This is a genomic window from Enterobacter cloacae complex sp. P47BA (assembly GCF_014930485.1).
Taxonomy (GTDB): domain Bacteria; phylum Pseudomonadota; class Gammaproteobacteria; order Enterobacterales; family Enterobacteriaceae; genus Enterobacter; species Enterobacter bugandensis.
Genome location: NZ_JADBRF010000001.1, coordinates 342,231 through 457,573, shown reverse-complemented (window position 1 = coordinate 457,573; position 115,343 = coordinate 342,231). Strand labels below are relative to the sequence as shown.

Sequence of the window (115,343 nt, the reverse complement as noted above, 5' to 3'; positions counted from 1 at the left end):
CGTTTCGGTGACGTCTTCCGGCGTCAGGGCGTTGGCGTTTTCGTAGGTTTTATCCGCTTTCGCGTCATCGCCCTTGAAGCGCACGTTGGAGAATTCGGTGCCGCCTACCAGCCCCGGCTCGATATCGGTGACGCGAATGGCGGTGCCGTGCAGATCGGTGCGCAGGTTCAGGCTGAACTGGCGCACAAACGCTTTGGTCGCGCCGTAGACATTACCGCCCGCGTAAGGCCAACTCCCGGCGGTAGAACCGATGTTGATAATGTGGCCGCGGTTGCGCTCGACCATGCCCGGCAGCACCGCGCGGGTCATGTACACCAGCCCTTTGTTGTTGGTGTCGATCATGTTTTCCCAGTCTTCAACGCTGGCTTTGTGGGCAGGCTCCATGCCCAGCGCCAGACCGGCGTTGTTGACCAGCACGTCGATGGCGCGCCACTCTGCCGGCAGGCTGGCAATCATCTCTTCAATGGCCGCACGGTTACGCACGTCCAGCTGCGCGGTCAGGATACTGTCACCTAAATCGTCCTTCAGCTCCTGAAGGCGCTCCTGACGACGACCCGTTGCAATCACCTTATGCCCGTTGGCGACGAAGCGACGCGTGATGCTTTCACCAAAACCTGCCGTTGCCCCGGTAACTAAAATAATCATCTCACTGTTCCTCAACGCTTTTTGTGTGGTACTAACATAGCACGCCCGCAGAGGGTGCGTTAAGGCAACATTTGTATGACGGCGTTGCAGGCGATGGCGGCCTGGCCTACTCTGGGAAGATATCCGTTCGGAGGAGTGAAAGATGACGGCCACCAACCCCTTTTTTGACATCAGCCTGCTGCCTTACCAGGCTCCCCATTTTGATACCATCAAAGACGAGCATTATCGTCCGGCCTTCGATGAAGCGCTTCGCCAGAAGCGGGCGGACATAGAGGCGATAGTCTCTCACACCGCTGCGCCAGACTTCACTAACACCGTGCTGGCGCTGGAGAAAAGCGGCGTCATGCTCGCGCGCGTCAGCAGCGTTTTCTTCGCCATGACCTCCGCGCACACTAATGCGTACCTGCAGGAACTGGAGGAGCAGCTCTCCACCGAACTTGCCGCGCTGGCGAACGACATCTGGCTGAACGACACTCTTTTCGCCCGCGTCGAGAGCGTCTGGCAGGACCGCGCCGCGCTGGATGCCGAATCCCGTCGGCTGGTCGAGGAGACGTACCAGCACTTTATTCTGGCCGGCGCGCGCCTGAATGAAGCGGAAAAAGCCGAGCTGAAGGCGTTGAATACCGAGGCCGCGTCCCTGACCAGCCAGTTTAACCAGCGCCTGCTGGCCGCAAACAACGCGGGCGGGCTGGTGGTGGATTACGCGCACCAGCTTGAAGGCCTTAGCGCCGAAGAGATTGCTGCTGCGGCGCAGGCCGCCGCGGAAAAAGGGCTTAACGACCGCTGGCTGATCCCGCTCCTGAATACGACACAGCAGCCTGCGCTAGCCGCGCTGCGCAATCGGCAGACGCGCGAAAACCTGTTCAACGCCGGCTGGACGCGCACCCAGAAAGGGGATGAAAACGACACCCGCACGCTGATCCTGCGCCTTACGGCGCTGCGGGCGCGCCAGGCCCGTCTGCTCGGCTTTGAGGATTACGCCAGCTGGAGCATTGCCGACCAGATGGCGAAAACCCCGGCCGCCGCGCTGGAATTTATGCGCGGCATTGTGCCTGCCGCCCGCGCCCGCGCGGAACGCGAGCAGGCCGATATTCAGAAGGTCATCGACGACGAGCAGGGTGGCTTCACCGTGCAGGCCTGGGACTGGGCCTTTAATGCCGAGCGCGTGCGTCAGGCGAAATACGCCCTCGATGAATCGCAGATTCGACCCTATTTTGCGCTCAATACCGTTTTACAGGACGGTGTATTCTGGGCGGCCAGCCAGCTGTTTGGCATTCGTTTTGTGGAGCGTTTCGACATTCCGGTTTATCACCCTGACGTCCGCGTATGGGAAATTTTTGACCACACCGGTGAGGGCATGGCGCTGTTTTACGGCGACTTCTTCGCCCGCGATTCCAAGCAGGGCGGGGCCTGGATGGGCAATTTCATCGAGCAATCCTACGAGCTTGCTGCCCGCCCGGTGATCTACAACGTCTGCAACTACCAAAAGCCGGGTAACGGCGGCGTCGCGCTTCTCTCCTGGGATGACGTGATAACCCTGTTCCACGAGTTTGGCCATACCCTGCACGGTCTGTTTGCCAGCCAGCGCTTCGCCACGCTATCCGGTACCAATACGCCGCGTGATTTCGTTGAATTCCCGTCGCAAATCAATGAGCACTGGGCCAGCCATCCTCAGGTGTTTAGCCACTATGCCCGTCATTACGAAACCGGTGACCCCATGCCGGACGCGCTGCGGGAAAGCATGCTCAACGCGACCCATTTCAACAAGGGTTATGACATGACGGAGCTGCTGAGTGCGGCGCTGCTGGACATGAACTGGCACGGCATCAGCGAAGCCGTGTCGAGCGTTGAAGAATTCGAAGCCGCGGCGTTGAAAAAAGAGGGGCTGGATCTGCCCGCTGTACCGCCGCGCTATCGCAGCAGCTACTTTGCCCATATCTTCGGCGGCGGCTACGCGGCGGGGTACTACGCCTACCTGTGGACGCAAATGCTGGCGGACGATGGCTATCAGTGGTTTGTCGAACAGGGTGGATTGACGCGTGAAAACGGACAGAAATTCCGTGAGGCGATTTTGTCTCGCGGCAACAGCGCTGATTTAGCCGAACTTTATCGAAACTGGCGCGGACACGATCCGAAGATTGAACCGATGCTGGAGAATCGCGGGTTGAGCGCATAAAGTCACTTTTAGCTAAGAAGATAACCGGGCCCCGCGCCCGGTTTTTTTATAGGTCTGAAAGTCCGAAAATGGTCAAAAAAAGAACTGAAATTTACATTTATTAATAGTTTGAAATATATTTATATTAAATGTGCTTAAATTTAGGCGCTTTTACCAATCTCAATTTTATAATGCTCGCAAGTTTATTTAATTATTTATGCTGATTGGTACATGGCCGTTTATTGCATATAAGAATCATCGCAAAAAGATGATTATTATATTTTTATCTCAGCCTAAAGTATTAATTTTCTCTGCCGATTAGCATGGGTGTGGTCGTGGTGGAAACCCATATCCATTAACCACAAAAAATAAGCCGTTATTAAAATTCATCTCCAGAAGATGAACCTATGCTAATTATTAAGGAAGAGTCATGTTTAAAAATCTCAACATCGGCACCCGGCTTACCATAGCATTTGGCGCAATTGTGGTTTTAATGTCCGTCGTCTGCGGGCTGCTCTATTTGAGCTTTGACAGAGTGACGGCCGTCAGCAAGCTCAACGTTCATAGCTATAAAGTGGTCGATAACCTTCGCTCCGTAACCGAAAACCTGATCAACATGGAAACCGGCATTCGCGGTTTTGCGCTCACCGGCAATCAGGACGTTCTTCAACCCTTCACGCAGGGTGATGAGAGGTTTAAAAGCAAAGCTGACGAAATTGCAGGGCTTACGCGTGATAACCCGTCGCAGCAGCAAAAATTAACCACCCTCTCCAGGCTTGAAGAAGAATGGAAAAGATCATTTGCGCTGCCGTTAATCCAGCGAAGAGAGAGCGTATCCCGCGGGGGGGAAGATATGGATGCGTTCATCAGTAGCCTGGAGCGTAATACCGGAAAAGAGCAAATGGACGCCATGCGGGGTGTTATTCAGCAAGCGCTGAACGACGAGTACCGCATTATGGCTGAACGTCAAACCCGACTGGCTGAAGAACGCTTCCGTACGCGCATGATGATAATCCTGGGAATGATTGCGGCGGTTGTCACCGCGCTGCTGACGGGCATTTTGCTGTCGCGCAGTATTCTCCGACCGCTAAAGCAGGCCGTGAATACGGCGAACACCATTGCCGCTGGCGATCTCACCTCAACCATACGTATTACCCGGATGGATGAAACCGGCACGCTGCTTGCGGCTCTGGACAACATGCAGACCCAGTTGAAAACCCTTGTCACTGAAATCAAAGAGGCCGCGACGTCGGTGGATCTGGCTGCCGGTGAGATCGAGCAGGGCAATATGGAGTTATCGTCTCGTACCGAGGAGCAGGCGGCGGCGTTGCAGCAGACTGCCGCCAGCATGGAACAGCTGACGATGACCGTTCGGAACAATACCGAGGTCGCGGAGCATACGGCAACGTCAGCAAGAAAGACGGAAGCACTGGCACGTGAAGGTGAGTCTGCCGTGGGCGAAATGAGTGAAACGATGCAGAATATCTCGGCTAACGCCCTGAAGATAAAGGAAATCACCAGCGTTATAGAAGGGATTGCTTTCCAGACTAATATTCTGGCGCTGAATGCGGCGGTCGAGGCTGCACGTGCCGGTGAGCATGGTCGTGGCTTCGCCGTGGTGGCGACGGAAGTCAGAAATCTCGCTCAGCGCAGCGCAACGGCGTCCAAAGAAATTGGGGCGCTGATTGAGCATGCCGTTGAGGATGTCGATAACGGTGTGTCGGTGGCATCCAGAACGGCAGAGACGATTTTGCGGGCTGCGAGCAACGTGGCTACGCTTGCTGAAACTATGGACAGTCTTTCAATGGCCTCGGTTGAGCAAATGCAGGGCATCATGCAAATCAGCGCTGCTGTCACCCAGATGGATGGCGTGACGCAGGGTAATGCGGCGCTCGTTGAGCAGTCCGCAGCGGCATCGCAGGCGCTGACCGAGCAGTCCAGGGCACTGAAGCAGATGACAGAAAACTTTGCTATTTGAGCAGCAAAAGCATAATCAAAAGGTAAAGCTCCGGCGTTTTAAACGAGAATTTTAATCAAACCAGCAACGGGGGCGCTAATAAAAAGGGGCGTCCCCGTGAATAATGAAGAAAATAGCCGAGCGTCAGTGACAATTTAAAAATACTGACTACGATTTCGTAAAACGAAAATTTAAAAGGAGTTTCTGATGGCGATTGCTGTGGTGACAGTTTTACTCTTCCTGTTGATGTTCCCGGCGGCTATTCACATTTTGCTACAGCTCGTTGGAGGCTGGTGTGACGCGTAGCCTCCCTGGTTAATCCGGTCTTTTGGGCCGTCATCTGATTTTCAATAAGCAGCGCTACGCTACATTTTAAACTTTATTGTACGAGCGTCTGGACGCGGGTCATCGCGAAACGCGAGCCGGATAATTTACAGGCAGGAAGTATGTCTCTTCGTTCGCTGCGGGCGTTATGCCTGACAAGTTTTTTCATTGCGGATGTCCGTGATGGCCTTGGTCCTTTTCTCGGTATCTTTCTGACAGAACGCCACTGGAGCCCCGATGATATCGGCATCCTGATGACTGCCGGTGGGCTGGCGGGATTGCTGGCTACGCTCCCGGCGGGGGTAATTACTGACACTTCGCGGAACAAACGCGCCGTACTGGCGCTGCTCTGCACTTTGATCACCCTGAGCACGCTGCTGCTCTGGTTTAGCCAGCAGACCAGCGTTGTTGCCGTCTCACAAATGGTCACCGGCATCTGCGCGGCGTTTGTCGGGCCGCTCGTCGCCGGGATTACGCTGGGCCTGACCGGCCAGCGCGGGTTCAGCGCGCAGATGGGCAAAAATGAGGCGTTTAATCACGGCGGCAATTTTGTCACCGCAGTGATAGCAGGCGGCATTGCCTGGTACTGGGGCGTCGGGGGGATTTTCCTGCTGATGACCTGCACGACGCTGCTGACGCTCTGCGCACTGCTTGCCATCCGCAACGGGGACATTGATAACGATGCGGCGCGAGGGCTTTCATCCTCAGGTAGCGTTCCTGTCCCCGGCTTCGCGGTGCTGATTAAAAACCGGGCGCTGTTTGTGACCGGACTGACGCTACTGCTGTTCCACCTGGCGAATGCCGCACTGCTGCCGATGCTGAGCATGAGGGTGGCCGCGGCACCCGCCTCGATCAATCCTGGCCTGTACGCGGCAGGCACCGTCATCATCTCGCAGGCGGTGATGATCCCCGTTGCCATCTGGGTTGCAGGCCGAATAGAACGCTACGGCTACTGGCGCTTGATTATGCTGGCGCTGTTGGTTATGCCGGTTCGCGCGGCGCTGGCGGCATCGACCGACGCGCCGTTAATGATGATCCCAGTACAAATTCTCGACGGTCTCGCCGCCGGGATCCTGGGTGTCGTCGTACCGTCGTTTATTGTGGTGCTGCTGCGCGGAAGCGGGCACGTTAATGCCGGGCAGAGTGTGGTGATGCTGATGCAGGGAGTGGGGGCAGCCATGAGCCCGGCGTTAACCGGCACGATCGCCGGTCATTACTCGTTTGCGACGGCATTCAGTGTCCTGAGCGCGATTGCGCTGGCCGCCGTCCTACTCTGGTGGCGCGTTGCTCACCGAAGCTGGGAAACAAACGCGCCGGATGAAGCTTAGCCCCACCCGGCGTAGCATTTAAGCCAGTTCGTTAGGGCACGGTTCACCCTTTTCTAACTGCTGAAGATTCCCCAGAGTGGTTTCTGAAATGCTGATCAGCGCTTCGGCAGTCAGAAACGCCTGGTGGCCGGTAAACAGGACGTTATGGCAGGCAGACAGACGGCGGAACACGTCGTCCTGGATCACATCGTTGGACTTGTCTTCAAAGAACAGATCGCGCTCGTTCTCATACACGTCCATCCCCAGCGCGCCAATTTTCTGGGTTTTCAGCGCTTCGATAGCAGCCTGAGAGTCAACCAGACCGCCGCGGCTGGTGTTGATGATCATCACGCCGTCTTTCATCTGGTCAAACGCCGCCTGGTTAAGCAGGTGGTAGTTTTCCGGCGTCAGCGGGCAGTGCAGGGAGATCACGTCGGACTGCGAGAACAGCGTCGGCAGGTCGACGTACTCCACGCCCAGATCCAGCGCTGCGGCGCTCGGGTACGGATCGAATGCCAGCAGACGCATGCCGAACCCTTTCAGAATGCGCAGGGCAGCCACGCCAATTTTACCGGTGCCGATCACGCCCGCTGTTTTGCCGTACATGGTAAAGCCGGTCAGCCCTTCGAGCGAGAAGTTGGCGTCACGCGTACGCTGATAAGCGCGGTGAATACGACGGTTGAGCGACATCATCATGCCAATCGCATGTTCTGCTACCGCTTCCGGGGAGTACGCCGGGACGCGAACCACCTTCAGACCCAGCTCTTTTGCCGCGTCGAGATCCACGTTGTTGAAGCCGGCGCAGCGCAGGGCGATATACTTCACTCCCTGCTTTTTCAACTCTTCCAGCACCGGACGACTGCCGTCATCGTTAACAAAAATGCAGACGCCTTCACAGCCGTGCGCCGTTTTGGCGGTTTTTTCGGACAGCAGAAAGTCGAAAAATTCAAGCTCAAACCCGTAAGCTTCGTTAACATGTTGCAGATACTTTTTGTCGTACTGCTTTGTGCTATATACCGCGAGTTTCATAAGACTTTCTCCAGTGATTTTGCATTCACGTTAGCATGATTAAAATTATCTTACAATTTATAAAATATTATTGAATTCAATAAGTTCTATCAATTATTCTAGAGCATATATACACCCTAACTCCATGATATTCTTAGTACGAGAAATCTTCGGCGCGACTCGGTTCAAATCAGGTTGGGCAAAACGGAGTGGGTAACGGGTGCGAAAAACGCATATCGGTATTACTTGAAAGAATGGCAATAGGGTATGAAAACTGCAATCCTTCCGGATGTGATGGGACGATATTAGGAACCGGATGAGTTTCTGAAAAGAGGGAGAATGATGCATGTCGCAACAAGTGGAGTTATCCTTATCTGCGCCGATGTTGCCTGTTTTGTACTATTTTATAGCATCTATTGCGGTTTTCTTCTTACTGTTGATTGGAAAACTCAAGGTCAATAGGCTCCGTAAATATCCATTGTTCATTGCCTATACGCTGTTTGTGATAGCGATTGCAGTCATCCAGATTAATGTTTTTGCCAACGGCTATGAGTTTGTTCGCGGTTTTTTACATATCGATTTTGATCCATGGCGGTACGATTCAGTGTATTGGGGGTCGTTGATATTCGCCATGCTCTACCTATTGGCAATGCCCAGGAACAGGTATTAGTTACGCAGTGTTTTCCCGTTTTTACGTCTGAGATAATGCGTAACCCACTGAATCTAAAATGTGTTCTTTAGGTTACGCATTGCAAAAAGTTTTCTCATACTCTTTACAGCATCTATCCTTTATCTTGTGGTTAACTTCAACTCAACCGCCAAACATGCGACAATATTCGGCATTGCCGGCTTAATTCTTTCGAAAAATCAGGACATTAACTGCCCATGAAGGGTAAATACAAAGCCGCCATTGCGGTTTTACTGCTGTTGATTTTGGTGCCGCTGACGCTGCTGATGACGCTCGCCCAGTGGGTGCCGACGCTCGCCGGGATCTGGCTCCCCGTCGGGACGCGCATTGCTTTCGAAGAAAGCCCAAAACTGACTCGCCACGCGCTGGTGATCCCCGATCTTCGCTATCTGGTGGAAGACTGCGAAATTGCCCGCATCGATAACGTGACGCTGTCACATCCGAGCCGCTGGAAACTGGATATCGGCGCGCTGGATCTTAACACCGTCTGCTTGAGCAAAATTCCCCAGTCTGCACCCTCAACGGTCGCCCCCAAAACGCTGGCCCAGTGGCAGGCTGTGTTGCCCAATACCTGGCTCACCATTCACCGTCTGACGCTCTCGCCCTGGCAGCAGTGGCAGGGAGAGCTTAATGCGTCACTGACGCCCTCCATCCAGGAGATCGTTTACCGAGGCGAACAGGTCAGCATTAAAGGCACGCTTCGCGGCCAGACGCTCTCGGTCAGCCAGTTCGATGTTCAGCTCCCTGACCAGGCGCAGCCGATTAAGCTGGTGGGCGAGTTCACTTTGCCGCTGGTGCCGGACGGCGTGCCGGTGAAAGGCCATGCGGTCGCGACCTTTAACGTGCCACAGTTAACGTCTCTGGTCGATGCCGATCTCGACTGGGAAGACAATCAGGGACAGCTGGTGGTGATCGCAAGGGATAACCCCGATCCGCTTCTCGACCTGCCGTGGCAGATCACGGCGGAACAGCTGAACATCAGCGACGGGCGCTGGAACTGGGATCTTTCGGGTATGCCGCTGAGCGGGCGGGTGTCCCTTCGCGCCGACAACTGGCAGCAGGGGCTGGAGAAAGCCACCCTGACCGGACGACTGAACGTGTTGACGCAAGGCGATGCGGGTAAAGGTAACGCGGTACTGAACATTGGGCCCGGCAGGCTCAGCATGGAAAACAGCAACATGCCGCTGCATCTGAGCGGCGAGGCGAAGCAAAACGATCTCATTCTTTACGCCAAATTGCCCGCCACACTGACCGGCAGCCTGTATGAACCGCAGCTTGCTTTTGAGCCCGGCGCGCTGCTCCGCTCGCGCGGGCGCATTATTGACTCACTCGATATCGATGAAATCCGCTGGCCGCTGGCGGGCGTGAAGCTCACCCGGAAGGGCGTGGACGGGCGTCTGCAGGCTATTCTGCGTGCCCATGAAAACGAGATGGGCGGTTTTGAACTCCACCTGGACGGTCAGGCCAACGACTTTTTGCCTGATAACGGCCTGTGGCAGTGGCGCTACTGGGGAAAAGGCGGCTTTACGCCGATGCATGCCCGCTGGGATGTCGCCGGGAAAGGCGAGTGGCGAGACAACCTTATTGAGCTGACGGCGCTCTCCACCGGTTTTGACAAGCTCCAGTACGGCACCATGGAGGTCAGCAAGCCGCGGCTTGTGCTGGATCGGCCTGTACGCTGGCTGCGCGATGCCGAAAAACCCGCATTCAGCGGCGCGCTGTCGCTGAATGCCGGGCAAACCCGGTTCTCCGGCGGCAGCGTATTGCCGCCCTCGGTCCTGACCTTCAGCGTCGACGGTACCGACCCGACTGTTTTTCAGTTTAAGGGCGACCTCCATGCGGACAACATCGGCCCGGTACAGGTGAACGGACGCTGGGATGGCGTGCGCCTTCGCGGGCAGGCCTGGTGGCCGAAACAGTCGCTCACCGTCTTCCAGCCGCTGGTTCCGCCGGACTGGAAAATGACGCTGCGTGACGGTGAACTCTATGCGCAGGTTGCCTTCTCGGCGGCCCCCGATCAGGGCTTTCAGGCGGGCGGACACGGCGTGCTGAAATCCGGCAGCGCCTGGATGCCGGACAACCAGATCAACGGCGTCGATTTTGTGCTGCCGTTCCGCTTCAGCGAGGGGACCTGGTCCCTGGGCACGCGCGGCCCGGTCACGTTGCGCATTGGCGAAGTGGAAAACCTGGTGACCGCGCGCAACATTACCGCGGACCTGCAGGGGAATTACCCCTGGACGGAGGACAACCCGCTGCTGCTCACCAACGTTAAGGTAGAAACGCTCGGCGGGAAGATCACCATGCAGCAGCTGCGGATGCCGCAGCACGATCCGGCCCTGCTGCGCGTGGACAATATCTCCTCAAGCGAGCTGATCAGCGCCGTCAACCCGAAGCAGTTTACCCTGTCGGGCCCGGTGAGCGGGGCGCTGCCGTTCTGGCTGGACAATGAAAAATGGATCATTAAAGATGGCTGGCTGACCAACCCGGGGCCAATGACGCTGCGCATCGACAAAGATACGGCAGACGCCATCGTGAAGGATAATATGGTCGCGGGCGCAGCGATTAACTGGCTCCGCTACATGGAAATTTCGCAGTCGTGGACGAGAATCAATTTAGATAACCTGGGTGAATTAACCATGCAGGCGACCATCAAGGGGACCAGCCGCGTGGACGGCAAAAGCAGCTCCGTCAATCTGAACTACACCCATGACGAGAATGTCTTTACCCTGTGGCGCAGCCTGCGTTTTGGCGACAACCTGCAAACCTGGTTTGAGCAACACGCGGCGATTCCCGGTCTCCGCAGTTCGACTGGCAAGGAAAGTGAGGAACAACAATGAAAAAGATGGCTGGTGCGCTCACCGTTGCCGCGCTACTGACCGGCTGTACGCCGCGCATTGAAGTCGCTGCGCCAAAGGAGCCGATTACCATCAATATGAATGTCAAAATCGAACACGAGATCCACATCAAGGTCGATAAAGACGTTGAAGCCCTGCTGAAATCGCGCAGCGATCTGTTCTGAGGATGACATGAAACGATTAGCGTTAATTTTATTGGCCCTGAGTATAAACGTGCAGGCGGCTGCGCTGACCTTAAACGATGCCCGCGCGCAGGGGCGCGTGGGGGAAACCCTGAGCGGCTATCTTGCTCCGATCCAACAGGATGCCGAGACGCTGGAGCTGGTGAATCGCATTAACGCGGCGCGCACGGAGAGCTATCAGAAGCTGGCCGACAGCAATAATTTGCCGGTTGATGAAGTGGCGAAAATGGCGGGGCAAAAGCTGGTGGCCCGCGCGCAGCCGGGCGAGTACGTGAAGGGCATTAACGGTAAGTGGCTGAAAAAATAGCTAGCGGTAGCGCTTGCGGTATTCACCCGGCGAGACGCCAAAACGCTGCTTAAAGGCCGTTGAAAAGTGGCTATGGTCGGTGAATCCCCAGCTGTAGCCAATGCCCGCCAGCTTTTCATCGTCACCGGTTGACTGCAATTCCTGCGCGCAGAGATCCAGACGACGGTTTTTAATGTACTGCGCTACCACCAGCCCCTTCTCGGCAAACATGCGGTAGAGGCTGCGTACGGACATTCCGCTCTCGGCGGCAATCCATTCCGGACGCAGCGATTCAGACTGAATATGGTCATCAATCAGCGCCACAACGTGCTGAAACTGGCGCTCCTTGCGCGGCTGAATCACGTCGCGCTGCTGGAACGCGGGGCGCAGCAGGCAGACCATCGCCTCAAGCGCCGCTTCACTCTCCCGGTCACTCAGGTCGCGGTTGTTCATACTCTCCATCAGCAGGCGATGGCTCAGCTGGACCGTGGGTAAGGTGCGGGAAAGGGCGAGCGCGCAGCTTATCTCCTGAAAGCGGCACTGCTGCTCGATAATCTGACGGGGAACCAGCAGCGAAATCTGGCGGGACTTTTCCTGCCAGTTGATCGAGCAGGGACGAGAGGCGTCAATCAGCGTGATATCCCCGGTTTTGAGCACCGCGCGACGCTCGTCCTGCTCAATTTGCGCGCTGCCTTCAAGCTGGAACACGGTGTAGAACCAGGCATCATTACTCTGTGCGATCTCCCGTCGGGAGCGGAACAGGTTGACGCCGCCGGCGGTGACGGTACTGAGCTTCAGGCTGCGCGCATAGCTGGTCTCCAGCTCGCCGTAGAACTTTCCCTCGGTGGGCTGCGCGTTAAAACGCCCGCAAACCTGGTTAATTTGCGCCAGCCACTGCTGATACTGTTCCTGCTCGCTTGCACACGCCATCGTTTCTCTCGCTGCACCGTCAACGTTTTCGCATTGTTGCATTTGTGTTGCATTTTGTCAGAGCTATGAGGCTGACTATAGGAAAGAACACTCACCGGTAACAGCGATATAAGCGGCGATTATCGCGATTTGCGGCACCTGTCACAGGTGGCAAAGCGAATGTCACAGAGACAAAAGCGAGAATGCAAAACCCCACATAGACTGGATGAACACCCTGCGAAGAATAACGAAGGAGTATCCTATGTCTGAATCACAGGTGGCTGTTCTGCCTGCCGTGCAGCAGTTTTTAGACCGACACCACGGCCTGTGGATTGAAGGGCGTCAGGCCGCGTCGGACAGCGAAAAGCGGCTGAACGTCTACAACCCGGCCACGGGCGAGGTAATTGCCTCGACCGCCGATGCCAGCGTCGATGACGTTGACCGGGCCGTTATGTCCGGCTGGCGCGCCTTTGTGGCCCGCACCTGGGCCGGAAAATTACCGGCGGAGCGCGAGCGGATCCTGCTCCATTTCGCCGATCTGGTCGAACAGCACGGCGAGGAGCTGGCCCAGCTTGAAACGCTGGAGCAGGGCAAATCAATTAACATCTCCCGGGCTTTTGAAGTGGGCTGCACCCTTAACTGGATGCGCTATACCGCCGGGCTGACCACCAAAATTGCGGGCAAAACCCTCGATCTTTCCATCCCGCTGCCGCAGGGTGCGCGCTACCAGGCGTGGACGCGTAAGGAGCCGGTTGGTGTGGTGGCCGGGATTGTGCCCTGGAACTTCCCGCTGATGATCGGGATGTGGAAAGTGATGCCAGCGCTGGCCGCGGGCTGCTCTATCGTCATTAAGCCGTCTGAAACCACGCCGCTAACCCTGCTGCGCGTGGCGGAGCTGGCCAGCGAAGCGGGCATCCCGGACGGGGTGTTCAACGTAGTAACCGGCAGCGGCGCGGTGTGTGGCGCAGCGCTGACCTCGCACCCGCATATTGCGAAGGTGAGCTTCACCGGCTCAACGGCGACGGGTAAGCAGATTGCCCGTGCGGCGGCGGACACGCTAACCGGAGTGACCCTGGAGCTGGGCGGGAAAAACCCGGCCATCGTGCTGAAGGATGCGGACCCCGCGTGGGTGATAGAAGGATTAATGACCGGCAGCTTCCTGAACCAGGGGCAGGTGTGCGCGGCGAGCTCGCGCATCTACATTGAAGCGCCGCTGTTTGACACGCTGGTGAGTGGGTTCGAACAGGCGGTTAAATCCCTGAGCGTCGGGCCGGGCATGTCGCCGGAGGCGTTTATCAACCCGCTGGTGTCGCGCGCCCACTGCGATAAGGTGCAGACCTTCCTCGACGAAGCGACGTCCCGCAATGCGGAGCTGATCGTCGGTAACCGCGGCCCGGAGGGCAAAGGCTATTACGTGTCGCCTACGCTGGTGGTGAACCCGGATGCCGCGCTGCGGTTAACCCGAGAAGAGGTGTTTGGTCCGGTGGTCAACCTGGTACGCGTCGCCGACGGGGAAGAGGCGCTCCAGCTGGCGAACGACACCGAATATGGCCTGACGGCCAGCGTCTGGACGCAGAATATCAGCAAGGCGCTGGAGTACACCGACCGGCTGCAGGCGGGCACCGTCTGGGTGAACAGCCATACGCTGATTGACGCCAACCTGCCGTTCGGCGGGATGAAGCAGTCCGGTACAGGACGTGATTTTGGCCCGGACTGGCTGGACGGCTGGTGCGAAACCAAGTCGGTTTGCGTGCGGTATTAAAAAACAAGCCGGGTAAGGCGTAGCCGCCACCCGGCGTTATTCAAAGCGACCACCGATCCCGCCCGGCCTCTTTCGCCCGGTACAGCGCCGCATCGGCGCGGGCAATAATCTCGGTACCCGCAAGCCCCTCGACCATACCCGCAATCCCCATGCTCACGGTGACACGATCGCTGACGGATGACGCGCTGTGCGGTATCGACTCCGCGCGCAGGCCGTCCTGAATGCGTACCGCAACTTTTTCCGCGATATTTTCCGGGCAGTTAAACAGGATCACCACAAACTCCTCGCCGCCGTAGCGTGACACCACATCGTCGGGCGTTCGCACTGACTGCTTCAATACCCGCGCCACGCGCGTCAGACAGTCGTCACCCGCCTGGTGACCGTAGGTGTCGTTGTAGCGCTTGAAATAGTCAATATCCAGCATAATCAGCGAGAACGGTTTCTTCTGCTCAACCGCGTTCTCCAGCACCACTTCCATCTTCCGGCGGTTGGCGGTTGTGGTTAACGGATCCTGATGCGCCAGCGCATCCAGTCGTGAGATCAGCAGCTGGTTTTGCTGGTTACGTCGCCAGGCCTCGTCAAACCAGCTTAAGAGGATGAAGCGCCCGCAGATCAGGATCAGCGAAAAGACGCTCCAGATGATAACGAAGTGAAGATTAAGGCCATTATTCAGTACCCAGCTTGCAATCGGCAGGGTTATCCAGAGCGGGAGCACGAAGGCGAGCAACCCCACAGGGTAAAAGTATAGGGCCGTTAACCCAGCGAGTAATAAAATAACGCACAGCGGCCAGACGTGGGGCAGCAGTAAATCGGTGATAAACCAGAAGCATGATATTGACCAGATAGCGCTACAGATACACAGCACTACGCTGATACCGGCGATGCGCCGCCAGCCCATAAGGATCAGTGCAGCCGAGAGGATAATAATGCCGAGCATCGAAGCGTCGACCATTTTCATCATATGCGGCAAGTGGGGATAAAGGGGATCGCTGGCGTTAAGCAGAACATGGCGCAGCAGAATCATCACGGCGAAGCTGATGTTGACGAAAGCCAGCCAGGGCAGGTTCATCGCCAGCCCGTGCATAACCATGGCGTGGCGCGTCGGCCAGGTTGCTCGCTCAAGTGTCGGTTTTTTTCTTTTTTCCATTGACGCTGTTTACCCCGTCCAGGGAATAAGTTAAGCAGAAAAGGGCGGACAGGCCGCCCTTACGTATGCATCGTTACGGCGTCACAATGTTAAACCAGAAATCAAATTTATCCATATAACCGAGCATGGTGTCGAGTTTTGCACCGTCGCCGACGATTTTCACATCACCGTTGTCTTGCGCCTGTTTGAGCGTCATCTCTTTGAGGATAATTTTGTTCAGCGTATCGCGGCTAAGGGTGATGGTAGCATCAGCATCTTTTGCCTCGGCGTTCGCCGTATGGTTCAGCACGCCATTTTCCAGTTCCAGCTTATATTTCCCGCCATCATTACCTAGATCAATATTAAACACCGATTTGGCATCGCCCGCTTTTTGTCCGTTGATGTGTACGGCAAGATAATCGAAGAACATCTCCGGGGTCATTGCCCGTACGGTATCCGGGCTGGCGGTATTCGGGGTTGGCCCTTTCACCACGCCATTACGCAACTCCTGCGCTCCGGTCAGATAGAAGTTACGCCACGGGCCGGATTCTGCCTGATAGCCAAGCTGTTCAAGCGCATCCGCTTCCAGGTTGCGTGCAGCCTGGTTGTTCGGATCGGCAAAGACCACTTTGCTCACCACCTGCGCTACCCAGCGGTAATTTCCCTGATCGAAGTCGGTTTTCGCTTTGCTCAGTATGGCATCCGCGCCACCCATATACTCCACGAATTTCTTCGCGGCTTCTTCCGGCGGAAGTTCGTCAAGCGTCGCCGGGTTGCCGTCAAACCAGCCCAGGTAAAGCACGTAGGTGGCTTTCACGTCGTGGCTCACCGAACCGTAATAGCCGCGGTTAGCCCAGGTATGCGCCAGCGAATCCGGGAGCTTGAAGTTAGCAGCGATTTCGTCACGCGTTAGCCCTTCATTCGCCATACGCAGGGTCTGGTCGTTAATGTAACGATAGAGGTCACGCTGACTTTTCAGCAGGTTGACCACGTTTTCGTTGCCCCAGGTCGGCCAGTGGTGCTGTGCCATGATGATTTCGGCTTTATCACCCCAGCGTACAATCGCCTGGTTGATGTATTTCGACCACGGTAGCGGCTCGCGGATTTTGGCCCCGCGCAGCGAGTAGGTGTTATGCAGGGTGTGGGTCACATCCTCAGCGGATTCAATCAGTTTTTTCTCTTCGATATACCAGAGCATTTCTGACGGTGCTTCGGATCCCGGTGCGAGCATAAAGTCATAGGTCAGGCCGTCTATGACCTCTTTCTGGCCGTCTTTTTCAATGATGTTTGTCGGGGCAATCAGCGTCACTGTCCCGGCGGAGGTGGTGGTCCCGAGACCGGCACCCACCTGGCCTTTAGCATCGGGTTTCAGCAGGTTGCCATACATATAGCTGGCGCGGCGGCTCATCACGTTACCCGCCATGATGTTCTCGGCAACGGCCGCTTCCATAAAACCGGCCGGGGCGTAGATTTTTACCTTGCCGGACTTCACGTCAGCTTCTTCCACCACGCCGCGCACACCGCCATAGTGATCAACGTGGCTGTGGGTATAAATTATGGCGACGACAGGTTTTTTGCCGCGATTTTTAAAATAGAGCTCCATCCCGACTTTCGCCGTTTCTGCCGAAACCAGCGGGTCAACCACGGTAACACCTTCTTTCCCTTCGATGATGGTCATATTCGACAGGTCGAGATTTCGAATCTGATAAACGCCGTCGGTTACTTCAAACAGGCCGCTAATATTAATCAGCTGAGATTGACGCCATAAACTGGGGTTAACAGTCTCAGGAGCTTTATCTCCCTCTTTAATAAACGAATATTGTTGTGGATTCCAGATAACATTTCCTTGCTCCCCTTTGATAATGTCCTGAGGAAGAGGCGCAATAAAGCCTTTATGGGCATTCGTAAAATCGGTGTTATCGGAGAAGGGAAGCTGATTAAACAGGGCGTTATTGACTTGCTGTGTCGCTGCAGTGGCGTCCTTCGGGGCTTCTGCGGCAGCGGAACTGACGGAAATAACAAGTCCAGCCAGAGCAAGACTCCTGACGATCAAATTGAATTTCATCCTAAAACCTCTCAATGATGTATTACGTCGCTTGTGGAAAATTCGCGTCCTGGCTGAAAGTGATTCGAAATGAAATAAAAAAATGAAGTAGAAGTAACTATAATCGGGGAGAGGTATTCAGCAAGTAAATGGATAAAACCGGGCATTGTGCCCGGTACGTTATTTATTTCTGTTCGTCTTTTTTCTTCCCGAGCGTTGGCGTCTCGTCGAAGAAGTTCCACGGTTTAAGCAGGGTATGCACCCATTCCGTCGGCATAATCGGCCACTCCTCAGCGCGCGCCACGTGGGTGGTACCGGTGGTCATCCAGACCACGTCATCCTGATCGTTGAGCGACTCGTTATCCTTGCTGTACTGGCCCAGACCCGTATCGTGGATGGAGCGGTTAGGGAATTTCCCTTCCGGATACAGCTCGTCCGGGTGGTAACGCGTCACCCACAGCTGTTTATCCATAAAGCTCAGACGATGGTAGATCCACTCGTCCGGGGCAAATTTCGCGCCTGTCGCCACCGGATGGGTACCGCCCGCGTAAGGGATAATCTGGTACGAGACCGGGTTGCCCATGCGGTTCTCCTTGCTGGTGTTGCTCAGCAGTCGGATGGTGCCTGGGTCAAACTTCTGCGCCGCCTGCTGTTCGGTATCAATATCGTACTGATTGACCTGCATGGTGCTGGTGCGCGGGCCGCCGGCGGTATTCGGCTTCACCTCCGGATCCATCGCCACCAGCTTGTTGTTGATGCCGTCCACGTCCATATCAAGACGGAAGTTATAGATGTGCTGGTGCGTGGTGCCCACGATATTATGATCGATCAGCGTGCCGTACTTTGTGTCGTCTTTGGCGGTGGCGTCATGCATGGTTTTCGCCTGCACGCCTTTCACCGCCTCGATACCCGTTGCACCGGCGTCAATGCCGATGGTGCCGTTTTCGTAGAACACCCAGTCGAAGATGTAATCGTAGTTGCCCACGGTACTCACCCAGCGCACCACCAGCTCGCGGCGTTCGGCGCTGACGTTCGGCTTGCCCATCTCCTGATGTTTATATTCCGGCCCCGCGTAGCGTTCGAAAATGGCGATCGCGCGTGGGATCTCCATCGGCGTGCCGGTGTAGTCCGGGATGGTTTCGTTGAGCATCACGGCGTTGGACGGCACGTCTTTACCGCGCACCAGCGGCGAGGTCAGAGTGCCCATGCCGTAGTCGCCGGAGTCGAGATAGGCCTTGAAGTACCAGCCCACGTCCGGATCGCCGTAAGGGACAATCATGCCGCCGAGCGATCCCTGATACATCACCTGACGCTTTTTCCCGTTGTCGTTATACGTGACGGTCGAAATCATCGGGCCGACGCGGGAATCCAGGCTCAGGTGGAAATCCCAGTTCTGCCAGTGCACCATGTCGCCGGTAATGGTGTAGTTCTTGCCTTCCGGCTCAATGATGTTGAGCGGTTTTTTCGGCGTCTCGACACGGTCGCGGCCGTCATAGGGGCGCGGAGTCATCGGAACCGGCACAACGGCACCTTCTTCAATCTTCTGAATTTTTTTCTGCTCAAGATCGACCACGGCCACGAGGTTCTCGATCGGGTGGGCCCAGTAGTTGCCGTCGCCGACGTCCAGATAGCTCACCACCTTAAGCAGGCGATCTTCCTGCTTCAGGCCGTCTTTACCGTCGAAGTAGCCGACGGTAAGCGGCGTGGTGATCACTTTTTTCGGGTCGGTGATGCCGTGTTTTTTAAGCACCTCGGCAAACTCCGAGCTCTCGTTAATGATCTGCTGAACCGCGGTGAAATCATCCAGCAGCACCATGCCGTGCGCGTCCTTCACCGGCTCCCAGCGCAGGATTTTTTTATCCTTCAGGTCCACTACGCTTTCGATAACGTGCTTGCCGTCGAGCATGACGATCTTTGCCTGGCGAGGGGCGTCCACTGCCGTACCGTTGAGCACAAAGTCCCACACTTTGGCTTTCTCTGGTTCCGCAAGGGCGATCTGGGTAAAGCGGGTATTGGGTTTAAAATCCGCAGAGGCTTTCACAACCCCGACAGCCTGCTTAATTTCGTCCGCCGTGAGCGCGTTTAGCGGGTGAGGGCGTTTTTCAACCTGGAAGGTCTGGTCAAGACCAGACTGGAAAACATCGTTGATGAAGGTCTCTGAGATAAAGGCTTTTTTGTCCTTCATCACTACCGGCACTTCAAGCTTGAGGGGGTGACCGTTGACGATGGCCGTCTTTGCGCCCGGTTTGACCTTCACGAAGGCGCCGTCTTTCGCAATGGTGAACATCTGTGCGTAATCATCCCACTGAACGTCCGCGCCAAAATCCTGCAGTGTTTTGTCCATCGGGACCATATGCGCCTCGCTGCCGTGGGCGAAAGCAGGGGATTGCCAGGCGCAACAGAGCGCAACGGCCATAGCCAGTGCCGTTCTACGGGCAGAAAAAGAAGAATTGCTTCCCATCGTAGACCTCATCTTGTTGTGTTTTTAGGGTTTATTGTGTTGTGACAGCCTTATCCTGACAGGCGCCTGAGAAAAGCGTTTGCCTGCTTCTGCCAGGTTATTTGTTGGTATTGCCAGGTTAAAAAAGGCGCTGAGATAAATCACAGGTCGTGCAGAGCAATCTCCTCTCCCCGTTGGGGAGAGGGTCAGGATGAGGGAGAACGTTAGCTGAAATCACCCCGCTGGCGCGCCACCAGCGTCAGAATGGAGTAGAGCGCCACGGCCTGCTGGTGCTGGTTGAAAATCTCTACCGCCCATTCCACCACGCCGGTCGGTTTTTCCTCGGCGGTACGCTGTTTCTTCAGCGTTTTGCGCTTGCAGGTCAGACGCACCTGGATGGTGTCGCCCGGCTTGACCGGCTCGATAAAGCGCAGGTTTTCCATGCCGTAGTTGGCAATCACCGGCCCGACGCCTGCATCAACGAACAGTCCCGCCGCGGCGGAGATCAGGAAGTAGCCGTGAACCACGCGCTCGCCAAAGATCGACTCTGCCGCCCCGATCTTGTCCATATGGGCGTAGAAGTGGTCGCCGCTCAGGCAGGCAAAATTGACGATGTCCGCCTCCGTCAGCGTGCGGCGCGGCGTCAGCAGGCTATCGCCCGGCTGCAGTTCCTCAAAGTATTTACGGAACGGATGGACGCGATCTTCCTGCACCGCTGCGCCACGCACCCACTGCTTGCCGATGGCGGCCAGCATCGTCGGGCTGCCCTGAATCGCGGTGCGCTGCAGGTAGTGTTTCACCGCGCGCAGGCCGCCCAGCTCTTCGCCGCCGCCCGCGCGGCCAGGGCCGCCGTGCATTAGCTGAGGAAGCGGGGAGCCGTGGCCGGTAGACTCTTTTGATGATTCTTCGTTAAGGATCTGAATACGCCCGTGGGCGCGTGCCGCGCCGGCAATAAACTGGCGGGCAATGTTCAGGTCTGCGGTGACAAGCGTCCCCGCCAGGCTGCCGCCGCCCGCGCGGGCAAGCTGCATGGCGTGCTCTGCACTGCGATACGGCATCAGCGTGGCGACCGGGCCGAAGGCTTCGGTATCGTGCACCGCCGGGGTTTCATCCGGCTGCGGGCAGAACAGCAGGGTCGGCGGGAAGAACGCCCCCGCGGCCTGCAAATCCGCTTTGCCGCCCAGACGGATCTGGCAGCCTGCGGCGACCAGCCGATCCACTTTCTCCTGCACGTCTGCGCGCTGTTCAGCGTTGACCAGCGCCCCCATCTTCACCCCTTCCTGCGCCGGGTCGCCCATCACCACCTTTTCCAGACGGGCAATCAGCGCCTGGCTGACGGCATCAACCTGGCTTTGCGGGACGATAATCCGGCGAATGGCGGTACATTTCTGCCCGGCCTTGGCGGTCATTTCGCGGACCACCTCCCGAATGAACAGGGCAAACTCCGGCTGCTCCGGCGTGACGTCTTCACCCAACACGCAGCAGTTCAGGGAGTCGGCTTCCATGGTGAACGGTATCGAATTCGCCACAATATTCGGGTGCACGCGCAGGCTTTGCCCGGTGCTGGCGGAGCCGGTAAAGGTCACCACGTCCTGGCTGTCGAGCTGGTCGAGCAGATCGCCCGCGCCGCCGCAAATCAGGCTGATGGCGCCGTCCGGCACCAGTCCGCTGTCCACGATGGATTTGACCATCGCCTGCGTCACCTGCGCGGTAGCGGTGGCGGGCTTGATGATGGCGGGCATCCCGGCAAGCCAGGTCGGCGCGAGTTTTTCCAGCATTCCCCAGCAGGGGAAGTTGAAGGCGTTGATGTGTACCGCCACGCCGGATTTCGAGGTCAGAACGTGGCGCGCCGCAAAGCCGCCTTCTTTCGACAGCGGGATTAGCTCATCTTCCGGCCACAGCGTGTCGTCCGGCAGCTCGCGGCTGCCCAGGCTGGCGTATGTGAAGAGGGTGCCGATGCCGCCTTCAATATCGACCCAGCTGTCCGCCTTCGTCGCGCCCGTCTGGGCGGACAGGGCATAAAACGCCTCTTTTTCGCCGAGCAGGTGTTTCGCCACCGCTTTCAGCATGGCGGCACGTTCAATAAAGGTCATGGCGCGCAATGCCTCGCCCCCATGCTCAATGGCATAGCAACGGGCGGCCGCCATGTCCAGCCCTTCGCTGGTCACTTCCCAGAGTGCTTCGCCGCTGATGGCGTGATGAATCGCGCGTTCGCGGCCCCGGCCAGACTGCCAGGTACCGGACAAGAAGCTGGCTAACTGCTGCATCGCTTATCTCCAAATGTTTCGTGATTTCACCATTAATAGTTTGATCGCGAATCATAAAAATCAAGCTGTGTTTTTAATGAATTGTTAACGTTGTGATCTGGCTTGCCGAATCGCGTCGCGTAAAGGCGCTTTGTAAAAGGCCTGGAGTGAAAGCCTTGAGAGCAGCATCACAAAACCGGGAAACAATTCTTGGGGTTGTATTTAACCTTTGTGTAACTTTTAAAAAACAAAGTGATTCAACATTTCGCTTTGATTTGCAAACTAACGAATCATAAAGGTGATGACGTGACGCAAGAACAACGGTTTGAGCAGCGCATAGCGCAGGAGACGGCGATTGAGCCTCAGGACTGGATGCCGGAAGCCTACCGTAAAACGCTGATCCGCCAGATTGGTCAGCACGCGCACTCCGAAATTGTCGGCATGCTCCCGGAAGGGAACTGGATAGCCCGCGCGCCGACGCTGCGCCGAAAAGCGATCCTGCTGGCGAAAGTGCAGGACGAAGCCGGACACGGCCTTTACCTCTACAGCGCGGCGGAAACGCTGGGCTGCGCGCGGGAAGACATCTACCAGAAGATGCTCGACGGCAAGATGAAATACTCCTCCATCTTCAACTATCCGACCCTGAGCTGGGCCGATATCGGCGTGATCGGCTGGCTGGTGGACGGCGCCGCCATCGTTAACCAGGTGGCGCTGTGCCGTACCTCCTACGGCCCGTATGCCCGGGCGATGGTGAAAATCTGTAAAGAAGAGAGCTTTCACCAGCGTCAGGGCTTTGAGGCCTGCATGGCGCTGGCGCAGGGGAGCGAGGCCCAGCGTCAGATGCTGCAGGACGCCATCAACCGGTTCTGGTGGCCGGCGCTGATGATGTTCGGGCCGAACGACGACAACTCGCCGAACAGCGCCCGCAGCCTGGCCTGGAAAATCAAACGCTTTGGCAACGACGAGCTGCGCCAGCGCTTTGTCGACAACACGGTGCCGCAGGTGGAGATGCTCGGCATGACGGTGCCGGATCCGGACCTGCGTTTCGATGAAGAGAGCGGTCACTACCGCTTCGGCGAGATCGACTGGCAGGAGTTTGACGAGGTCATTAACGGGCGCGGCATCTGTAACCACGAACGTCTGGCCGCGAAACGCAAAGCCTGGGACGACGGGGCATGGGTGCGGGAAGCCGCGCTGGCGCACGCCGAAAAACAACGTACCCGTCAGGCCGCATAAGAGGAAATAACCATGAGCAATGTCTACTGGCCGCTGTACGAAGTGTTTGTACGCAGCAAACAAGGGTTATCCCACCGTCATGTGGGCAGCCTGCATGCCGCCGACGATCGCATGGCGCTGGAAAATGCCCGTGATGCCTACACCCGCCGCAGCGAAGGCTGTTCTATCTGGGTAGTGAAGGCGAGTGAAATTGTGGCCTCCCAGCCGGAAGAGAGCGGCGAGTTCTTCGACCCGGCGGAAAGCAAGGTTTACCGCCATCCTACGTTCTACACCATCCCCGACGGCATCGAGCATATGTGAGGCAAAGAATGAACTCAGTGACTGCCTATGCCCTGCGTCTGGGCGATAACGGACTGGTGCTTTCCCAGCGTCTCGGCGCCTGGTGCGGCCACGCGCCGGAGCTGGAAATCGACCTCGCGCTCGCCAATATCGGCCTCGACCTGCTGGGCCAGGCGCGCAATTTCCTGACCTATGCCGCGGAATTAGAAGGCCAGGGCGATGAAGACACGCTGGCGTTTGGCCGCGACGAGCGCCAGTTCCGCAACGTCCTGCTGGTGGAGCAGCCGAACGGCAGCTTCGCCGACACGATTGCCCGCCAGTACCTGATGGATGCCTGGAACGTGGCGCTGTACGAACGTCTGACTCAGAGCCGCGACGGCCAGCTTGCCGCCATCGCCGCCAAAGCGATTAAAGAGGCGCGCTACCACCTGCGCTTCAGCCGCGGCTGGCTGGTGCGGCTGGGCGACGGGACCGAAACCTCCGCGCAAAAAATGCAGCAGGCCATCGACAGCCTGTGGCGTTTTACAGCGGAGCTGTTTGACGCCGATGAGGTCGAGCTTGAGCTGATTGACGCCGGCGTGGCGGTGGATCCACGAACCCTGCGCCAGCCGTGGGAAAGCGAAGTGTTTGCTGGTCTGAAAGAAGCCTGTCTGCAGGTGCCCGCAGAGGTGGCGTTCCGCACCGGGGGCAAGCAGGGGCTGCATACCGAACATCTGGGTCCGATGCTGGCGGAAATGCAGTATCTCCAGCGCGCGTATCCCGGTCAGCAGTGGTAAAGGAGAACGCTATGCAACGCCTCCTCGACATCGCGCCTGCGCAAATTCCGCAGATCTGGGCGCTGTTAAGCCAGATCCCCGATCCGGAAGTGCCGGTGTTAACCATCACCGATTTAGGCATGGTGCGCAGCGTGAAGGCGCAGGGGGAAGGCTGGGTGATTGGCTTCACGCCAACCTACTCGGGCTGCCCGGCAACGGAACACCTGCTGGGGGCAATCCGAGAGGCGATGACCGCGCACGGCTTCACTCCCGTGCACATCGTGCTCCAGCTTGAACCCGCCTGGACTACCGACTGGATGACCGCCGACGCGCGCGAGCGCCTGCGGGCGTACGGCATCAGCCCACCCGTGGGGCATAGCTGCCACGCGCACGCCCCGGCAGAGGTGAGCTGCCCGCGCTGCGCCAGCACCGACACCTCCCTTATCAGTGAATTCGGTTCGACGGCCTGCAAAGCGCTCTACCGCTGCAATACCTGCCGCGAGCCCTTCGACTATTTCAAATGTATTTGAGGCTGCCATGACAACGTTTAATTCATTAACAGTGGCAAAAGTGGAACCCGAAACCCGCGACGCGGTAACCATCACCTTCGCGGTGCCGCAGGCGTTGCAGGAGGCCTACCGCTTCCGCCCCGGCCAGCACCTGACCCTGAAAACGACGTTGGGCGAAGACGAGCTGCGCCGCTGCTACTCCATCTGCCGCAGCACCGCGCCGGGTGAGATCAGCGTGGCGGTCAAAGCGATTGAAGGCGGGCGCTTCTCCCGCTATGCCCGGGATGAGATCAAAGCAGGCATGGCGCTGGAGGTGATGGTTCCTCAGGGCCAGTTTGGCTACCAGCCGCAGGCCGAACGCGAAGGCCACTACCTGGCAATTGCGGCAGGCTCCGGGATCACCCCGATGCTGGCGATTATCTCCGCTACGCTGGCGACAGAACCCAACAGCCATTTCACCCTGATCTACGGCAACCGCAGCAGCCAGAGCATGATGTTCCGTCGGGCGCTGGCGGACCTGAAGGACAAATACCCGCAGCGGCTGCAGCTGGTCTCCATCTTCAGCCAGGAGCGGCTGGACAGCGACCTGCTCTTTGGCCGCATCGACGGGGAAAAGCTGCAGGCGCTGGCGAAAACCCTGATCAACTTCCGCCAGTATGACGAGGCCTTTATCTGCGGCCCGTCGGCGATGATGGACGACGCCGAAGCGACGCTGAAGGCGCTGGGGATGCCGGACAAATCCATTCACCTTGAGCGCTTTAACACCTCCGGAATCACCGTTAAGCGCGCGGTGCACGTGCAGGCGGAAGGTCAAAAAGTGACCGTGCGCCAGGACGGGCGCGACCGTGAAATCACCCTGACGGCGGACGACGAAAGCATTCTTGATGCCGCCCTGCGGCAGGGGGCGGATCTGCCGTATGCCTGCAAGGGGGGCGTGTGCGCCACCTGCAAATGCAAAGTGCTGCGCGGCAAGGTGGACATGGCAACCAACTACAGCCTGGAGCCGGACGAGCTGGCCGCCGGGTACGTACTGAGCTGTCAGTCGCTGCCCTTAACCGCCGACGTGATTGTCGACTTTGACGCGAAGGGGATGGCATGAGTGAGCTGATTGTTACCCGTCATGGCCGCGTGCTGCAGCTGACGCTGAACCGTCCGGCGGCGCGCAACGCCCTTAACAATGCGCTGCTGGCACAGCTTGCGGAACAGCTTGAGGCTGCCGCCGTGGATGCCGACATCGCCGTCTGCGTGATTTACGGCAGCGAGCGCTGCTTTGCCGCCGGGGCCGATCTCAACGAAATGGCGGAGAAGGACCTGCCCGCCACCCTGAACGATATCCGCCCGCAGCTATGGGCGCGCATTAACGCGTTTAACAAACCGCTGATTGCTGCCGTGAACGGCTTCGCGCTGGGTGCAGGCTGCGAGCTGGCGTTGCTGTGCGACGTGATCATTGCTGGCGATAACGCCCGTTTCGGCCTGCCGGAAATCACGCTGGGCATCATGCCCGGCGCGGGCGGCACCCAGCGTCTTATCCGCAGCGTCGGTAAATCCCTGGCCAGCAAAATGGTGCTGACCGGCGAGAGCATTACCGCAGAGCAGGCGCTGAGCGCCGGGCTGGTGAGCGATCTCTTCCCGGCGTCTCTGACACTGGAGTACGCCCTGAAGCAGGCGGCGCTGATGGCGCGCCACTCTCCACTGGCTCTGCAGGCGGCGAAGCAGGCGCTGCGCCAGTCCCAGGAGGTGCCGTTGCAGGCCGGGCTCGCGCAGGAGCGCCAGCTGTTTACGCTGCTTTCCGCCACCGAAGACCGCCGGGAAGGTATCGACGCCTTCTTACAAAAACGCACCCCCGACTTTAAAGGACGCTAATTGTGGAATTTATTCTCAGTCACGTAGAACAGGGCGTAATGACCATTACGCTGAACCGTCCGGAGCGTCTGAACAGCTTTAACGACGTGATGCACCAGCAGCTTGCCGATTGCCTGAAGCAGGCCGAGCGCGATGACGCCATCCGCTGCCTGCTGATCACCGGGGCAGGACGCGGGTTCTGCGCCGGTCAGGATCTGAACGACCGTAACGTCGACCCCAACGGCCCGGCGCCGGATCTGGGAATGTCCGTGGAAACCTTATACAACCCGCTGGTGCGCCGCCTGGCAAAGCTGCCGAAGCCGGTCATCTGCGCGGTTAACGGGGTGGCGGCTGGCGCGGGAGCTACGCTGGCGCTGGGGTGTGACATGGTCATTGCCGCCCGGTCGGCCAACTTCGTGATGGCCTTCAGCAAGCTCGGCCTGGTGCCGGACTGCGGCGGCACGTGGCTGCTGCCGCGCGTGGCCGGACGCGCCCGCGCCATGGGGCTGGCGCTGCTCGGGGACAAACTCAGCGCCGAGCAGGCGCAGGCGTGGGGGATGATCTGGCAGGTGGTGGACGACGACCAGCTCTCCGCCACGGCGCAGCAAATGGCGCTGCACTTTGCCTCGCAGCCGACCTTCGGCCTGGGCCTGATCAAGCAGGCGATCAATGCTGCGGAAACCAACACCCTCGACGCGCAGCTTGACCTGGAGCGCGACTATCAGCGTCTGGCCGGTCGCAGCGACGACTACCGCGAGGGCGTCAGCGCTTTCCTCGCGAAGCGCGCGCCTAACTTTACGGGGAAATAAGATGCTCAACATACGGACTGTCGCCGTGATTGGCAGCGGCACGATGGGCGCGGGGATTGCAGAAGTGGCGGCCAGCCACGGGCATCAGGTGCTGCTCTACGATATTTCCAGCGATGCGATATCCCGCGCTATCGAGGGGATCCGCCAGCGTCTGGCCTCCCGGGTGACGCGCGGAAAACTCTCCGCCGATGCCGGGAGCCAGATCCTCGCCCGGCTGCTTCCCGTCACGGATATCGACGCGCTCTCCGCGGCCGAACTGGTGATTGAAGCGGCCTCGGAACGGCTGGAGGTTAAAAAGGCGCTGTTTTCGCAGCTGGCGGAAATTTGCCCCCCGCAGACGGTGCTGACAAGCAATACCTCTTCGATCTCCGTCACGGCGATTGCTGCGGATATCCACCATCCTGAGCGCGTCGCCGGGATGCATTTCTTCAACCCGGCGCCGGTCATGAAGCTGGTGGAGGTGGTCAGCGGGCTGGCGACCTCCCCGGAAGTGGCCGACGCGCTGTGCGAGCTGGCGCTGAACTGGGGCAAGCAGCCCGTGCGCTGCCAGTCAACGCCGGGGTTCATCGTCAACCGCGTCGCGCGTCCGTTCTATTCCGAGGCCTGGCGCGCGCTGGAAGAGCAGGTGGCTGCGCCGGAGGTGATTGACGCCGCCCTGCGCGAAGGCGGCGGCTTCCCGATGGGGCCGCTGGAGCTGACCGACATGATTGGTCAGGACGTGAACTTCGCGGTGACCTGTTCGGTATTTAACGCCTTCTGGCAGGAGCGTCGTTTTCTGCCCTCGCTGGTGCAGCAGGAGCTGGTGCTGGCAGGCAGGCTGGGCAAAAAAAGCGGGAAGGGCGTTTATGACTGGCAGGGCGACAGGCCCGGGGTGCGCTGGGCTGATACCGTGAACGACAGCTACAGTCCGATGCGCGTGGAAAGAAGGTGTGACAGTGTCACAGAAATTGATGATGTGTACCTGATTGAAACGCAGGGCGAAACCGCGCAGGCCCTGGCGCTGCGGCTTAACGGCCCGGTGGTGGTGGTGGACCGCATCGAGCGCGACGTCGCGATCATCGCCGCAGCCGCCAGCAACCCGCATACGGCGACGCAAAAGGCCATCCGCTACCTGCAGCAGCAGGGGCTTCGGGTGGTGCAGATTGCCGATTATCCCGGCCTGCTGGTCTGGCGCACGGTGGCGATGATTGCCAACGAAGCGCTGGATGCTCTGCAAAAAGGGGTCGCCAGCGAGAAGGACATCGATACCGCCATGCGCCTGGGGGTCAACTACCCGAGCGGGCCGATCGCCTGGGGTGAGCGTCTGGGCTGGCAGCGCCTTCTGACGCTGCTGGAGAACCTGCAGCGTCATTACGGCGAAGAACGCTATCGCCCCTGTTCCCTGCTGCGCCAGCGCGCGCTTCTGGAGAGTAGCTATGAGTCATAACGCCTGGCACAACGCCCGCGCCATGTACGAACGGGACGCCTGCGCGCAGGCGATGGGGATGGACATTGTCGATATGGACGACGGCTACGCGGTGGTGTCCATGACCATCACCCCGCAGATGCTCAACGGCCACCAAACCTGCCACGGCGGACAGCTGTTTTCGCTGGCAGACACCGCCTTTGCCTACGCCTGCAACAGTCAGGGGCTGGCGGCGGTGGCCTCCGGCTGCTCAATTGATTTTCTGCGTCCGGGCTTTGCCGGGGACACGCTCACCGCCACTGCGCGGGTGAAGCATCAGGGCAGGCTGACCGGCGTGTACGACATTGAAATTCAGAACCAGCAACAGAAAACCGTCGCCCTTTTTCGCGGAAAATCTCACCGCATCGGCGGCAATGTGACAGGAGAGGCCTGATGCGTGACGCATTTATTTGTGATGGCGTTCGAACCCCGGTTGGGCGCTACGGCGGGGCGCTTTCCGCCGTTCGGACTGACGATCTCGGCGCCGTGCCGCTCCGCGCGCTGCTGGCCCGCTATCCGCAGCTCGATCTGGAGCGGATTGACGACGTGATCTTCGGCTGCGCGAACCAGGCGGGTGAAGATAACCGCAACGTGGCGCGTATGTCGTCGCTGCTGGCCGGGCTGCCGCAGACGGTGTCCGGAACCACCATTAACCGCCTGTGCGGGTCGGGGCTGGACGCGATTGGTTTTGCCGCACGCGCCATTAAGGCGGGCGACGGCGACCTGCTGATTGCGGGCGGCGTGGAGTCCATGTCCCGCGCGCCGTTTGTGATGGGCAAAGCCACCGCCGCGTTCCAGCGACAGGCGGAGATCTTTGATACCACCATCGGCTGGCGATTTGTGAATCCGCTCATGCATCAGCAATTCGGAACTGACAGCATGCCGGAAACGGCAGAGAATGTAGCTGAATTGTTAAATATCAGCCGTGCCGATCAGGACGCGTTCGCGCTGCGCAGCCAGCAGCGTACCGCGCAGGCGCAGCAGAACGGCATTCTGGCGCAGGAGATTGTGTCGGTGCGGGTGCCGGGGAAAAAAGGGGCGGTCAACGAGTTCAGCGAGGATGAACATCCCCGCGCGGACACCACGCTTGAGCAGCTTGCCGGGCTAAAAACGCCGTTCCGCAGGAACGGGGTGGTTACGGCGGGGAATGCCTCCGGCGTCAACGACGGCGCTGCGGCGCTGATCGTCGCCAGCGAGAAGATGGCGCTGGCGCAGGGGTTAGTCCCGCGCACGCGGATCGTGGCGATGGCGACGGCAGGCGTGGAGCCCCGTCTGATGGGGCTCGGCCCGGTACCCGCTACCCGTAAGGTGCTGGAGCGCGCCGGACTCAGTATTAACGATATGGACGTGATCGAGCTTAACGAAGCTTTTGCCGCGCAGGCGCTGGGCGTGCTGCGTCAGCTGGGCCTGCCGGATGATGCCGCGCACGTCAACCCGAACGGTGGCGCGATTGCGCTGGGTCACCCGCTGGGCATGAGCGGCGCCAGGCTGGCGCTGGCCGCGAGCAACGAACTGCACCGACGCGGCGGGCGCTACGCGCTGTGTACGATGTGCATCGGTGTGGGTCAGGGCATTGCCATGATCCTTGAGCGTGTTTGAGCATAAAAACAATGTGAGTACCCTGCGATGACAAATACAACAAAGCTTGATCCGATTGAAACGGCCTCCCTTGACGAACTGCAGGCGCTGCAGACCGCGCGTCTGAAATGGACGCTGCACCACGCCTATAACAACGTGCCGATGTACAAACGCAAGTTTGACGCCGCGGGCGTTCACCCTGACGATTTCAACGAGCTGGCGGATATCCGTAAGTTCCCGTGCACCACCAAGCAGGACCTGCGGGATAACTACCCGTTTGATACCTTTGCCGTGCCGATGGAGCAGGTGGTGCGCATTCACGCGTCATCCGGCACCACCGGCAAACCGACCGTTGTCGGCTACACGCAGGGCGACATCGACAACTGGGCCAACCTGGTGGCGCGCTCCCTGCGCGCGGCGGGCGGCAGCGCGAAGGACAAAATTCACGTGGCCTATGGCTATGGCCTGTTTACCGGCGGGCTGGGCGCGCACTACGGTGCCGAGCGTTTGGGGGCGACGGTGATCCCGATGTCCGGCGGCCAGACAGAGAAACAGGCGCAGTTGATCCGTGATTTCCAGCCGGACATGATTATGGTGACGCCGTCCTACTGCCTCAACCTGATTGAGGAGCTGGAGCGCCAGATGGGCGGCGACGCCAGCACCTGCTCACTGCGCGTTGGCGTTTTCGGCGCGGAGCCGTGGACGCAGGCCATGCGTCGCGAAATCGAAAAACGCTTAGGTATTACGGCGCTGGATATTTATGGCCTCTCCGAGGTGATGGGGCCGGGCGTGGCGATGGAGTGTATCGAAACCGCCGACGGCCCAACCATCTGGGAAGATCATTTCTACCCGGAGATCGTCAACCCGAACGACGGCACGCCGCTGGATGACGGCCAGCAGGGCGAACTGCTGTTCACCACGCTGACCAAAGAGGCGCTGCCGGTGATCCGCTACCGCACCCGCGATCTGACGCGTCTGCTGCCGGCAACCGCGCGCAGCATGCGGCGCATGGACCGGATCGGCGGCCGCAGCGACGATATGCTGATCATCCGCGGCGTCAACGTTTTCCCGTCGCAGCTGGAAGAGGAGATCGTGAAGTTCGAACACCTTTCTCCGCACTATCAGCTGGAGGTGAACCGTCGTGGTCATCTTGATTCACTTTCCGTGAAGGTGGAGCTGAAAGAGAGCAGCTTAACGCTGACGCACGAGCAGCGTTGCCAGGTGTGCCACCAGCTGCGCCACCGAATAAAGTCGATGGTCGGGATTTCCACCGACGTGATGATTGTGAACTGCGGCAGCATCCCGCGCTCGGAGGGGAAAGCCTGCCGGGTGTTTGATCTGCGTAAAGTTGCGGCCAACGGTTAAAACACCTGACCCTCTCCCATTTGGGGAGAGGGTCAGGGTGAGGGGCTTATGCTATGATTCATCCGGGACAAAAATAACAACAGAATGAATCACATGAATAAACTCGACGCCTTTATCCAGCACGCGGTCAGCTCGGTTCCCGTCAGCGGAACGTCGCTTATCTCCTCGTTATACGGTGACGCGCTTTCCCACCGCGGCGGCGAGATTTGGCTCGGCAGCCTGGCCGCCTTGCTGGAAGGCATGGGATTTGGCGAGCGCTTCGTGCGCACCGCGCTGTTTCGCCTCAACAAAGAGGGCTGGCTGGACGTCTCCCGCATCGGGCGGCGCAGCTTTTACCGCCTGAGCGATAAGGGGCTACGGCTGACGCGTCGCGCGGAGAATAAGATTTATCGTGCAGAGCTGCCCGCCTGGGACGGCAAATGGCTGCTTCTGCTCTCCGAAGGGCTGGATAAAACTACGCTCGCGGATGTGAAAAAACAGCTCATCTGGCAAGGATTTGGCACGCTGGCACCGAGCCTGATGGCCTCGCCGTCACAGCATATGGCGGACGTGCAGTCCCTGCTTCACGATGCCGGCGTGGCGGAAAACGTGATCTTCTTTGAAGCCCACTCGCCGCTGGCGCTCTCCCGCGCCGCGCTGCGTTCACGCGTAGAAGAGTGCTGGCAGCTAACCGAGCAAAACGCGATGTACGAGTCGTTTATCAACTCGTTCCGCCCGCTGCTGCCGCTGCTGAAGGAGGCCGCGCCGGAGGAGCTGACGCCGGAGCGCTGCTTCCAGATCCAGCTGCTGCTTATTCACTTTTATCGCCGCGTGGTGCTGAAAGACCCGCTGTTGCCGGAAGAGTTACTGCCCGCGCACTGGGCGGGGCAAAGCGCCAGACAGCTCTGCATTAATATCTATCAGCGTGTCGCGCCGGGGGCGCTGGCGTTTGTCAGCGAGAAGGGCGAAACCTCCGTGGGCGAACTGCCCGTGCCCGGCACGCTCTACTATCAACGCTTTGGTGGTCTTACAAGTGCATAAGGAGTGAAGATGCCAGTTTATCAAATTGACGGTCTGACGCCGGTGGTACCTGACGAGAGCTATGTTCACCCAACGGCGGTGCTGATTGGCGACGTAATTCTGGGTAAAGGCGTTTATGTTGGTCCGAATGCCAGCCTGCGCGGTGATTTTGGCCGTATCGTGGTGAAAGATGGCGCGAACATTCAGGATAACTGCGTGATGCACGGTTTCCCGGAGCAGGACACGGTGGTGGAGGAGGACGGACATATCGGCCACAGCGCCATCCTGCACGGCTGCATCATCCGCCGCAACACGCTGGTGGGTATGAACGCGGTGGTGATGGACGGGGCAGTGATTGGTGAAAACAGCATCGTCGGCGCGGCGGCGTTCGTGAAGGCGAAAGCGGAGATGCCTGCCAACCACTTGATTATCGGCAGCCCGGCGAAAGCGATTCGCGAGCTGAGCGAGCAGGAGATGGCGTGGAAGCGGCAGGGCACGCGGGAGTATCAGGTGCTGGTGGAGCGCTGCAAGCTAACTATGCACCAGGTTGAGCCGCTGCGCGAGGCTGAGCCTGACCGGAAACGGTTGGCGTTTGACGAGAACTTAAGGCCGAAGTCGGCGATGTAGCGGTAAGGCCGTCTTTTTTCGCCATATCCATCAGTAGCGCGATGCCAATATAGTTGCTCCAGTTAAAGATATTTTGCAGCACCACCACCGCATTGCCTTTCTCTTTGTCATAGCCGATGAAGCTGGAGTAGCCGCCGATATAGCCGACCTGATAGGTGATTTTTTCCAGACCGATAAAGTCGGTGGTCCAGGCAATGCCCTGCACCCCGTCGGGGCGTTGAATATTGGTATTTCTGACTTCGTCAAAGACGCTGTCCAGCAAGGGATTGTGGGTCGTAGAGACGTGATAGCGGGCATAGGCCGCCAGATCTTCGGCGTTACTGTACAGGCTTGCTGCCGCCACCATGTTGTTGGAAAAATGCCAGTCTGGCGTAAGCTGCCCGCGCGGGATGAATTTTGGCTGATCGCCCGCGTGGCCGAGCGCCCGCTGGGGGTATCCTTTGAGCTTCTGGGGCGTAAAGCTGCTGTTAGCCATATGCAGCGGACGGAAAATATAGCGTGACGCTAAACTTTGTATATCTTCGCCGGTTTTGTGCTTCAGGATATAGCCAATCAGGGCGTAGCCGGTATTAGAGTATTGCGGCGTTTTATCTCTCGGCGCGCGCCAGTTCGCCAGATAACGCAGCACGTTATCGCTGTCCAGTTCACCGTAGAAATTATCACCCGTGCCTAAGTAGCGGATGAATTTTCCGAGCATCGGAACGTCCATATTCTGGCGCGGAAGGCCGGAGGTGTGGGTTACCAGCTCCAGCAGGGTGATTTTTTGTGCATCCTTACTTAGCGGCGTTCCCGGCGGTAGCAATGTCGCCAGGCTGTCGTTCCAGTTCAGTTGCCCCTCACTCACCAGACAGGCCACCACTTCCGCCGTGATCCCTTTGCTGAGCGAGCCGAGCGCAAACAGGGTATCGGGCCTGACCGGGTAGCGGTTGACCGCATCGGTAACGCCCCAGGTGTAAAACTGAGGCGAGCCGTGATTATGGATCACCGCGACCGTCATTCCTGGAACGGACTTTTGCGCCATGTAGTGACGCACCACGCTGTCAACGTCGCCATCCAGCGATTCATGGGTGAGGAGTTCCTGGGTACCTTCCGGGGAGGACATTTGCGAGAGCGTGCCACAACCGCTGAGGAATGGGATAGCAAGCAGAAGCCAGCGAATTTTTTTTGTGATGTTCTGCATACCTGCTAGCGAGTGTGGTGGTCATTGGCGCGGCGGGAATGTATCACACTTAGCCTGTTTGAATGTAAACTTTCTGTACGGAGGCCGCCGCGTGGGTGGTCATAGCGGCTTTTCGGCCTGCTTTGAGGATTTCAGCATGACACGCTTTTATCAGCTTACCGCCACCCGCCTGGATGGCAGTCTTATCTCTATGGCCGACTATGCGGGTAAGGTGATTCTGGTTGTTAATACGGCCAGCCAGTGTGGTTTCACACCACAGTTCGCTGGCCTTGAAGCGTTATATAAGAAATACGCCGAACAAGGATTAGTGGTGCTTGGCTTCCCCTGCAACCAGTTCGGTAAGCAGGAACCCGGCGACGCCGATGAAATCTCGAAAACCTGTCACATTAACTACGGCGTGAGTTTCCCGATGTTCGAGAAAGTCGAGGTAAACGGCGCCGCAGCACATCCGATGTTTCGTTACCTGAAAGACGAATTGCCTGGCGTGCTCGGTGGGCGGATCAAGTGGAACTTTACGAAGTTCCTGATTGGACGCGACGGTAAACCACTCAAGCGGTTTGCACCGATGACCACGCCAGAGAAAATGGAGGGGGCGATTGTTGCCGCCCTCGATTGAACTCACCGCCAGGAGTGGACAACTGCGAGATGCCTGTACCCTATCATTTTCTTTAATATCAGAGGGCTGTGGCTTTTGTTTCTTTTCTGCGTATCAAAATCGCTGATGCCGTATGAAACATTTTAATAATAAATGAATCTGATGCCGTTCGTGATGACCTGCAATTTAAGATGAGATATAACGTGTTTCGAAAATAAATTAACATTCTCATAACGTCATAAGGTTAAGCAAATGAAGCAGGTTGGCATTGTTGGTTGGCGAGGAATGGTAGGTTCTGTTTTGTTGCAAAGAATGGTGGAAGAGAACGACTTCGACGGTATTTCAGCGCATTTTTACAGTACTTCAAGTACAGGTGCCACCGGCCCTGTTATTGGTGGCGTCAGCTACACGCTCAAAGATGCTCATTCCATAAGTGCTCTGGCCGAAATGGATATTATCATAACCTGTCAGGGTGGTGATTATACTAAAGCAATCTATCCTGCTTTGATTGAACATGGCTGGAAAGGCTACTGGATTGACGCGGCCTCAGCGTTACGGATGGATGAGAGAGCCTGTATTATTCTTGATCCCGTCAATCGTGCCAATATTGATCGTGCAGTCCAGGATGGAATTAAACTCTTTGTCGGTGGCAACTGTTCCATTACGCTGAGTCTTATGGGGCTGGCTGGCCTGATCGAGGCTGACTTGATCGAATGGATGAGCGTGATGACCTATCAGTCTGCGTCAGGTGCAGGGGCGCAATATGTCAGGGAGTTGATCGCTCAAAGCGCTTATATCAGTAAGCATTTGTCCTCCGATGAACTGGCGTCATCAGGATCGGTCCTTCCTTTAGTCAATAAAGTCAGTGAGCTTATTAACAGTGCTGGTATGCCCATCCAGAATTTCGGCGCACCTCTCATGGGCAGCATCATACCCTGGATTGATAGCGATTTAGGTGACGGTAATAGTCGGGAAGAGTGGAAAGGTGAGGCAGAAACGAACAAAATACTTGGTCTTGCTCCTGGTACGATTCCGGTAAATGGTTTGTGTATACGTGTCGGGGTGATCCGGTGCCACAGTGCTGCAATTACACTGAAGCTCAAGCGTGAAGTCAGCGAAGAAGAATTCGCAGCGTTAGTCACGCATTCCCATCCTTGGGTTAACTATGTGCCTAATAATAAGGATGAAAGTGTAAGCAAGCTAACCCCGGCTCATATCAGCGGTTCGCTGCAGGTTGGTATTGGCCGTTACAAGAAAATGTCGCTAAACAATGACCCTATATATTCGGTTCTGACGGTGGGCGATCAGCTATTGTGGGGAGCAGCGGAACCCTTGCGCCGCATGTTGAATATTCTGCTTGGTAAAATCTGAGTCACCATTTTTATTCTAACTTGTTCCTGAATAATTACGGCTGTTTGGGTGAAAGAAGGTAAGTCAACGTCCGTTACACGTACGTAGCGGACCTGAACTTGCCGCTTTGTGCCAGGAACGAACGTTGCGAGAGATAGACATTATGATACGAAATGTTTACGCAAGATTTTTTCTAAGAGTGAAAAAATTACCGTCACCCTTTTTGGAGTAATCGTCTGGTAGGGACGATACAAATAAAATTGCCATTTCTCCTGCCGCAGTTCTGGTAGGGGTTTAACGAGTTGACCACTGGCTAAGTACTCCCTACAGATTAAATCGCTGGATTGTACAACCGCTCTACCGGCCAAAGCCGCCTGAATTTCGGCGTAAGGATCGGTAGTATAAAATTCAACATGACGAGGGACAAAAGTGTTTACCGCGTCATTCATAAATTCAAATATTTTTCCCGTTTCAGGATTAAGTAAACCACTGAATGGATAACGTTGCCGAAGATCTTCTAAATCCGTTGGTACGCCCAGATGCGCAACAAGTTCTGGAGATGCTACCAAAATATGTTCAACCTGCGTGATATTTTTAATGATAAAGTTTGGATTAGGTTCTCGCCCGACGCGTATACCCATATCGATACGATGCTCAACAGTATCTAATTTCATCATATCTAAGCGCCAGTCAATGAATAATTCAGGATATGGGCGTAGCGCGGTCAATAGGTCATATAAGACTTGCTCATGCTTTGGAAATCGAAGCGACGTAATACGGACAATGCCCTTCATTTCATTATCATCTTTCGACTTCTGAAATAGTTTTTCCGAATCTTCAAGCAGTCGCTTAGCCTGGGGTAAAAACAGCTCGCCGAAGCTGGTGAGAAAGATCGAGCGAGTATTGCGTGTGAAAAGAGGTTCATCGAGCTGTTTCTCCAGCTCAGCGATTGTTCGTGTTACAACCGATGGTGAAACCGAAAGCTTCATGGAGGCTTCCCGGAAGTTAAGGGTCTCAGCAGCGGTGATAAAAAACTTCAGAGCATCGAGTTTGTTCATGATTGTTGTGAAAATTGCAATAATGTATTTTGATATTAGCAATTAATTTGCAATTATTCCAGCCATATAATCAAGCCATAAAGTGAGTAATCTATTCTATCTTTTATCAGAACTTAGACGAGTAAATAATGGCAATACAACCCGTGGAATTAAATAAAGCCTATCGTTTATTGCAGGTCGGGCCAACAACGATGATATCGGCTAAAAATGATGGCATTGAAAATGTTATGGCTGCGGCCTGGGTGGGGTTAGTGGGCAATAATAAAGTGATGGCCTTTATAGGCCCACAGGCATTTACCCGTAGACTTGTCGAAAAAAGTGGCTATTACGTTGTTCAGATCCCTGTCGTAAATCAAATGGAAATGATTTTATATGTTGGCGGACGCAGTTATTCTGATACACCCGATAAAAACAGTAAAATCCCACTTTTTTATCAGAAAGAGTTTGATCTGCCTTTAGTTGAAGGTTGCGCTGGCTGGTTAGTATGTAAGGTCATACCCAATGAAGAAAATGAAAAGCAGCACAACTTGTTCTTGGGGGAAATTGTCGGAGCATGGAGTGATGACCGCGTTTTCAGAAATGGGCACTGGATTTTTGATGATGCGCCTGATGAATTACGTACTGTCCATTACGTAGCTGGTGGACAGTTTTATGCCATTGGCAAAGGTACAAAATTTAATTATGGTCCGGGAAAGGACTAATCCTTACTTCTGTATAAATGTAGCCATATAACATGGCTACATAGAGGTAGTAGCAAAAAAAAACAATTAAGATGTCCGCTTTTCGCTCGTAGCGGACCTTCAACGCAAATAGCTCATCCGCTCTGTGACCACAGCGGACGTTCTGAGCTGTGTTTGCGTTGATCAGGTTATCTTGTGCTGAGTGCAAGTTTAGCCGCAAAGCACAAAAACAATCCTCCTGTAGCTCTGTCCATTCCCCTGACAACACTGCTTTTCTTCAGTATGGCTGATGCAAAGTGCGTGGATAAAATGAGCGTCACTGACCACATTGTCCCTATTGCGACATGAATGCTGACAAGTATAAAAGTCCATACAAAAGGGGAATGCCCGGCAGGTATGAATTGAGGTAAAAAAGAGACATAGAAAATACCCATTTTAGGATTGAGTATATTTCCCAGCATTCCTTTTAAAAACCAGTTCCCCGCTGAAGGATTAACGCCATCGCCGTGATTGAAAGATGAACGTGGCCGCCTCATCAGTTGTAAACCCAGCCAGCAAAGGTAAGCTGCCCCACACATTTTCAGCATGGTATAAGCGAGCTCTGACACCGCCAGCAGCGCTCCCAGTCCCAGCGCAACAAGTGCGCCCCAGATAAAACAGCCAGTATCAATTCCAAGAGCTGCCTGAAAAGCCTTCTTTCCACCTTCAGCACATGCCGTTCGTAGAATGAGTGCCGTATCCAGGCCCGGAGTGAGGGTGAGCAGTAGTGCAGCGAGAGAGAAGGCAAGGAGAGAATCAGTAACAGACATTTTCTTTATCCGAAAGAGTGGATGTTACCCCCTTACTTTGCACCAATCAATTAGACAAAGGCAGTTATGTGAATAAATTGTAAATTGCTTTAATGAGACAAGCCCTGCTGGCATACCGGGCTACAACTCAGGACGCTTTCTCATGCACTGTCATGATGAATACCAATGGGTCCTTCTCCCGGTTTTCATAGAAATGAGGAACGTCCGTTCTGGCAGTTGCCGAACAGCCAGTTTTTACCTGATATACGTGATCCTTTACGCCGAGTGTGAGCGTGCCCGACTGAACATAAAACAGTTCAAGCGTTCCTTCCGCGTGGCCGGGTGACGCAAACTTTTCCCCGGGCTGCATTTCCCACATCCAGAGCTCGGTCATATCAGGGCCACCCGACCCTGCGAGCAATCTTGCTCTCCCGCCTGTTTCACCTTTCCACAATTCTGGGATCTCATCTTCAGCAATGAGATGCACGGTCGGTTTGGCACTGACATCCACAAAATCAGCCACCGAAACCCCCATCGCGGCAGCCAGGCGACATAACAGGGCAATGCTGGGATTCGCCCGGCATCCCTCTATCTCAACCAACGCTCCCTTACTTACACCCGCCTGACGCGAGAGTTCATCAAGGGAGATTTTCTTTTGCTTACGATACAGTTTAATTCGCTGCGATACGGCTTCATTCACGGAGCTGGCGATCGAATTTGCATCGGTCATTAAATTGACTTTTTTGGTCATTGGTCATTATCATGGAATAAATTGGTCATTACAGAATTATCACGTGTTAACAGTATCTCCGTCAATTTCTCCTGAAATTTATAGTATTGCTCCCGGTTTTCGGGCGCTCAGTATCCGCGTAAAAGCTGCGCCAGTGCTTAATCCCGGCACTGGAGAAACGGCGCTGCGAGAAGCCTGTGAGGCGGTTCTGGCCGGTGAGCCTGCCTGGGCGGAATCTCATCTGGCGGCATGGGCCGACGTTTTTCAAAAATTTGGGGCTAAACCTAAACGCACCCCTTGCTCAGCGGATGCGTTACGCAAGCGCGTCTTACGTGACGGAACGATGCCAGCGCTCGATCCTGTCGTTGATCTTTATAATGCCGTCAGTCTCCGCTATGCCGTTCCGGTTGGTGGAGAGGATCTCTCTGCCTATCAGGGGGCGCCGCGTCTGACTGTGGCAAAAGGAACAGAGCCTTTTGATACGGTCAAAGATGGAGAGACCGCCGTTGAGCATCCTTCACAAGGTGAGGTTATCTGGTGTGATGATATCGGCGTGACCTGCCGTCGCTGGAACTGGCGACAGGGGATCAGAACCCGCTTAGGCGTGGAAGCGCAGCAAATGTGGTTCATTCTGGAGAGTCTCCCGCAGATGCCGCTGGAGACGCTTCACGAAGCCGGAAAAATGCTGACCGACGGCCTGGAAAAAATGATGCCCGATCTGTGGTTTGACGTTGCTCTCATCGAAGAACAACAGCAGTAATATCCTTCAGGAGAAACATTTATGTTTACCGGCTTGTCGGCATTTCCATTAACCCCAGTCACCGCCAGCGGCGTGGATGAAAAGGGTTTCAGCCATATCCTTTCCCGTCTTACAGACGCTCGGGTTGATTCTATGGGCATCCTGGGGTCAACCGGAAGCTACGCCTATCTGACCCGGGAGCAGCGCAAGCGCGTAGCAACGCTGGCCAAACAGCATGCAGGGAACATCCCCGTGATGGTGTGTGTGGGAGCGGTCAGTACCGATGCCATTCTGCATCTGGCAGATGATGCACAGGCCGCTGGCGCAAATGCGCTGTTACTCCCGGCGGTCAGCTACCAGCCACTCCGTGACGAAGAAGTCTTCTCACTCTTTGAGACCGTTACCCGGCACGCGTCTGTACCGGTGTGTATCTATGATAATCCGGGCACGACGCATTTTACCTTTACGGATGAACTCCACGGTCGTCTCTCATCACTTGAGGGTGTTCGCTCGGTCAAGATCCCTGGCGTCCCGAATAGCCCCGCTGCAGCAACTGAGCGGGTGAAGGCGTTACGTCAACATCTGCGCCCTGGCGTAACAATCGGTATCAGTGGCGACGCTTATGCGGGACTGGGATTAAACGCCGGTTGTGAAGTATGGTATTCCGTGTGTGGCGGTCTGTTCCCTGAGATGGCGAAACAAATCACTGAAGCCGCGGCGGCAAACGATCGTCAACGCGTTACAGCCCTGACAACCCGCCTTGAGCCATTGTGGTCGCTGTTCCGTAAACATGGCGGAAGTATTCGCGTTATTGCCGCTGCGGCTGGCGTGCTTGGGCTTACCGACATGGATTGCCTGCCTCGCCCTCTGCAACCATTGTCAGCTGGCGACATCGCGGATATTGCCCATGTGATAAGCACGCTGGAGCTGAAGTGATCTCCGCAGGATTGGGTGTCTACCGGTCCTTACCGCAAAATTTTATTATTGAAGTGACTCTTCTTCGCCTGATAGCTTATCTGCATCAGAAGAATAATGCTGGCAAACGCACGCCAGTTTATGCCCGTCAGGATCGCGCAGATAGGCAACATAAAAGTCGGGGCCGTAGGCGGTTCGTGTACCGGGCACGCCTTCATTTTTCCCACCCGCACGGAGGCCCGCTGCATGGAAGCGTCTGACAATGTCCGCGTTATCTGCTCTGAAAGCGAACATTGTCCCGTTTCCCGCCGTCGCGGGTTGCTGGTCAAAAGGAGGACAAATGCAGAAGCTAAATTCGTCATCCGGATGATTTTCGTTTCCCCACATTGCCCAACTATCAGTCCAGGCGGGCAGACGTGTATAGCCCAGCACGTTAAAAATAGCGTCATAAAAGTTCACGGCGCGCTGAAAGTCATTTGTCCCAATCGTGATATAAGCCAGCACTTTAAACATCCTCTTTTCCGTCAGTCTGAACAGAGATTATCGCAAAGTAGCTATCTTCATCACCACCCAGGCCAGGATCATCGGCATACCTCAGCTGGACGCCTCGGCGATAAAAAATGTTGGCTGACGTCACCGAGTGCCGATAATACAAAAACTGTATGATTACACCTTCCAAAAAGGGAATGTATGTCTTTACCGCCACTGTATGCGCTGCGCGCGTTCGAAGTTGCCGCACGGCTGAACTCCTTCAGCAAAGCGGCTGAAGTCCTGAATATCACGCCGGGGGCGGTCAGCAGGCATGTCCGCACGCTTGAGATGTGGTTCGACTGCGAGCTGTTTAAACGGCAGGGACCGAGAGTGGAAGTCAGCGACGCCGGGCGTATTCTGGCCGGGCAGCTTAGCGAAAGTTTCTCGAATATTGAGTGGGCCTGTCGCGCATTCAAAAGTGAAAACCATCTTCTGCGCCTCAAAGCCCCCAGCACCCTGACGATGCGATGGCTTCTCAATGTGCTTAAATCCTTTCGGGAGAATCATGCGAAGCCGAAAATCGAAATCGCCAGCGTCTGGATGGACTTCGACACGGTTGACTTCAGCCGCGAGCCCTACGATTGTGCGATCCTCCTCGGTAACGGCTATTTCGGCGAATCAACGGAGAGCAGGCTGCTGTTCAGCGAGTGGCTTATTCCGGTTTGTACGCCGTCTTTGCTGGAGCCTGCCCGGCATCAGCTTCCTGAGTGCGATCTTATTCATCCGTCACCGGACCGACGGGACTGGAAGCGCTGGCTGAAAAGGACGGGCTTATTCCCCGGCCTCGACATGAGCGGTGGGATCGTGTTCGACACCCTGGAGCAGGGAAGCCTTGCGGCCATGCACGGACACGGCGTGGCGATGGCCGATCTCCGGCTCACGCTCGACGCGCTGAAAAGCGGCCTGCTCGCGCTGCCCTTCCGGGAGGCGATAGCAACAGGGGACGGTTACTATCTTGTCTGGCCGAAAAATTCGCTCAGAGGACAGAGTATTGAACGGTTGCTGGCCTGGCTTAACCTTAATGCGCCAGTGGTGCCTTCTTTGGATATTGTCTGTCTTGATTTCAATGAAAAGCGGATTTAATAAATAGCGGAATATTAACAGGGAGATATTCCGCATAGTGTACGTATTTATGCGTAGGGAATATTTGCCATCTTTTTATATCTTTCCGGCAGGGCGCTGTTCAGGTTGAGTAATTTATCCAGTATATAAAGCGTGGGCGTTCCCTTTGCGCGTTCAGCTTCGATTAGCGCAGAACGTAACAGATTGGTAGCCGATGTCATTTCACGGAAGTACTTCTCAGATTCAGGCGTCTGAACTTCGCCTGAAGCGGCGTAGCGCACCCTTGGCCAGTCCGCGAAGTCCAGAAACGGAAGGATCCCGTCGTCTTTGGGTAAATGCGCAGAGAGCAACTCTTCGGCGTTACCCGGATTGCTTTGGGCGAAAGACAGAAGATGCAGTCGATGAATAAAGGGCGAAAGAACCTCAGCGCTATCGTTTTCTGATGAAAGAAAAGTTATTAGCGCATGAATATTTTCACCCGCGATGTTTTTTTCAGGTGAGATCATTTTCATTAGATGAAATAAAACATCGAGTGTCATACGTACTCCATATGCATGCAGGTGTATTTATTATTTGAGTTTTGCTCTCTGTTCCAGGTCAGGAATAGACCGGGAATGAAGGGATGGTATTTCAATGTGATTACGTTTGAAAAACGAGAAATAGTGGGAATCAATGTGAGTTTTACTCAACATAGGTTTTATTATTCAATGAGATTCTCCAGATGTGATGATTAACTTACAATGAATAGCAGAATATCTATCCGACAAGCGTCTACAGAGGCGAGCAAACATGAGATTAGAGAGTGCGTCAGTTTTAGAAGAACTCCGGACCAGGCTAAGACCCGCATCGGTCGCGCAGGTCGGTGGGTTCCGGCCGCCTGAAGATCCCATTACGTCATGGTTTCTGAAGGGCGTTTCTCGTGCAGATGAAGGATTACCCACCTGGAAGGGCAAACCAATGTTTCCACTTCTTCAGATCAGGGTCGACGAGCTTCCTGTTATTCCTGACCAGTTGAAGGGCATAGCCCTTCTGGTGTTGTTTCACAATTTGGAACAACATCCCTTTGACGAACCGCACGGTGAAGGATGGTTAATTCGCGAGTATGCCAGCTTTGAAGGGCTTCAGCCATTGCCTGAATTGCACACGCCGTATCGGCCGTTTCCAGTTCAATGGCAGAGTGTCATTGACGATGCTCCTGGATGGGAGGATGCCTGGGATATTATTGATCTCTCTTGCGTAAATGATGATGAGCAGGCCAGTGATAGTTTTTTTGAAGATTTCAACCGCTACAGGGGAACCAAGGTAGGGGGATTTCCGACTGAGATACAACACGGTGTGGGAATCGAAGAGTTTGTTTTTCAGGTTGGGTCAGAAGAAAAAGTAAGCTGGATGTGGGCGGATAACGGTATCGGTTACTTTCACCGGTCATCAGAAGGGGAATGGCGGTTTACATGTCAGTTCTACTGATGAGCTCCCTGCCGGGGGATTGACCACTCACCCGGTAGCGATTTGTTTCACAAATCCCATCGTTCCTCGACCGTTCAGGATGGTATAACGTCCTGCGGCAACCGGGTTGCCGCAGACAGCCCACATACCTGAAGGTGTATATGAAACAGATTACTTTCAGTGACCTGCAGCAGCAAAGCGAGCAGGCCGCACATTCTCCTCGCTTACGCGCGCACCGTAATTTACACCCTGACCTGAGCGACCCGGTGCAGCGCCTGGCCATTGCAATGGAACCTGGTACCTATGTTCGTCCCCATCGCCATCCGCACACCTTTGAACTGCTGACGGCGCTGAGCGGTCGCTTTCTGGTGCTGAATTTTGACGACAGCGGCAACGTGACCCGGCGCGTGGTGTTAGGCGAAGAGTGTAAAGTCCTGGAGATGGATGCCGGAACCTGGCATGCCGTGCTGTCGCTGGATAGAGGCGGCGTCATTTTTGAGGTTAAACACGGGGCGTATCAGCCCGTGCCCGAGCATGATACCGCCCCATGGTCACCGGCAGAAAACGAGCCCGGCACCGAGAAGCTGATGCAATGGTACGCTCAGGCACAGGTGGGTGACGGTGGTTTTACCCTGTAATTATTCTCTTATGTGCCCGGCGCGCGGAAAGGCGAGCCGGGTAAAGTGATAAGCGCTCAGCTGAGTCAACTCACCGTACTAAAAAGCCAGTCACGAGCAGTCGACAGCGTCACAAACGGGCCTGCCAGCGTGCTGTTGCGATGGGCAATAATGTCGCTGGCGGATAAATAGTCATTATCCATTGTGGTATGCGCATCTGAAATTAATACCGTCCTGAAACCCAGCTCCGGCGCGGCCCGGCAGGTCGTATCGATGCAAAACATATTAATACCTTCGCTGATATGTCGAGTATCGAGGGTGGAAATTACCTTCTCTGAATTGCCACCGAGAGTTCTTTTCAATACCATCAATATGCATGTAAATATGACTAAAATCATACCAACATATTTGTTAGATGCGGGTTTGTCGGTTCGACCTTTAGAACAATCCAACTGTGCGAGAGACTGGATAAAAACCGTTGTGTTTCAATAAAAAAATCACAAAAAGGATGTGCGTATGTTGAAAAGCTTAGTCGCGGGAAAGATGAGCTTACCGATGACTTTCTGGGGATGGGGAATTTGCGGTAATTTTCTACTGGGTCTCATTGGGCTTGCTGGAGTGCAGACCGGTCACCCGGCCATGGTGCCGTTTTCCTATATACTTAAAGCCATTCTGTTCAGTGCTGTACTTTCCGGCATAACTTTCATTCTGCGTCGAAAAATCACAATATTGGGTGGGATCGCTTTTTTTATTATTTTGATTCAGGTGATTATGAGTGTAGTGATGACGATAGGCCTTTTCTCGTTATTTTTTGAATAATCACAAGAAAGAGAGTTCCGGTTTGCCAGCAGGATCCCTGACGGTTAGTAACATCGAGAACTCGTGCCTCCTTTTGGCGAAGGAGGCACGCCGTTGCTGGCTGGATAGCCGATATTATTTTAGGTCGCGGATCTCGTTCAGGAATTCCTCAACCTGCTCAGGCGTAGCCGTGTCTGCCTGGTAAAGGATTTCGAGCTTAACGTTCTTCAACCCGCAGAAGCCAAATACCCCTTCGATTATCTGCGTCTGGATCGCCGTCGAATAGCCGTGCTTGTCGAACCCGGTAAGATCGCTACCGCCGGTGGCAATCAGGCGGACGGGAACATCACGTAAGTTGCCCACAATCCGGCCGTCGTCGGCCACCTTATACGCCCAGTTCAGGGTTAACACGCGATCGAACCAGCCTTTCAACAGCGCGGGAACCGACCACCAGTACACCGGGAAGACGAATACCAGCATATCCGCGCGCTCGACGCGCTTTTGCTCGCGCAGAATATCGTCGGGGAGGGCGCTCGGATCGCCATGATACAAATCGAGATCGGCGCGGGTCATCGCCGGATTAAACCCTTCAGCATGCAGATCGGCGATCTCAACCTGCGTACCTTCCTCGCGTAATTTCCCGGCAATACGGGCTGCCAGCGTATGGGATAACGAATTGTCGATCGGGTGTGCCGTCACGATCAGCGCGTTTTTAATAGCATGGGTTGCAGACATAGCGACCTCCAGATGGGGGAAAAGTGATGCCTATATTACTATTGGTAACTTAGGTGTCAATCCGCCCCCGGCGATCATTTTGTGCTATTCGCGTAGGTCTCCAGCACCCCAGTCATGACTCCGCAGAGCATATCTTCTGCCACATTCCGGGCGAGCACGCCGTTGCCCGCCGAGGTGCTGAGCGCCTCCGCCGCGCCAATGATGGCCGTCAGTACCGCTTCTCCCTGAACGCCTTTTAAGACGATAAAAGGAGAAAGCGCGGTGCGCAGGCAGTCGGCGCATTCGGCCACGCATGCTTCCCGAAACGTCTGCAGCGCGCGAGAACCGGACAGCGCCGCGGCGATTGGCCCGGTTTCAGGCCCTGCGGCAATGGCACAGTCGATATAGGCCGCGCTGAAAAAGCGGATCGTCTTCTCCAGCGTTTTGCTGTCTACCGCCAGCGTCTCCCTGAATTTCGCCAGCTGCCGATCGCTATAGTCCTGGTACAGTGCCATCAGCAGCCCCTCACGATCGCCAAAGTGGTCGTAGGGGATAGGCTTGGTCACGTTGGCCCGTTCTGCCAGATAGCCAAGGGTCAACGCCTCCGTGCCTTGCTGACGCACGATCCCTCGCGCAACCTCCAGCAGCTGCACGCGGCGGTCCTCTTTTCTTAAGCGCTTAACAACCATGCTTGCCTCAGGTCAGTTATCTACTGATGGTAGTTTACACGTTTTCCGTGGCATGCTGCACGCGTTGTTCAGCCGGGCGGATCCGGAACCAGATCGCATACATCGCGGGCAGGAAGACGAGCGTAATGATCGTCCCGCCCAGCGTGCCGCCGATCAGCGTCCAGGCCAGCGTGCCCCAGAACACCGAATGCGTCAGGGGAATGAACGCCAGCACGGCCGCCATGGCGGTGAGTAAGACCGGCCGCGCTCGCTGGACCGTCGCCTCGACCACCGCCTGGAACGGATCGAGGCCGTCCTTCTGGTTATGATCGATCTGACCGATCAGAATCAGCGTATTACGCATCAGAATGCCGGAGAGGGCGATCAAACCGACCAGCGCGTTGATGCCAAACGGCTGATTAAATATCAGCAGGGTCGGCACAACGCCAATCAGCCCCAGCGGCGCGGTTAAGAACACCATGACCATTGCGGAGAGTGAGCGCACCTGCAAAATGATGATCAGCAGCGTCAGGGCAATCATGATCGGGAAGAGCGGTAACATTGCCTGCGTGGCTTTGCCCGACTCCTCAATCGACCCCGCCATGTCAATGCGGTAGCCGGCCGGCAGCGAATCAACGATCGGCTGGAGCTGCTTCATGATGGCGACCGACACGTCCGGCGGCTGAAGATTGTCGGCGATATCGCCCCGTACGGTAATCGTGGGGGTGCGATCGCGACGGCGCAGGATGGGGTCTTCCATGCCGACCTCTATCCTGCCAATTTGAGACAGCGGCACGCGCTGTCCGGCATTGCCGACCAGGGTAAAGCCTTCGATTTTTGCCGGGTCAAGGCGGATATCACCCGCCGCGCGGGCAACGACGTCTACCGATCGAATATCTTCCCGCACGGAGGTGACAGGCACGCCTGAGAGCAGGAACTGAAGCTGCCCGGCAACGGCACTGGAGGTTAAGCCGGTCGCCTGCAGGCGGTTTTGATCGAGGGTGAAATGCAATACGGGAACGCGTGACCCCCAGTCGGTATTGACGGTTCTCATCATCGGGCTTGCCAGGAGCACGGCTTTCACCTTATCAGCGATGTCATGCACCTGTTCGACATCCGGCCCCGACACGCGCCAGGCAACCGGGAAAGGCGAGTAGGGGCCAAACACCAGCTGCGTCACCCGCACGCGGGCTTCGGGCGCAAGGCCGCTGGCGACGGCCTCCCTGAGCCTGAACTTGAGCGCCTCGCGTGACGTCTCGCTGTCCGTCAGGATCACGATTTTCGCAAAAGAGGGATCGGGCAGCTCGGGGGCCATTGCCAGATAGAAACGGGGCGAGCCCTGACCAATATAGGCCGTGACGATTTTGGCTTCTGGCTGCTTGCTCAGCCACGCTTCTATTTTTGCAGTAGCAGCGCTGGTTTGCGCAATCGAGTTACCATAAGGCATCTGTACTTCAACCAGCACTTCCGGGCGATCGGAGGTCGGGAAGAACTGTTTTTTTACCAGCCCCATGCCAAGCACGGCCAGAATGAAAATGGCGACTACGGACCCGGCCACGCGCCATTTTCTGGCGATAACGCGGCCAAGCAGCTGGCGAAAACGGTTATAGCGAGGCGTGTTATAGATGGCGGCATGGCCGCCTTCCACTTTGGGGATCGCCGGCAGGATCTTCACCCCCAGATACGGCGTGAACACCACCGCAACAAACCATGAGGCAATCAGAGCGAGGCCGACAATCCAGAACATATTGCTGGTGTATTCCCCGGCGGTCGACTGGGCAAACCCATTCGGCATAAAGCCAATCGCCGTCACCAGTGTACCGGCCAGCATCGGCGCGGCGGTGTGGCTCCAGGCGTAGGCTGAGGCTTTGATTCTGTCGTAACCTTCCTCCATCTTCACCACCATCATTTCGATGGCGATAATGGCATCGTCAACCAGCAGGCCGAGGGCGAGGATCAGGGAGCCCAGCGTGACGCGGTCAAAGTTTATTCCCGCGGCCTCCATCACCACGAAGACGACCGCCAGCGTCAGCGGGACCGCCGCCGCGACCACCACCCCCACGCGCCAGCCCATGCTGATAAAACAGACCACCATAACCACGAGCAGGGCGACGAAGAATTTGATCATAAACTCATCGACCGACGAGCGGATATTCACGGACTGGTCGGTGACCTTGGTCAGGGTCATGCCAAGCGGCAGGCTATCATTGATTTTCGCCGTCTCCGCATCCAGCGCTTTACCCAGCGCCAGGCCGTTCCAGCCCTCACGCATGACAACACCCAGCAGCAGGGCGGGTTCATGCTGATTGCGTATCAGCATCGTCGGGGGATCTTCATAGCCTCGTTCAACCGTTGCCACATCCGACAGCGTGAGCGTTTTGCCCTGAGCGACTAAAGGCGTATCGCGGATTTTCTGCAGTTCATCGAACGCGCCGTCCAGGCGGATAAAAATCTGCGCGCCCCGGGTCTCAATGGCGCCCGCCGCGGCCAGGGCATTCTGGTCGTTGAGGGCATTGAAAATATCCTGCGGTGAGAGGCCCATCGTCGCCAGACGGTCATGGGAGAAGGCGATATAAATCCGCTCGGCCTGTTCACCGATGATATTCACTTTTTTGACCCCTGGAACGTGCAGAAGCTGCTGGCGCAGGCCTTCGGCATCGCGTACCAGTTGCCGCTGCGGTTCGCCTTTTGCTTTCAGAGCAAAGAGGGCAAAGGTGACATCCGAGAATTCGTCATTGATCATCGGGCCGATGACGCCCGCCGGGAGACGCTGGGATTCATCCCCAAGCTTTTTACGCGCCTGATAGAACTCCTCCTGCACCTCAGAAGGCGGGGTTTTGTCCTGCAGTGACAGGGTGATATACGCCATGCCGGGGCGGGTATAGGTTTCCGTACGGTCATACCATTTGAGTTCCTGCAGGCGCTTTTCCAGCGGTTCGGCCACCTGATCCTGGATCTCCTGCGCGGTTGCGCCCGGCCAGACGGCAATCGCCGTCATCTGCTTCACGGTGAAGGGCGGATCTTCCGCGCGTCCCAGTCCAAAAAAAGCGTAAATACCGGCAATGGTCACCAGAACGATCAGAAACAGCGTGACGGAACGCTCGCGGACGGCCAGCGCGGACAGGTTGAAGCGACTTTGGCTCATGGCGCGTTCTCCGCCGGAGCGGCATGGCGTTGTTCTGCAACCCGGACAACTTCACCTTCGTGCAGAAGATGGGCGCCTAACGCAACAATCTTCTCCCCGGGCTTCACGCCGCCCGTGACCTGGACCGCATCTTCGCCCACGCTCAGCACCTTAACCGGCGTCCATGTGACCTTTGCCGGCTGGGCGGAAATGCGCCAGACGCCGGGCCCTTTACCCGCATCGTAGAGTGAGGCCAGCGGGACCTGCATGGCCTGACCTTCCGCTTTCGGGTCTTCAAGGCTGAGCGTGACGGTCGCCCCCAGCGGCGCGTTCGCCAGCTGGCCAGCCAGCACGTAGCGTGCTTCATACGTCCGGGTTGTGGCATCCGCGGAGTCAGACAGCAGGCGCAACGTGGCGGTGACCGGGTGTTGTTCACGGCCATAAAGCGTGGCTCGTGCTTCGCTGCCGACGGCAGGGCGCAGCGTCTCCGGAAGCTGCACGAGCGCTTCGCGCTGTCCCGCTCTGGCAAGGCGGATCGCCACCTGCCCGGCGCTGACCACCTGACCGGGTTCGGCAAGCGTCTCCATCACCACGCCGTCTGAATCCGCCAGCAGGACGGCATAGCCCGTGGCGTTTTGCGCCACGTTGGCCTGCGCCCGGGCGGCGCTGAGATCCGCCCTGGCCGTATCGGCCGCCGCTTTAATCTGATCGTACTCCGCGGCGGACACCGCGCCGGATGCCACCAGACCGCGATAACGCGCCTCATCGCTGGTGGCTTTTCTCGCCCGCGCCTGGGCAGCATCCACCGCGCGCTGCTGCGCCTGAGCCTGTAATTTCAGGTCAACCGGATCCAGGCGCAGTAAGGGCTGGCCCTGTTTGACAGTCTGCCCGGTATCCACCAGACGTTCGAGGATTTTACCCTGAACCCTGAAGCCCAGGTCGCTTTGCGTTCTTGCCACCACCACGCCCGTAAAGGTGCGAGCGGCTGGATTCGCCATCTCGACGGAGGCGGATCTGACAAGCGGTGGCCTGGTGCGTGGATCGTCACTCGCGGAAATATCGCCGCATGCCGCGAGGGCAAACGGCAGAAGACATATGACAAGGCGGGCTGAAGTGAGCCTGAGCATGGGAAACCCTTTTGAAGTAACAGGACAGTTTCCGCATTCTGTGATTAGTGACCAATAAAGTCAATGGTCACTAATCAGGGGGCCAGGCTTCTTAAAATCAGTGAGGAGAGGAGTACCGCTGCCGTTGGGGCAGTTTCAAGGTTGTACTGCAGCTGAACGGGGTTAATGTAAGGGCACATCACCATGTAAACGGCGCAGGTGACCTCATCCAGCGGCGTCTTCCTTTCGAACTCTCCAGCCTGTCTGCCTTCGATAATGATGCTCTCAATCAGCTTCAGGAGGCTTTCGGTATACCTTTCCGTCGAAGGCCACTTCTCCCGTGACGCGACGGCGGCGATGTCGTAGAGCTTGCGATCGTGGAAAAACAGCTCGCTTCCGGCCTCGGTAAGTGCTTTGAAAAGTCGGCGGATTTTTTCGCTGGCTGACGGCGCATCCGCAATGGCGGAAAGCACGGCCGTCATGATCAGCTCCAGGCGGTTAGCGCAGATCACCTCGCCGATAGCCTGCTTGGAATCGAAGAACTTATAAATGTAGGATTTTGAAAAACCGATAGATTTCGCCAGCTCGGCGACGGTGGTTTTTTCATAGCCGTAGTGACCGAAGTGCTCAAAGGCCGCTTCGACGATTTGCTCTCTGACAGAATGGTCAAGTGGACCACGTATTGATGGGGCGTTCATAGTTTTAGTCATTATGTAAGCTTAGCGTGACGAGCTACGATTGACAACGAGTGACCATTTCGTATTTTGGTTACATCCGTTTTCGTCGTGAGCCGTTCAGACGGGACGATCAACCAGGTGGGGTAAGTGTATCACTGTTTTTCGCGCGCTATGGCATCTATCTGTCTGCGGGGGCGAGGAGGCCGCAATAGCAATGCGGCCTTGTCTGTCAGGCAGCCAGTTCAGGCATTTGCTCCTTTACGAAATTCAACACCTTCTTCGCGTCCAGAGACGCGTAGGGAAGACTCTCAATGATGGCGTTTGAACGTGTATTGCCCACCGTTGCGTGTATCTCGTCGAGTTTGTACTGAATGTGCGGCGCGATAAGAAAACCGTCGAAAGCGGGGGCGACGCTGGCGAAGTTATCCAGCCCAACGGCGCTAATCATCAGTGGATAGCCTTCTTGTTCTGCCAGGGACTGCATTTTTTTGGCAAGAGCGTTTGCGGTATTACCGAACAAACAACATATCAGAAGCTTTTTCATATTTTGTTCCTCCTGAAAACCGCTCATAGGGTAGCCCTGAGGTGGTCACCGAAATGCGCGCTATCTCTGATTTTGGTGACAAAACTATAACCCCAGATCGCTCAATGAGGGATGATCGTCCGGGCGTCTACCCAACGGCCAGTGGAACAGTCGCTCGGATTCTTTTATCGGCATATCGTTAACGCAGGCAAAACGGCGCTTCATCAGTCCGTCCGGTTCAAACTCCCAGTTTTCATTACCGTACGAGCGGAACCAGTTGCCGGAATCATCATGCCATTCATAGGCATAGCGAACGGCGATGCGGTTATCCGTAAACGCCCAAAGCTCTTTAATCAAACGATAATCGAGCTCTTTTTTCCATTTCCGCTCCAGAAACGCCTGTGCCTCTTCACGGTTGGTGGCGAACTCCGCGCGGTTGCGCCATTGAGTATCCAGCGTATAGGCCAGCGCGACCTTCGCCGGGTCGCGGCTATTCCAGCCGTCTTCTGCCAGTCTGACTTTTTCGATGGCGCTTTCACGCGTGAAGGGCGGTAAAGGAGGACGTGCGTTCATTGCGATTACCTCTGTCTGTTATTATGTAGACAGATCTGTCTACTTGCGCTAATCTATGCTTGAAAAATAACGCTGTCAACACTCCTTTTAGAGGCTGCCGAAAAGTGAATACACCCGTCATGAGCAACGATAAAAAAATCAGCGTCAGGGATAAAATATTACATACGGCGCACGATCTGTTTTATTCCACGGGTTTCAAAGCCACGGGAGTAGATACGCTGATTAAAGAGGCGAAAGTGACGAAGGTGACGTTTTATCGTCATTTTCCGGGTAAAAGCTTACTTATTCTTGCCTACTTACAGTACCGGCATGAAATATGGATTAACTGGTTTGAAACCACGCTGCGTCGACATCTCGACGCAGGCCTGACAGCGTCTGATGCATTATCCGCAACGCTTCACGAATGGTTTGTTTCGCCCGAGTTCCACGGCTGCGCGTTTATTAATGCCAGCGCCGAAGCCAAATCCGAAGATATTGAAAGCGAAATAAAAGCGATATGCCGCCATCATAAAATCGAAACTAAGAATATTATTGCGTCGCTGACGAAGATCGCGGATGAGCACGTCGTCAATGAAATCATGTTGCTCATTGACGGTGCCATTATTCATGCGCAGATGGGCATGGAGACGGATGAGGTCATTGCTCCGTTGAAGAGGGCATTAGCCGGGTGTACTTAACGTCGTTCACCGCAATACTATATGCTGCAAGAATTTAACTTTTTTTGTCTTTCTCGTTTCGCACGACATCACACGTAAAGCGGCTAGTAAGGATACCTTCCATGACTCATCGAATTCGACAGGCCACCGGGGCCGATTCTGCGCTCTTAAGCGAACTTGGATACCGCATTTACCCCGCCCATTTTCAGCATCTGTGGGTATCAGACGCCGAGATGAAGGCCTTTCTGGACGGCGAGTACGCCGTTTCTGTACTTGAACAGAGCCTGAAAGAGCAGAATGTGACCTGGTATATTGCACAGACCGATCGGCCAGTGGGATTCATGAAAGTGACCTGGGACGCTATGCTTCCGGAAACGGACAAGAGGGGCGTTCTCCTCAACAAGCTCTACCTCGATCCTGCTGAGACCGGCAAGAACTATGTTCAGGACATGTTCAATAAAATTATCGACATGGCCCGGAGCAGGGAAAAGGACTATCTCTGGCTGGAAGTGCTTGAGCAGAACGCGGGAGCGTACCGGTTCTACCAAAAGCAGGGCAGGCTCTGCATCAAGAACGTCCTTTTCGAAACTGCCTCACAGCAGAGCATACTCAACATTATGGGGATGTCTCTTTAGAACGCGCCTGCATGTCCCGCTGCGCCAGAGACAGCGCGCTGGCGCTGGCGGGGTCGAACAGCGATATGCTCTCAATCTGATTGAGTAAAATCACCTTGCGGAATGACATGGCGCTGCGGGGTTCAGAGTCGAGCGTAATGTCATGCTCCGCATACCACCTGCTGTAATTATTCTCGATACGCAGATTCATCGTCTTCGCATCCCGGTACCCGCTCAACATTGGGATCAGCACAATATTGGCCGTTTTTTCATATTCCAGCGTCGCGGTGTGGATCATACCGACGTAAATCCGCCGCGACCGGAGTGTGACCTGCGCCAGCTCGCCTTGCTCCATACACTGATAGAGCAGTTGTTCAATCCCGCTCGCCTGCGCAAGCCGTTTGTAGAGCTTTTTCCGACTCTCGCCGTCCAGCCTGGCGCTGCCTGCCCAGTTAGAGCGGTAGAGGCAAAACAGGATAGCAAACGCCAGCATCACGACCACCGGCGCCTGAATGCCTAAAAAACTCCAGTTCATAAAGTCGATTTGCCAGTCGGTGTATTTCGGTGAGGCAAAGTGGAAAGCGTTGTTGGCGGCGGAAAGGGCGAACAACAGCAGCCAGAGCAATCCCGTGGCGATTACGCCCTGCAGAACGAAAATACAGCCGTAAAGCGCGACGAGAAAATAGACGTCCCAGCCGAAGGAACGCTTAATTTTAAAGCGGGTCGACAGGTCGCGGCTGGTGTACCAGTACCCGCAGACCATCAGCACCATAAATATCGCCGTTCCCATATCAGGCCCTCTTCAGCGCGTTAACGTGACGCAGAAAGTCCTGCCGCACCTCGTTGCTCTTGTAGTTCACCGAGGCGTTCCCGTCCTGGTCGATAATGATGCGATCGCCATCTTCCACGGCTTCAATAATTTCCTGCTGACTCATCACCTGCAGTAAGGATTCCGGGCTTGAGAATAGGGAGAGAAACAAACGTTTCATGTCAGGCATCCTTATGAATAAAAAGGATAAGCCTGGAAGATGACGGCTGAATTTGCCTTAAGGATAACCTGAAAGTGAAAGTCGGGTGGCGGCTACACCTTACCCGGCCTACAAAACCGTCAAATGATTGTGTTTTCAAATTGTTGATATTTATGGGTAATTAAAAATAAATTTGCACAAACTTGGACAAATATCGTTAATTGTGTAAGTTTTAAATATGCGATTACGCCACGTTGTTTACAGCCAGGATGTGACCCATGAGCACTTTGCCCTCTGTCGTGAGTCGGTTTATTGAGTACTACGCCGCACTGGATAGCCAGCCGCCGACCGCGCTGGTCGGGCTTTACCATTCGAATGCCACCCTTATCGATCCGTTCGGCGAGCACAACGGTATTTTCGCGCTTCAGCGCTATTTCACCCATCTGCTGGCAAACGTCGAGAAGTGCCGTTTTGTCATCGATCCGCCGCTCTGCAGCGGGAACCGGTTTGTTGTCACCTGGGTAATGCACTGGTCGCATCCGCGCATTGCCGGAGGCGAGCCGCTTGAACTGCCCGGATGTTCGGTGGTGGACACCGAAAACAATCTCATCACGCGTCAGCGGGACTTCTACGATGCGGGAGAGATGATCTACGAACACCTCCCTCTGCTGGGCTGGGCGGTACGCGGCGTGAAGCGGAGGGTCAAATCATGAAGACGGTGCTGATTACCGGCGCAAGCTCTGGCATCGGCGCGGGGCTGGCGAAGTCCTTTGCTGCTGACGGCTACCACGTGATTGCCTGCGGGCGCGATCCGGCGAGGCTTGAAGCGCTACATCAGACCTGCCCCTATCTCACCGTTCGCCTGTTCGATATGACAGACAGGGACGCCTGTCGCCAGGCGCTCAGCAGCGTTTACGCCGATCTGGTTATTCTCTGCGCCGGTACCTGCGAATATCTCGACGGCGGCGTGGTGGATGCGGCGCTGGTGGAGCGGGTCATGACCACCAATTTTCTCGGGCCAGTGAACTGCCTGGCCGCGCTGCAGCCGCAGCTGGTTGCCGGTAACCGCGTGGTGCTGGTGAGCTCGATGGCCCACTGGCTGCCCTTCCCGCGGGCAGAGGCCTACGGCGCGTCCAAAGCGGCGCTGAGCTGGTTTGCCGACAGTCTGCGTCTGGACTGGGAGCCAAAGGGGATTGCCGTGACGGTCGTCTCTCCGGGATTTGTCGATACCCCGCTGACGCGCAAAAACGATTTTGCCATGCCGGGTAGGGTGAGCGTTGACAAAGCGGTCAAGGCGATCCGTACCGGGCTGGCAAAGGGCAAAATGCATATCGCGTTTCCTGCCGGGTTTGGCCTTATTTTGCGGCTGCTCTCCGGGCTGCCCGCGTTTTTGCAGCGCACGCTGCTGCGCAGGATGGTGCGCTCATGAACATTGCAATTATCGGCAGCGGCATCGCCGGGCTGACCTGCGCCTGGCGGCTGGCAGGGCATCATCAGGTAACCCTGTTTGAAGCGGGCACCACGCCCGGCGGCCATACCGCGACGGTTGACGTCTCAACGCCCCAGGGCACATACGCGATCGATACCGGGTTTATTGTCTACAACGACCGCACCTACCCGCGCTTTATGGGCCTGCTCAGCGAGCTCGGCATCAGCGGGCAAAAAACACAGATGAGCTTTTCAGTACACAACCCCGAGACGGGGCTTGAGTACAACGGACACACGCTGACGTCGCTGTTTGCCCAGCGCCGAAACCTGGTAAACCCGGCATTCTGGCGGCTGCTCGGTGACATCGTCCGCTTTAACCGCCTGGCGAAACAGGCCCTTGAAGGGGAGGTCGATCCGAACGCAACGCTGCAGACGTTTCTGGACCAGCACGGCTTCACGCCGTTTTTTGCGCGCCACTACATTCTGCCGATGGGGGCCGCGATCTGGTCGTCGTCACTGCAGGAGATGAAGCGTTTCCCGCTGCCGCTCTTCCTGCGCTTCTTTCACCATCACGGCCTGCTGGATATTACCCAGCGTCCGCAGTGGTACGTGGTGCCGGGCGGCTCGCGGGAGTATATCCGCGCCATGCTGGAAAAACTGGGCGACCGCCTGACGCTGCACCTGAACACGCCTGTTCTGCGGGTGAGCCGCCACGCGCACGGGGTCACGCTCCAGCTTGAAAACGGCAGCCACACCTTCGACCAGGTGATATTTGCCTGCCACTCCGCCCAGGCGCTGGCCATGCTTGACGAGCCGACCGCCTCAGAGCGCGAAGTGCTGGGCGATATCGGCTGGCAGCGCAACGAGGTTGTTTTGCACAGCGATCCGCGCTGGCTGCCGGTGCGACAGCGCGCCTGGGCCAGCTGGAACTACCGCCTGAGCGCGCAGGAGCAGGCCAGCGCCTGCGTCACCTACAACATGAACATTCTGCAGGGTCTGCCTGCGGGCAGCCCACTGTTCTGCGTCACCCTGAACCCGGACGAGCCGGTGGATGAACGCTTCGTCCTGCAACGCTTTGTCTATGAGCATCCGCTGTTTAACCCGCAAAGCTGGCGTGCGCAGGCGCGCCGTGGGGAGATCAACGGTCATCACCGGAGCTGGTTCTGCGGCGCTTACTGGTACAACGGTTTTCATGAAGACGGCGTGCGCAGCGCGCTGGACGTGGTCAATGAAATAGCCGCCGGGGAGGGGAACTGACATGAACAGCTGCCTCTATCACGGCGTATTGCGCCACCGCCGCCTTCAGCCGAAAACGCATGAATTCAGCTACGGCGTTTTTATGGCCTGGTTGGATCTTGATGAACTGCCGCTGCTGGCGTCCGTCGGCGTGCGGCGCAACCGCTTTGCCGCCGCCGCGTTCCATGACGCGGACTATCCGCTCGGCACGCCGCTTAAAGAGAACGTGCTGAACAGGCTGGAGAGCCTGACCGGGGAACGTCCCGCAGGGCGGATCATGCTTCTGACGCAGCTGCGCTACTTCGGGTTTCATTTCAATCCGGTCAATTTTTACTACTGCTATGACCAGGAAAACACGCTTCGCTGGGTGTTGGCGGAGGTGCGCAACACGCCGTGGAACGAGCGCCATTATTACGCGGTCGACGGGCAAAATGCCCGGCCCACGGAAAAAGCGTTTCACGTTTCCCCCTTCAACCCGATGGACATGGTCTACCACTGGCGCTTCAACAACCCGGACAACACGTTGCATATGCACATTGAAAATCATCAGGAAGCGAAGGTCTTTGACGCCACGCTGGCCCTGCGCCGGGAGCCTCTGACCCGCCCGGCGCTGCGCGCGCTGCTGCTGCGCATCCCGCTGATGACTCTGAAAACCGTTTTCGCCATTTACTGGCAGGCGCTGAGGCTATGGCTCAAGCGCGTGCCGCTGTATAACCATCCCGTCAGCAGGAGTGAACGCTCATGACCGATCCCGTCTTTGCGCTAGAACCCGATATCCCGCGCAACGTCCGCATCGCGCGATGGCTGCTGTTTCGTCTGTTAAGCGGCATTCGCGGCGGCTCACTTACCCTGCGTGAAGGGGCGCAGACCTTCCATTTTGGCGAGACATCCTCCGCGCTGCACGCCGACGTGCAGATCCTCACGCCCGGCGTCTACTGGCGCGTCTTAACGGGCGGTAGCCTTGCCGCCGCAGAAGCCTGGATGGACGGCGAATGGGAGACCGCGCAGCTTACGCCGCTTCTGCAAATCCTGGCCCTCAACGGCGAGGTGCTTGGTCGTCTGGAGAACGGGTTCCGGCTGCTTGGCCGACCGCTGGAGCGGCTGCGCCACTGGACGCGGCGCAACTCTCGTGCCCAGGCCCGCGAAAATATTGCCGCCCATTACGATCTGGGCAACGCTTTCTATGCCCATTTTCTGGATAAGGAACTGCTTTACTCCAGCGCGCTGTTTACCGCGGACGAGCAGGATCTGACGGCGGCTCAGCAGGCCAAAATGGCGCGCCTGTGCGACCAGCTGGCGCTAAACCCGGATGATCACCTGCTGGAAATTGGCACCGGCTGGGGGGCGATGGCGGAATACGCCGCCCGTCACTACGGCTGTCGGGTGACCACCACCACGCTGTCGCAGGAGCAATATATCTGGGCGACCGAGCGCATTGCCCGCGCCGGGCTGCAGGATCGGGTTGAGGTACTGCTCTGCGACTATCGCGACCTTACCGGGCAGTACGACAAGCTGGTCTCGATAGAGATGATTGAAGCCGTCGGGCAACGCTATCTGCCCACGTTCTTTCGTACCTGTCAGGCGCGGCTGCGCCCCGGTGGACGGATGGCGATTCAGGCCATCACCATTCAGGACCAGCGCTACCGCGACTACAGCAAAAGCGTCGATTTTATCCAGCGCTACATTTTCCCCGGCGGCTTCCTGCCGAGCATTACGGCGATGAACGAGCTGATGACGCGCCACACCGATTTCGTGGTGCGCAATCTCTTCGACATGGGGCCGGACTACGCCCGCACGCTGGCCCACTGGCGGCAGCGCTTTGTCCACGCCTGGCCGGAGATTGAAAAGCTTGGCTTTGATGAACGGTTCCGCCGCATGTGGCTGTACTACTTCGGCTACTGCGAAGCCGGGTTTAACGCCCGCACCATCAGCGTGGTGCAGCTGACCGCCGAGCGCGTATGAGACGCTACCTTCAGGTCTTTCTGCTGGCCGTCGCGTTCGATCTCTACTGGGCGCTGGTAGTGCTGTTTCGCGAACAGGGCCTGATTATCTGGCTCGGGCTGGCGATCCTGGCGTGCCTGCTCTTGCCGACAGCATACCGTCTTTACGCCATTGGGCTGGCCTCGGCGGGCAGCCTGCTGGATGCGCTCTGGGCGCTGACGGGGCTGATTGCCTTCACGGGTGACTCCCTGATGCCGCTCTGGATGGTGGCATTGTGGCTGATGTTCGCCGTGGTCTGGACGCAGCTTGCGCGTACCACCACGTTACCCGGCTGGCTGCTGACCCTGCTGGCGGCCGTGGGAGGCCCGGTGGCCTACCTGATTGGCGAGCGGTTGGGTGCCATCACGTTTCTGGAGCCGACCTTTATCGTCGTCAGCTGGATGGCGCCGGGCTGGCTGGTGCTGATGCTGTTTTTCCACCTGCTAATGGGGAGACAAAAATGAGGGCTGCGGTTCTGCTGTTTTGCCTCATGCTGGTTGTTCCTGGTGCTCAGGCCGCCGACTGGCTGGCCTGGCGCAAGGTGGGCGACGCCACGCTGACCTGGGGGCCGTTCACGGTCTATACCTCTCAGCTTCGCACGCCGGATGGCCGTTACAGCCGGGACGATCAGGATCAGGCGCTGATTATTACCTACGCGCGCGACATAGATCGCGATGAACTGGTTGAGGCGACCCGCGACCAGTGGCAGGCGCAGGGGATCCTGACGCAGGAACCGCAAAGTGAAGCCTGGCTAAGGATGCTCCAGTCCCTGTGGCCGGATGTCAGACCGGGTTCACAGCTGGCGTTTGTTCTCAACGATAAGCAGGGGCAGTTCTGGTACCGCGCGTCGTCGGCGCAAAAATCTTTTATTCCGCTCGGTCCGCGCCAGTCAGAGGCGTTCAGCACCCGCTTTCTGGCCATCTGGCTCGATCCCCGCACGCAATATCCTGAGCTGCGTCAGCAGCTAATCGGAGGCAAAAAATGAAACGAATCCTGACGCTGGCGCTGGCATTCACGATGCTGCTGGCCGGCTGCAGTACGGAGGTGTCCGAGTATCGTCAGCAGCAGCCGCGGCTTGATATCTTCCACTACTTTCAGGGCAAAACCGAAGCGTGGGGCATGGTGCAGGATCGCAGCGGCAAGCAGATCCGCCGCTTTCACGTTGAAATTGCCGGAGACGTTATCGGCGATACGCTTACGCTCAACGAGCACTTCGTTTACGACGACGGCGAGAAGCAGCAGCGAGTCTGGCACATTCGCCGCGTGGGGAACGATCGCTACGAGGGAACGGCAGGGGATATTGAAGGGGTTGCCACGGGACAGGCCGCAGGCAACGCCTTTAACTGGCATTACAGCATAAACGTGAAGGCCAACGGCAAAACGTGGCTGCTGAACTTTGATGACTGGATGTACCTGCAGGATGAGACGCATCTGTTCAATAAAACCGAGATGAAGAAATTTGGCGTCACCGTCGCCACGGTGACGCTGTTCTTTACCCGGAATACGGAAGCTTAGTCGCGAACATCGCCGTTTTTGCTGCTGGAGTAAATGAAGTACAGGGCAATCCCCAGGCACACCACCGCGCCCAGACGGCTCGGTGAAAACGGAATAGCGGGATTGTTCAACCAGCCAAAGTTATCTATCAGCATGCTCATGGCGAGCTGGCCGAATATCACCGCCACCGTGGCGACGGCGGTGCCGATGCGCTGCACGGCGAGCACCATGATCACAATGTAGGGCACGCCGAACATCGCCCCGAGGAGCTGCCATTTCGGCACGTCCAGCAGCGTGACCGTCTGCTTAGGCTCAAAGAAGAAAATGAGCAGGGCGGTCACCAGCGCGCCGACGGAAAACGTCAGAAACGCGCTCTTGAAAACGCCCACGCTGCTGCCGAGCTGTCCGTTAATTGCGGCCTGTATGCTCAGCGTCGCCCCGCCGCAGATGGCCAGAATTATCATCATCAGTGTCATGTGTTTACCCCTTTGCGACCAGTACCAGTGCGGCAATAATAAAAACCAGCGCCACGATGCGTCTTGCGTTTATCTTCCTGTGCGGCGTACCCAGCAGGCCAAAGTGGTCAATGATCAGGCTTTTAAAAACCTGACCTGCCAGAATGCCGATCATCGTCAGAGCGATGCCGATAGCGGGGGTGGCGATAGTCAGAATGACAACGTAAACAGGACCCAGCACGCCGCCAAGCAGCTGCCAGCCGGGCTGTGCGAAAAACGACGGACCGTTGCGCGGGCTGAAAAACAGCATCAGCAGAAAGGTCAGCGCGGCGCCGACCCCGAAAATGCTGAACGTGGCCCATAAATCGCCCACTTCTCCCCCTAACGGCCCCAGCAAACCCGCCTCGACGGAGAGGCCCATCCCGCCGGCAATCACCAGTAAAATCAATACAAACTGCATTATGCTTCCTCCATTATCAGGCGAAGAAGATTACGTCGGTAGACATGTGAGAAAAATGCCATAATGCAGGAAACACCTTTGCAGGAAATGCATTAATGTCAGATGCCGGAAGCATGAACCTTCGCTCACTGCTGCTGTTTATTGCCGTCTATGAAACGCAGAACTTTTCCGTCGTTGCGCGACGGCAGGGCATTTCTGCCTCGCAGGTGTCGCGGATTATTCATCAGCTTGAAGACGCGCTCGGCCAGCAGCTGTTCTATCGCAATACCCGGGCGGTGATCCCCACGGAAAACGGGCATCTTTTTATCCGCTATGCCCGGGCGATGGTCGATAACTTCGAAGAGGCGCGTCGGGAGCTGGATGAACGTTCGACCGAACCCTCCGGCACGGTACGCATTAACGGGCCGGTATTTTTTGGACAGAGGCACGTTGCACCCGGCCTGGCAGGCCTGGCCGAGCGTTATCCACGGTTAACCATAGAGCTGACGCTGACCGATGACTTTATCGACCCGCACCGGGATGCCGCCGACCTCATTTTTCGCATCGGCACGCTGACGGACTCGACGTTCCACGCCCGCATCTTCGGGCAGCAGCGCTACCATCTTGCCGCGTCGCCCGCGTATATGCGTCAACACGGCGTACCGGCCGACCCGGCCGAGCTGAGCCAGCATAAATGCCTGGTGTATCGCGGTTCGTCTGGCCCTAATCGCTGGCTTGTGCGACGCAAGGGGGAGAATTGGGTGCACTATCCCGTCGCGCCGCTGATGACGTCCAATAATGCGGAGTCGCTGCTCATTGCCGCGCTGGGTGGAATGGGGATCGTCCTGTTTCCGGACTGGCTGATTGGCGACAGGCTGCAGCGGGGGGAGCTGGTCGCTCTTATGCCGGAAATGGCGTGCGCTATCAATACGGAGCCGCTGAATATTGCGGCGATCTATCCTCACGCACGTCATCCGCCCCTGAACGTCAGGGCGGTGATTGATTATTACGTGGCGTTTTTCGGCTCGCCGCCGTACTGGCAAACGTAAGGCGATTACGCGCCGAGCTCCTTGCGGATAATTTCTGCGCCAGCGCTAAGCGCTTTCAGCTTGCCGTTAGCCACCTGACGGGAGAGGGGAGCCATGCCGCAGTTGGTTGAGGGGTAAAGCTTGTCGGCGTCGACGAACTGCAGCGCTTTACGCAGGGTGTCGGCGACCTCTTCTGGCGTTTCGACGGTATTGGTTGCCACGTCAATCGCCCCAACCATCACCTTTTTACCGCGAATCAGCTCCAGCAGATCCATCGGTACGCGGGAGTTGTGGCACTCCAGGGAGATGATGTCGATGTTAGAGGTTTGCAGCTTAGGGAAGGCCTCTTCATACTGGCGCCATTCTGAGCCGAGCGTCTTTTTCCAGTCGGTATTGGCCTTGATGCCGTAGCCGTAGCAGATGTGCACTGCGGTTTCGCATTTCAGACCCTCAATGGCGCGCTCGAGCGCGGCGATACCCCAGTCGTTGACCTCATCAAAAAAGACGTTAAACGCCGGCTCGTCGAACTGGATAATATCCACGCCCGCGGCTTCTAATTCGCGCGCTTCCTGGTTGAGGATTTTGGCGAATTCCCAGGCCAGCTTTTCGCGGCTTTTATAATGCGCGTCGTAAAGGGTGTCGATCATGGTCATTGGCCCTGGCAGGGCCCATTTGATCGGCTTGTCCGTGAGTTGGCGCAGGTACTTTGCATCGTCCACGAATACCGGCTTCTGACGCGCAACGGCAGAAACCACGGTCGGCACGCTGGCGTCGTAGCGGTTACGAATGCGCACGGTCTGGCGATTTTCAAAATCGACGCCGCTCAGGTGTTCAATAAAGGTGGTGACGAAGTGCTGACGGGTCTGTTCCCCGTCGCTGACAATATCGATTCCCGCTCGGATCTGCTCGTCAAGAGACAGGCGCAGTGCATCCTGTTTACCCGCCAGTAATTCCTGATCCTGCAGTTTCCACGGAGACCAGAGCGTTTCAGGTTGCGCAAGCCAGGTCGGCTTAGGCAGGCTGCCAGCCGTAGACGTCGGGAGCAATGTTTTCATAATAAAAGACCTTTTTTGATGAATTAAAGCGTGTAGTTATCAGACCACTGCTCGAGAATATGTTTATAAGGCTTAATGAAATATTCTTCGGTAAATCGACCCTGTTCAATCGCCAGCCGGCTTCGCTCTTCGCGGTCATAAATAATTTTGGTTAATGAATGATCCTGCTGGTTCAGGTCCGGGCGATAAAACAGTCCCGCCGCCGAGTTCGCGTTATAAATTTCCGGGCGATAGATTTTCTGGAACGTCTCCATCGTGCTGATGGTGCCGATCAGTTCCAGATCGGTGTAATCGCTCAGCAAGTCTCCGGTAAAGAAGAACGCGAAAGGCGCCACGCTGTTCTCAGGCATGAAGTAGCGGACCTTCAGGCCCATTTTGGCGAAGTACAGTTCCGTTAACGATTCGCCATCCGGCGCGTACTCAATGCCCAGAACAGGGTGCTGGTTACCGGTGCGGCGATAGGTGTCTTTGCTCGAGACGCTCAGGCAGATCACCGGGCCCTTTCTGAAGTTCTCTTTGTATTCCGGCGAGTTCACAAAATGGCGGAAAATATTGCCGTGCAGTTCGCCAAACTTTTCCGGAATACTGAAGTGCTGCTGGTTCTTGTTGTGCTCCAGCAGCAGGACGCTGAAATCATAATCCCGCACGTAAGAGGAGAAGTTATTCCCGACAATGCCTGCGATACGCTGGTTATTTTTCTTGTCGACAATATACGTCTGCAAAATCTCGATGGCCGGGAACGGCTTTTCCGCGCCAATGTTCAAATCGACAGAGATGATTTCAAGCTCAACCGCGTAGCGATCGGCGGTCGGGTTATCCCAGCGCGCCAGGGCATTGAAGCGGTTGTTGATCATCACCAGCGTATTGCGCAGGTTTTCCTGACGTTTTTCCCCACGCGCCAGGTTGGCAAAGTTGGTGGTTGTACGCGTATTTTCTGACGGGTTGTAATTCTCATCGAAGCAACTGCGCTTAAGGGTATATGTGAAAGCTTTGCTCATTGTGGTTATGCATCCTAAGTTCATGTTGCTAAGAAGTTACTAATGCATAATTTATGCCTGAGCCTGTGGCGCAGGGGAAGTGACTTAATTTCAATGCAACATGAGGGAAGTTCATGAACAGGGAGACGCTGAGTGGAAACTTCAGATTGCTTCAGGCAGGGAAGTGAAAGAGTAAGGGGCATCGGGCCCCTTTGGGCTATGCTGTAAGACGTTCGTTCCAGGCGTCGCTGTGCATGATGTTCCCATCGACGATGCGCCAGCTAATTTTTTCATACTGCAGGCTTACGCTTTCAATCACACTTTATTCAGGGCGAACCAACCGTGTTTTGAGGGTGCCAGGAATGAAATAACTCTTTAGCTGAGCGGGTAGCAAAGCAGGCATTGCTATTGTTCTTCCTTCCTCGTCGCAAAATTCGACAAGATAGCCCAGTGTCGGAGTATCGAAAACCATAACAATCGTACCAACAGCCCCTTTTACCAGTCCTTCATCCGGTATATCCTCGTCTAAAACCACAACGTCTAATTCGGCTCTCTTCATTTTTGTTTTCTCATTTAACGAATAGGGTTGTCAGGCGAGGAACTAGCGCGTCAGTTTCATACATCCAGCCTGTACGCACGATCGCTGTTTCACCGTTGACGCCTAAAATGGGCATATCGACAGCCATTGTTTGACCGTAATTGTTGGCCTGCAACACTTTTGCTGGGACCGATAATACGCCTTCCTGAATTTTTGCTGCTAAAACATCTGCATTAGTTGGGTTATATCCCAGCGCTGACTCAAACACCCTGGCTTTGTGCCCACCTGTAGGATGTGTTGAATCTAAAGCATAGGTTGCGAGCTTTTTCGGATCGATAATGGCGTGTTCAGCGTTCACTAACGTACCGCTTTCAGATGTGAAACCTTTTACATAAGGGCTTTCAAACGTTGGTATTTTACTGAGACCCGATATTTCATCTATCTCGCTTAGAGGATTCAACCTGCCCATTGTTAATCCTGCTGCAACAGAGGCACCCGTAATAATTAACCCTTTGTTATTCATCACTTGATCGTAACCCGCTGGAGCATCCCCGCCAAGCTGCTGCGCGGTTTCATGAAACCCTTCAATGTTGCCGTTATATACACCGCCAGCGGCCAGCAGGCGGCCAACGGTTTTACTGTTCAGCGTTTTCCCCGATCGTGCTGTTGTTGGTCCGTAATAATCATAATGTATCCGTTGAGTGGGGGCAGGCTTCCTGCCTTGCCGATCGGCAATAACGTGCCGGTAGGCACTCATGATTGAGTCCTTATACCATGCATGCCAGGATGAGGCTGTAGGAGTAAACATCAGATCGCCGTTGTCGTCGATGTAAAATGGATTCCGGTCGCTGCTCCAGCGCCTGGAGGTATCTACACCAACAAGCCAGCCAATTTGCAGCTCGTGCTCAACCTCATCATAAATCGGATCTGCGTAGCCGCGACCTTTTCGCTCATACGGCCTTTTATATGGGAACACGCTGTATATTTTTTTGGGGAGACCAAAAGAGAGGCTTTGACCGTTAGCTTCATAAGACAGATCATAATGTATACATGCCTCTTTCAGCGAACCTGCCGGCGTGAGAATGTATTGAAAATCTCCAGGGCTTAATTGCCGTGTTAAATCATGTGACCGGTAGAGTCGGAACATGCCGAATCCTTATCGTTAAGCAACATTGTTTCTTTCAAGGGCATATTTTTTCATTCTTTAATAAGAAAAAGCAGCCTACGCCTGAAGCGAACACAGATATTCAACCCACATCATATTTATGAACTGCTCATTTTTTTTAAGAAAATAACCAGGCAATTTTTAACCATTTTTTTAGGCGTTAGCGTGAGTCTATGTTGAATCAATAATGAACCAGATTCAGGCAGCTAAACGGCATATCTGCTTCTCTGGTACACCATCCTCAATTCCCGCTATAATCCCCAAAATTTCCAACCGGTTTAGAAACGATCATGACAAAACTCACCTTACAAGAGCAGATGCTGAAAGCGGGCCTGGTCAGCAGCAAGAAAGCCGCGAAAGTGCAGCGCACGGCAAAGAAATCACGCGTTCAGGCACGTGAGGCTCGGGAAGCGGTAGAAGAGAACAAGAAGGCGCAGATCGAGCGTGACAGGCTGCTGAGCGAGCAGCAGAAGCAGGCCGTGCTGGCGAAAGAGTTTAAGGCGCAGGTGAAGCAGCTGATTGAGATGAACCGTATCACCGTGGCGAAAGGCAACATCACCTTTAACTTCACCGACGGTACGCTGATTAAAAAGATCGAAGTCGATAAGCAAACGCAGACCCAGCTGATCAACGGCCGTCTGGCGATTGCGCGCCTGGTGCTCAATGCTAACGGTGACTGCGACTACGCGATCATTCCGGCAGTAGTGGCCGATAAAATTGCCCAGCGCGATGCCGACAGCATCGTCTTAAACAGCGCGCTCAGCCAGGAAGAGCAGGACGAAGACGATCCGTACGCGGACTTCAAAATCCCTGATGATTTGATGTGGTAAACCGCATTCAGAACGGGGCGGCGTGACGGGCGTTAACCGGCTCTCCGCTCACGGGATGAATAAAATTCAGCTCGCTGGCATGCAGCATCAGCCGGGGCGCGTTTTCTACCCCCGGCGCGTCAAGACCGCCATACAGATCGCAGCCCAGAATCGGGTGTCCCAGCTGCTGGCAGTGAATACGCAGCTGATGGGTTCGCCCGGTCTCCGGGATCAGTTTCACGCGTGTTAGCGGCAGTCCCGCCCCCTGATAAAACCGTTCCACGACCTGATAACGAGAGCGGGCGGGTTTACCGGTGATGGCGCAGATCGACATCAGTGGAAACAGCGCCGGGTCTTTGGCAATCGGCGCATCAATAACCCCTTCATCATTTTCCACGTGGCCGCAAAGCAGGGCGCTGTAGCCTTTCTCCACGCTGCGCTGGCTGAACTGCTGGCACAGCGCCGCGTTGATGGCCTTATTGCGCGCAACCACCATCAGCCCGGACGTGCCAAAATCCAGACGGTGTACCAGCGTGCAGCCGGGGAACGTCTGCACCAGACGATAATGGACAGAATCGAGGTTTTGCGGGTTTTTGCCCGAGAGGCTGAGCAGGCCAGAAGGCTTATTAATCAGCAGCAGATGTTCATCCTGCCAGAGGATCTGAATGTCATCGTGACACGGTGGGGCAATAAAAGAATCAATGATCGCAGACATCAGGCCGCCCGGCTGGAGAGTGGGAGCGGATGATAACGAAATGCGGGGGAAAAGAAAAACCCTCCCACCGGGCGGTGAGAGGGAGAAGTCTTACGCTGCAACCAGGCTGTCGATGGCGGCTTTCGCGTCGGTCTGTGCTTTGGTCGCCACTTCCGGACCGTAAGCGATACCTTCCGCGAACACGAAGTTCACGTCAGTGATACCGATGAAGCCCAGGAAAAGGCTCAGGTACGGCGCAACCAGGTCGGTTGGGGTATCTTTGTGAAGACCGCCGCGGCTGGTCAGCACGATAGCGCGTTTGCCTTTTACCAGACCTTCAGGACCATTCTCGGTGTAACGGAAGGTTACGCCAGCACGCGCCACCAGGTCGAAGTAGTTCTTCAGCTGGGTTGGGATGTTGAAGTTGTACATTGGGGCGTTGATGACGATGACGTCATGTGCCTGCAGCTCAGCAATCAGTTCGTCGGACAGGGCCAGCGCTTCCTGCTGACGCGGGCTCAGTGGCGCATCGCTTGGGCGCAGCGCGCCAACCAGCTCGCCATCGAGCACAGGAATTGGGTTTGCAGCCAGGTCACGCACGGTGATTTCGTCAGCAGAATGCTGTTCACGCCACTGTTCAACGAAGTAATCAGACAGCTGACCAGACTGAGAGTACCCTGCCAGAATACTGGATTTCAAAACTAATACTTTGCTCATGGGTGATTCCTGTTGTTGCATTTGATTGAAGGGGGTTGCCCCGTTGCTTGTTGACACTCTATTCACAATCCTGCCACAGAGATAGCGCAATATATCGAAGCCTATGTTCGAATTTTTTGAATAAGGCACTAAAGGCGTCAGTGTGGTACTCTATAGCAATCATTAAAAAGAGAGTTTATCAGGGCGTGTACTGCCCTTTAACGCTATGACAGAACAACAAAAATTGACCTTCCCGATGCTCCTGCAACAGCTCGATTCTCTGACGCTGCGCGATAAACAGCGCTTCGCCCGCCGTCTGCACGGCGTGAAGAAGGTTAAAAATCCTGATGCTCAACAGGCCATTTACCAGGAGATGGCCAAAGAGATTGAACAGGCGGCAGGGAAGGTTGTGCTGCGCGAAGCCGCGCGACCGGCGATCACCTACCCGGAAAACCTGCCCGTCAGCCAGAAGAAACAGGACATCCTTGAGGCCGTCCGCGACCACCAGGTGGTGATTGTCGCGGGGGAAACCGGTTCAGGCAAAACCACCCAGCTGCCGAAAATCTGCATGGAGCTGGGGCGCGGGGTGAAGGGGCTGATTGGCCACACCCAGCCGCGTCGTCTGGCGGCGCGCACCGTGGCGAACCGTATTGCCGAAGAGCTGCAGACGGAGCCGGGCGGCTGCATCGGCTACAAGGTACGATTCAGCGACCACGTCAGCGACAACACCATGGTCAAGCTGATGACGGACGGTATTCTGCTGGCAGAAATACAGCAGGACCGCCTGCTGATGCAGTACGACACCATCATCATCGATGAAGCGCACGAGCGCAGCCTGAACATCGACTTCCTGCTCGGCTACCTGAAAGAGCTGCTGCCGCGTCGCCCTGATCTGAAAATCATCATTACCTCCGCGACCATCGACCCGGAGCGCTTCTCAAAACACTTCAACAATGCGCCGATTATTGAAGTGTCGGGCCGCACCTATCCGGTGGAAGTGCGCTATCGCCCGATTGTGGAAGAGGCGGACGATACCGAGCGCGACCAGCTGCAGGCCATCTTCGACGCCGTTGACGAGCTGGGCAACGAGAGCGCGGGAGACATTCTGATCTTCATGAGCGGCGAGCGCGAAATTCGCGATACCGCCGATGCGCTCAGCAAGCGCGACCTGCGCCACACCGAGATCCTGCCGCTGTACGCGCGCCTGTCCAACAGCGAACAGAACCGCGTCTTCCAGCCACACAGCGGACGCCGCATCGTGCTGGCGACCAACGTGGCGGAGACCTCGCTGACCGTACCGGGGATTAAATACGTTATCGACCCGGGCACGGCGCGCATCAGCCGCTACAGCTACCGCACCAAGGTTCAGCGCCTGCCGATTGAGCCGGTCTCCCAGGCTTCCGCTAACCAGCGTAAGGGCCGCTGCGGCCGCGTGTCGGAAGGGATCTGTATTCGTCTTTATTCCGAAGACGATTTCCTGTCGCGCCCGGAGTTTACCGACCCGGAAATTCTGCGCACCAACCTGGCGTCCGTTATCCTGCAGATGACCGCGCTGGGGCTGGGCGACATCGCGGCGTTTCCGTTTGTGGAAGCGCCGGACAAGCGCAACATTCAGGACGGCGTGCGTCTGCTGGAAGAACTCGGGGCGATTACCACCGACGAGCAGGCGAGCATCTATAAGCTGACGCCGCTGGGCCGCCAACTCAGCCAGCTGCCGGTCGACCCGCGCCTGGCGCGCATGGTGCTGGAAGCGCAAAAGCACGGTTGCGTGCGCGAGGCGATGATCATCACCTCGGCGCTCTCCATTCAGGACCCGCGCGAGCGTCCGATGGACAAACAGCAGGCGTCGGACGAAAAGCACCGCCGCTTCCACGACAAAGAGTCCGATTTCCTCGCCTTTGTGAACCTGTGGAACTACCTCGGCGAGCAGCAGAAAGCGCTCTCCTCGAACCAGTTCCGCCGCCAGTGCCGCGTGGATTTCCTTAATTATCTGCGCGTGCGTGAATGGCAGGATATCTACACCCAGCTGCGCCAGGTGGTGAAAGAGCTGGGCATTCCGGTGAACAGTGAACCGGCGGAGTACCGCGAAATTCATATCGCGCTGCTGACCGGCCTGCTGTCCCATATCGGGATGAAGGATGCGGATAAGCAGGAATATACCGGCGCGCGTAACGCGCGTTTCTCCATCTTCCCGGGTTCCGGCTTGTTCAAGAAGCCGCCGAAGTGGACCATGGTCGCGGAGCTGGTGGAAACCAGCCGCCTGTGGGGGCGCATTGCCGCGCGCATCGACCCGGAATGGGTTGAGCCGGTGGCGCAGCACCTGCTGAAACGCTCGTACAGCGAGCCGCACTGGGAGCGCGCGCAGGGCGCGGTGATGGCGACCGAAAAAGTGACCGTTTACGGCCTGCCGGTGGTCGCCGCGCGTAAGGTCAACTACAGCCAGATCGATCCGGCGCTCAGCCGCGAGCTGTTTATCCGCCACGCGCTGGTGGAGGGGGACTGGCAGACGCGCCACGCGTTCTTCCGTGAAAACCTGAAGCTGCGCGCCGAGGTGGAAGAGCTTGAGCACAAGTCCCGACGCCGCGACATTCTGGTGGACGATGAGGCGCTGTTTGAGTTTTACGACCAGCGCATCAGCCATGATGTTATCTCCGCCCGCCACTTTGACAGCTGGTGGAAGAAGGCCAGCAAAGCGACGCCGGACCTGCTCAACTTCGAAAAGAGCATGCTGATTAAAGAGGGGGCGGAGTCGGTCAGCAAGCTCGACTACCCGAACTTCTGGCATCAGGGCAACCTCAAGCTGCGTCTGACCTACCAGTTTGAACCGGGCACCGACGCGGACGGCGTAACCGTCCACATTCCGCTGCCGCTGTTAAACCAGGTCGACGAGAGCGGGTTTGAGTGGCAGATCCCCGGCCTGCGCCGCGAGCTGGTGATTGCGCTGATCAAATCCCTGCCGAAACCGGTGCGGCGCAATTTTGTGCCAGCGCCAAACTATGCGGAAGCGTTTCTGGGCCGCGTCACGCCGCTGGAACTGCCGCTGCTGGACGCGCTGGAGCGTGAGTTCCGCCGCATGACCGGTACCACCATCGACCGCGAAGACTGGAACTGGGATCAGGTGCCCGATCACCTGAAAATCAGCTTCCGCGTGGTGGATGATAAAAACAAAAAGCTGCTGGAAGGGCGTTCCCTCAGCGAGCTGAAAGAGGCGCTGAAAGGCAAAGTTCAGGAGACGCTTTCTGCGGTGGCGGACGACGGCATCGAGCAGAGCGGGCTGCATATCTGGAGCTTTGGCCAGCTTCCGGAAAGCTACGAGCAGAAGCGCGGCAACTATAAGGTCAAAGCCTGGCCGGCGCTGGTGGACGAACGTGACAGCGTGGCGATTAAGCTCTTTGATAACCCGCAGGAACAGCAGCAGATGATGTGGCGCGGGCTGCGCCGCCTGCTGCTGCTCAACATCCCGTCGCCGATCAAGTATCTGCACGAGAAGCTGCCGAACAAAGCCAAGCTGGGGCTCTACTTTAACCCGTACGGCAAGGTGCTGGATCTGATTGACGACTGCATCTCCTGCGGCGTGGACAAGCTGATCCACGAGGCGGGCGGCCCGGTCTGGACGGAAGAAGGTTTTGCGAAGCTGCATGACAAGGTGCGCGCCGAGCTGAACGACACCGTGGTGGAGATTGCCAAACAGGTCGAGCAGATCCTCACCGCCGTGTTCAATATCAACAAGCGCCTGAAGGGGCGCGTGGATATGACCATGGCGCTGGGACTGTCGGACGTGAAGGCGCAGATGGCGGGGCTGGTGTACCGCGGCTTTGTCACCGGCAACGGCTTTAAGCGTCTGGGCGATACGCTGCGCTATCTGCAGGCGATTGAAAAACGTCTGGAGAAAATGGCGATCGATCCGCACCGCGATCGCGCGCAGATGCTGAAGGTCGAAAGCGTGCAGCAGTCGTGGCAGCAGTGGTTAAACAAGCTGCCGCCGGCGCGCCGCGACGATGAAGATGTGCAGGAGATCCGCTGGATGATCGAGGAGCTGCGCGTCAGCTTCTTTGCCCAGCAGCTCGGTACGCCGTATCCGATTTCGGATAAGCGTATATTGCAGGCGATGGAGCAGATTTCCGCTTAACGTCCTTGCCCGGTTTTCTCCCTTTCCCTGTGGGAGAGGGTCGGGGTGAGGGCATCAGCCCGCACATTTTTTCACCCATTCACAATCGCCAGCGTAAACCCATCCCATCCCTTAACCCCCACCGTTTGCAGCGCGGTGGCGGTTAAGCGCGGGTTAACCCCCGTCATCTCGATAAAACGCCGTACGCCCAGCACGCGCGCGTCGTCGCTTTGCCCGTTAATGACCTCGCCGTCGCGGACCACGTTATCGCCGATAATCACCGTGCCGGGACGGGAATAGTGAAGCGCCCACTCCAGATAGCCGGGATTGTTTGGCTTATCGGCATCAATAAAGATCAGGTCGAACGGCGGAACGTCACCGAAATTCTCCAGCGAGTTCAGCGCCGGGCCTTCTATTAATTCAATACGATCGTTCAGCCCCGCGAGGCGAATATTCTGGCGGGCAACATCAGCATGCGTTGGGTCCGCCTCGAGCGTAATCAGCTTACCGTCCGGGGGGAGAGCGCGCGCCATCCAGATTGAGCTGTAGGCACCCAGCGTCCCGATCTCAAGAATGCGTCTTGCCTGCGTCATGCGCACGAACAGTGCCAGCAGCTGCCCCTGATTGGCGGCGACATCGTGTTCGGGTAGCCCGGCGCGCTTGTTGTTTTCCAGAACCTGGCTCAGTACGTCATCGTCAGGAATAAGTGACGAAATCATGAAATTATCAACTGCAGACCACTTTTGTTGCATAGATTGTCTCCTGAGGGGGAATCGCCGGGTGGCGGCTGCGCCTTACCCGGCCTACGTGACGAAATCCAGGCCCGTTAAACGCCTTCAGACATTGACCCAGCCGCCGCCCAGCGCTTTATACAAATCAATCTGCGCCAGCAGCAGGTTATTTTTGACCTGCACCACGTTGGTCTGGACCGAGTACAGCGTGCGCTGCGCGTCCAGCACGTCAAGATAGGATGAATAACCGTTGCGATAGCGGTTCTGCGCAATGCGCAGCGTCTCCCGGGCCACATCCTGCTGGGCAAGCAGCTCCGTCAGCTGTTCCTGATAGCGCGTAATGGCATCAAGGCTGTTGTTCACTTCGGCAAACGCGTTACGCACGGTTTTTTCATACGCATACAGCGCCTGGTTACGCTGGGACTGGGAAATATCCACCTGCGCGTTCAGCGCCTGGCGGTTCAGCAGCGGGGCGAGAATGCTGCCGCCTGCGCTCCAGAGCTGGAGCGGGTTGTCCAGCAGGCCGGAAAGGGTGCGATCCTGGATCGATCCGGTTGCGGTCAGGTTGATCGACGGCAGCAGGCTGGCGCGTGACGCGGCAAGCGAGGCATCAGCCGCAACCAGCTGTCGCTCGGCCTGCACGATATCTGGCCGACGATTCAGGAGCGTGGAGGGCAGCTGTGACGGCAGCGTGAGCGGCGTCAGCGCCGCAAAGCTTTCGCTACGCGCTACCGCACCGGGATTGCTTCCCAGCAGCAGGCTCAGGGCATTCTCCTGCTGCGCAATCTGATGCCGCAGCACGGGCACCTGCGCTCGCGTTGAGCGAAGCTCGGAATCCGACTGCATCAGCTCCAGGCGCGAACTGTAGCCCGTCTCAAGCTGGCGTTTGGCAAGCTTAAACGCCTCTTCGCGCGATTTCAGCGTGGACTCGGTCACCCGCAGTTGCTCGTCAAGCGAGAGCAGGGTGACATACCCGGATGCCACAGACGAGGCGACGGTCAAATCCGCGGCGGCGGCGGCGGCTTTTTGCGCCGCCAGCGAGGCTTCGGCAGCGCGCGAGGTGCTGCGGTTGACGCCCCAGATATCAACGTCATAGCTCGCCGTCAGGCTGCCTCTGTACAGCGTGCTGTAAACCGGAAGCCCAGTGGCGGCGGATTGAGAACGGGCGCGCGTCCCGGTTACGCCCGCGTCGAGCGAAGGAAACAGGCTGCCGTCGGCGGCAAAGACCCGCGCCTGATATTCGTTTATCCGCTCGCGGGCAATCAGCACATCGCTGTTATTTTTTAGCGCCTGGTCCACATAGCGGTTGAGGTTGTTGTCATGAAAATTGCGCCACCAGAGCTGTTCCGTCGGGCTGGCTGGCCCTGAGACGGCGCGCCATTGAGCCGGAATTTGCAGGGTCGGCTGCGCCGGCTTGACGTCAACGGACTGGCATCCGGCCAGCATGAGCGCCCCCACCAGCGCGGCTATCGGGCGAAGGATCATCACTTCGCCTCCCGCGTATCGATCGTCACCTGGACCGACATACCCGGACGCAGCAGCGCAGACTCTTCACGCTTACCGAGCACCTCAATGCGCACCGGAATACGCTGGGCGATTTTAACAAAGTTGCCGGTGGCGTTGTCCGGCGTGATGGCGCTAAATTCAACCCCGGTCGCCGGCGAGATGCTCTCTACGCGGCCCTGATACGCTTTGTTGTTTAAGGCATCGACGGTAAACTTCACCGGCTGACCGACGCGCAGCTCTGCCAGCTGGGTCTCTTTGATGTTGGCGATTACCCAGTGCTGCGGCGGTACCAGCGTAGTGAGGTGCGTTCCGGCGGTCACGTACGCGCCGAGACGCACGGCAATCTGGCCGAGCTGGCCGTCGCGCGGTGCGATAATGCGGGTATTTTGCAGGTCAATCTGCGCCAGCTCCAGCGCCGCTTTGGCGTTTTCAACATCCGCTTCCAGCGCACCGCGGTTCACAATCACCGTCTGCAGATCCTGACGCGACATCTCAAGCGTGGCTTTCGCCTGGTCGATATCCGCGCTGCCCTGAGCCGCACTGGCCAGCGCGGCATCGCGCTCGCGAATGGAAAGCGACCCATCCGCCGTCAGATCCTTCACGCGCTTTAAATCCGCCTGGGTTTTCAGGCTCTGGGCGCGGGCATTTTTCAGCGCGGCTTCATTTTTGGCAATGGCCGCTTCGGCGCTTTTCCGCTGCTGCAGGTTGTTATTCAGGGCGGCTATTTTCATCGCCAGCTGCGCCTCGGCCTGATGGACGCGCTGGCGATAGATGCGGTCATCGATCTGCAACAGCAGATCGCCTTTTTTGACCTGCACAAAGTCCTGAACCTTCACCTCGGTGATATAGCCGTTAACCTGGGGGCTGATGAACGTCGTCTGGCCGCGCACGTAGGCGTTGTCGGTAAACTGCGCGTGGCGGGTAAACGGCGGCAGCTGCCAGGCGTAAAGAATGACCAGCACGCCGACAATACCGATGGCAGCGGCGGTGAAAACGGAAACAATGCGCACATTTTTGCGGGTGTTGGCCTGCTCTTTGGCGGCATCCTGCTGACTCATAAACTCTCCAGAAATATTACAATTATTTGTTGCCGGTGGCGTTCTTCAGCGCCATACGGGCAGTAATGCGCAGGCGCAGCAAGCGCCATAAAATCCAGACCAGCGTGGCGGCAGCGATGCTTGCCGTCAGCAGATAAGTATCGTTGTAGGCCAGAATATTTGCCTCAAGGCTGGTCACCGTCTGTAGCTGGGTAATGGCCTGCGTTCCCAGCAGCGTACTGTCGCCAATCAGGCTTTTATACATCTGGGTATAAAGCTGAATCCGCTCGTTGACCAGCGGGTTAAGCGTGGTGAGCTGATCCGCCAGCAGGCTGGAGTGGTATTTCTCGCGCCAGGTCTGGAAGGTGCCGAGAATCGCCGATCCCAGCAGGCCGCCGAGGTTCTGGCTCATGCCAAACATGACCGAAAAGCTGACCAGGTTACGCGGGTCGGCAATTACCCCGCCAATGGCGGCCAGCATGGCGGGCGCCAGGAAGAAGGCGCTGCCGAAGCCCAGCAGGAACTGGCTGACCATCAGCTGATCCGGGCGGGTCAGGTTATTGGACTGGCTGTCCAGCAGCGAGGCAACAATCATCAGCGCCAAAGAGGTGATAATCGGCCACGCCAGCTTTGTAGGCTTAATGGTGAGGCAGCTGGTGACGATCCCGCAGACGATCCCGGCGAAAATAGACCACGCCAGATGGGTCATCTGCTCATTCTGTAACCCCACGTACTGCAGCCAGCCGATGACGCCGGTATTTTGCTCCGCCAGCACGATGCGGATGAGCAGCATGATCAGCCCCAGGCGAACGATGCTGCCGCTCGACAGCCAGCGGGTGTTCAGCAGCGGGTTGGCGCGGTTATGTTCAAACACGATGGCGGAAACAATCAGCACCAGCGATAGCGCCAGCGACCAGCCGATCCACGGCGCCTCAAACCACCAGTCAAGACGGCCTAAAGAGAGCACGGCGCAGAGCAGGGCCATTCCGGGAGCCAGTAAAAAGAAGGTGACAAAGTCTTTCTTCTCGAAGACCTTGCGTCGGTCACCCGGCGGCAGTTTTAAGGCGATTACGCAGGCCAGGGAGATTAGCGCCAGCCCCAGCTCAAAGAAATAGAGCCCGCGCCACTCGTCCAGCTGGAGAAGCTCAGTGGAAAACAGACGCGCCAGCGGAATAGCGAGCGACGATCCGGTGATCCCGATGGTAAGCGCCTTCAGGCGATGCTTCGCAGGCCAGGCCTGGATTTGGTAGTAAATTCCCAGCGAGCTGAGCGCGGCGGCCACCATCCCGTGCGCGGCGCGTACCATCAGCGCGGAGCTGAGGTCGTTAACGAACAGGTGGAAAAAGGTGACCAGCACGTACAGCACCAGAAAACCTTCCGTAAAGGCGCGCAGGCCGTACTGTTGACGAAATTTGACCAGCAGCAGGTTAATGGAGATGTTGGTCATCACATAGACTGCGGGCAGCCAGGCGATTTCGGTCGACCAGGCCCCGAAGGTCCCCTGCAGGTTTTGCAGGTTGGCGGTGACCACCGCATTGCCCAGTGCCCCCGTCAGGCAAACCAGCAGCCCAACGACGCCATAGGCGACGCGTTTTGGCGTACTGTGCTCGGGGGTGGAAGGCGAACCCAGCAGGGCGGGTTTCTCATGGGGCTGCCACTCGCGAGGAGCATAAGGGTCGCGTTCGGGCAGGCGCATAACGTCATTACCTTAGAAATGATTGAATAATTAGCGGGCTAGCGATTCTACGTCTGCCGCAAATGATAATTCAAGTGAATATGATTTGCGCATGTTAATCAAATGTACGAGAGAAATTTAAGGAAAAAGAGCGGCCCGCAGGACGGGCCGGGAAAGGTCAGAGACGTTCGGGCTGCGCCTCGACGAGAGTGGCACGCTTAACGCGGCTGGCGCAGAAAATCGCGATTAAGGAGATGGCTACCGTGACGGCAAGATACCAGGCCACCGGAACCCAGTCGCCGTCATATTTTGCCAGCAGGCCGGTCGCAATCAGCGGGGCGGTACCGCCAGCCAGCGCGGCACCCAGTTGATAACCGAGCGTAATGCCGGTGTAACGCACGTTTGCGCTAAAAATTTCAGAGCACAGCGTGCCGAGTACCGCCGTGACCGGTGCCCACAGCACACCAAAGGCGATCACCGTCGCGAGCACAATCCCCCACGTGGTACCGGTATTCAGCAGCATAAACCATGGCACGATAAACAAACCCAGGATAAAGACGCTCGTGGCATACATACGCTGACGGCCAATTTTATCCGAGAGCAGCCCCATTAACGGAATCATTATCGTGGCCACCAGGGCCCCCAGCGTCACGGCCTCCAGCGCCTGCGATTTTTGATAGGTTAGCGTGCTGGTGGCATAGCTCACCACAAACGTAGAGAAAATATAAAACGGCGCGGTTTCCACGACTTTGAGGCCGGCGGCAATCAGCACTTCACGCCAGTGATGTTTCAGCGTATCGCGCAGGGGAGCCTTAGCCACCTGACCGGACGCTTTCACTTTCTGAAAATCAGGCGTTTCATCAATATCTTTTCGGATCCACAGGCCGAGCAACACCAGAACAGAGCTCAGCAGGAACGGGATACGCCAGCCCCAGGAGAGAAAATCCTCTTCGCTGAACATCGTCATCAGCGACACGATAAAGGTCGCCATCAGCATGCCGATGGTGACGCCCGCCTGCGGAATGCTGCCGAAGAACCCTTTGCGTTTTTCAGGCGCGTACTCATAGGCCAGCAACAGCGCACCGCCCCATTCACCGCCGATACCCATCCCCTGAATGATGCGCATCAGGATCAGCAGCGCCGGAGCCCACATACCAATCATTTCATACGTGGGCAACAGGCCAATCATAACGGTTGCACCTCCCATCAAAGAGAGGGTCAGCACGAGGGTTTTTTTACGGCCAATGCGGTCACCGATGTGTGCGAAAAGTACCCCGCCAATGGGACGTATAAAAAAGGTTAATGAGAAAGAGAGATACGAGAGAATGAGTCCGATCACCGGATCGACCATCGGAAAAAAGATCTTATTAAAGACCAGCGCGGCCGCCGTACCGTAGAGGAAATAGTCAAACCATTCAATGGCGCTCCCGGTAAGGCTGGCGATTAACACCTTCTTATTTTTTCGTAATACCGTCGTCGTACTTTCATGTTCTGTCATGACCTGAAACCCCGCCACGTTGCTGATATATGAGGTGTCACCTGGCGCGCTTCAGGTGCAACCCGTGAAGATGAAAAAGGTTGTGAAATTGTTAAGCAACTTAGGGTTGGATGTTGCATTTAGCAAGCACTGGCGGGCTGAAACTGGTCAGATCACGGTTAAATTAGCAGCGTTGGCTGCTTTTTCATGACGCCTGTACAATACAATGTTTTGTAGGGCTGGAAATTAAAAGCACAATAGGCAGGTGCAACCCGATGATTTTTGGATGTTTCTGGTTATTTCAGAAAAATGGTAAATTAGCTGCTTCAACAACGTGAGGAGTTCACCATGGTTCAGCCCCATTTTCCCCTTCTGGCGAATGCCGCACTGGCGGCCATCAATACTGTCGGCGCATGGCTGGCGCAGGACGACCTGAGCATGACGCGTCAGGCCCCGGAGATTGATGCGGTGATTCTGGCTGGCAACGCGGTGATCCCAACCATTGACGCAGCCTGCAGTATTGCCTCTCAGAAAGACGTGCCGCTTCTGATCAGCGGTGGCATCGGCCATTCGACCCCGTTTTTATATGAAGCGATCCGCAATCACCCGCGTTATCACACTCTACCGGTCGCGGGACGGGCAGAAGCAAACATTCTTGCCGACATTGCGCGGGCGTTCTGGCAGATCCCCGAGGCGCGCCTGTGGGTTGAAGATCGCTCCACCAACTGCGGTGAAAACGCGCGCTTTAGCTGGAACATGCTGAAAGAGCGTCAGCGGACAAGCGGGCGCGTGCTGGTGGTGCAGGACCCAACGATGCAGCGCCGCACGATGGCGACGTTTGCCCGCGTGTGCCGCGATGAACCCGCATCACCGCAGTGGATCAGCCATCCCGGGTTTACGCCAGCGCTGCAAAACGGCACTGAGGGCGTAGAGTTTAGTGGGGGCAACGCCGGGCTGTGGCCCGTTGACCGTTATCTTTCACTGGTTATGGGGGAACTGCCGCGCCTGTATGATGACGTCAACGGCTATGGCCCGGCCGGGCGGGATTTTATCGCCCACGTTGCCTTTCCGGAGGCAGTGACTGCCGCGTGGAAACAGCTACAGCAGGATCCTGTCTTGAAGGGCGCACGTAAAATAATTTAGGCACGGAACAATCCCCTCGCCCCTTTGGGGAGAGGGTTGGGTGGGGAGAATCACAGCGCCGCAAACTTATCCAGCGTCCGCACCAGCTGCGTCACAAACCCATACTCGTTGTCATACCAGGCAACGGCTTTCACCAGCTGCAGATCTCCCGCTTCTGACACCTCCGTCTGCGTGGCGTCAAACACCGAACCATAGTGCGAGCCAATCACATCTGAAGAAACAATCTCGTCATCGGTATACCCGAACGATTTATTCCCCTGGGTCGCCTTTTTCAACGCGGCGTTGATCTCCTCGACCGTCACCTTTTTACCCAGAATCGCTACCAGCTCGGTTACCGATCCGGTTTTCACCGGCACGCGCTGGGCATGACCCTTTAGTTTGCCGCTGAGCGCGGGGATCACCAGGCCGATGGCTTTCGCCGCACCGGTGGTATGAGGAATAATATTTTCTGCCGCCGCCCGCGAGGCGCGCAAATCTTTCCCGCGCGGGCCATCCACCAGCGCCTGGGTGCCGGTATAGGCATGAATGGTGGTCATGGTGCCCACTTTAATTTCAAACGCGTCGTTCAGGGCTTTTGCCAGCGGTGCGAGGCAGTTGGTGGTGCAGGACGCGACGGAAATAATAGTATCACTGGCGTCAATGGTATCGTCATTCACGCTATAGACGATGGTCTTCATCTCACCCGCGGGCGCCGAAATCAGCACTTTCTTCGCACCGGCGTCCAGGTGCGCCCGCGATTTTTCTTCTGAGGTATAAAAGCCGGTGCACTCCACGACGATATCCACGCCCGCGGCTTTCCACGGAATGTGCTTTGCCTCTTTTTCGGCGTACACCGCGATGGTTTTACCGTCGACAATCAGCGCATCCTCGGTGAAGTCCACGCTCCAGGGGAAGCCACCGTAGTTGGAATCATGCCTGAGCAGGTAGGCCAGGACTTTCGGGGAGGTGAGGTCGTTGATGGCGACGACGGTATTGCTGTCCTGGGTTTCAAGAAGGCGGCGCAGCACAAGGCGTCCAATGCGTCCAAATCCGTTAATGCCAATTTTACTCATGGTGTTCTCCTGTGAACGTGTCAATACGACAGTTTGAACTCATCCAGGCTTAGACCATCACGGGCAGGGCAGCAATTGAAGATGCTTCATGCGAGGGGAAGTATTTGAAAAACCATACAGAAAAGTTAATGAATTTTTAAGGAAAGGAGATTATGTTGGCGCGGTGACTGTTTATTTCAGGAAATCCCATGCGCACTAAATATACAAGCCTGCAAATCACGATTCACTGGCTGGTGTTTTTGTTAATCGTCGTCGCCTACTGCGCGATGGAATTCAGGGGCTTTTTCCCGCGTTCCGACCGACCGCTTATTAACATGATCCACGTCTCCTGCGGCATCTCGGTTCTGGTGCTGATGGTGGCGAGATTGCTGATCCGCCTGAAGTTTCCCGCACCGCCCATTCAACCTAAACCCAAAGCGATGATTACCGGGATGTCCCACCTTGGGCATCTGATCGTCTATCTGCTGTTTATTGCGCTGCCGCTGATTGGCATTGTAATGATGTATAACCGTGGAAACGACTGGTTCGCCTTTGGTCTGGCGATGCCTCACGCGGCGGAGGGGAATTTTGACCTGGTGGATGTGCTGAAGGAGTGGCACGTTACGCTGGCAAACCTGGGCTATTTCGTGATTGGTCTGCACGCCTTTGCGGCGCTGATGCACCACTATTTCTGGAAAGATAATACTCTTTTGCGCATGATGCCGAATAAGCGTCAGTAGTCTTTAACTCGTGCCGGGCGGCGCAGCGCCACCCGGCTTGTTTTTTAACCCAGAAGAGCACGCTCTTCATCAGTTAACGCCAGCGTCTGCGTTGACCCCGTCTCTGACGATTTCACCGCCGCTTCCAGAACAGCCATAACCGCTAACGCCTCGACAGGATGAACGGGATTGGCGATCTTCCAGAGCATCGCATCCCGCACGTTGATGTAGTACTGCCGCTGATCGCCCTTTGGCGTGGCAATCGTTTGGGGTTCACCATCAGCTCCGAAGAACACCATGCTGTCGTCGTCTTCGCCCCAGGCGTCGCTGCCGGGGATTACGCCAGCCAGCAGCTGCGCTTCCTGCTGATCGATTCTGGCTTTCACCACGCTGCCTTTGTCCCCGTGAACGGTAAAGCGCGCCGTACCGCCAGCCACCAGCATGCTGGCATGCAGAACCACCTTATGATCCGGGTAATTGAGGACCACGTGCGCCCAGTCGTTAACCTCTGCGCCGTCGCGCAGCGTGGCGATATTTCCCTGAACAGACTCTGGCAGGCCAAACAGCTGAAGCGTCTGGTCGATCAGGTGAGGGCCCAGGTCAAACCACAGACCGCTGCCGGGGACGTTCTGCTCGCGCCAGCGCACGCGCACTTCCGGGCGGAATCGGTCAATATGCGACTCCAGATGTTTAACCTTGCCAACCGTGCCTTGCTCAATAATCTGCTTAATGCCGAGGAAATCACTGTCCCAGCGGCGGTTGTGGAAAACGGAGAGCAGAAGCTGCTTTTCATCCGCCAGGGCAATCAGGTGCCGGGCTTCCTGCATATCCAGGGTGAAAGGCTTATCCACGACCACGTGTTTTCCCGAGTTCAGGGCCAGCGTCGCCAGCGGCGCGTGGGTGGCGTTAGGGGAGGCTATGACCACCAGGTCAACATCAGGATGTTGAATGGCTTCTTCGGGCTTGGCTACCACCAGCACATCCGGAAGATCGCGCTTCACTTTCTCTTCATCACGGGAAGAGACTACCGCCAGCTTGAGCCCGTCCACGGACTGGATCAGCGGGGCATGGAAGGTTTTACCGACAAAACCATACCCGATCAGCGCAATGTTGATTGTTTGAACTTTACTCATGACCTTCTCCACGTTATTGCGCGCACACCGTGACCCGTAATGCGCCAGGGTCCCCAAGCTCAGGCCAGGGACGATCTAAAAAGAGTTGATGAATATCGGTGAGCCCGGAGACCAGATACGGCTCGCAGCGGTTAACTTTCAGGTGATCGGCAACAATCCAGTGTGCATGGCTTGCGGCGAGCATCGCGCGTTTCACCTCGGCATCCGCTTCTTTACCGGCACTCAAACCGAGTTCGGCATGAAGAGCGCACGCACCGAGAATGGCGATATCGGCCCGATAGCGTGACAGCAGGGACAACGTGGCGCTGCCGGCAAACAGGCGCTGCTTCGGGTCCCATTTTCCGCCGAGCAGAATAAGCTCAATGTCTTCCCGGTCGCTAAAATGCTGGGCGATATCCAGCGAGGTAGTGATCACGGTGTGAGGCCCCTGCAAAAAAGTGGCTACGGCCATCACCGTACTGCCGGCATCCAGAAACAGGGTAGAACCCGGCGGAACCGCCTGCGCGACCTGTTTCCCCAGACGCTGCTTGGTTTCCGGCAACAGGGTATTGCGGCCCTGACGATTCATGGCCGAAAGATTCAGAGCAATAGCCCCGCCGTGATTCTTCTGGGCAAGCCCCTGATTTTCCAGATCGGTCAGATCCCGACGAACGGTGTCCGCCGAAACCTGCAGCTTTTCTGCCAGCTCGGTGATGCTGGCCTGACCTTGTTCACTGAGAATATCAAGGACATAGCGTTGACGTGCGGTTTTGTGCATGGGCAGCAATCCTGCAAAATGTCGCAATAAATTGCATAATACAGCATTTTGACGCAGAAGGAAGGAGTATCGTAAACCAGGTTGATGTTTAATTATTGGAATTATATTAAGCGGATATCATTAAGCCGTTCTGAATGTTAACCACAGTGTTAATGTTATGTTTTAATCAACGATTTGGGTTATGTAACCACTGTATTGTGATTAACTGGTGGGATATGCTGATATTTAATTAAAATAAAGCATTTAATGTCTGATTTATGTTTTTTATTAGAATTATTTTTCAACAAATTGATGGCTCTTACTTAAGTTGACACTTCTTTGAAAATCTTTGTGTCTGACCCGCTCAGAAATTAACGCAAAAATGTGCGCAGAGGAGATTAAGAATTTTCCTTAAATTACAGTGTGTTTTGATGTTTCATCTGAAAGGCTACTTTCGGAGTTTTGTCCAGAAACCCCATGTTTTTTCTTATATGTAACACCGCATTAACATTGTGGGTGTAGTGGCCTATACCACATTTTGTTATGCTGCAAATCAACTTATGAAATAAGTAATTTCTTAAATTTAATAAGACAAAGGCGGATCTCATCTCCATCGGAAATGGGTATGGGGAGCTTTACCTGAAATTTAGCGAGGAAGTTAAATAAGATATTTGTCTAATTATCTGTACCTCTTTTTGGGTAATTTCTTGAGTATCACTCAGAGTCAGGGAGATAAAATGACGATATTACGCAAGCCTGTTTCACGCCAATTTATAGCTACGCTGGCGTTAATTTCACTAGCCCTGAATACGGCTTATGCCAATAGTGGCGCGGTAGGTATTGCCCCGATGGCAACGACGACCTTAAAGGAAAGTATTCTTTTCGCTATCGATCGCGATCCGTCAATTAGCCAGCAGGCCGCGCAGTTAGGTATTGGTCAGGCGCAAATAGACGAGGCGCGCAGCGGCTGGATGCCGCAAATAGCGTTGAACGGGAGTACGGGGCATAGCCAGACCACCGATTCCAGCGGTTCGCTGAAGAACTCTGCGGCCTGGGGAGTGAGCCTGACCCAGCTGATATACGATTTTGGCAAGACCAACAACAGCATCAGCCAGTCTTCCGCACAGCGCGATAGCTACCGCTACCAGCTGATGAGCACGCTTTCTGACGTGGCGGAAAAAACGGCGCTCGGCTACGTGGAGGTCAAACGTTATTCCGACCTGCTACAGGCGGCAAAAGAGAATGTTCAGGCACTAAAAAACGTGGAGCAGCTGGCAAAACTGCGCGCCGATGCGGGCGTGAGTTCCACCTCCGATGAACTCCAGACCCGCACGCGTATTGCCGGCATGCAGGCGACGGTGGCGCAGTATAACGCCGCGTTGAACAGCGCCCGCGCAAGGCTTGCGGTATTAACCGGAATGCAGGCAGATCATTATTCGCCGGTACCCGCAAACCTCGCCGTTGAGCCGGATTCGCTTAACCGCATTGATTATTCGTTAATACCGGCGGTAATGGCCGCGCAGAATATGGAACGTTCGGCCCAGTATGGCGTTGAAACAGCGAAGTCCCAGCACTGGCCAACCCTGAGCCTGAAAGGGGGACGCACGCGTTACGAGTCGGACAACCGCTCATACTGGGACGACCAGATCCAGCTCAATATTGACGCACCGCTTTATCAGGGCGGCGCGGTATCTGCACGCGTGCGTCAGGCTGAGGGCGCCCGGGCGATGGCGTCCTCTCAGGTCGATCAGGCGCGTTTCGACGTGCTGCAAAAGGCCTCCGTCGCGCAAGCTGACTGGACCGGCGCACGGGGAAGAATGGAGGCCGGGAAACGGCAGCTGGAAAATGCGCTGCGGGCCCGCGAGGTTTATAAAAATGAATACACCCTGAGCAAGCGGAGCATTAATGATTTGCTCAGCGTTGAGCAGGATGTCTGGCAGGCCACGTCGGCGAAAATAATCGCCGAGTATGATGGCTGGAGTTCGGCAATTAATTATGCTTCCGCGGTTGATAATTTAATGCCGCTTATTGGAATAGAGAAAAACGCTGCCGCAAAATTACCCGATTTGAGTTAACAAAAGCCACGCATAGCTGCACGAAATAAGTCTGAAGATAATGGGTGTTTTTTCCCAGGGATAGCTACATCCGTCTGGTGGATATATCCACAGGGATCCGTACACCTGCAAGGAGAGGAATATGAGTAACGTAAAGGTTGTTGATGTCATCATTCGCAAAACGGCGGAGAAAACGAAATTAACCGGCGAAGGAAATCTGTCGGTCTCTATTTCATCGCCGAGCGTGATTGAAATTCAGGGCTCTGCTCAGGACGTGGTGCGTTATGTCCGCCAGGGTAAAGACCTTCTCATTTATATGAAGGACGGCAGCGTTATTCGCTGCAATAACTATTTTGTTGAAGATCCTGAAACCCAACATCAGTCAGAGCTGGTGTTCAACGAGGGGCAGGAACTGACTCATCTCTCTTTTGCCGATGCCGGGGAAGCGTCAGGCGTTGCCGCTACTGAATTAACCGCGCAGGCCACACCCATTAGCAGCATTGAACCCTTCCTGGAGCAGGGAAGCGCCCTGAGCGATGCCCCGTGGGGCTGGATTGCAGGGGCGGCGTTAGGCGGCGGTGCTATCGGCGCACTGCTGGCCCACGGCGGTGATGGCGAAACCAAAACGAAAGTCATTGATAACACCAAAGAAGTGGAAAGCGCCACGCCGACCTTCCTGCTGTCGGACAAGGTGGGCGACAAGCAGGGAGTGCTGAGCGCAAACGCCCTCACGGACGATAACGCGCCGACCTTCAGCGGTACCGGTCAGCCGGGCGCGACCATCCAGATTAAAGACGGCAGCGGCAGCACCATCGCCAGCGCGATGGTCGGTAAAGACGGCACCTGGACGGTAAAACTCCCGACCCAGGCCGACGGAGAGCACACCTGGTCGGTGGTGCAGATCGACGGCAGTAAAACCACGTCAGCGGGCAACATCACCGTGACCGTTTCTACGTCCGAGGCCACGCTTACGCTGGCGACAACGGCGGGTGACAACGTGATTAACGCCAGCGAACAGTCCGCAGGCTTTACGCTGTCCGGCAGCAGTCAGCATCTGGCGCAGGGAACCGACGTTTCCGTAACGCTGAACGGCAAAACCTACACCGCTCAGGTGGGAGCAGACGGCGCGTGGAGCGTTAACGTGCCTGCGGCAGACGCGCAGGCGCTCAGCGACGGTACCTGGACCGTCAGCGTCAGCGGCAAAGACGCGGCGGGTAACACCGTGAGCGGAAGCCAGACGATTGGCGTGGATACCGCTGCGCCAACGCTCTCCGTCGATACGCTCGCGCAGGACAACATCATTAATGCCGCTGAGCACAACCAGCCGCTAACGCTGAGTGGTAAAACCAACGCGGAAGCCGGGCAGATTGTGACGGTGACGCTGAACGGCAAAAATTATAACGCCACGGTGGGCAGCGACGGCACCTGGTCCGTCACGCTGGCGGCCAGCGAGGTGCAGGCCCTTAATGAGGGTCACCACACCCTGACGGTGAACGTCAGCGACAAAGCAGGCAACGGCTCGTCCGTGACCGCGGATTTCACGGTAGATACCAACGCGCCGGTCGTCACCATCAACACCGTCGCGGGCGACGATATCCTCAACACCAGCGAGCAGGGACAGGCGCAGATTATTTCCGGGCGGGCGAGCGGCGCGGCGGCAGGCGATGTCGTCACCGTGACCGTTGGCGGCCAGACCTTCACCGGCGTCGTACAGGCAGACGGCAGCTGGAGCGTGGGCGTTCCTGCCTCCGTCGTCGGCGCGCTGGGGGAGGGCAACCACACCCTTGCCGTCTCCGTCACCGACGCAGCGGGGAACACCGGTAGCGCCACGCACGGCATTGTGCTGAGCGGTAACGCACCGGAATTTACGATTGACGCCATCAGCCAGGACAACGTGCTGAATGCCCGGGAGGCGATGCAGCCGCTGAGCCTGAGCGGCACCAGCAACCTGCCGGACGGCAGCGCCGTTACCGTGACGCTGAACAACGTCAGCTATCAGGCGACCGTCGAAAACGGTATCTGGGCGGTTCAGGTGCCGGTATCCGACGTCCTGAATCTGGCGAACACCCTTTATAGCGTCAGCGTCAGCGGCACCGACAGCGTGGGTAACAGCGGCTCCGCAGAGGCGAATCTGCTGGTCGATACCGTGCTGCCGAAGGTGATCATTAACACCTTTGCGGGGGATAACCTGGTTAATAACGCCGAAGCGGGCGTGGACCAAACCCTCAGTGGCCGCGTTACCGGCGCGGCGGCGGGCGATACGGTGTCTGTTACCGTTGGCGGTAAGAGTTACAGCGCCACGGTGGGCAGCGATCTGACCTGGAACGTCACGATCCCTTCAGCGGATCTTCAGGCGTTCGGCGACGGGGATTTGACCTTTACCGCCTACGTGACCAACGGGCACGGTAATACTGGCACCGGCGAGCGCGATATCAATATCAACGCGGAACTGCCGGGTCTACGCGTAAACACCATTTCCGGCGATGATGTGATCAACGCCATCGAGCAGCAGCAGGATCTGACCGTCACCGGCGCCAGCACCCATCTGGCCGCAGGTACGCCGATTGTCGTCACCATCAACAATGTCGACTATCACGCCGTGGTGACCGCCAGCGGCGGCTGGAGCATTGGCGTTCCTGCTGCGGATCTGCAGGCCTGGACGGCCGGAGGTATGACGGTCAGCGTCAGCGCGGAAGATGCCTGGGGCAACACCGTTGCGGCTGAACACCCGATTGAACTCGATCTCAACGCCGTGGCGGTCACCATTGATACCGTCTCCGGCGATGACCTGCTGAACGCGGCAGAAAAAGGGAGCGACTTAACCCTTTCCGGCCAGACGCAGGGCGTGGAGGCGGGGCAAACCGTGGTGGTGAAATTTGCCGACCAGACTTTTACCGCGCAGGTGCAGCAGGATGGCTCCTGGAGCCTGACCGTCCCGGCGAACGCCATGGAAACGCTGATTGACGGGCGGGCGCAGGTAAGCGTCAGCGTGACTAACGTCAGCGGCAACAGCGCGGACGCCTCACGCGTGGTGACTGTCGATACGCAGCCGCCGGCCATTACGCTCGATAATCTGACCGACGACAACATCATCAATGCGGCAGAAGCGCAGCAGGATCTGGTCCTCAGCGGCAGCACAACCGCTGAAGCGGGCCAGACGGTCACCGTGACGCTGAACGGCAAAAACTATCAAACTACCGTGCAAGCTGACGGCACCTGGACGCTGAACGTGCCTGCCGCCGACGTTGGCGCGCTGTCAGACGGCACTGTCACCGTGACGGCCTCCGTCAGCGACGTGGCAGGTAACAGCAGCAGTGCGGACCGCGTTGGGCTGGTGGATGCCACCGTGCCGCAGGTGACCATTAATGACTTTGTCACCGACACCAACACCGTTAACCAGCTGGCCCATTCTCAGGCGCAGATCCTGAGCGGCTCCGTCACCGGCGCTGCGGCGGGCGATTTGGTCACCATCACTATTAATAACGTGGACTACACCACCGCGGTGGACGCGGCGGGCAACTGGAGCCTCGGCCTGCCTGCATCCGTCGTTCAGGGGCTGACGGACGGCACCTGGACCATTAACGTCTCCGTGACCGATCGGTCCGGCAACACCGGCAGCAGTTCTCTGGATGTGGTGGTGAATACCGTGACGCCTGTTATCGGTATTAACACGCTGGCCGTAGATGACGTGATCAATGCGGCAGAGAAGGGTGAAGATCTGCTGCTTTCCGGCACCAGCAACCAGCCGGAAGGGACCACAATCACCGTAAACCTGAACGGTATCAACTACACCGCCAACACTAACGCCAGCGGCAGCTGGAGCGTCACCGTGCCCGCCTCTGCGGTGAGCGCGCTGGGCGAAGCCAATTACACCGTGACGGCGAGCGTTACCGATAATGTAGGCAACAGCGCCTCAACCTCGCACGATGTGCTGGTGGACAGCGCGTTGCCTGTAGTCACTATCAACACCTTCGCGACCGACAATATCGTCAACGCGGCGGAAGTCACCGCAGGGCAAACCCTGACCGGGAAGGTCTCTAACGCGGCATCGGGCGATACCGTCACGATTATCCTCGGCGGGCAGACATACACCGCTACCGTGCAGGACGATCTCTCATGGAGCCTGCCGTTAACCGAGAGCCAGTTAACCGCGCTCGGCAACGGCGAACTGACCGTATCGGCCAGCGTCACCAACGCGCACGGCAACACCGGTTCGTCTTCGCTGGACTTTACCATCGACGCCCAACTGCCGGGCCTGCGTATTGATACCGTGGCGGGTGATGATGTCATTAACGTCATCGAGCACGCTCAGAACCTGATTGTTTCCGGTTCAAGCACCGATCTGGCATCGGGCAGCACCGTCACGGTGACCATTAACGGCAAGATTTATTCCGCAACCGTACTGGCGGACGGTACCTGGCAGGCGGCGGTTCCGGCAGCGGACGTGTCCCAGTGGGCGGACGGTTCGCTGGATATCAAGGCAAGCGCGCAGGATCCTTCCGGCAACCCGGTGACTATCGGCACCGTCGTGGACGTCGATCTCGCGCCGGTCGCCGTCAGCATCAACAGCGTGACCGCGGACAACGTGCTCAACGCGGCAGAAAAAGGTCAGGATCTTGTGCTTTCCGGCTCCTCCGCGAACGTAGAAGCGGGCCAGACCGTCACCATCACCTTTGCGGGTAAAACCTACACCACGACGGTGAACGCCAACGGCGACTGGACGTACACCGTACCGGCAGCCGATTTGAGCGGCCTGAAGGACGGCGGCGCCAGCGTGCAGGTCAGCGTGAGCAACGTGAACGGCAACGCGGCGTCGTCTGCGCAGGAGTTCAGCGTCGATACCGCCGCGCCAACGGTGACCATCAATACCATCAGCGGCGACAACATACTGAATGCGGCTGAGGCAGCGCAGGATCTGACCCTGAGCGGGACGTCCACTGCCGAAGCAGGCCAGACGGTCAGCGTAACCTTCAACGGCAACCAGTACACCGCGCAGGTGCAGGCTGACGGTAGCTGGACGCTGGTCGTGCCGGCAGCCGATCTGGCGGGCATCACCGACGGCAGCGCGGCGGTCACGGCGACCGTGTCCGACAAAGCCGGCAACCCGGCCAGCGCGGATGCCTCCGTGCTGGTGGATACCACCGTACCGCAGATTAGTTTCAACATCGTCGCGGGCGACGACATCGTGAATATTGCCGAGCACGGCCAGGCGCTGATCGTCTCCGGCAAGGTCACGGGCGCGCAGGCGGGTGACGTCATTACCGTCACCCTGAACGGCAAAGACTACACCGCGATGCTGGACGCGTCCGGAAGCTGGAGCGTGGGCGTTCCGGCGGCAGACGTGGGCGCGCTGGCTAACGGCGAGCAGACGATCTCCGCGACCCTCACCGACAAAGCGGGTAACAGCACCACCGCCACGCATGAATTTGACGTCTCCCTGGCCGCGCCGGAGATTGCCATCAATACCCTGGCGCTTGACGACGTGATTAACGCGGTCGAGAAAGGCCAGGATCTGCAGATTTCGGGCACCAGCAACCAGCCGGAAGGTACAGCCATTACGGTGACCCTGAACGGCATCAGCTACGCCGCGACCACCAACGCCAGCGGCGGCTGGAGCGTGACCGTTCCGGCGGCGAACGTCTCTGCGCTGGGCGAAGCGAGCTATACCGTCACGGCAAGCGTGACCGATAGCGCAGGCAACGGCGCGAACGCCAGCCACAGCGTGCTGGTCGACAGCACGCTGCCGCAGGTTACCATTAACGCAATCGCCATCGATGACGTGATTAACGCGGCGGAAGTCGCTTCCGGACAAACCCTGAGCGGGAAGGTGAGCGGCGCGGCGAGCGGTGACACTGTCACCCTTTCAATCGGCGGCAATACGTATACCGCGACGGTTCAGGACGATCTGAGCTGGTCGGTCAACGTGCCGTCCGCGGTCTTAACCGCTATCGGTAACGGCGATCTGACGGTGTCAGCCAGCGTCACTAACGGCCACGGCAACACCGGCTTCGGCGAGCGCGAGATCACCATCGACGCCAATCTGCCGGGCCTGCGCGTCGATACCGTGGCGGGCGACGACGTGATTAACAGCATTGAGCATGCGCAGAACCTGATTATTACCGGCTCCAGCGACGGCCTGGCAGCGGGCGCGGCGCTGAGCGTGATCGTCAACGGCAAAACCTACGCGGCCACGGTGCTGGCAGACGGTACCTGGACGGCGGCCATTCCGGCGGCAGACGTCAGCGCGCTCGGCGCAGGCACGGTCACCGTGAAGGTCGAGGGAAATAGCGCGGCAGGCAACCCGGTCTCCATCAGCCACGACGTGAAGGTCGATCTGGCGACGGTTGCTATCAGCATTGACGCGATTGCTACCGACGACGTGATTAATGCGGCAGAAAAAGGCGCAGATCTGGTGCTTTCAGGTTCCACCAGCAACGTGGAAGAGAACCAGACGGTTTACATCACGTTCGGCGGCAAGTCCTACACGGCGAAAGTGGATGCCAGCGGCAACTGGACGGCGACCGTGCCGTCGGCAGATCTGGCTGGCCTGAAGGATGGCGATGCCAGCGTGCAGGTGAGCGTCACCAACGTGAACGGCAACAGCGCCTCTGCGGGACGCGAGTACGGCGTGGACGCCACCGCGCCGACGGTCTCCATCGAAATCGTCAGCGACAACAACATCATCAATGCCGCCGAAGCGCAGCAGGATCTGGTCGTCAACGGCGTCTCTAACGCCGAAGCGGGCCAGACCGTGACCGTCACGCTGAACGGCGTGGATTACACCACCACCGTGCAGGCAAACGGCAGCTGGAGCGTGACTGTGCCTTCTGCGGATCTGGGCGCGATTACCGACGGGAACTATACCGTCAGCGCCACCGTGTCGGACAAAGCGGGCAACCCGGCCTCCGCGGCACGCGATGTGCTGGTCGATACCACCGTGCCACAGCTGACCATCAACACCGTTTCCAATGACGATGTGATCAACAGCGCCGAGCATGGGCAGGCTCTGATCGTCACCGGCTCAGTGACCGGCGCGGCGGCGGGCGACGTGGTGACCGTCACCATCAATAACAAAGATTACACGGCGACGCTGGATGCGTCCGGCAACTGGAGCGTGGGCGTGCCTGCGGTGGACGTCGGTACCCTGACCGCCGGGGATTACACCATCACCGCGGCGCTGACCGACAAAGCCGGAAACAGCAACAGCGCGACGCGCGAGGTGGAAGTCAACCTGAGCGCGCCGGTGCTGACCATCGACACCGTCTCCGGTGACGATGTGATCAACAGCAGCGAGAAAACGCAGGATCTGACCATCACCGGTACGGCTTCCGGACTGGCGGCGGGCGCGGTGGTGACCGTGATGCTCAACGGCAAAGCCTACAGCGCCACGGTTGAGGCCAACGGCCAATGGTCCACGACCGTTCCGGCGAGCGAGGTAGGAAAGCTGGGTGAAGCGCTTTACACCGTCACTGCCTCCGCAACGGACAGCGTCGGCAACAGCACCAGCACCTCGCACACCGTCAACGTGGAGTCCGTTCTGCCGGGCGTCACGATCAACACCGTGGCAGGCGATGACGTCATCAACGCGGCAGAAGTGGCCGCAGGCCAGACTATTAGCGGCACCGTGGTGAATGCCGAAGCGGGCAACACCGTGACCGTGACGATTGGCGGCAACAGCTACACCGCAACGGTACAGAGCGATCTGACCTGGTCCGTCGATGTACCGGAATCGGTCCTGACGGCGCTGGGCAACGGCGATCTGACTGTAACCGCCAGCGTGACGAACGGCGTGGGCAACAGCGGCAGCGGCGAGCGTGAGATCGCAATAGACGCCAGCCTGCCGGGCCTGCGCGTGGACACCGTGGCGGGCGATGACGTGATCAACAGCATCGAGCACGGACAGAACCTGATTATCACCGGCTCCAGCGACGGGCTGGCGGCGGGTGCGGCGCTGACCGTGACCGTAAACGGCAAAACCTATCCGGCGACCGTGCTGGCGGACGGCACCTGGAGCGCCGCAATCCCGGCGGCGGACGTGGGTGCGCTGGCAGCGGGCACGGTCACCGTGACCGTTGAGGGCCAGAGCAGCGCCGGTAATCCGGTTTCCATCAGCCACGATGTGACGGTGGATCTGGCGAACGTCGCTATCAGCATCGACGCCATTGCCACCGACGACGTGATTAACGCGGCGGAGAAAGGGGCGGATCTGGTGCTCTCCGGCACCACCTCAAACGTGGAGGAAAATCAAACCGTCAACATCACTTTCGGCGGCAAGAACTACACCGCCACGGTGGACGCGGCGGGTAAGTGGACCGCCACGGTGCCGGCTGCGGATCTGGCGGGCCTGAAGGACGGTGACGCCAGCGTGCAGGTAAGCGTCACCAACGTCAACGGCAACAGCGCCTCGGCGGGCCGCGAGTACAGCGTGGATGCCACCGCGCCATCCGTCACCATTAATACGATTGCGGCCGACGACATTCTGAACGCCACGGAAGCGCAGTCTGACCTGGCGATTTCCGGCAGCAGCACCGCCGAAGCGGGCCAGACCGTGACCGTGTCGCTGAACGGCAAGGACTACACCACAACCGTCGGCGCGGACGGCAGCTGGACGCTGAACGTTCCGGCGGCGGATCTGGCCGCGCTTAATGACGGCAGCGTCACCGTTACCGCGAGCGTGAGCGACAAGGCGGGCAACCCGGCATCCGTAAACCATAACCTGACGGTGGACGTGACCGTACCAGCGGTCACCATCAACACCGTGGCGGGCGACGACGTGATTAACGTCGCCGAGCACGGTCAGGCGCAGATCGTCAGCGGCACCGCCACCGGCGCGGCAGCGGGCGATAAGGTCACCGTCACCCTCGGCGGCCAGACGTACACCACCGTGCTGGACGCGGCGGGGAACTGGAGCGTGGGCGTTCCGGCGAGCGTGATTTCTGGCCTCAGCGACGGCACCGTGACCGTCACTGCGTCTGTTACCGACGCGGCGGGCAACACCGGCAGCGGCACCCATAACGTGACCGTCGATACCGGTCTGCCATCGGTCAACTTCAACGTCATCAGCGGCGATAACGTCCTGAATGCGGTGGAAAAAGGTCAGGATCTGAGCGTCAGCGGCACCAGCGCCAACCTGGCGGAAGGCACCGTGGTGACCGTGACCCTGAACGGTAAAAACTACACCGCGACGACGGCGGCGGACGGCACCTGGAGCCTGACGGTTCCGGCTGCGGATCTGGCCGGTCTCGGTCAGGCCAGTTACACCCTCAATGCTACCGCCACCAACGGGGTGGGCAACAGCGTGAGCAGCGCTGCGAACCTGCTGGTCGACACCGCGCTGCCGACCGTCACCATCAACACCGTGGCGGGCGATAACGTAATCAACGCGGCGGAAGTGGCGGCAGGCCAGACCCTGAGCGGTACCGTGGCGAATGCTGAAGCGGGCAACACGGTGACGGTGAACATTGGCGGCAACAGCTATACCGCAACGGTGCAGAACGATCTGAGCTGGTCCGTGAACGTGCCGTCTGATGTGCTGACCGCACTCGGCAACGGCAGCCTGAGCGTGACGGCAACCGTCACCAACGGCCACGGCAACACCGGCAACGGGGAGCGCGATATTACGATCGACGCTAACCTGCCGGGCCTGCGCGTGAACACCGTGGCGGGCGACGACGTGGTCAACAGCATTGAGCATGCGCAGAACCTGATCGTTTCCGGCTCCAGCGACGGGCTGGCGGCGGGCACGGCGCTGACCGTTACCGTGAACGGCAAAGACTATGCGGCGACGGTGCTGGCGGACGGCACCTGGAGCGCGGCGGTTCCGTCTGCTGACGTGAGCGCGTGGCCGGAAGGCACCGTCAAAATCAGCGTCACCGGCGACAGCGCGGCGGGTAACCCGATTACCATCAGCCACGACGTGACCGTCGATCTGGCTACCGTTGCCATCAGCATCAACGCCATTGCCACCGACGACGTGATCAACGCGGCGGAGAAAGGGGCGGATCTGGTGCTGTCCGGCGCGACCACCAACGTGGAAGCCGGGCAGACCGTCACCCTGAGCCTGAACGGTAAAATCTACACCACTACCGTAGAAGCAGACGGCAACTGGACCTATACCGTGCCGGCTGCGGATCTGGCGGGCCTGAAGGACGGCGACGCCAGCGTGCAGGTGAGCGTCACCAACGTGAACGGCAACAGCGCTTCGGCGGGCCGCGAGTACAGCGTGGATGCCACCGCGCCGTCCGTCACCATCAATACGATTGCGACCGACGACATCCTGAACGCCACGGAAGCGCAGTCTGACCTGACGGTTTCCGGCACCAGCACCGCCGAAGCGGGCCAGACGGTGACTGTGTCGCTGAACGGCAAGGACTACACCACAACCGTCAGCGCGAACGGCAGCTGGACGCTAAACGTTCCGTCGGCGGATCTGGCCGCGCTTAATGACGGCAGCGTCACCGTGACCGTGAGCGTAAGCGACAAGGCGGGCAACCCGGCATCCGTAAACCATAACCTGACGGTGGACGTGACCGTGCCTGCGGTGACCATCAACACCGTGGCGGGCGATGACGTGATTAACCTCGCTGAGCACGCGCAGGCGCAAATCATCAGCGGCACCGCCACCGGCGCAGCAGCGGGCGATAAGGTCACCGTCACGATTGGCGGCCAGACGTACACCACCGTGCTGGACGCGGCGGGTAACTGGAGCGTGGGCGTTCAGGCGAGCGTGATTTCCGGGCTCAGCGACGGCACCGTGACCGTCACTGCGTCTGTTACCGACGCGGCGGGCAACACCGGCAGCGGCAGCCATAACGTCACCGTGGACACCGGGCTGCCGTCCGTGGGCTTTAACGCCATCAGCGGCGATAACGTCCTGAACGCGGTGGAAAAAGGTCAGGAACTAAGCGTCAGCGGCACCAGCGCCAACCTCGCGGAAGGCACCCTGGTGACCGTGACCCTCAACGGAAAAAGCTACACTGTAACGACCGCCGCAGACGGCACCTGGAGCCTGACGGTTCCGGCGGCGGATCTGGCGGGTCTGGGCGAAGCGAATTACACCCTGAGCGCAGCCGCGACCAACGGCGTGGGCAATAGCGTCAGCAATACGGCGAACCTGCTGGTCGACACCGCGCTGCCGACCGTCACCATCAACACCGTGGCGGGTGATAACGTCATCAACGCGGCAGAAGTGGCGGCAGGCCAGACCATCACCGGTAAGGTGGCGAACGCGGAAGCCGGTAACACGGTGACGGTGAACATCGGCGGCAACAGCTACACCGCGACGGTGCAGAGCGATCTGACCTGGTCCGTGAGCGTGCCGGAGTCCGTCCTGACGGCCTTGGGCAACGGCGATTTGACCGTGTCGGCGACCGTCACCAACGGCCACGGCAATACCGGCGCGGGCGAGCGCGAAATCGTTATAGACGCCAGCCTGCCGGGTCTGCGTATTAATACCGTGGCGGGCGATGATGTGATCAACAGCATCGAGCACGGACAGAACCTGATCGTCACCGGTTCCAGCGACGGGCTGGCGGCGGGCACCACGCTCACCGTGACCGTTAACGGCAAAACCTATGCGGCCTCCGTGCTGGCGAACGGTACCTGGAGTGCGGCGATCCCGGCCGCAGACGTGGGTGCCCTGGCAGCAGGCGCGGTGACCGTCACCGTGGCAGGTCAGAGCAGCGCGGGCAACCCGGTCTCCATCAGTCACGACGTCACCGTCGATCTGGCGGCTGTGGCTATCAGCATCGATGCGATCGCCACCGACGACGTGATTAACGCGGCGGAGAAAGGCGCGGATCTGGTGCTCTCGGGCAGCACCTCGAACGTGGAGGAAAACCAGACCGTCACAATCGCCTTCGGCGGCAAAACCTACACCGCGAAAGTGGATGCCGACGGCAACTGGACGGCCACCGTGCCTTCCGCGGATCTCGCGGGCCTGAAGGACGGCGACGCCAGCGTGCAGGTGAGCGTCACCAACGTGCACGGCAACAGCGCGACGGCAGGCCGCGAGTACAGCGTGGATGCGACTGCGCCAACCGTGACCATTGATACGGTGGCAGGTGATAACGTGATTAACGGCAGCGAAGCGGCTGCGGGCGTGGCCATCTCCGGCACCACCACGGCGGAAGCCGGGCAGACGGTCACCGTGACGCTGGGCGGCAAGAGCTATACCGCTCAGGTGCAGCAGGGCGGTATCTGGAGCGTCAACGTGCCGGGCACCGACCTCTCCGCACTGGCCGATAACGGCTACACCGTGCAGGTCAGCGTGAGCGACGCCGCGGGTAACCCGGGCAGCGCGGGCAAAGCGATTACGCTTGATACCACACCGCCGTCCGTCAGCTTTAACGTCGTGGCGGGCGATGACGTCATCAACAGCGTGGAGCACGGGCAGGCGCAGATCGTGAGCGGCACGGCAACCGGCGCGAGCGTCGGCGATAAGCTGGTCATCACCATCGGTTCAAACCAGTACACCACCACCGTTGACGCCAGCGGCAACTGGAGCGTGGGCGTTCCGGCCAGCGTGATTTCTGCCCTGACCGACGGCACCGTGACCATTAGCGCGACCATTACCGACAGCGCGGGCAACAGCAGCACCCAGACTCACGATGTGGTAGTGAACACGGCTTCCGTGGCGCTGACGGTGAACACCCTCAGCGGTGACGACGTCATCAACGCGACAGAAGCGGGTAGTTCGCTGGTGATTAACGGCTCCAGCGCCCAGTTCGCCAGCGGGACGCAGGTCACCGTGACGCTGAACGGCAAGACCTATACGGCCACCATCCAGAACGACGGCAGCTGGACGACCACCGTTCCGGCCGCAGACGTGGGTGCCCTGGCCGATGGCGCGAGCTATCAGGTATCAGTGTCGGCGCAGGACAGCGCGGGCAACAGCGCCTCGGCGACGCACGGCATCAGCGTGGATACCACCGCGCCTGTCGTGAGCATTGCGACGCTGTCGGGTGACGACATGCTGAATGCGCTGGAAGCGCAGCAGCCGCTGACGGTACACGGGTCGACCAGCGCGGAGGCGGGCCAGACCGTCACCGTGACGCTGGGCGGCAAAACCTACACTGCGCTTGTGGGCAGCGACGGCACCTGGACGCTCGATGTGCCGGCGGCAGATCTGGCTATCCTGAGCCAGGGGGCGTTGACGGTCACCGCGTCGGTCAACGACAAAGCCGGTAACGGCGGCCAGACCACGCACACCTTAACGGTGGATACCGCTGCGCCGACCGTGACCATCAGCACCGTGGCGGATGACGATATTGTCAACAACGCGGAGCAGCTGGCGGGTCAGACCATCCGCGGCACCACCACGGCAGAACAGGGCCAGACGGTGACCGTTTCCTTCAGCGGGCACAGCTATCAGGCGACCGTCGGGGCGGACGGAACGTGGTCGGTCTTCGTGCCGGGGCGTGATTTCCTCGGCCTGAGCGACGGGGATTACACCATTACCGCGTCGGTAAGCGACAGGGCGGGCAACCCGGGTAGCGCAACGCATGACGTGACGCTGAATGGCGATGTCCCAACCATCACCATTAACACCTTTGCGCAGGACGATATCGTCAACGCGGCCGAACACGGCACGCCGCTGGTCGTCAGCGGCACCACCGACGCGCCTGCGGGCCAGACGGTGACCATCACCCTGAACGGCAAAACCTACGCGGCGACCGTGCAGAATGACGGTACCTGGAGCTACAAGGTGGGCAGCGCAGACGTCACCGCGCTGGCAGACGGCGGTTCGTACGTGATTAAGGCGCAGGTCAGCAACGCCATCGGCAACAGCGCCAGCGATAACCACACCGTCACCGTCGATCTCACCGCGCCGTCGATGGGCATCAGCATTGATTCGCTGCAAAACGACACCGGCCTGAGCGCAACGGATTTCATCACCAACGACAGCCAGGTCGTCGTCAACGGCTTGCTGACCTCGCAGCTCGGCAATAACGAGAAGGCGCAGATCAGCCTCGACGGCGGCACCACCTGGATTGACCTGACGGTGACCGGCACCACGTGGCGCTACACCGATGGCCGCACCCTGACGGACGGTACGTATCAGTACCAGGTGCGGGTGATCGATAGCGCGGGCAACGTGGGGGCAACGGACAGCCAGGACGTGGTAATTGATCTGACGAAGCCTGCGGCAACGACCATTACCGTGGATTCCGTCACCCAGGATACCGGCCTGTCCGGCAGCGACTTTATCACCAGCGACAACCAGATCAGCCTGAAAGGGACGCTCGGCGCGGCGCTGGGCAGCGGCGACCACGCGCAGATCAGCCTCGACGGCGGCGTCACCTGGACCGACGTCAGCGTGAGCGGCCTGACCTGGACCTACGTGGACGGTCGTACGCTGGCCGACGGGGATTACAACTACCAGCTGCGCGTGATTGACGACGCGGGCAACATCAGCGCCACCGCCAGCCAGGTCGTGACGATTGATACGGTTGCGCCGGACGCCAGCAAAACGATCGCTATCGACAGCATCAGCGACGATACCGGCCTGAGCAGCAGCGACTTTATCACCAACGATACGTCCCTGACGCTGCACGGCTCGCTCGGCGCGACGCTGGCCGACGGCGAGTATGCCCAGATCAGCATCGACGGCGGCGTCACCTGGCAGAACGTGATTGTCACCGGCAACAGCTGGTACTACGTGGACGGACGTACGCTGGGTAACCAGACCTATGACTACTACGTGCGCGTGGTGGATGCGGCGGGCAACGTGGGCGCCAGCGCCCATCAGCAGGTGACCGTCGATACGGTCGCCCCGGATGCGGCGATTACGGTGACGGTGGATAACATCACCGTGGATACTGGCTTCGACAATAACGACTTCCTGACCAGTTCGACCTCGTACACGCTGCATGGCACGCTTGGCGCAGAGTTAGGGGCGGGTGAGTACGTGCAGGTGAGCTTGGACGGCGGCAGCACCTGGGTGTATGCCACGGTAAGCGGTACCCAGTGGCGCTATAACGACACGCGCACCCTGGCCGACGGGGATTACAGCTATCAGGTGCGGGTAGTCGATCAGGCGGGCAACGTCGGTGCCACTACCACCCAGACCGTGACAGTGGATACCCAGGCGCCGCAGTACGGCATCACCATCGACAGCATCAGCGATGATACCGGGCAGTCCGGGAGTGATTTCATCACTATGGACACCACCCTGACCATCAACGGCTCGCTGGGCAGCGCGCTGGCGAGCGACGAACGGGTGCAGATCAGCCTCGACGGCGGAAACACCTGGGTTGACGCCACGGTCACCAACCAGCGCTGGAGCTACACCGATACCCGCGCTCTGCCTGACGGAGACTACACCTGGCAGGTGCGGATTATCGACCAGGCGGGCAACGTGGGTTCCACCGCGTCTCAGGTCGTCACGGTAGACACCACGCCGCCGACCACGGTTGGCACGGTAGTGAGCTATACCGACGGTGAAGGCGAGCGTCAGGGCACCTTTGGCAGCACGGTGGCCACGGACGATAACGCACCGCTGATCAACGGTACGCTCAACCGCGCCCCTGAAGACGGCGAGATCGTCCAGCTATACCGCGACGGCGTTCTGCTCGGTCAGGTGACCATGAACGGCAGCGCAAGCTGGTCCTTCCAGGATAACGGCCTGAGCGATGGCAACCACACGTACATCGTGCGCGTGACCGACAAAGCCGGTAACTACACGGAATCTGACGGCTTCGTGCTGAACGTTGATACCAGTATCCCGACCACCACGGCGGCGATTACCGCCCAGACCACGTCGGATACCACCCCAATCGTCAGCGGTACCGTCTCCGCTGACCTGGTGAACGGCGAATACCTGGTGGTGACGGTAAACGGCAAAACCTACACCTCCCAGACGGGCGGTGCGGTGGTGGTCGACCCGGATCACAACACCTGGTATCTGCAGATCCCGGACGGCGATGCCCTGAGCGTGGCGAGCTACAGCGTCACGGCGCAGGTGAAGAGCAGCGCGGGTAACGGCAACACCACCGGTACGACGACCGGCAGCCTGGTGATTGACACCACCTCGGTGAATACCGACTGGGCAACCACGGCGGGGAACAGCAATAACTCCACCATGACGCTCGGCATCAACAGCAGCGGTCTGTGGAATATCATTGCGAACACTCAGGCTTACTCCAGTAGCGATAGCTCGACCTATGCCGGAAATACGCTGACCAACACCCGCGGCTACTACGTGGTGAGCCAGACCGCCGCCGACTTTGACCGTAACGGCACGCAGGATATCTTCGCGACCGAGAATACCTACGCCGGGTCTACTCAGGTGATGTGGACCTACGATGGCAGCACCTATAACGCCAGCCAGCTGGCGATGGGGACCACCATCTGGTACGGCGGCGTCATTGCCTACGATAAAACCGGCGATGGCTACCTGGATCTGGCGTACGGCGATGCGGGTGCAGACTCCATAACGTACCTGATCAACAACAACGGGGTTCTCTCGCCTGACGGCACCAACGGCGGCGCGGGGTTCTGGGGACAATTCACCACCATGCGCGAAATTTCCGGCGTTGACCTGAACAACGACGGTACGGTGGATATTGTTCAGCACACAAACCGCAGCGGCGCGTACTCGTTAACTGTGATCAACAACAACGGTAACGGCACGCTCTCCATCGGCCAGAACATGACCAACGTATTCGTGGTCAACGCCGCGAACACCACCACGGCGGCGTCCATGACGTGGGCAGACTTCAACGGCGATGGCTACATGGATCTGTACCTTGGCAGCAGCTACAACAACAACGGCGGGGTGATCTACTACAACGACGGTACCGGGAAGCTCTCCACCACCAAGAGCGCAGTGGAAGCCTCTAACGCCACGGCGGGGTATCTCTCGGTGGCGGTGGACTGGAACGGTGACGGGCAGATGGACATCATCAAGCTCAGCACCTACGGCGGTTCACAGACGGCGACGCTGTTCACCAACAACGGCTACGGTTCCAGCTGGACCGCCAGCCAGCTTAAGACTGGCCTGGCCTACGCCACCGGCGTGGCGGCAGTGGACTACAACTGGGACGGCGCGAAGGATCTGCTGGTGTCGCAGCAGAACGGCAAGGTGGTGCTGGTGCAAAACAGCGCCAAAATTGCCGACGGTACCGCGATGCACCTGCACATTGTCGACAGCGAGGGCATCAACGCCTTCTACGGCAACACGGTCAATCTGTACAACGCCGCGGGCGTGTTGGTGGCTTCGCAGATCATTAACGCCCAGTCTGGTATTGGTTCGAACGATACCTCTGCGCTGGTGAGCTTCTACGGGCTGGATCCGAATGAAACCTATTCGGCCGAGATCCTGAAGATTACCAACGGCGTGTCGGATAACGTCACCTGGAGCGGTCTGGAGGCGGGCAACGGCAAAGAGGGCTACGTCCTGACGGCCGAAGCGGCCACCGGCGGCCACAGCGGGACCCTCACCGGGACCGGGTATAACGACACCTTTATCGCAGAGGATGGCACCTATACCTACAACGGCTCCGGCGGCTGGAATACCCATTCTGACTACGACACCTGGAGCAACACCGGCGGGATGGACGTGGTGGATTACCGCAATGCGACCTCCGGCGTAACCGTTGATTTGCGTCTCTCTACCGCGCAGGACACCGGGTTCGGTACGTCACGACTGCTCAACATTGAGGGCATCAACGGCTCGAACTTCGACGACGTCATTACTGGCAACAGCGGTGATAACCAGTTCGAAGGCCGCGGCGGGAACGACACCTTCAACATCGGCAGCGGCGGTCACGATACGTTGCTCTACAAGCTGATCAACGCGTCGGACGCGACGGGTGGTAACGGTCACGACGTGGTGAACGGCTTCACCGTCGGCACCTGGGAAGGGACCGCGGACACGGATCGTATTGACCTGCGCGATCTGCTCTCCGGTAGCGGCTATACCGGCACGGGCTCGGCGAGCTACGTGAACGGCGTGGCCACGCTGGACAGCAGCGCGGGCAACATCACCGATTACGTCCGCGTGGTGCAGAACGGCAGCAATACCGAAATCCAGGTGGATCTGGACGGTACCGGCGGCCAGTTCTCGCCAACCACCCTGGTGACGCTGAACGGCGTGCAGACGGACCTTGCGACGCTGCTGGCGAATCATCAGCTGTTAATTGCGTAAACCAACGCCGCGGGGAGCAATCCTCGCGGCCTTTTGGCGTTTCTTTACACGAATGGCGTTAACCCGGAGATTATGAAGACACATCCACAGTACGAACCCTGGCTGCAGGGCATGCTCATCATCGCGAAGCACTACCGGCTGGACTTTTCGGTGGAGCACGTTCGGGTCACGATTAACCATGAAAGTCAGTCTCCGCGCCAGCTGGTGCTGGAGGAAATGGCGCGCCAGCTAGGGCTGGGAATGCGCGTGGCGACGGATGCAACATCTCTCGATCCGTGGCGCCTGCCGCTGCTGGCGGAATTCACTGGCGGTCAAATCGCGGTCATTAACCGCATGGACAACGAAGGCAACGTCAGCCTGCAGTTCAGCGGCGACGGCGGGCTGGAGACGACGCTAACGCGGGACGCGCTCGGCTCACGGTTGAAAACGCTGCTGGTGCTGCGCCCGCTAGAGTCTACGCCTGATGCACGCGTGGACGACTACATCAAACCGTATGAGAAAAACTGGTTCTGGCAGCTGGCGCTGAAGGACTGGCGCCGCTACAGCGACATCATGCTGGTGGCGCTGGTCGCTAACGTGCTGGCACTCTCCGGCATGGTCTTTTCCATGCAGGTGTATGACAGGGTGGTGCCGTCGCAGTCGGAGGCCACGCTGTGGGTGCTGTTTGGCGGCGTCATGCTCGCCATCGTGTTTGAATTCATCATGCGCATGCTGCGCGTGCATATTTCGGACGTGGTGGGGAAACGCGCCGACCTGCGCATTTCAGAACGCGTCTTTGCCCACGCGCTGCGGATTAAAAACGGGGCGCGCTCCAAATCAACCGGATCGTTTATCGCCCAGATCCGCGAGCTGGAGTCGGTGCGTGAGCTCATCACCTCCACCACCATTGCGGCGATCTCCGATCTGCCGTTCTTCCTGCTGTTCGTCTTTATTCTGTGGATGATTGGCGGCCCACTGGTGCTGGTGGTCCTGCTCGCCGTGCCGCTGCTGCTCATTCCGGGCCTGCTGGTGCAGCGCCCGCTGGGGAAACTCTCCAGCGAAGGGATGCGCGAATCTGCCATTCGTAACGCGACGCTGGTGGAGGCGGTGCAGGGCATTGAAGACATCAAGCTGATGCGCGCTGAGCAGCGTTTCCAGAACCAGTGGAACAACACCAACGACGTGGCCGCCAGCGTCAGCATGAAGCAGCGCTGGCTGACGGGGCTGCTGTTGACCTGGACCCAGGAGGTGCAGTCCATCGTCTATGCGGTAGTCCTGCTGGTGGGCTGTTACCTGGTCATCAGCGGCGACATGACCACTGGTGCGCTGGTGGGAACCTCGATTCTGGCATCGCGTACCATCGCGCCGCTGTCGCAGATCTCTGGCGTGCTCTCGCGCTGGCAGTCGGCAAAAGTGGCCCGCAAGGGGCTGGACGACCTGATGCAGCGCCCGATTGACGATCCGCAGCACGGGAAGAAGGTGCATAAAGCCCACCTGCGCGGGGATTACCGGCTGGAAGACGTCGGCTTCTACTATGACGAAGAAGAGAAACTCACCGTGCTGAACATCAGCAAACTGCAGATTCGCGCCGGTGAGCGCGTGGCGGTGCTCGGGCGTAACGGCTCCGGTAAAAGCACGCTGCTGCAGCTTCTGGCGGGCATGCAGGAGCCGCAGCAGGGGAGCATTCTGCTGGACGATATTGCTCTCAATCATCTGGACCCGGCCGACCTGCGTCGCGACATGCAGCTGCTTAGCCAGCAGGCGCGGCTGTTCTTTGGCTCCGTGCGGGACAATATCCTGATGGGGAACCCGCTAGCCACCGACGATGAAATTCATCAGGCGCTTGTCAATAGCGGCGCGCTGGAGTTTGTGCGCAAACAGAAAATGGGGCTGAACTATATCATCAACGAAGGGGGAGCTGGGCTTTCAGGCGGACAGCGTCAGGCGCTGCTGCTGGCCCGCGCGCTGATCACCTCGCCGAACATTCTGCTGCTGGATGAACCTACCGCCTGGCTGGACGAGATGAGCGAGAAGCAGTTTATTCAGCATCTTCACAAATGGCTGGGCAAGCGCCGGACGCTGGTGGTGGCAACCCATCGCCTGCCGATTCTGGATTTGGTCGACCGCATTATTGTGCTGGAAAACGGCAAGGTGGTGATGGACGGCCCGCGCGACGCGATCCTGCATCAGCACGGGCTGGCGCCGCAAAAGGCGGCACAGCGCACCGTGACCATGAAGCCGGCGGCTGTTGCAGAGGAGGGTGCGGCATGAACGATTTCTCCCGTTATAACAGCCGTCTGAAAGAGCCGCGCCTGCCGCGATCCTCGCTGGTGGCATGGTCGCTGTTCGCCCTGCTGGCGGTGTTTATCGCCTGGGCGAGCCTGTTCCAGCTGGACGAAGTCACGACCGGCAGCGGCAAGGTGATCCCGTCTTCCCATGAGCAGGTGATTCAGTCCCTGGAAGGGGGGATTATCCACAGCCTGCTGGTGCGCGAAGGCGATATCGTTGAGCGTGGTCAGCGGCTGGCACAGCTTGACCGGACTAAAACCGAGTCCAGCGTGCTGGAGAGCGAGTCTCGTCTGAACGCGGCGCTGGCAACGGCTGCGCGACTGAAGGCCGAAGTTAACGACACGGAACTCGCGTTTCCCGAGGAACTGGACGATGACGTTGAGCTGGTCAAACAGGAAACGGCGCTCTATCAGTCCCGTCGCGAGAGCCTTGAAAAAGGGCTGGCCGGCTTACGTCAGGGCGCCGAGCTGGTGCAGCGCGAGCTGTCGTTGACCCGTCCGCTGGTGACCCAGGGGGCGGCCAGCAAGGTTGAGGTGTTACGTCTTGAGCGTCAAAAAAATGAGCTTGAGAATAAAATCACCGAGATGAAAAATCAGTATTACGTCCGCGCCCGTGAAGAGCTGGCGAAAGCCAACGCGGAGATTGAAGCCCAGCGTTCGGTGATGAAAGGGCGTGAGGACTCCCTGACCCGGCTGACCTTCAACGCGCCGGTGCGTGGGATTGTGAAGGATATTGACGTGACGACCGTGGGCGGCGTTATTCCCCCGAACGGCAAGCTGATGAGTCTGGTCCCGCTGGACGACCAGATGGTGGTTGAGGCGAAAATCTCGCCGCGCGATGTCGCGTTTATCCACCCCGGCCAGAAAGCGCTGGTGAAAATTACGGCCTATGACTACTCCATCTATGGCGGGCTGGAGGGCGAGGTGACCATGATTTCGCCGGACACCCTGCAGGACGAGGTGAAAAGAGATGTCTACTACTACCGCGTCTATATCCGCACCGACAGTAACCACCTGACCAATAAGCAGGGCAAAGACTTTCCGGTCTTTCCAGGGATGATTGCAACGGTAGATATTAAAACCGGCAGCAAAACCATCCTGGATTATCTGTTGAAACCGCTGAACAAGGCAAAAGAGGCGCTGCGCGAGAGATAAAGATTGGCGTTCGGGATACCGAACGCCATTTGTATTATACCGTTGACGTTACGTTGTTTGGGTGGCGTCGCTCCTTCGGCACCACGTTAATGTAATGAGTAACATAGGCGAAATATAATCCGGCATAGTTTTCGACCAGTTCGAAAAACGCCGGATACACCGACAGGCGACCGTCACCGCGATCTTTAAGATAACCTGCCTCATGCGCCGATTTGATAATCCGGTTGACGTGGATCCGGGAGACAAAGAATTCTTTAGCGAGCGTACTGGCGGAATATTGAATAACCGCGCCGTGGGCGGATTTGTTTTTTATGGCCTGCAGGTAAAGATACAGCATAATCATGCGGCCTCCATCCTTATCAATAAATAATCCCACTTCCGGTAAAACTTTCCTGAACGTTAATCCCCGGAAAAGATATTCTGCCGCGCGGCGGAAGAAATTATTTCTCAATGTGTCATTATCCAGCAGATTTACATCAATATTAAACGTCGGGTAAAGAATGCTGACGGGTAAAAATGCACCGGACATATAGCGTTTGAGTTCATTCAATCCTTTTTCGGTTGGGGCAATTCTCGTTTTTCGCCGGTCTTCCGTACAGCGCCAGGTCCTGATGCGTCCCGTGGTTCTGAGTATCGTAATGATCGCAATAACGCTGTTAGGGCTGGCTATTTTATAGCGAGAACATAACTCTTTTATCTCTGAGACGGATTCGGCCTGATTGCCAAATATAAAACAACACATGGAAAGAATAATGTTAAACCGTGATTCCTGAAGCATTGTCTTGTAGAACAAGGGTTGTTTTTTGTAGATGGCGTCATTGATTGTGTAGTGCTCTAATATTGCCTCACTAAACCGCGGGTTGCTTTTTATAATATCCCTTCGATGTAGCAAGGCCCTGGATGAGATGTGATTATCCATAGCATTTTTCTCGTATTTGATGAGCCGATAGATGAAGTATCCAGCCTTCTTTTTCGGAATTTTCATTATACCTGAGAAAAAGTGGCTTGCGGTCGGTATTTTAAAAGAAATATAGAGTTATATTTATGCGTGGAAAAGGGTGATTAACGCAAAGATGTTACAGTGCATGGCGTTGATAACAGTATCTTAACCTGATGGTGTATTGTAAAATTATTATACACACCGCTGTTGGTTTACATACTCATAATAATAATGGCGCTTTCGTGCCCAGGAGCAGGTTATGACCCACCAAATTTCTCTCAGGAATGTTGCGTGCAACGAGCAAAGATTTGTCATTTCAACCTGCGGCTTTACGTTTCAGGGATATCACCTGCTGCTCAAAAAGTACGGCATAGAGACTGCGCATATTCACTTTGATGGAGATGAGTTATCCGATCCTGACAAGGAAAATATCCTTATTCATCAAAACGCTCACATCGTAGTGTTCCTGGGAAAAGGTACGGTAGCTCTCCTGGAGAGCCTGACGCGACTGGCATCCGTACTCAATGCACTTCCTGTTATTCGTCGTGTTACCCTGTATGGTGATATACCGGACAGCTGGCTGTATCGAACCCTGGGTAGTCTTCTAAATAACAGTCATCAATTATCATTGATTCGCATAGCCAGCGTATCTGATGTAATAACTTGTTTCCACACCCACAATAATGGCTTTAAAGACCGCTCGCGCTTATTACGCGATTACTATCTGGACTGTTCTTCGTCAGAAAAGCTCAAATGGCTGACAAGAAGAGAGGTTGATGTTTTATTGAACTTCTATCGCGGCATGTCTATAAAAGACCTGTGCGACAAACTGAGGCTTTCTAATAAAACGGTTTACACCCATCGTAAAGAAGGTCTGCAGAAATTACATTGTATCAAGCGATGGTTGAATGAACCGCGCAATGTAAAAGTGGAAAGGCGGATTAAAAGCCAAAATCAAAGAGTGGACTTCACGGATAAAGAAGCGGAAGTTTTTAATGCGCTGGTGAAAAGAGAGATATTTCCCGCCTACCAGATCATTACCGATCGTGACAAGAAAGGGGTGGGGTTTGAGATACTCATTCGCTGGAATAAGAACGGAAAAATAGTCAAGCCAGCCCGTTTTCTGAATGATATCGCTAATTATGAAGTATGGCTAAAGATTACGGCTATGGTGATCCACGCCGCCGTGTCCGGGATTAATAAATATAACGGTAAATTCTATTTTTCCGTTAATATTCCGCCTCGCCTGGCGTCCGGGAACGCGCTGCCAGAGATGGCCAGGAAAGCCATCGGCATGCTGCTTAACCCCCAGTGGGCAGAAAAGCTGGTCTTTGAATTCGCGGAAGATATTGATGTAACGAAAGATAAAAGCATCCCAGAAACCATGCGGCACCTGCGTAATACGGGGTGCAGACTGTTTCTTGACGACTGCTTCTCAAGCCATCATGCCATGTTCCCCGTGAGGCAGGTGCATTTTGATGGGCTGAAACTGGATCGTGACATCGTCGATCATTTTGTGGCGAACGACAACGATTATAATCTGATTAAAGCGATACAGATTTACAGCGACATGACCGGAACAGCTTGCATTGCAGAGGGCGTTGACAGTGAGGAGAAGTTTGAAAAATTAGTCGAGCTGGGTGTGAAAAACTTTCAGGGATATTATCTCTCGCGCGCCGTGAAAGAGGAGGAATTAGACCGCATGGTGAGATTGTTCAGCTAAAAAATAAAGCCCCGAAGGGCCTTGTTTATTTGCGTCCCAGCAACAGGCCAAGCACAATACCGACCGCACCTGCGGCGATAAGACCGGTGAGCGGGTTATTTCTGACCGCTTCAGTCACGTCAGAGACAGCATCGCTGGCCTGTGCGGCATATTTTTTCGCAGCGCCTTTTACCTGATGCTTCGGTGAATCAACGAATTCACCGAACTGCTGCTGGGCTGAACCTGAAAGTTCATCAAATTTATTTTTTGCTTTGTCTTCAGCAAACTGGGTGTTTTTATCAGTACCGAAATCAGACATTTTTGCCTCCTTTTGTTGATAGTTAAAGGATAGCCTCTCTTTGAAAAGATGAGAGGCGGAACGCTAAATTTCGGAGGGAATTGGCCGGTTTTCGGATATATCTACACCAGAAGAGGGCTTTATTTTTCGTTCTCATCCTGGCCGTAATACAGCTTGCCAATGCGGATAAGCGGGCGGCCCTGAGACTTGCGGTGCAGGTTGCTGTCCCGAAGGGAATACACGCAGCCGCAATATTCCTGCTGGTAAAACTGTTCCCGCTTGCTGATCTCAATCATGCGTGATGAGCCACCCTGTTTACGCCAGTTGTAGTCCCAGTAGACCATCCCCGGATAGCGCGCTGCCGCACGCTGGCCGCAGTCATTGATCTGCTGCATATTCTTCCAGCGAGAGATCCCCAGCGAGCTGCTGATAACGCTGAAACCATTTTCCGCCGCGTAGAGCGCCGTACGCTCGAAGCGCATATCGAAGCACATGGTGCAGCGGACGCCGCGCTCGGGCTCCCACTCCATGCCTTTTGCACGCTCGAACCAGTTATCGGTGTCGTAATCGGCATCAACAAACGGCACGCCGTGTTTTTCTGCAAAACGAATGTTTTCTTCCTTACGGATGAGGTATTCCTTTTGCGGATGGATGTTGGGGTTATAGAAGAAAATGGTGTAGTCAATGCCCGAGGCCTGGATAGCTTCCATGACTTCACCGGAGCAGGGGGCGCAGCAGGAATGCAGCAGAAGTTTATCGGCGCCGTTTGGCAGGGTGAGCTGCGGGCGGATGAAGGGGGTTGTACTCATGTTGTTCTACAATATGTTAATGAAATTTATGAAATTGTAGCACAAGTTATTAATGTGTTCAGACGGTACTGGCGGTAATCGAGGATCCGCCAGGTAGGGATCCTCGCGCTGAGCGGTGCCGCTATTCGGCAAATTTGAGCAGCGCTTCGCCGTCAAGTCGGTAGCGCACCCATTCGGACTGCGGCAGCGCGCCAATGCTGAGATAAAAATCGATGGCGGGCTGGTTCCAGTCCAGCACGCTCCATTCAAGGCGGCCACATTGCCGTTTTACCGCGAGTTGAGCGATATGTTTCAGCAGCGCTCTGCCTGCGCCTTTACCGCGGTAGTCCGGGGAAATGTACAGGTCTTCCATATAAATCCCGTTGCGTCCAAGCCAGGTCGAATAGCTGGTGAAGAACACGGCATAGCCGGCGATCCTGCCGTCAAACTCAGCGATCAACGCCTCGGTTTTACTGCCCGCACCAAAGAGGGTTTCCCGGATCTCGTCCGGCGTGGTTACGACCTCTTCGGGGGCTTTTTCATATACCGCCAGCTCATAGATCATGGCGTAAATAGCCGCTGCATCTTCGGGACGGGCCTGACGAAGGGTTATGCTCATTGTTTTTCCTGTTTTTTGCACGGTTCGCGATTGATGACGTTAAGCATACGGAGTATTGTCCGAAGAATTAAGTGCAATGAAATCAACGAATGATGAATATTATGCATCCGGCGCTGAGACGTCTTGATTTAAACCTGCTGCCCGTTTTTGACGCCATTTACCGCCACCGTTCCGTTCGCCTCGCAGCCGACGAGCTGGCGATGAGCACCTCGGCGCTGAGCCATGCGCTGTCGCGTCTGCGCACGGCCCTTAACGATCCGCTCTTTTTTCGGGAAGGGCATCGTATGTCCCCCAGCGTGTACGCCTCTCAGCTTGCGCCTTCTATTGCTTCCGCATTGTCGTTCCTTAATCAGGAGCTGACCCCGCAGCCGGAGTTTGACGCCGCCAGCAGTACCGAAAGCTTGCAAATTGGGATTACGGATTTTACCGCGCTATGTATTTTTCCCGCCCTGATGCACAAGCTGCAGACTGCTGCCCCGGGCTTGCGTTTCGAATTGCGCTATCTGCCGCACAGCCCGGCGCTGACGGAACTCCTGGCCGGTGAAGTGGATCTGGCGCTCGGTTTCAGCACCCCGGAGGACAGTCGCCATCCGGAGCTGGAGGAGATCGGCTGGTTTGAAGATGAGTATGTGGCCATCAGCAACGCACGCCGGACCCGGCTGACGCTGGAGGATTATCTCGCTGCCCGACACCTGGTGGTGACGCCGTGGAATGAAAAGCAGGGCGTGCTGGACGTGCGGCTCGAGCAGCTGGGCTATACGCGGCACATTGCGATCAAAACGCCGTCGATGCTGAGCGCGCCATTTATCGTTGCGGAAAGCGACCTGCTGATGGCCATTCCTCGTTACGCCGCCGAGAAGCTGGTTGCGGCGGCGGAACTGAGGATTTTTGCCTTGCCGTTCTCTATTCCCAAATTTGAGGTGAAAATTTACTCGCATAAGCGCAGCGGCCAGCGGGGGGCGACCCGCTGGCTTAAGGAGGAGCTGCAGGCGCTAGCGCAACAGGGTGATAAATGATTAATGGTATACGTATTAAGAAATGACTTCGCGCCTTCCGCAAGCGACCGTTAATGCATTGAATGATTAGCTATCGCGGGGAACTCTTATTATCAAAGGGGTGGTTTAAAATCCGTGCGGGCATTTGTGCGCATTGCAATACTCAGAGTATGTGCAGCATTCAGCATCCAGGTTTTTATTAAAAGGGCAGGCCATTTTGTTTTTTATCTCATTCCACAGGTTCTCGTTGTATGGTGAAACGTTATAAAGGGATATTGGATTGAATACGCCATTTACAAAAATTCCATTTTTTGTCGTATGTATTCTGTCTCATGGCAAAAGATAGATGCCACTCTCGTACCAAATTATTAATCTTAATAATTTTAAGCCAACAATGTGCGAATAAACGATTCCTGTGTTAGGGCAAATGACAGAACTTAATACTCGCCACGACATCATGCTTTTTTCCATAAGATATTTTTATCTGGATTTAGGTGTAGCACGTGATCAGGTATTGATCAACGATGTAACCCATTGATATTGATCGTTATTTTATGGTTGCATGAATTTTATCTATATATAACAACAGCTTGCGCAATATGGCTTCGGTAATTGTTTTGAATTATTTACCTGACTTGAACGAGGTGTGCTTCGATTTTCCGCTTGCAGGTTATGAATACGGAAAATATTATTTTGTATAGACCTTGATTATTAAAGAGAATTTAATCATGACTGAAATCATTTCATTTCAACACGTTACCTGGTTTAAGGTTTATAAGGTTTTTTGCATTATTATTAATGTTGCTTATCAATTCCGCCGAATAAAGGTTGCTACAGGCGGCTTCTTTTTGCTTTGCTATAGAAAATGGCTGGATTAGAATTTACATGCGTGCATTTCGGAGAGAAACTATTCAGATTTACTTATGTAAGGGAATGCCCGAACCTGGATTCGATGAAACCCAGGATACTGCCGGGCAAGCGCAGCGCTACCCGGCAGAAGAGGTGGTGAACAAGGGATAATCAATTTATCGCAGGTAGATATCCGTTTGCAGCGCATGTTCCGGCACCTCGTGAATAAAATTGAGGTAATGGAAGAACACAGGCGCATCACGCAGCGTTTCGCCGCTTGCGGGCAGCCAGTCCCGGAACATTGCCCATACCGTGGTGGATATGTTATCCAGCGAGCCAGAATGACGCCCAACAGCGTAACGGCCCCCATCAATTACACCGTTGCAAACCCCGAACGTATTTTCCGGTATCGCTTCAAAAACGCTGCCGCATATATCGAAACGAAAGGCTTCTTCAGGTGTAGCCGCCGGATCGTCCCACGCTATACCAAACGTGCTGCTTTCGCGTACTGGCGATAAGCCAGTAGCTTTACGCCAGGCGATTAATTTCTCCGCACTGTCATTAACCCGATTGGGACTGCCACGGTGTTGCAGCATCGCTACTCGGGTTTGGGGAAAATCGACAATCTTAACTTCCCATCGTTTTTTGCTCCTGAAAGGTCATTTTCGGTACGCGCTTGTGCCAGCTTAGCCAGTCCGACTGCTGCCGAAACTGACGCGGGCTTTTTCCAAACGCGTTTCTGAAGGCGC

Annotated in this window: 93 protein-coding genes and 4 pseudogenes (2 of these 97 cut by a window edge); 52 read left to right on the top strand and 45 right to left on the bottom strand. The window is 57.0% G+C overall.

Going from position 1 to position 115,343, the window contains the following annotated elements; all coding sequences use genetic code 11:
- On the bottom strand, positions 1-645 hold the 5' portion of the coding sequence (gene ydfG, locus IM299_RS02120) for a bifunctional NADP-dependent 3-hydroxy acid dehydrogenase/3-hydroxypropionate dehydrogenase YdfG (RefSeq protein WP_028013011.1). 102 nt of this gene lie to the left of the window's left edge; only the first 645 of its 747 coding nucleotides appear in the window; the start codon lies at positions 643-645; its stop codon lies off the left edge, out of view.
- Between the two features lie 142 nt (positions 646-787).
- On the opposite strand from ydfG, the gene dcp reads away from it, so the two are divergent.
- The 3 genes from dcp (at position 788) to IM299_RS02105 (ending at position 6,409) form a co-directional block, all read left to right on the top strand.
- Positions 788-2,821, top strand: coding sequence for a peptidyl-dipeptidase Dcp (gene dcp / locus IM299_RS02115; protein WP_193356960.1), 2,034 nt, complete (start codon positions 788-790; stop codon positions 2,819-2,821).
- A gap of 409 nt (positions 2,822-3,230) precedes the next feature.
- Positions 3,231-4,778 carry a methyl-accepting chemotaxis protein gene (locus IM299_RS02110; RefSeq protein ID WP_193356959.1) on the top strand — a complete coding sequence of 516 codons (1,548 nt, stop codon included), beginning with the start codon at positions 3,231-3,233 and terminating at the stop codon, positions 4,776-4,778.
- 425 nt (positions 4,779-5,203) lie between these two features.
- The gene (locus IM299_RS02105; protein ID WP_062935607.1) at positions 5,204-6,409 is read left to right on the top strand and encodes an MFS transporter; all 1,206 of its coding nucleotides are present in this window, start codon (positions 5,204-5,206) and stop codon (positions 6,407-6,409) included.
- 18 nt (positions 6,410-6,427) lie between these two features.
- On the opposite strand, the gene IM299_RS02100 is transcribed toward IM299_RS02105, so the two are convergent.
- Positions 6,428-7,417, bottom strand: a complete 990-nt coding sequence (locus tag IM299_RS02100; protein WP_028013015.1) for a 2-hydroxyacid dehydrogenase — start codon at positions 7,415-7,417, stop codon at positions 6,428-6,430.
- A 325-nt stretch (positions 7,418-7,742) separates the two neighbouring features.
- Here IM299_RS02100 and IM299_RS02095 point away from each other — a divergent pair, with 325 nt between their 5' ends.
- From IM299_RS02095 to IM299_RS02080, 4 genes are all read left to right on the top strand, one after another.
- Positions 7,743-8,066, top strand: coding sequence for a hypothetical protein (locus IM299_RS02095; RefSeq protein ID WP_059355673.1), 324 nt, complete (start codon positions 7,743-7,745; stop codon positions 8,064-8,066).
- 215 nt (positions 8,067-8,281) lie between these two features.
- Positions 8,282-10,921 (top strand): YdbH family protein, encoded by a 2,640-nt coding sequence (locus IM299_RS02090; RefSeq protein ID WP_193356958.1) that lies wholly within the window; start codon positions 8,282-8,284, stop codon positions 10,919-10,921.
- A complete protein-coding gene (locus IM299_RS02085) occupies positions 10,918-11,103 on the top strand; it encodes a YnbE family lipoprotein (protein WP_028013019.1) in 186 nt (61 codons plus the stop codon). Before IM299_RS02090 ends, IM299_RS02085 begins: the two co-directional genes overlap by 4 nt.
- Before the next feature lie 7 nt (positions 11,104-11,110).
- On the top strand, positions 11,111-11,428 hold the full coding sequence (locus IM299_RS02080; RefSeq protein ID WP_028013020.1) for a YdbL family protein: 318 nt from the start codon (positions 11,111-11,113) through the stop codon (positions 11,426-11,428).
- Here the strand turns inward: IM299_RS02080 and feaR are convergent, their stop codons facing one another.
- Positions 11,429-12,337 carry a transcriptional regulator FeaR gene (feaR, locus tag IM299_RS02075; RefSeq protein WP_193357060.1) on the bottom strand — a complete coding sequence of 303 codons (909 nt, stop codon included), beginning with the start codon at positions 12,335-12,337 and terminating at the stop codon, positions 11,429-11,431.
- A gap of 241 nt (positions 12,338-12,578) precedes the next feature.
- Here feaR and IM299_RS02070 point away from each other — a divergent pair, with 241 nt between their 5' ends.
- Positions 12,579-14,078 carry an aldehyde dehydrogenase family protein gene (locus IM299_RS02070; RefSeq protein WP_193356957.1) on the top strand — a complete coding sequence of 500 codons (1,500 nt, stop codon included), beginning with the start codon at positions 12,579-12,581 and terminating at the stop codon, positions 14,076-14,078.
- A gap of 40 nt (positions 14,079-14,118) precedes the next feature.
- Here IM299_RS02070 and IM299_RS02065 read toward each other — a convergent pair whose 3' ends face one another.
- From IM299_RS02065 to paaZ, 4 genes are all read right to left on the bottom strand, one after another.
- Entirely contained in the window at positions 14,119-15,225 is a 1,107-nt protein-coding gene (locus IM299_RS02065) for a GGDEF domain-containing protein (protein WP_059355670.1), read from the bottom strand.
- Between the two features lie 73 nt (positions 15,226-15,298).
- Positions 15,299-17,269, bottom strand: a complete 1,971-nt coding sequence (locus IM299_RS02060; protein ID WP_048956376.1) for an alkyl/aryl-sulfatase — start codon at positions 17,267-17,269, stop codon at positions 15,299-15,301.
- A gap of 163 nt (positions 17,270-17,432) precedes the next feature.
- Positions 17,433-19,709, bottom strand: coding sequence for a primary-amine oxidase (gene tynA / locus IM299_RS02055; protein ID WP_193356956.1), 2,277 nt, complete (start codon positions 19,707-19,709; stop codon positions 17,433-17,435).
- 203 nt (positions 19,710-19,912) lie between these two features.
- The gene (gene paaZ, locus IM299_RS02050) at positions 19,913-21,955 is read right to left on the bottom strand and encodes a phenylacetic acid degradation bifunctional protein PaaZ (RefSeq protein WP_193356955.1); all 2,043 of its coding nucleotides are present in this window, start codon (positions 21,953-21,955) and stop codon (positions 19,913-19,915) included.
- A gap of 285 nt (positions 21,956-22,240) precedes the next feature.
- Here paaZ and paaA point away from each other — a divergent pair, with 285 nt between their 5' ends.
- From paaA to paaY, 13 genes are all read left to right on the top strand, one after another.
- Positions 22,241-23,170, top strand: coding sequence for a 1,2-phenylacetyl-CoA epoxidase subunit PaaA (paaA, locus tag IM299_RS02045; RefSeq protein ID WP_028013027.1), 930 nt, complete (start codon positions 22,241-22,243; stop codon positions 23,168-23,170).
- Positions 23,171-23,182: 12 nt separating this feature from the next.
- The gene (paaB, locus tag IM299_RS02040; protein ID WP_003857353.1) at positions 23,183-23,470 is read left to right on the top strand and encodes a 1,2-phenylacetyl-CoA epoxidase subunit PaaB; all 288 of its coding nucleotides are present in this window, start codon (positions 23,183-23,185) and stop codon (positions 23,468-23,470) included.
- A gap of 8 nt (positions 23,471-23,478) precedes the next feature.
- Positions 23,479-24,225 (top strand): 1,2-phenylacetyl-CoA epoxidase subunit PaaC, encoded by a 747-nt coding sequence (paaC, locus tag IM299_RS02035; protein WP_193356954.1) that lies wholly within the window; start codon positions 23,479-23,481, stop codon positions 24,223-24,225.
- Positions 24,226-24,236: 11 nt separating this feature from the next.
- Positions 24,237-24,734 carry a 1,2-phenylacetyl-CoA epoxidase subunit PaaD gene (paaD, locus tag IM299_RS02030; protein ID WP_193356953.1) on the top strand — a complete coding sequence of 166 codons (498 nt, stop codon included), beginning with the start codon at positions 24,237-24,239 and terminating at the stop codon, positions 24,732-24,734.
- Between the two features lie 7 nt (positions 24,735-24,741).
- On the top strand, positions 24,742-25,812 hold the full coding sequence (paaE, locus tag IM299_RS02025; RefSeq protein ID WP_193356952.1) for a 1,2-phenylacetyl-CoA epoxidase subunit PaaE: 1,071 nt from the start codon (positions 24,742-24,744) through the stop codon (positions 25,810-25,812).
- Positions 25,809-26,576: a 2,3-dehydroadipyl-CoA hydratase PaaF gene (paaF, locus tag IM299_RS02020; protein ID WP_041910185.1), complete on the top strand. Its 768-nt coding sequence runs from the start codon at positions 25,809-25,811 to the stop codon at positions 26,574-26,576. The genes paaE and paaF overlap by 4 nt, the downstream gene beginning before the upstream one ends.
- Complete coding sequence (gene paaG / locus IM299_RS02015) at positions 26,576-27,364, top strand: 2-(1,2-epoxy-1,2-dihydrophenyl)acetyl-CoA isomerase PaaG (protein ID WP_193357059.1); 789 nt, start codon at positions 26,576-26,578, stop codon at positions 27,362-27,364. The genes paaF and paaG overlap by 1 nt, the downstream gene beginning before the upstream one ends.
- Before the next feature lies 1 nt (position 27,365).
- Positions 27,366-28,790 carry a 3-hydroxyacyl-CoA dehydrogenase PaaH gene (paaH, locus tag IM299_RS02010; RefSeq protein WP_193356951.1) on the top strand — a complete coding sequence of 475 codons (1,425 nt, stop codon included), beginning with the start codon at positions 27,366-27,368 and terminating at the stop codon, positions 28,788-28,790.
- Positions 28,780-29,202 carry a hydroxyphenylacetyl-CoA thioesterase PaaI gene (paaI, locus tag IM299_RS02005; protein WP_028013034.1) on the top strand — a complete coding sequence of 141 codons (423 nt, stop codon included), beginning with the start codon at positions 28,780-28,782 and terminating at the stop codon, positions 29,200-29,202. Before paaH ends, paaI begins: the two co-directional genes overlap by 11 nt.
- Complete coding sequence (gene pcaF, locus IM299_RS02000) at positions 29,202-30,407, top strand: 3-oxoadipyl-CoA thiolase (protein WP_193356950.1); 1,206 nt, start codon at positions 29,202-29,204, stop codon at positions 30,405-30,407. Before paaI ends, pcaF begins: the two co-directional genes overlap by 1 nt.
- Positions 30,408-30,434: 27 nt before the next feature.
- The gene (gene paaK / locus IM299_RS01995; protein WP_041910177.1) at positions 30,435-31,751 is read left to right on the top strand and encodes a phenylacetate--CoA ligase PaaK; all 1,317 of its coding nucleotides are present in this window, start codon (positions 30,435-30,437) and stop codon (positions 31,749-31,751) included.
- 84 nt (positions 31,752-31,835) lie between these two features.
- A complete protein-coding gene (paaX, locus tag IM299_RS01990) occupies positions 31,836-32,771 on the top strand; it encodes a phenylacetic acid degradation operon negative regulatory protein PaaX (protein WP_193356949.1) in 936 nt (311 codons plus the stop codon).
- Positions 32,772-32,780: 9 nt separating this feature from the next.
- Complete coding sequence (gene paaY, locus IM299_RS01985; RefSeq protein WP_193356948.1) at positions 32,781-33,377, top strand: phenylacetic acid degradation protein PaaY; 597 nt, start codon at positions 32,781-32,783, stop codon at positions 33,375-33,377.
- Here the strand turns inward: paaY and IM299_RS01980 are convergent.
- Positions 33,286-34,557, bottom strand: coding sequence for a serine hydrolase (locus tag IM299_RS01980; RefSeq protein WP_193356947.1), 1,272 nt, complete (start codon positions 34,555-34,557; stop codon positions 33,286-33,288). The genes paaY and IM299_RS01980 overlap by 92 nt on opposite strands.
- A gap of 136 nt (positions 34,558-34,693) precedes the next feature.
- Here IM299_RS01980 and IM299_RS01975 point away from each other — a divergent pair, with 136 nt between their 5' ends.
- Both IM299_RS01975 and asd read left to right on the top strand, forming a co-directional pair.
- Positions 34,694-35,173, top strand: coding sequence for a glutathione peroxidase (locus tag IM299_RS01975; protein ID WP_193356946.1), 480 nt, complete (start codon positions 34,694-34,696; stop codon positions 35,171-35,173).
- Between the two features lie 231 nt (positions 35,174-35,404).
- A complete protein-coding gene (asd, locus tag IM299_RS01970) occupies positions 35,405-36,523 on the top strand; it encodes an aspartate-semialdehyde dehydrogenase (protein ID WP_060573009.1) in 1,119 nt (372 codons plus the stop codon).
- Positions 36,524-36,663: 140 nt separating this feature from the next.
- Here asd and IM299_RS01965 read toward each other — a convergent pair whose 3' ends face one another.
- The gene (locus tag IM299_RS01965) at positions 36,664-37,560 is read right to left on the bottom strand and encodes a LysR family transcriptional regulator (protein ID WP_048956448.1); all 897 of its coding nucleotides are present in this window, start codon (positions 37,558-37,560) and stop codon (positions 36,664-36,666) included.
- 128 nt (positions 37,561-37,688) lie between these two features.
- Between IM299_RS01965 and IM299_RS01960 the strand changes: the two genes are divergently transcribed.
- The gene (locus IM299_RS01960) at positions 37,689-38,261 is read left to right on the top strand and encodes a flavin reductase family protein (RefSeq protein WP_193356945.1); all 573 of its coding nucleotides are present in this window, start codon (positions 37,689-37,691) and stop codon (positions 38,259-38,261) included.
- Positions 38,262-38,428: 167 nt separating this feature from the next.
- On the opposite strand, the gene IM299_RS01955 is transcribed toward IM299_RS01960, so the two are convergent.
- Both IM299_RS01955 and IM299_RS01950 read right to left on the bottom strand, forming a co-directional pair.
- The gene (locus tag IM299_RS01955; protein ID WP_193356944.1) at positions 38,429-39,049 is read right to left on the bottom strand and encodes a LysE family translocator; all 621 of its coding nucleotides are present in this window, start codon (positions 39,047-39,049) and stop codon (positions 38,429-38,431) included.
- A gap of 127 nt (positions 39,050-39,176) precedes the next feature.
- Positions 39,177-39,779, bottom strand: a complete 603-nt coding sequence (locus tag IM299_RS01950) for a helix-turn-helix domain-containing protein (RefSeq protein ID WP_193356943.1) — start codon at positions 39,777-39,779, stop codon at positions 39,177-39,179.
- Between the two features lie 43 nt (positions 39,780-39,822).
- Here IM299_RS01950 and IM299_RS01945 point away from each other — a divergent pair, with 43 nt between their 5' ends.
- Together IM299_RS01945 and IM299_RS01940 are read left to right on the top strand one after the other, a co-directional pair.
- On the top strand, positions 39,823-40,518 hold the full coding sequence (locus IM299_RS01945; RefSeq protein ID WP_193356942.1) for a B3/4 domain-containing protein: 696 nt from the start codon (positions 39,823-39,825) through the stop codon (positions 40,516-40,518).
- A 21-nt stretch (positions 40,519-40,539) separates the two neighbouring features.
- Positions 40,540-41,433 carry a dihydrodipicolinate synthase family protein gene (locus IM299_RS01940; RefSeq protein ID WP_193356941.1) on the top strand — a complete coding sequence of 298 codons (894 nt, stop codon included), beginning with the start codon at positions 40,540-40,542 and terminating at the stop codon, positions 41,431-41,433.
- A 45-nt stretch (positions 41,434-41,478) separates the two neighbouring features.
- Here the strand turns inward: IM299_RS01940 and IM299_RS01935 are convergent, their stop codons facing one another.
- A complete protein-coding gene (locus tag IM299_RS01935; protein ID WP_193357058.1) occupies positions 41,479-41,916 on the bottom strand; it encodes a VOC family protein in 438 nt (145 codons plus the stop codon).
- 186 nt (positions 41,917-42,102) lie between these two features.
- On the opposite strand from IM299_RS01935, the gene IM299_RS01930 reads away from it, so the two are divergent.
- Positions 42,103-43,026 carry a LysR substrate-binding domain-containing protein gene (locus IM299_RS01930; protein WP_041910158.1) on the top strand — a complete coding sequence of 308 codons (924 nt, stop codon included), beginning with the start codon at positions 42,103-42,105 and terminating at the stop codon, positions 43,024-43,026.
- Between the two features lie 47 nt (positions 43,027-43,073).
- On the opposite strand, the gene IM299_RS01925 is transcribed toward IM299_RS01930, so the two are convergent.
- Positions 43,074-43,544 (bottom strand): hypothetical protein, encoded by a 471-nt coding sequence (locus IM299_RS01925; protein WP_193356940.1) that lies wholly within the window; start codon positions 43,542-43,544, stop codon positions 43,074-43,076.
- 250 nt (positions 43,545-43,794) lie between these two features.
- On the opposite strand from IM299_RS01925, the gene IM299_RS01920 reads away from it, so the two are divergent.
- Together IM299_RS01920 and IM299_RS01915 are read left to right on the top strand one after the other, a co-directional pair.
- Positions 43,795-44,472, top strand: a complete 678-nt coding sequence (locus tag IM299_RS01920; RefSeq protein WP_193356939.1) for a DUF1963 domain-containing protein — start codon at positions 43,795-43,797, stop codon at positions 44,470-44,472.
- 140 nt (positions 44,473-44,612) lie between these two features.
- The gene (locus tag IM299_RS01915; RefSeq protein WP_041910151.1) at positions 44,613-45,089 is read left to right on the top strand and encodes a WbuC family cupin fold metalloprotein; all 477 of its coding nucleotides are present in this window, start codon (positions 44,613-44,615) and stop codon (positions 45,087-45,089) included.
- A gap of 65 nt (positions 45,090-45,154) precedes the next feature.
- On the opposite strand, the pseudogene IM299_RS01910 reads toward IM299_RS01915, so the two are convergent.
- Positions 45,155-45,349 (bottom strand): annotated as a pseudogene (locus tag IM299_RS01910) (isochorismatase family protein); the annotation flags it as partial.
- A gap of 235 nt (positions 45,350-45,584) precedes the next feature.
- Between IM299_RS01910 and IM299_RS01905 the strand changes: the two are divergent.
- Complete coding sequence (locus IM299_RS01905) at positions 45,585-45,887, top strand: hypothetical protein (RefSeq protein ID WP_193356938.1); 303 nt, start codon at positions 45,585-45,587, stop codon at positions 45,885-45,887.
- Between the two features lie 114 nt (positions 45,888-46,001).
- Here IM299_RS01905 and IM299_RS01900 read toward each other — a convergent pair whose 3' ends face one another.
- The 7 genes from IM299_RS01900 to IM299_RS01870 all read right to left on the bottom strand — a co-directional run bounded on the left by IM299_RS01900 (position 46,002) and on the right by IM299_RS01870 (position 53,251).
- The gene (locus IM299_RS01900) at positions 46,002-46,601 is read right to left on the bottom strand and encodes an NAD(P)H-dependent oxidoreductase (RefSeq protein WP_041910147.1); all 600 of its coding nucleotides are present in this window, start codon (positions 46,599-46,601) and stop codon (positions 46,002-46,004) included.
- A 74-nt stretch (positions 46,602-46,675) separates the two neighbouring features.
- On the bottom strand, positions 46,676-47,269 hold the full coding sequence (locus tag IM299_RS01895; protein ID WP_048956407.1) for a TetR/AcrR family transcriptional regulator: 594 nt from the start codon (positions 47,267-47,269) through the stop codon (positions 46,676-46,678).
- 34 nt (positions 47,270-47,303) lie between these two features.
- Positions 47,304-50,393, bottom strand: a complete 3,090-nt coding sequence (locus tag IM299_RS01890) for an efflux RND transporter permease subunit (RefSeq protein WP_193356937.1) — start codon at positions 50,391-50,393, stop codon at positions 47,304-47,306.
- On the bottom strand, positions 50,390-51,499 hold the full coding sequence (locus IM299_RS01885) for an efflux RND transporter periplasmic adaptor subunit (RefSeq protein ID WP_193356936.1): 1,110 nt from the start codon (positions 51,497-51,499) through the stop codon (positions 50,390-50,392). Before IM299_RS01885 ends, IM299_RS01890 begins: the two co-directional genes overlap by 4 nt.
- 74 nt (positions 51,500-51,573) lie before the next feature.
- Entirely contained in the window at positions 51,574-52,188 is a 615-nt protein-coding gene (locus IM299_RS01880; protein ID WP_047368492.1) for a TetR/AcrR family transcriptional regulator, read from the bottom strand.
- A gap of 196 nt (positions 52,189-52,384) precedes the next feature.
- Complete coding sequence (locus IM299_RS01875; RefSeq protein ID WP_193356935.1) at positions 52,385-52,699, bottom strand: PTS sugar transporter subunit IIB; 315 nt, start codon at positions 52,697-52,699, stop codon at positions 52,385-52,387.
- Positions 52,700-52,783: 84 nt separating this feature from the next.
- Complete coding sequence (locus IM299_RS01870; RefSeq protein ID WP_045630373.1) at positions 52,784-53,251, bottom strand: nuclear transport factor 2 family protein; 468 nt, start codon at positions 53,249-53,251, stop codon at positions 52,784-52,786.
- Positions 53,252-53,370: 119 nt separating this feature from the next.
- Between IM299_RS01870 and IM299_RS01865 the strand changes: the two genes are divergently transcribed.
- Together IM299_RS01865 and IM299_RS01860 are read left to right on the top strand one after the other, a co-directional pair.
- Entirely contained in the window at positions 53,371-53,928 is a 558-nt protein-coding gene (locus tag IM299_RS01865; RefSeq protein ID WP_227013022.1) for a TetR/AcrR family transcriptional regulator, read from the top strand.
- 101 nt (positions 53,929-54,029) lie between these two features.
- A complete protein-coding gene (locus IM299_RS01860; RefSeq protein WP_193356934.1) occupies positions 54,030-54,542 on the top strand; it encodes a GNAT family N-acetyltransferase in 513 nt (170 codons plus the stop codon).
- On the opposite strand, the gene IM299_RS01855 is transcribed toward IM299_RS01860, so the two are convergent.
- The gene (locus IM299_RS01855; protein ID WP_045630376.1) at positions 54,523-55,311 is read right to left on the bottom strand and encodes a hypothetical protein; all 789 of its coding nucleotides are present in this window, start codon (positions 55,309-55,311) and stop codon (positions 54,523-54,525) included. The two genes, IM299_RS01860 and IM299_RS01855, sit on opposite strands and share 20 nt — an antisense overlap.
- Before the next feature lies 1 nt (position 55,312).
- A complete protein-coding gene (locus IM299_RS01850) occupies positions 55,313-55,510 on the bottom strand; it encodes a hypothetical protein (protein ID WP_059357030.1) in 198 nt (65 codons plus the stop codon).
- A 257-nt stretch (positions 55,511-55,767) separates the two neighbouring features.
- Between IM299_RS01850 and IM299_RS01845 the strand changes: the two genes are divergently transcribed.
- Genes IM299_RS01845 through IM299_RS01810 form a run of 8 tightly spaced genes read left to right on the top strand, consistent with a single transcriptional unit; the run spans position 55,768 to position 61,648 of the window.
- Positions 55,768-56,202 carry a nuclear transport factor 2 family protein gene (locus tag IM299_RS01845; RefSeq protein WP_041910128.1) on the top strand — a complete coding sequence of 145 codons (435 nt, stop codon included), beginning with the start codon at positions 55,768-55,770 and terminating at the stop codon, positions 56,200-56,202.
- Positions 56,199-56,918 (top strand): SDR family NAD(P)-dependent oxidoreductase, encoded by a 720-nt coding sequence (locus tag IM299_RS01840; protein WP_193356933.1) that lies wholly within the window; start codon positions 56,199-56,201, stop codon positions 56,916-56,918. Before IM299_RS01845 ends, IM299_RS01840 begins: the two co-directional genes overlap by 4 nt.
- Positions 56,915-58,174, top strand: a complete 1,260-nt coding sequence (locus tag IM299_RS01835) for an NAD(P)/FAD-dependent oxidoreductase (protein ID WP_193356932.1) — start codon at positions 56,915-56,917, stop codon at positions 58,172-58,174. The genes IM299_RS01840 and IM299_RS01835 overlap by 4 nt, the downstream gene beginning before the upstream one ends.
- A 1-nt stretch (position 58,175) precedes the next feature.
- Positions 58,176-58,898: a DUF1365 domain-containing protein gene (locus tag IM299_RS01830; RefSeq protein ID WP_048956418.1), complete on the top strand. Its 723-nt coding sequence runs from the start codon at positions 58,176-58,178 to the stop codon at positions 58,896-58,898.
- Positions 58,895-60,115 (top strand): cyclopropane-fatty-acyl-phospholipid synthase family protein, encoded by a 1,221-nt coding sequence (locus IM299_RS01825; RefSeq protein WP_045630380.1) that lies wholly within the window; start codon positions 58,895-58,897, stop codon positions 60,113-60,115. The genes IM299_RS01830 and IM299_RS01825 overlap by 4 nt, the downstream gene beginning before the upstream one ends.
- The gene (locus tag IM299_RS01820; protein WP_193356931.1) at positions 60,112-60,597 is read left to right on the top strand and encodes a DUF2878 domain-containing protein; all 486 of its coding nucleotides are present in this window, start codon (positions 60,112-60,114) and stop codon (positions 60,595-60,597) included. The genes IM299_RS01825 and IM299_RS01820 overlap by 4 nt, the downstream gene beginning before the upstream one ends.
- Entirely contained in the window at positions 60,594-61,118 is a 525-nt protein-coding gene (locus IM299_RS01815; protein ID WP_028013062.1) for a hypothetical protein, read from the top strand. The genes IM299_RS01820 and IM299_RS01815 overlap by 4 nt, the downstream gene beginning before the upstream one ends.
- Entirely contained in the window at positions 61,115-61,648 is a 534-nt protein-coding gene (locus tag IM299_RS01810) for a DUF3833 domain-containing protein (protein WP_193356930.1), read from the top strand. The genes IM299_RS01815 and IM299_RS01810 overlap by 4 nt, the downstream gene beginning before the upstream one ends.
- Here IM299_RS01810 and IM299_RS01805 read toward each other — a convergent pair.
- Both IM299_RS01805 and IM299_RS01800 read right to left on the bottom strand, forming a co-directional pair.
- Entirely contained in the window at positions 61,645-62,103 is a 459-nt protein-coding gene (locus IM299_RS01805; protein ID WP_193356929.1) for a DMT family transporter, read from the bottom strand. The two genes, IM299_RS01810 and IM299_RS01805, sit on opposite strands and share 4 nt — an antisense overlap.
- Positions 62,104-62,107: 4 nt before the next feature.
- The gene (locus IM299_RS01800) at positions 62,108-62,542 is read right to left on the bottom strand and encodes a DMT family transporter (protein ID WP_028013065.1); all 435 of its coding nucleotides are present in this window, start codon (positions 62,540-62,542) and stop codon (positions 62,108-62,110) included.
- Positions 62,543-62,637: 95 nt separating this feature from the next.
- Here IM299_RS01800 and IM299_RS01795 point away from each other — a divergent pair, with 95 nt between their 5' ends.
- A complete protein-coding gene (locus tag IM299_RS01795) occupies positions 62,638-63,570 on the top strand; it encodes a LysR family transcriptional regulator (RefSeq protein WP_193356928.1) in 933 nt (310 codons plus the stop codon).
- A gap of 5 nt (positions 63,571-63,575) precedes the next feature.
- Here IM299_RS01795 and IM299_RS01790 read toward each other — a convergent pair whose 3' ends face one another.
- The 5 genes and pseudogenes from IM299_RS01790 to IM299_RS01770 all read right to left on the bottom strand — a co-directional run bounded on the left by IM299_RS01790 (position 63,576) and on the right by IM299_RS01770 (position 67,266).
- The gene (locus tag IM299_RS01790; protein ID WP_041910105.1) at positions 63,576-64,604 is read right to left on the bottom strand and encodes a methionine synthase; all 1,029 of its coding nucleotides are present in this window, start codon (positions 64,602-64,604) and stop codon (positions 63,576-63,578) included.
- 23 nt (positions 64,605-64,627) lie between these two features.
- Positions 64,628-65,602, bottom strand: a complete 975-nt coding sequence (locus IM299_RS01785) for a DUF1852 domain-containing protein (RefSeq protein WP_193356927.1) — start codon at positions 65,600-65,602, stop codon at positions 64,628-64,630.
- A gap of 196 nt (positions 65,603-65,798) precedes the next feature.
- Positions 65,799-65,897, bottom strand: a pseudogene (locus IM299_RS01780) (type VI secretion system tube protein Hcp); the annotation flags it as partial.
- An 18-nt stretch (positions 65,898-65,915) separates the two neighbouring features.
- A pseudogene (locus IM299_RS01775) lies at positions 65,916-66,140 on the bottom strand (DUF4926 domain-containing protein); the annotation flags it as partial.
- 10 nt (positions 66,141-66,150) lie between these two features.
- Positions 66,151-67,266: a DUF6883 domain-containing protein gene (locus tag IM299_RS01770; RefSeq protein WP_193356926.1), complete on the bottom strand. Its 1,116-nt coding sequence runs from the start codon at positions 67,264-67,266 to the stop codon at positions 66,151-66,153.
- A gap of 308 nt (positions 67,267-67,574) precedes the next feature.
- Here IM299_RS01770 and IM299_RS01765 point away from each other — a divergent pair, with 308 nt between their 5' ends.
- On the top strand, positions 67,575-68,114 hold the full coding sequence (locus IM299_RS01765) for a DUF2058 domain-containing protein (protein ID WP_023618053.1): 540 nt from the start codon (positions 67,575-67,577) through the stop codon (positions 68,112-68,114).
- 7 nt (positions 68,115-68,121) lie between these two features.
- Here the strand turns inward: IM299_RS01765 and IM299_RS01760 are convergent, their stop codons facing one another.
- Positions 68,122-68,808 (bottom strand): RluA family pseudouridine synthase, encoded by a 687-nt coding sequence (locus tag IM299_RS01760; RefSeq protein WP_193356925.1) that lies wholly within the window; start codon positions 68,806-68,808, stop codon positions 68,122-68,124.
- 90 nt (positions 68,809-68,898) lie between these two features.
- Positions 68,899-69,504, bottom strand: a complete 606-nt coding sequence (gene azoR / locus IM299_RS01755) for an FMN-dependent NADH-azoreductase (protein WP_193356924.1) — start codon at positions 69,502-69,504, stop codon at positions 68,899-68,901.
- A 205-nt stretch (positions 69,505-69,709) separates the two neighbouring features.
- On the opposite strand from azoR, the gene hrpA reads away from it, so the two are divergent.
- Positions 69,710-73,612, top strand: a complete 3,903-nt coding sequence (gene hrpA / locus IM299_RS01750; protein ID WP_193356923.1) for an ATP-dependent RNA helicase HrpA — start codon at positions 69,710-69,712, stop codon at positions 73,610-73,612.
- 71 nt (positions 73,613-73,683) lie between these two features.
- Here hrpA and IM299_RS01745 read toward each other — a convergent pair whose 3' ends face one another.
- The 5 genes from IM299_RS01745 to IM299_RS01725 all read right to left on the bottom strand — a co-directional run bounded on the left by IM299_RS01745 (position 73,684) and on the right by IM299_RS01725 (position 80,038).
- A complete protein-coding gene (locus IM299_RS01745; protein WP_193356922.1) occupies positions 73,684-74,343 on the bottom strand; it encodes an O-methyltransferase in 660 nt (219 codons plus the stop codon).
- A gap of 84 nt (positions 74,344-74,427) precedes the next feature.
- The gene (locus tag IM299_RS01740) at positions 74,428-75,807 is read right to left on the bottom strand and encodes an efflux transporter outer membrane subunit (RefSeq protein WP_193357056.1); all 1,380 of its coding nucleotides are present in this window, start codon (positions 75,805-75,807) and stop codon (positions 74,428-74,430) included.
- Positions 75,807-76,886 carry an HlyD family secretion protein gene (locus IM299_RS01735; RefSeq protein WP_193356921.1) on the bottom strand — a complete coding sequence of 360 codons (1,080 nt, stop codon included), beginning with the start codon at positions 76,884-76,886 and terminating at the stop codon, positions 75,807-75,809. Before IM299_RS01735 ends, IM299_RS01740 begins: the two co-directional genes overlap by 1 nt.
- Before the next feature lie 22 nt (positions 76,887-76,908).
- Entirely contained in the window at positions 76,909-78,561 is a 1,653-nt protein-coding gene (locus IM299_RS01730) for an MFS transporter (RefSeq protein WP_032644875.1), read from the bottom strand.
- Positions 78,562-78,718: 157 nt separating this feature from the next.
- Positions 78,719-80,038 carry an MFS transporter gene (locus IM299_RS01725; RefSeq protein WP_047365486.1) on the bottom strand — a complete coding sequence of 440 codons (1,320 nt, stop codon included), beginning with the start codon at positions 80,036-80,038 and terminating at the stop codon, positions 78,719-78,721.
- A gap of 64 nt (positions 80,039-80,102) precedes the next feature.
- Between IM299_RS01725 and IM299_RS23035 the strand changes: the two genes are divergently transcribed.
- Together IM299_RS23035 and IM299_RS01720 are read left to right on the top strand one after the other, a co-directional pair.
- Positions 80,103-80,228, top strand: a complete 126-nt coding sequence (locus tag IM299_RS23035; protein ID WP_255344340.1) for a hypothetical protein — start codon at positions 80,103-80,105, stop codon at positions 80,226-80,228.
- A gap of 137 nt (positions 80,229-80,365) precedes the next feature.
- Entirely contained in the window at positions 80,366-81,160 is a 795-nt protein-coding gene (locus tag IM299_RS01720; RefSeq protein WP_193356920.1) for a YdcF family protein, read from the top strand.
- Positions 81,161-81,210: 50 nt separating this feature from the next.
- Here IM299_RS01720 and gap read toward each other — a convergent pair whose 3' ends face one another.
- A complete protein-coding gene (gene gap / locus IM299_RS01715) occupies positions 81,211-82,212 on the bottom strand; it encodes a type I glyceraldehyde-3-phosphate dehydrogenase (protein ID WP_028013079.1) in 1,002 nt (333 codons plus the stop codon).
- Positions 82,213-82,400: 188 nt separating this feature from the next.
- On the opposite strand from gap, the gene cybB reads away from it, so the two are divergent.
- A complete protein-coding gene (cybB, locus tag IM299_RS01710) occupies positions 82,401-82,931 on the top strand; it encodes a cytochrome b561 (RefSeq protein WP_032644876.1) in 531 nt (176 codons plus the stop codon).
- Positions 82,932-82,975: 44 nt separating this feature from the next.
- Here the strand turns inward: cybB and IM299_RS01705 are convergent, their stop codons facing one another.
- Together IM299_RS01705 and IM299_RS01700 are read right to left on the bottom strand one after the other, a co-directional pair.
- Positions 82,976-84,043 (bottom strand): oxidoreductase, encoded by a 1,068-nt coding sequence (locus IM299_RS01705; RefSeq protein WP_193356919.1) that lies wholly within the window; start codon positions 84,041-84,043, stop codon positions 82,976-82,978.
- A 13-nt stretch (positions 84,044-84,056) separates the two neighbouring features.
- Positions 84,057-84,800, bottom strand: coding sequence for a DeoR/GlpR family DNA-binding transcription regulator (locus tag IM299_RS01700; protein WP_028013082.1), 744 nt, complete (start codon positions 84,798-84,800; stop codon positions 84,057-84,059).
- A 716-nt stretch (positions 84,801-85,516) separates the two neighbouring features.
- On the opposite strand from IM299_RS01700, the gene IM299_RS01695 reads away from it, so the two are divergent.
- The 4 genes from IM299_RS01695 (at position 85,517) to IM299_RS01680 (ending at position 108,403) form a co-directional block, all read left to right on the top strand.
- The gene (locus IM299_RS01695; protein ID WP_041910078.1) at positions 85,517-86,854 is read left to right on the top strand and encodes a TolC family outer membrane protein; all 1,338 of its coding nucleotides are present in this window, start codon (positions 85,517-85,519) and stop codon (positions 86,852-86,854) included.
- 121 nt (positions 86,855-86,975) lie between these two features.
- Positions 86,976-104,981: an Ig-like domain-containing protein gene (locus IM299_RS01690; protein ID WP_193356918.1), complete on the top strand. Its 18,006-nt coding sequence runs from the start codon at positions 86,976-86,978 to the stop codon at positions 104,979-104,981.
- Positions 104,982-105,053: 72 nt separating this feature from the next.
- Positions 105,054-107,231, top strand: coding sequence for a type I secretion system permease/ATPase (locus tag IM299_RS01685; protein WP_193356917.1), 2,178 nt, complete (start codon positions 105,054-105,056; stop codon positions 107,229-107,231).
- Entirely contained in the window at positions 107,228-108,403 is a 1,176-nt protein-coding gene (locus tag IM299_RS01680) for an HlyD family type I secretion periplasmic adaptor subunit (RefSeq protein ID WP_193356916.1), read from the top strand. The genes IM299_RS01685 and IM299_RS01680 overlap by 4 nt, the downstream gene beginning before the upstream one ends.
- A gap of 34 nt (positions 108,404-108,437) precedes the next feature.
- On the opposite strand, the gene IM299_RS01675 is transcribed toward IM299_RS01680, so the two are convergent.
- Entirely contained in the window at positions 108,438-109,322 is an 885-nt protein-coding gene (locus IM299_RS01675) for a MarR family transcriptional regulator (protein WP_193357055.1), read from the bottom strand.
- Between the two features lie 280 nt (positions 109,323-109,602).
- Between IM299_RS01675 and IM299_RS01670 the strand changes: the two genes are divergently transcribed.
- Positions 109,603-111,066, top strand: coding sequence for an EAL domain-containing protein (locus tag IM299_RS01670; RefSeq protein ID WP_193356915.1), 1,464 nt, complete (start codon positions 109,603-109,605; stop codon positions 111,064-111,066).
- 25 nt (positions 111,067-111,091) lie between these two features.
- Here IM299_RS01670 and IM299_RS01665 read toward each other — a convergent pair whose 3' ends face one another.
- From IM299_RS01665 to IM299_RS01655, 3 genes are all read right to left on the bottom strand, one after another.
- Entirely contained in the window at positions 111,092-111,364 is a 273-nt protein-coding gene (locus IM299_RS01665) for a YqjD family protein (RefSeq protein WP_028013089.1), read from the bottom strand.
- A 119-nt stretch (positions 111,365-111,483) separates the two neighbouring features.
- Positions 111,484-112,152: an epoxyqueuosine reductase QueH gene (locus IM299_RS01660; protein ID WP_028013090.1), complete on the bottom strand. Its 669-nt coding sequence runs from the start codon at positions 112,150-112,152 to the stop codon at positions 111,484-111,486.
- Between the two features lie 121 nt (positions 112,153-112,273).
- On the bottom strand, positions 112,274-112,750 hold the full coding sequence (locus IM299_RS01655; protein WP_045260478.1) for a GNAT family N-acetyltransferase: 477 nt from the start codon (positions 112,748-112,750) through the stop codon (positions 112,274-112,276).
- An 89-nt stretch (positions 112,751-112,839) separates the two neighbouring features.
- Here IM299_RS01655 and IM299_RS01650 point away from each other — a divergent pair, with 89 nt between their 5' ends.
- Positions 112,840-113,766, top strand: coding sequence for a LysR family transcriptional regulator (locus tag IM299_RS01650; RefSeq protein WP_193356914.1), 927 nt, complete (start codon positions 112,840-112,842; stop codon positions 113,764-113,766).
- Positions 113,767-114,770: 1,004 nt separating this feature from the next.
- Here IM299_RS01650 and IM299_RS01645 read toward each other — a convergent pair.
- A pseudogene (locus IM299_RS01645) lies at positions 114,771-115,343 on the bottom strand (GyrI-like domain-containing protein) (it continues 289 nt past the right edge of the window).

Excerpts from the sequence above, each read along its gene's own strand:
- dcp (WP_193356960.1), top strand. The coding sequence starts at position 788 with ATGACGGCCACCAACCCCTTTTTTGACATCAGCCTGCTGCCTTACCAG.
- IM299_RS02110 (WP_193356959.1), top strand. The coding sequence starts at position 3,231 with ATGTTTAAAAATCTCAACATCGGCACCCGGCTTACCATAGCATTTGGC.
- IM299_RS02105 (WP_062935607.1), top strand. The coding sequence starts at position 5,204 with ATGTCTCTTCGTTCGCTGCGGGCGTTATGCCTGACAAGTTTTTTCATT.
- IM299_RS02100 (WP_028013015.1), bottom strand. The coding sequence starts at position 7,417 with ATGAAACTCGCGGTATATAGCACAAAGCAGTACGACAAAAAGTATCTG.
- IM299_RS02095 (WP_059355673.1), top strand. The coding sequence starts at position 7,743 with ATGTCGCAACAAGTGGAGTTATCCTTATCTGCGCCGATGTTGCCTGTT.
- IM299_RS02090 (WP_193356958.1), top strand. The coding sequence starts at position 8,282 with ATGAAGGGTAAATACAAAGCCGCCATTGCGGTTTTACTGCTGTTGATT.
- IM299_RS02085 (WP_028013019.1), top strand. The coding sequence starts at position 10,918 with ATGAAAAAGATGGCTGGTGCGCTCACCGTTGCCGCGCTACTGACCGGC.
- IM299_RS02080 (WP_028013020.1), top strand. The coding sequence starts at position 11,111 with ATGAAACGATTAGCGTTAATTTTATTGGCCCTGAGTATAAACGTGCAG.
- feaR (WP_193357060.1), bottom strand. The coding sequence starts at position 12,337 with ATGGCGTGTGCAAGCGAGCAGGAACAGTATCAGCAGTGGCTGGCGCAA.
- IM299_RS02070 (WP_193356957.1), top strand. The coding sequence starts at position 12,579 with ATGTCTGAATCACAGGTGGCTGTTCTGCCTGCCGTGCAGCAGTTTTTA.
- IM299_RS02065 (WP_059355670.1), bottom strand. The coding sequence starts at position 15,225 with ATGGAAAAAAGAAAAAAACCGACACTTGAGCGAGCAACCTGGCCGACG.
- IM299_RS02060 (WP_048956376.1), bottom strand. The coding sequence starts at position 17,269 with ATGAAATTCAATTTGATCGTCAGGAGTCTTGCTCTGGCTGGACTTGTT.
- tynA (WP_193356956.1), bottom strand. The coding sequence starts at position 19,709 with ATGGGAAGCAATTCTTCTTTTTCTGCCCGTAGAACGGCACTGGCTATG.
- paaZ (WP_193356955.1), bottom strand. The coding sequence starts at position 21,955 with ATGCAGCAGTTAGCCAGCTTCTTGTCCGGTACCTGGCAGTCTGGCCGG.
- paaB (WP_003857353.1), top strand. The coding sequence starts at position 23,183 with ATGAGCAATGTCTACTGGCCGCTGTACGAAGTGTTTGTACGCAGCAAA.
- paaC (WP_193356954.1), top strand. The coding sequence starts at position 23,479 with ATGAACTCAGTGACTGCCTATGCCCTGCGTCTGGGCGATAACGGACTG.
- paaD (WP_193356953.1), top strand. The coding sequence starts at position 24,237 with ATGCAACGCCTCCTCGACATCGCGCCTGCGCAAATTCCGCAGATCTGG.
- paaE (WP_193356952.1), top strand. The coding sequence starts at position 24,742 with ATGACAACGTTTAATTCATTAACAGTGGCAAAAGTGGAACCCGAAACC.
- paaF (WP_041910185.1), top strand. The coding sequence starts at position 25,809 with ATGAGTGAGCTGATTGTTACCCGTCATGGCCGCGTGCTGCAGCTGACG.
- paaH (WP_193356951.1), top strand. The coding sequence starts at position 27,366 with ATGCTCAACATACGGACTGTCGCCGTGATTGGCAGCGGCACGATGGGC.
- paaI (WP_028013034.1), top strand. The coding sequence starts at position 28,780 with ATGAGTCATAACGCCTGGCACAACGCCCGCGCCATGTACGAACGGGAC.
- pcaF (WP_193356950.1), top strand. The coding sequence starts at position 29,202 with ATGCGTGACGCATTTATTTGTGATGGCGTTCGAACCCCGGTTGGGCGC.
- paaK (WP_041910177.1), top strand. The coding sequence starts at position 30,435 with ATGACAAATACAACAAAGCTTGATCCGATTGAAACGGCCTCCCTTGAC.
- paaX (WP_193356949.1), top strand. The coding sequence starts at position 31,836 with ATGAATCACATGAATAAACTCGACGCCTTTATCCAGCACGCGGTCAGC.
- paaY (WP_193356948.1), top strand. The coding sequence starts at position 32,781 with ATGCCAGTTTATCAAATTGACGGTCTGACGCCGGTGGTACCTGACGAG.
- IM299_RS01980 (WP_193356947.1), bottom strand. The coding sequence starts at position 34,557 with ATGCAGAACATCACAAAAAAAATTCGCTGGCTTCTGCTTGCTATCCCA.
- IM299_RS01975 (WP_193356946.1), top strand. The coding sequence starts at position 34,694 with ATGACACGCTTTTATCAGCTTACCGCCACCCGCCTGGATGGCAGTCTT.
- asd (WP_060573009.1), top strand. The coding sequence starts at position 35,405 with ATGAAGCAGGTTGGCATTGTTGGTTGGCGAGGAATGGTAGGTTCTGTT.
- IM299_RS01965 (WP_048956448.1), bottom strand. The coding sequence starts at position 37,560 with ATGAACAAACTCGATGCTCTGAAGTTTTTTATCACCGCTGCTGAGACC.
- IM299_RS01960 (WP_193356945.1), top strand. The coding sequence starts at position 37,689 with ATGGCAATACAACCCGTGGAATTAAATAAAGCCTATCGTTTATTGCAG.
- IM299_RS01955 (WP_193356944.1), bottom strand. The coding sequence starts at position 39,049 with ATGTCTGTTACTGATTCTCTCCTTGCCTTCTCTCTCGCTGCACTACTG.
- IM299_RS01950 (WP_193356943.1), bottom strand. The coding sequence starts at position 39,779 with ATGACCAAAAAAGTCAATTTAATGACCGATGCAAATTCGATCGCCAGC.
- IM299_RS01940 (WP_193356941.1), top strand. The coding sequence starts at position 40,540 with ATGTTTACCGGCTTGTCGGCATTTCCATTAACCCCAGTCACCGCCAGC.
- IM299_RS01930 (WP_041910158.1), top strand. The coding sequence starts at position 42,103 with ATGTCTTTACCGCCACTGTATGCGCTGCGCGCGTTCGAAGTTGCCGCA.
- IM299_RS01925 (WP_193356940.1), bottom strand. The coding sequence starts at position 43,544 with ATGACACTCGATGTTTTATTTCATCTAATGAAAATGATCTCACCTGAA.
- IM299_RS01920 (WP_193356939.1), top strand. The coding sequence starts at position 43,795 with ATGAGATTAGAGAGTGCGTCAGTTTTAGAAGAACTCCGGACCAGGCTA.
- IM299_RS01915 (WP_041910151.1), top strand. The coding sequence starts at position 44,613 with ATGAAACAGATTACTTTCAGTGACCTGCAGCAGCAAAGCGAGCAGGCC.
- IM299_RS01905 (WP_193356938.1), top strand. The coding sequence starts at position 45,585 with ATGTTGAAAAGCTTAGTCGCGGGAAAGATGAGCTTACCGATGACTTTC.
- IM299_RS01900 (WP_041910147.1), bottom strand. The coding sequence starts at position 46,601 with ATGTCTGCAACCCATGCTATTAAAAACGCGCTGATCGTGACGGCACAC.
- IM299_RS01895 (WP_048956407.1), bottom strand. The coding sequence starts at position 47,269 with ATGGTTGTTAAGCGCTTAAGAAAAGAGGACCGCCGCGTGCAGCTGCTG.
- IM299_RS01890 (WP_193356937.1), bottom strand. The coding sequence starts at position 50,393 with ATGAGCCAAAGTCGCTTCAACCTGTCCGCGCTGGCCGTCCGCGAGCGT.
- IM299_RS01885 (WP_193356936.1), bottom strand. The coding sequence starts at position 51,499 with ATGCTCAGGCTCACTTCAGCCCGCCTTGTCATATGTCTTCTGCCGTTT.
- IM299_RS01880 (WP_047368492.1), bottom strand. The coding sequence starts at position 52,188 with ATGACTAAAACTATGAACGCCCCATCAATACGTGGTCCACTTGACCAT.
- IM299_RS01875 (WP_193356935.1), bottom strand. The coding sequence starts at position 52,699 with ATGAAAAAGCTTCTGATATGTTGTTTGTTCGGTAATACCGCAAACGCT.
- IM299_RS01870 (WP_045630373.1), bottom strand. The coding sequence starts at position 53,251 with ATGAACGCACGTCCTCCTTTACCGCCCTTCACGCGTGAAAGCGCCATC.
- IM299_RS01865 (WP_227013022.1), top strand. The coding sequence starts at position 53,371 with ATGAGCAACGATAAAAAAATCAGCGTCAGGGATAAAATATTACATACG.
- IM299_RS01860 (WP_193356934.1), top strand. The coding sequence starts at position 54,030 with ATGACTCATCGAATTCGACAGGCCACCGGGGCCGATTCTGCGCTCTTA.
- IM299_RS01855 (WP_045630376.1), bottom strand. The coding sequence starts at position 55,311 with ATGGGAACGGCGATATTTATGGTGCTGATGGTCTGCGGGTACTGGTAC.
- IM299_RS01850 (WP_059357030.1), bottom strand. The coding sequence starts at position 55,510 with ATGAAACGTTTGTTTCTCTCCCTATTCTCAAGCCCGGAATCCTTACTG.
- IM299_RS01845 (WP_041910128.1), top strand. The coding sequence starts at position 55,768 with ATGAGCACTTTGCCCTCTGTCGTGAGTCGGTTTATTGAGTACTACGCC.
- IM299_RS01840 (WP_193356933.1), top strand. The coding sequence starts at position 56,199 with ATGAAGACGGTGCTGATTACCGGCGCAAGCTCTGGCATCGGCGCGGGG.
- IM299_RS01835 (WP_193356932.1), top strand. The coding sequence starts at position 56,915 with ATGAACATTGCAATTATCGGCAGCGGCATCGCCGGGCTGACCTGCGCC.
- IM299_RS01830 (WP_048956418.1), top strand. The coding sequence starts at position 58,176 with ATGAACAGCTGCCTCTATCACGGCGTATTGCGCCACCGCCGCCTTCAG.
- IM299_RS01825 (WP_045630380.1), top strand. The coding sequence starts at position 58,895 with ATGACCGATCCCGTCTTTGCGCTAGAACCCGATATCCCGCGCAACGTC.
- IM299_RS01820 (WP_193356931.1), top strand. The coding sequence starts at position 60,112 with ATGAGACGCTACCTTCAGGTCTTTCTGCTGGCCGTCGCGTTCGATCTC.
- IM299_RS01815 (WP_028013062.1), top strand. The coding sequence starts at position 60,594 with ATGAGGGCTGCGGTTCTGCTGTTTTGCCTCATGCTGGTTGTTCCTGGT.
- IM299_RS01810 (WP_193356930.1), top strand. The coding sequence starts at position 61,115 with ATGAAACGAATCCTGACGCTGGCGCTGGCATTCACGATGCTGCTGGCC.
- IM299_RS01805 (WP_193356929.1), bottom strand. The coding sequence starts at position 62,103 with ATGACACTGATGATGATAATTCTGGCCATCTGCGGCGGGGCGACGCTG.
- IM299_RS01800 (WP_028013065.1), bottom strand. The coding sequence starts at position 62,542 with ATGCAGTTTGTATTGATTTTACTGGTGATTGCCGGCGGGATGGGCCTC.
- IM299_RS01795 (WP_193356928.1), top strand. The coding sequence starts at position 62,638 with ATGTCAGATGCCGGAAGCATGAACCTTCGCTCACTGCTGCTGTTTATT.
- IM299_RS01790 (WP_041910105.1), bottom strand. The coding sequence starts at position 64,604 with ATGAAAACATTGCTCCCGACGTCTACGGCTGGCAGCCTGCCTAAGCCG.
- IM299_RS01785 (WP_193356927.1), bottom strand. The coding sequence starts at position 65,602 with ATGAGCAAAGCTTTCACATATACCCTTAAGCGCAGTTGCTTCGATGAG.
- IM299_RS01770 (WP_193356926.1), bottom strand. The coding sequence starts at position 67,266 with ATGTTCCGACTCTACCGGTCACATGATTTAACACGGCAATTAAGCCCT.
- IM299_RS01765 (WP_023618053.1), top strand. The coding sequence starts at position 67,575 with ATGACAAAACTCACCTTACAAGAGCAGATGCTGAAAGCGGGCCTGGTC.
- IM299_RS01760 (WP_193356925.1), bottom strand. The coding sequence starts at position 68,808 with ATGTCTGCGATCATTGATTCTTTTATTGCCCCACCGTGTCACGATGAC.
- azoR (WP_193356924.1), bottom strand. The coding sequence starts at position 69,504 with ATGAGCAAAGTATTAGTTTTGAAATCCAGTATTCTGGCAGGGTACTCT.
- hrpA (WP_193356923.1), top strand. The coding sequence starts at position 69,710 with ATGACAGAACAACAAAAATTGACCTTCCCGATGCTCCTGCAACAGCTC.
- IM299_RS01745 (WP_193356922.1), bottom strand. The coding sequence starts at position 74,343 with ATGCAACAAAAGTGGTCTGCAGTTGATAATTTCATGATTTCGTCACTT.
- IM299_RS01740 (WP_193357056.1), bottom strand. The coding sequence starts at position 75,807 with ATGATCCTTCGCCCGATAGCCGCGCTGGTGGGGGCGCTCATGCTGGCC.
- IM299_RS01735 (WP_193356921.1), bottom strand. The coding sequence starts at position 76,886 with ATGAGTCAGCAGGATGCCGCCAAAGAGCAGGCCAACACCCGCAAAAAT.
- IM299_RS01730 (WP_032644875.1), bottom strand. The coding sequence starts at position 78,561 with ATGCGCCTGCCCGAACGCGACCCTTATGCTCCTCGCGAGTGGCAGCCC.
- IM299_RS01725 (WP_047365486.1), bottom strand. The coding sequence starts at position 80,038 with ATGACAGAACATGAAAGTACGACGACGGTATTACGAAAAAATAAGAAG.
- IM299_RS01720 (WP_193356920.1), top strand. The coding sequence starts at position 80,366 with ATGGTTCAGCCCCATTTTCCCCTTCTGGCGAATGCCGCACTGGCGGCC.
- gap (WP_028013079.1), bottom strand. The coding sequence starts at position 82,212 with ATGAGTAAAATTGGCATTAACGGATTTGGACGCATTGGACGCCTTGTG.
- cybB (WP_032644876.1), top strand. The coding sequence starts at position 82,401 with ATGCGCACTAAATATACAAGCCTGCAAATCACGATTCACTGGCTGGTG.
- IM299_RS01705 (WP_193356919.1), bottom strand. The coding sequence starts at position 84,043 with ATGAGTAAAGTTCAAACAATCAACATTGCGCTGATCGGGTATGGTTTT.
- IM299_RS01700 (WP_028013082.1), bottom strand. The coding sequence starts at position 84,800 with ATGCACAAAACCGCACGTCAACGCTATGTCCTTGATATTCTCAGTGAA.
- IM299_RS01695 (WP_041910078.1), top strand. The coding sequence starts at position 85,517 with ATGACGATATTACGCAAGCCTGTTTCACGCCAATTTATAGCTACGCTG.
- IM299_RS01690 (WP_193356918.1), top strand. The coding sequence starts at position 86,976 with ATGAGTAACGTAAAGGTTGTTGATGTCATCATTCGCAAAACGGCGGAG.
- IM299_RS01685 (WP_193356917.1), top strand. The coding sequence starts at position 105,054 with ATGAAGACACATCCACAGTACGAACCCTGGCTGCAGGGCATGCTCATC.
- IM299_RS01680 (WP_193356916.1), top strand. The coding sequence starts at position 107,228 with ATGAACGATTTCTCCCGTTATAACAGCCGTCTGAAAGAGCCGCGCCTG.
- IM299_RS01675 (WP_193357055.1), bottom strand. The coding sequence starts at position 109,322 with ATGGATAATCACATCTCATCCAGGGCCTTGCTACATCGAAGGGATATT.
- IM299_RS01670 (WP_193356915.1), top strand. The coding sequence starts at position 109,603 with ATGACCCACCAAATTTCTCTCAGGAATGTTGCGTGCAACGAGCAAAGA.
- IM299_RS01665 (WP_028013089.1), bottom strand. The coding sequence starts at position 111,364 with ATGTCTGATTTCGGTACTGATAAAAACACCCAGTTTGCTGAAGACAAA.
- IM299_RS01660 (WP_028013090.1), bottom strand. The coding sequence starts at position 112,152 with ATGAGTACAACCCCCTTCATCCGCCCGCAGCTCACCCTGCCAAACGGC.
- IM299_RS01655 (WP_045260478.1), bottom strand. The coding sequence starts at position 112,750 with ATGAGCATAACCCTTCGTCAGGCCCGTCCCGAAGATGCAGCGGCTATT.
- IM299_RS01650 (WP_193356914.1), top strand. The coding sequence starts at position 112,840 with ATGATGAATATTATGCATCCGGCGCTGAGACGTCTTGATTTAAACCTG.